Annotated in this window: 117 protein-coding genes and 2 pseudogenes (1 of these 119 cut by a window edge); 69 read left to right on the forward strand and 50 right to left on the reverse strand. The window is 60.8% G+C overall.

From position 1 onward, the window contains the following. The 4 genes from EQV97_RS12425 to tssI form a co-directional block, all read right to left on the reverse strand. Nucleotides 1-355, reverse strand: a 355-nt coding sequence (locus EQV97_RS12425) for a hypothetical protein (protein ID WP_240889006.1), incomplete at its 3' end; no start/stop codon positions are given. Nucleotides 356-360: 5 nt separating this feature from the next. Beyond that, nucleotides 361-828 carry a DUF1795 domain-containing protein gene (locus EQV97_RS12430; protein WP_205893312.1) on the reverse strand — a complete coding sequence of 156 codons (468 nt, stop codon included), beginning with the start codon at nt 826-828 and terminating at the stop codon, nt 361-363. Between the two features lie 35 nt (nt 829-863). Continuing rightward, on the reverse strand, nt 864-1,445 hold the full coding sequence (locus EQV97_RS12435; RefSeq protein ID WP_240889007.1) for a hypothetical protein: 582 nt from the start codon (nt 1,443-1,445) through the stop codon (nt 864-866). 12 nt (nt 1,446-1,457) lie between these two features. After that, nucleotides 1,458-3,311, reverse strand: a complete 1,854-nt coding sequence (tssI, locus tag EQV97_RS12440) for a type VI secretion system tip protein TssI/VgrG (protein ID WP_122839505.1) — start codon at nt 3,309-3,311, stop codon at nt 1,458-1,460. Between the two features lie 694 nt (nt 3,312-4,005). Between tssI and EQV97_RS12445 the strand changes: the two genes are divergently transcribed. The 29 genes from EQV97_RS12445 to EQV97_RS12585 all read left to right on the forward strand — a co-directional run bounded on the left by EQV97_RS12445 (nt 4,006) and on the right by EQV97_RS12585 (nt 36,795). Next, complete coding sequence (locus tag EQV97_RS12445) at nt 4,006-5,364, forward strand: DUF6861 domain-containing protein (RefSeq protein ID WP_122839504.1); 1,359 nt, start codon at nt 4,006-4,008, stop codon at nt 5,362-5,364. Beyond that, a complete protein-coding gene (locus EQV97_RS12450; RefSeq protein WP_122839503.1) occupies nt 5,361-5,636 on the forward strand; it encodes a hypothetical protein in 276 nt (91 codons plus the stop codon). Before EQV97_RS12445 ends, EQV97_RS12450 begins: the two co-directional genes overlap by 4 nt. A 118-nt stretch (nt 5,637-5,754) precedes the next feature. Next, entirely contained in the window at nt 5,755-6,063 is a 309-nt protein-coding gene (locus tag EQV97_RS12455; protein WP_122839502.1) for a hypothetical protein, read from the forward strand. Nucleotides 6,064-6,170: 107 nt separating this feature from the next. Further along, nucleotides 6,171-6,500, forward strand: a complete 330-nt coding sequence (locus EQV97_RS12460; RefSeq protein WP_122839501.1) for a hypothetical protein — start codon at nt 6,171-6,173, stop codon at nt 6,498-6,500. A gap of 90 nt (nt 6,501-6,590) precedes the next feature. Further along, nucleotides 6,591-6,977: a hypothetical protein gene (locus EQV97_RS12465; protein WP_240889008.1), complete on the forward strand. Its 387-nt coding sequence runs from the start codon at nt 6,591-6,593 to the stop codon at nt 6,975-6,977. A 113-nt stretch (nt 6,978-7,090) separates the two neighbouring features. Continuing rightward, on the forward strand, nt 7,091-7,819 hold the full coding sequence (locus tag EQV97_RS12470) for a hypothetical protein (RefSeq protein WP_240889009.1): 729 nt from the start codon (nt 7,091-7,093) through the stop codon (nt 7,817-7,819). A gap of 827 nt (nt 7,820-8,646) precedes the next feature. After that, complete coding sequence (locus tag EQV97_RS12475) at nt 8,647-9,396, forward strand: hypothetical protein (protein WP_122839498.1); 750 nt, start codon at nt 8,647-8,649, stop codon at nt 9,394-9,396. Nucleotides 9,397-9,465: 69 nt separating this feature from the next. After that, a complete protein-coding gene (tssB, locus tag EQV97_RS12480) occupies nt 9,466-9,999 on the forward strand; it encodes a type VI secretion system contractile sheath small subunit (protein WP_122839497.1) in 534 nt (177 codons plus the stop codon). A 10-nt stretch (nt 10,000-10,009) separates the two neighbouring features. After that, the gene (tssC, locus tag EQV97_RS12485) at nt 10,010-11,512 is read left to right on the forward strand and encodes a type VI secretion system contractile sheath large subunit (RefSeq protein WP_122839496.1); all 1,503 of its coding nucleotides are present in this window, start codon (nt 10,010-10,012) and stop codon (nt 11,510-11,512) included. A 25-nt stretch (nt 11,513-11,537) separates the two neighbouring features. Further along, nucleotides 11,538-12,020 carry a type VI secretion system baseplate subunit TssE gene (gene tssE / locus EQV97_RS12490; protein ID WP_205893318.1) on the forward strand — a complete coding sequence of 161 codons (483 nt, stop codon included), beginning with the start codon at nt 11,538-11,540 and terminating at the stop codon, nt 12,018-12,020. Continuing rightward, on the forward strand, nt 12,020-13,852 hold the full coding sequence (gene tssF / locus EQV97_RS12495) for a type VI secretion system baseplate subunit TssF (protein ID WP_240889010.1): 1,833 nt from the start codon (nt 12,020-12,022) through the stop codon (nt 13,850-13,852). Before tssE ends, tssF begins: the two co-directional genes overlap by 1 nt. Further along, nucleotides 13,816-14,886 (forward strand): type VI secretion system baseplate subunit TssG, encoded by a 1,071-nt coding sequence (tssG, locus tag EQV97_RS12500; protein ID WP_122839493.1) that lies wholly within the window; start codon nt 13,816-13,818, stop codon nt 14,884-14,886. Before tssF ends, tssG begins: the two co-directional genes overlap by 37 nt. Further along, nucleotides 14,883-17,486, forward strand: a complete 2,604-nt coding sequence (gene tssH, locus EQV97_RS12505) for a type VI secretion system ATPase TssH (RefSeq protein WP_240889011.1) — start codon at nt 14,883-14,885, stop codon at nt 17,484-17,486. Before tssG ends, tssH begins: the two co-directional genes overlap by 4 nt. A 23-nt stretch (nt 17,487-17,509) precedes the next feature. Then, the gene (gene tssJ, locus EQV97_RS12510; protein WP_205893322.1) at nt 17,510-18,259 is read left to right on the forward strand and encodes a type VI secretion system lipoprotein TssJ; all 750 of its coding nucleotides are present in this window, start codon (nt 17,510-17,512) and stop codon (nt 18,257-18,259) included. Beyond that, nucleotides 18,252-19,595, forward strand: coding sequence for a type VI secretion system baseplate subunit TssK (gene tssK / locus EQV97_RS12515; RefSeq protein ID WP_122839491.1), 1,344 nt, complete (start codon nt 18,252-18,254; stop codon nt 19,593-19,595). The genes tssJ and tssK overlap by 8 nt, the downstream gene beginning before the upstream one ends. After that, complete coding sequence (icmH, locus tag EQV97_RS12520; protein ID WP_205893323.1) at nt 19,592-20,311, forward strand: type IVB secretion system protein IcmH/DotU; 720 nt, start codon at nt 19,592-19,594, stop codon at nt 20,309-20,311. Before tssK ends, icmH begins: the two co-directional genes overlap by 4 nt. A 30-nt stretch (nt 20,312-20,341) precedes the next feature. Then, nucleotides 20,342-24,220 (forward strand): type VI secretion protein IcmF/TssM N-terminal domain-containing protein, encoded by a 3,879-nt coding sequence (locus EQV97_RS12525; RefSeq protein ID WP_240889012.1) that lies wholly within the window; start codon nt 20,342-20,344, stop codon nt 24,218-24,220. Nucleotides 24,221-24,251: 31 nt separating this feature from the next. Continuing rightward, on the forward strand, nt 24,252-25,178 hold the full coding sequence (tagF, locus tag EQV97_RS12530) for a type VI secretion system-associated protein TagF (protein ID WP_122839899.1): 927 nt from the start codon (nt 24,252-24,254) through the stop codon (nt 25,176-25,178). Next, complete coding sequence (gene tssM, locus EQV97_RS12535) at nt 25,175-27,670, forward strand: type VI secretion system membrane subunit TssM (RefSeq protein WP_122839488.1); 2,496 nt, start codon at nt 25,175-25,177, stop codon at nt 27,668-27,670. Before tagF ends, tssM begins: the two co-directional genes overlap by 4 nt. A 162-nt stretch (nt 27,671-27,832) precedes the next feature. Next, on the forward strand, nt 27,833-28,351 hold the full coding sequence (locus EQV97_RS12540) for a type VI secretion system tube protein Hcp (protein ID WP_122839487.1): 519 nt from the start codon (nt 27,833-27,835) through the stop codon (nt 28,349-28,351). 94 nt (nt 28,352-28,445) lie between these two features. After that, complete coding sequence (gene tssA, locus EQV97_RS12545) at nt 28,446-29,534, forward strand: type VI secretion system protein TssA (RefSeq protein WP_240889013.1); 1,089 nt, start codon at nt 28,446-28,448, stop codon at nt 29,532-29,534. 331 nt (nt 29,535-29,865) lie between these two features. Further along, the gene (locus tag EQV97_RS12550; RefSeq protein WP_122839485.1) at nt 29,866-30,456 is read left to right on the forward strand and encodes an amino acid synthesis family protein; all 591 of its coding nucleotides are present in this window, start codon (nt 29,866-29,868) and stop codon (nt 30,454-30,456) included. Between the two features lie 43 nt (nt 30,457-30,499). Beyond that, the gene (locus EQV97_RS12555; protein ID WP_122839484.1) at nt 30,500-31,333 is read left to right on the forward strand and encodes an alpha/beta fold hydrolase; all 834 of its coding nucleotides are present in this window, start codon (nt 30,500-30,502) and stop codon (nt 31,331-31,333) included. Then, nucleotides 31,330-32,811, forward strand: a complete 1,482-nt coding sequence (locus EQV97_RS12560; protein ID WP_122839483.1) for an aldehyde dehydrogenase — start codon at nt 31,330-31,332, stop codon at nt 32,809-32,811. Before EQV97_RS12555 ends, EQV97_RS12560 begins: the two co-directional genes overlap by 4 nt. 12 nt (nt 32,812-32,823) lie before the next feature. After that, nucleotides 32,824-33,309, forward strand: coding sequence for a flavin reductase family protein (locus tag EQV97_RS12565; RefSeq protein WP_045062789.1), 486 nt, complete (start codon nt 32,824-32,826; stop codon nt 33,307-33,309). Between the two features lie 109 nt (nt 33,310-33,418). After that, the gene (locus EQV97_RS12570; protein ID WP_122839482.1) at nt 33,419-34,870 is read left to right on the forward strand and encodes an NAD-dependent succinate-semialdehyde dehydrogenase; all 1,452 of its coding nucleotides are present in this window, start codon (nt 33,419-33,421) and stop codon (nt 34,868-34,870) included. Between the two features lie 126 nt (nt 34,871-34,996). Next, nucleotides 34,997-35,386 carry a carboxymuconolactone decarboxylase family protein gene (locus tag EQV97_RS12575; protein ID WP_122839481.1) on the forward strand — a complete coding sequence of 130 codons (390 nt, stop codon included), beginning with the start codon at nt 34,997-34,999 and terminating at the stop codon, nt 35,384-35,386. A gap of 90 nt (nt 35,387-35,476) precedes the next feature. Next, entirely contained in the window at nt 35,477-36,229 is a 753-nt protein-coding gene (locus EQV97_RS12580) for a GntR family transcriptional regulator (RefSeq protein WP_122839480.1), read from the forward strand. A gap of 2 nt (nt 36,230-36,231) precedes the next feature. Continuing rightward, entirely contained in the window at nt 36,232-36,795 is a 564-nt protein-coding gene (locus tag EQV97_RS12585) for an NUDIX hydrolase (RefSeq protein ID WP_122839479.1), read from the forward strand. Nucleotides 36,796-36,838: 43 nt separating this feature from the next. Here EQV97_RS12585 and EQV97_RS12590 read toward each other — a convergent pair whose 3' ends face one another. Then, nucleotides 36,839-37,135, reverse strand: a complete 297-nt coding sequence (locus EQV97_RS12590; protein WP_240889014.1) for a DUF1330 domain-containing protein — start codon at nt 37,133-37,135, stop codon at nt 36,839-36,841. Between the two features lie 62 nt (nt 37,136-37,197). Here EQV97_RS12590 and ribBA point away from each other — a divergent pair, with 62 nt between their 5' ends. From ribBA to EQV97_RS12615, 5 genes are all read left to right on the forward strand, one after another. Beyond that, nucleotides 37,198-38,307: a bifunctional 3,4-dihydroxy-2-butanone-4-phosphate synthase/GTP cyclohydrolase II gene (ribBA, locus tag EQV97_RS12595; RefSeq protein ID WP_122839477.1), complete on the forward strand. Its 1,110-nt coding sequence runs from the start codon at nt 37,198-37,200 to the stop codon at nt 38,305-38,307. A 191-nt stretch (nt 38,308-38,498) separates the two neighbouring features. Next, on the forward strand, nt 38,499-39,524 hold the full coding sequence (locus tag EQV97_RS12600) for an ABC transporter substrate-binding protein (protein ID WP_122839476.1): 1,026 nt from the start codon (nt 38,499-38,501) through the stop codon (nt 39,522-39,524). Further along, complete coding sequence (locus EQV97_RS12605; protein ID WP_163019429.1) at nt 39,521-40,453, forward strand: ABC transporter permease; 933 nt, start codon at nt 39,521-39,523, stop codon at nt 40,451-40,453. Before EQV97_RS12600 ends, EQV97_RS12605 begins: the two co-directional genes overlap by 4 nt. Before the next feature lie 6 nt (nt 40,454-40,459). Then, entirely contained in the window at nt 40,460-41,269 is an 810-nt protein-coding gene (locus tag EQV97_RS12610; protein ID WP_045062806.1) for an ABC transporter permease, read from the forward strand. Nucleotides 41,270-41,285: 16 nt separating this feature from the next. Further along, the gene (locus EQV97_RS12615) at nt 41,286-42,440 is read left to right on the forward strand and encodes an ABC transporter ATP-binding protein (RefSeq protein WP_122839474.1); all 1,155 of its coding nucleotides are present in this window, start codon (nt 41,286-41,288) and stop codon (nt 42,438-42,440) included. A gap of 215 nt (nt 42,441-42,655) precedes the next feature. On the opposite strand, the pseudogene EQV97_RS12620 reads toward EQV97_RS12615, so the two are convergent. After that, a pseudogene (locus EQV97_RS12620) lies at nt 42,656-44,061 on the reverse strand (cytosine permease). A gap of 322 nt (nt 44,062-44,383) precedes the next feature. Here EQV97_RS12620 and EQV97_RS12625 point away from each other — a divergent pair. The 6 genes from EQV97_RS12625 (at nt 44,384) to EQV97_RS12650 (ending at nt 48,788) form a co-directional block, all read left to right on the forward strand. Continuing rightward, nucleotides 44,384-44,869 (forward strand): flavin reductase family protein, encoded by a 486-nt coding sequence (locus EQV97_RS12625; RefSeq protein WP_122839472.1) that lies wholly within the window; start codon nt 44,384-44,386, stop codon nt 44,867-44,869. Nucleotides 44,870-45,081: 212 nt separating this feature from the next. Continuing rightward, complete coding sequence (locus tag EQV97_RS12630) at nt 45,082-46,125, forward strand: LLM class flavin-dependent oxidoreductase (protein ID WP_122839471.1); 1,044 nt, start codon at nt 45,082-45,084, stop codon at nt 46,123-46,125. A 45-nt stretch (nt 46,126-46,170) separates the two neighbouring features. After that, the gene (locus EQV97_RS12635) at nt 46,171-46,341 is read left to right on the forward strand and encodes a hypothetical protein (protein WP_163019426.1); all 171 of its coding nucleotides are present in this window, start codon (nt 46,171-46,173) and stop codon (nt 46,339-46,341) included. Between the two features lie 90 nt (nt 46,342-46,431). Continuing rightward, nucleotides 46,432-47,109, forward strand: coding sequence for an isochorismatase family cysteine hydrolase (locus EQV97_RS12640; protein WP_240889015.1), 678 nt, complete (start codon nt 46,432-46,434; stop codon nt 47,107-47,109). 5 nt (nt 47,110-47,114) lie between these two features. Continuing rightward, a complete protein-coding gene (locus tag EQV97_RS12645; RefSeq protein WP_240889016.1) occupies nt 47,115-48,482 on the forward strand; it encodes a cytosine permease in 1,368 nt (455 codons plus the stop codon). A gap of 78 nt (nt 48,483-48,560) precedes the next feature. After that, the gene (locus EQV97_RS12650) at nt 48,561-48,788 is read left to right on the forward strand and encodes a DUF6555 family protein (RefSeq protein WP_045062821.1); all 228 of its coding nucleotides are present in this window, start codon (nt 48,561-48,563) and stop codon (nt 48,786-48,788) included. A gap of 205 nt (nt 48,789-48,993) precedes the next feature. Here EQV97_RS12650 and EQV97_RS12655 read toward each other — a convergent pair whose 3' ends face one another. The 4 genes from EQV97_RS12655 to EQV97_RS12670 form a co-directional block, all read right to left on the reverse strand. After that, entirely contained in the window at nt 48,994-50,340 is a 1,347-nt protein-coding gene (locus tag EQV97_RS12655) for a glutamine synthetase family protein (protein ID WP_240889017.1), read from the reverse strand. A 20-nt stretch (nt 50,341-50,360) separates the two neighbouring features. Beyond that, nucleotides 50,361-50,915: an XRE family transcriptional regulator gene (locus tag EQV97_RS12660; protein WP_122839467.1), complete on the reverse strand. Its 555-nt coding sequence runs from the start codon at nt 50,913-50,915 to the stop codon at nt 50,361-50,363. A 25-nt stretch (nt 50,916-50,940) separates the two neighbouring features. Then, nucleotides 50,941-52,230 carry an FAD-binding oxidoreductase gene (locus EQV97_RS12665; protein ID WP_240889018.1) on the reverse strand — a complete coding sequence of 430 codons (1,290 nt, stop codon included), beginning with the start codon at nt 52,228-52,230 and terminating at the stop codon, nt 50,941-50,943. 295 nt (nt 52,231-52,525) lie between these two features. Continuing rightward, nucleotides 52,526-53,728 carry an NAD(P)/FAD-dependent oxidoreductase gene (locus EQV97_RS12670; protein WP_240889019.1) on the reverse strand — a complete coding sequence of 401 codons (1,203 nt, stop codon included), beginning with the start codon at nt 53,726-53,728 and terminating at the stop codon, nt 52,526-52,528. A 271-nt stretch (nt 53,729-53,999) separates the two neighbouring features. On the opposite strand from EQV97_RS12670, the gene EQV97_RS12675 reads away from it, so the two are divergent. After that, nucleotides 54,000-54,551, forward strand: a complete 552-nt coding sequence (locus tag EQV97_RS12675) for an Rrf2 family transcriptional regulator (protein ID WP_122839464.1) — start codon at nt 54,000-54,002, stop codon at nt 54,549-54,551. A 19-nt stretch (nt 54,552-54,570) separates the two neighbouring features. Here the strand turns inward: EQV97_RS12675 and EQV97_RS12680 are convergent, their stop codons facing one another. Together EQV97_RS12680 and EQV97_RS12685 are read right to left on the reverse strand one after the other, a co-directional pair. Beyond that, nucleotides 54,571-54,906 carry a hypothetical protein gene (locus EQV97_RS12680; RefSeq protein ID WP_122839463.1) on the reverse strand — a complete coding sequence of 112 codons (336 nt, stop codon included), beginning with the start codon at nt 54,904-54,906 and terminating at the stop codon, nt 54,571-54,573. A gap of 74 nt (nt 54,907-54,980) precedes the next feature. Beyond that, nucleotides 54,981-55,193: a hypothetical protein gene (locus EQV97_RS12685; RefSeq protein ID WP_122839462.1), complete on the reverse strand. Its 213-nt coding sequence runs from the start codon at nt 55,191-55,193 to the stop codon at nt 54,981-54,983. A 172-nt stretch (nt 55,194-55,365) separates the two neighbouring features. On the opposite strand from EQV97_RS12685, the gene EQV97_RS12690 reads away from it, so the two are divergent. Next, on the forward strand, nt 55,366-55,605 hold the full coding sequence (locus EQV97_RS12690) for a hypothetical protein (RefSeq protein ID WP_122839461.1): 240 nt from the start codon (nt 55,366-55,368) through the stop codon (nt 55,603-55,605). Between the two features lie 56 nt (nt 55,606-55,661). On the opposite strand, the gene EQV97_RS12695 is transcribed toward EQV97_RS12690, so the two are convergent. Further along, nucleotides 55,662-55,853: an SPOR domain-containing protein gene (locus EQV97_RS12695; protein ID WP_045062838.1), complete on the reverse strand. Its 192-nt coding sequence runs from the start codon at nt 55,851-55,853 to the stop codon at nt 55,662-55,664. A 203-nt stretch (nt 55,854-56,056) separates the two neighbouring features. Between EQV97_RS12695 and EQV97_RS12700 the strand changes: the two genes are divergently transcribed. Beyond that, on the forward strand, nt 56,057-56,419 hold the full coding sequence (locus EQV97_RS12700; RefSeq protein ID WP_240889020.1) for an NUDIX hydrolase: 363 nt from the start codon (nt 56,057-56,059) through the stop codon (nt 56,417-56,419). 21 nt (nt 56,420-56,440) lie between these two features. On the opposite strand, the gene EQV97_RS12705 is transcribed toward EQV97_RS12700, so the two are convergent. The 8 genes from EQV97_RS12705 to EQV97_RS12740 form a co-directional block, all read right to left on the reverse strand. Next, nucleotides 56,441-57,208, reverse strand: a complete 768-nt coding sequence (locus tag EQV97_RS12705; RefSeq protein WP_122839460.1) for a 1,6-dihydroxycyclohexa-2,4-diene-1-carboxylate dehydrogenase — start codon at nt 57,206-57,208, stop codon at nt 56,441-56,443. Nucleotides 57,209-57,249: 41 nt separating this feature from the next. Beyond that, entirely contained in the window at nt 57,250-58,263 is a 1,014-nt protein-coding gene (gene benC, locus EQV97_RS12710; RefSeq protein ID WP_240889021.1) for a benzoate 1,2-dioxygenase electron transfer component BenC, read from the reverse strand. Between the two features lie 10 nt (nt 58,264-58,273). Further along, nucleotides 58,274-58,762, reverse strand: coding sequence for a benzoate 1,2-dioxygenase small subunit (gene benB, locus EQV97_RS12715; protein WP_122839458.1), 489 nt, complete (start codon nt 58,760-58,762; stop codon nt 58,274-58,276). After that, the gene (gene benA / locus EQV97_RS12720) at nt 58,762-60,123 is read right to left on the reverse strand and encodes a benzoate 1,2-dioxygenase large subunit (protein WP_122839457.1); all 1,362 of its coding nucleotides are present in this window, start codon (nt 60,121-60,123) and stop codon (nt 58,762-58,764) included. Before benA ends, benB begins: the two co-directional genes overlap by 1 nt. 249 nt (nt 60,124-60,372) lie before the next feature. Beyond that, nucleotides 60,373-61,332 carry an AraC family transcriptional regulator gene (locus EQV97_RS12725; protein ID WP_045062850.1) on the reverse strand — a complete coding sequence of 320 codons (960 nt, stop codon included), beginning with the start codon at nt 61,330-61,332 and terminating at the stop codon, nt 60,373-60,375. A 218-nt stretch (nt 61,333-61,550) separates the two neighbouring features. Further along, a complete protein-coding gene (gene catA, locus EQV97_RS12730) occupies nt 61,551-62,480 on the reverse strand; it encodes a catechol 1,2-dioxygenase (RefSeq protein WP_122839456.1) in 930 nt (309 codons plus the stop codon). A 51-nt stretch (nt 62,481-62,531) separates the two neighbouring features. Beyond that, nucleotides 62,532-62,822, reverse strand: a complete 291-nt coding sequence (gene catC, locus EQV97_RS12735) for a muconolactone Delta-isomerase (protein WP_122839455.1) — start codon at nt 62,820-62,822, stop codon at nt 62,532-62,534. Nucleotides 62,823-62,832: 10 nt separating this feature from the next. Then, nucleotides 62,833-63,981 (reverse strand): muconate cycloisomerase family protein, encoded by a 1,149-nt coding sequence (locus tag EQV97_RS12740; protein WP_163019428.1) that lies wholly within the window; start codon nt 63,979-63,981, stop codon nt 62,833-62,835. Between the two features lie 127 nt (nt 63,982-64,108). Here EQV97_RS12740 and EQV97_RS12745 point away from each other — a divergent pair, with 127 nt between their 5' ends. Then, nucleotides 64,109-65,014: a LysR family transcriptional regulator gene (locus EQV97_RS12745; RefSeq protein ID WP_240889022.1), complete on the forward strand. Its 906-nt coding sequence runs from the start codon at nt 64,109-64,111 to the stop codon at nt 65,012-65,014. Between the two features lie 26 nt (nt 65,015-65,040). Here EQV97_RS12745 and EQV97_RS12750 read toward each other — a convergent pair whose 3' ends face one another. Then, entirely contained in the window at nt 65,041-65,280 is a 240-nt protein-coding gene (locus EQV97_RS12750; RefSeq protein WP_045062862.1) for a DUF1652 domain-containing protein, read from the reverse strand. A gap of 108 nt (nt 65,281-65,388) precedes the next feature. Then, complete coding sequence (locus tag EQV97_RS12755) at nt 65,389-66,288, reverse strand: polysaccharide deacetylase family protein (protein ID WP_225568531.1); 900 nt, start codon at nt 66,286-66,288, stop codon at nt 65,389-65,391. A 260-nt stretch (nt 66,289-66,548) separates the two neighbouring features. Between EQV97_RS12755 and EQV97_RS12760 the strand changes: the two genes are divergently transcribed. After that, nucleotides 66,549-67,229: an SOS response-associated peptidase family protein gene (locus EQV97_RS12760; protein WP_240889023.1), complete on the forward strand. Its 681-nt coding sequence runs from the start codon at nt 66,549-66,551 to the stop codon at nt 67,227-67,229. A 206-nt stretch (nt 67,230-67,435) separates the two neighbouring features. After that, on the forward strand, nt 67,436-67,708 hold the full coding sequence (locus tag EQV97_RS12765; RefSeq protein WP_122839452.1) for a hypothetical protein: 273 nt from the start codon (nt 67,436-67,438) through the stop codon (nt 67,706-67,708). 69 nt (nt 67,709-67,777) lie between these two features. Here the strand turns inward: EQV97_RS12765 and EQV97_RS12770 are convergent, their stop codons facing one another. Genes EQV97_RS12770 through EQV97_RS12780 form a run of 3 tightly spaced genes read right to left on the reverse strand, consistent with a single transcriptional unit; the run spans nt 67,778 to nt 68,989 of the window. Beyond that, on the reverse strand, nt 67,778-67,924 hold the full coding sequence (locus EQV97_RS12770) for a hypothetical protein (protein ID WP_163019427.1): 147 nt from the start codon (nt 67,922-67,924) through the stop codon (nt 67,778-67,780). Between the two features lie 52 nt (nt 67,925-67,976). Continuing rightward, nucleotides 67,977-68,288 (reverse strand): AzlD domain-containing protein, encoded by a 312-nt coding sequence (locus tag EQV97_RS12775; protein ID WP_201148586.1) that lies wholly within the window; start codon nt 68,286-68,288, stop codon nt 67,977-67,979. Beyond that, a complete protein-coding gene (locus EQV97_RS12780) occupies nt 68,288-68,989 on the reverse strand; it encodes an AzlC family ABC transporter permease (RefSeq protein WP_122839450.1) in 702 nt (233 codons plus the stop codon). Before EQV97_RS12780 ends, EQV97_RS12775 begins: the two co-directional genes overlap by 1 nt. A gap of 136 nt (nt 68,990-69,125) precedes the next feature. Here EQV97_RS12780 and EQV97_RS12785 point away from each other — a divergent pair, with 136 nt between their 5' ends. Further along, on the forward strand, nt 69,126-69,500 hold the full coding sequence (locus tag EQV97_RS12785; protein ID WP_122839449.1) for a DUF2784 domain-containing protein: 375 nt from the start codon (nt 69,126-69,128) through the stop codon (nt 69,498-69,500). Nucleotides 69,501-69,502: 2 nt separating this feature from the next. On the opposite strand, the gene EQV97_RS12790 is transcribed toward EQV97_RS12785, so the two are convergent. Both EQV97_RS12790 and EQV97_RS12795 read right to left on the reverse strand, forming a co-directional pair. Beyond that, nucleotides 69,503-71,080, reverse strand: coding sequence for a sensor domain-containing diguanylate cyclase (locus EQV97_RS12790; protein ID WP_122839448.1), 1,578 nt, complete (start codon nt 71,078-71,080; stop codon nt 69,503-69,505). 16 nt (nt 71,081-71,096) lie between these two features. Then, complete coding sequence (locus tag EQV97_RS12795) at nt 71,097-71,627, reverse strand: DUF3087 domain-containing protein (RefSeq protein WP_045060420.1); 531 nt, start codon at nt 71,625-71,627, stop codon at nt 71,097-71,099. Nucleotides 71,628-71,856: 229 nt separating this feature from the next. Here EQV97_RS12795 and ppnN point away from each other — a divergent pair, with 229 nt between their 5' ends. After that, a complete protein-coding gene (gene ppnN, locus EQV97_RS12800) occupies nt 71,857-73,230 on the forward strand; it encodes a nucleotide 5'-monophosphate nucleosidase PpnN (RefSeq protein ID WP_122839447.1) in 1,374 nt (457 codons plus the stop codon). Nucleotides 73,231-73,340: 110 nt separating this feature from the next. On the opposite strand, the gene EQV97_RS12805 is transcribed toward ppnN, so the two are convergent. Then, the gene (locus tag EQV97_RS12805) at nt 73,341-74,408 is read right to left on the reverse strand and encodes an alpha/beta hydrolase (protein WP_122839446.1); all 1,068 of its coding nucleotides are present in this window, start codon (nt 74,406-74,408) and stop codon (nt 73,341-73,343) included. A gap of 178 nt (nt 74,409-74,586) precedes the next feature. Here EQV97_RS12805 and EQV97_RS12810 point away from each other — a divergent pair, with 178 nt between their 5' ends. Beyond that, a complete protein-coding gene (locus EQV97_RS12810) occupies nt 74,587-75,327 on the forward strand; it encodes a response regulator (protein WP_122839445.1) in 741 nt (246 codons plus the stop codon). 115 nt (nt 75,328-75,442) lie between these two features. After that, on the forward strand, nt 75,443-75,667 hold the full coding sequence (locus EQV97_RS12815) for a hypothetical protein (RefSeq protein ID WP_122839444.1): 225 nt from the start codon (nt 75,443-75,445) through the stop codon (nt 75,665-75,667). Between the two features lie 39 nt (nt 75,668-75,706). On the opposite strand, the gene EQV97_RS12820 is transcribed toward EQV97_RS12815, so the two are convergent. Next, on the reverse strand, nt 75,707-77,140 hold the full coding sequence (locus EQV97_RS12820) for an FAD/NAD(P)-binding protein (RefSeq protein WP_225568536.1): 1,434 nt from the start codon (nt 77,138-77,140) through the stop codon (nt 75,707-75,709). Between the two features lie 116 nt (nt 77,141-77,256). Next, nucleotides 77,257-77,820 carry an XRE family transcriptional regulator gene (locus EQV97_RS12825; protein ID WP_122839442.1) on the reverse strand — a complete coding sequence of 188 codons (564 nt, stop codon included), beginning with the start codon at nt 77,818-77,820 and terminating at the stop codon, nt 77,257-77,259. Here EQV97_RS12825 and EQV97_RS12830 point away from each other — a divergent pair. The 8 genes from EQV97_RS12830 (at nt 77,815) to EQV97_RS12865 (ending at nt 86,562) form a co-directional block, all read left to right on the forward strand. Beyond that, the gene (locus tag EQV97_RS12830) at nt 77,815-78,843 is read left to right on the forward strand and encodes a DMT family transporter (protein WP_240889024.1); all 1,029 of its coding nucleotides are present in this window, start codon (nt 77,815-77,817) and stop codon (nt 78,841-78,843) included. The genes EQV97_RS12825 and EQV97_RS12830 overlap by 6 nt on opposite strands. A 273-nt stretch (nt 78,844-79,116) precedes the next feature. Beyond that, nucleotides 79,117-82,035: a monovalent cation/H+ antiporter subunit A gene (locus tag EQV97_RS12835; RefSeq protein ID WP_122839440.1), complete on the forward strand. Its 2,919-nt coding sequence runs from the start codon at nt 79,117-79,119 to the stop codon at nt 82,033-82,035. After that, nucleotides 82,035-82,379, forward strand: a complete 345-nt coding sequence (locus tag EQV97_RS12840; RefSeq protein WP_003202835.1) for a Na+/H+ antiporter subunit C — start codon at nt 82,035-82,037, stop codon at nt 82,377-82,379. The genes EQV97_RS12835 and EQV97_RS12840 overlap by 1 nt, the downstream gene beginning before the upstream one ends. After that, on the forward strand, nt 82,376-84,061 hold the full coding sequence (locus EQV97_RS12845) for a monovalent cation/H+ antiporter subunit D (RefSeq protein WP_122839439.1): 1,686 nt from the start codon (nt 82,376-82,378) through the stop codon (nt 84,059-84,061). The genes EQV97_RS12840 and EQV97_RS12845 overlap by 4 nt, the downstream gene beginning before the upstream one ends. Beyond that, a complete protein-coding gene (locus tag EQV97_RS12850; protein ID WP_201148566.1) occupies nt 84,058-84,546 on the forward strand; it encodes a Na+/H+ antiporter subunit E in 489 nt (162 codons plus the stop codon). Before EQV97_RS12845 ends, EQV97_RS12850 begins: the two co-directional genes overlap by 4 nt. Beyond that, nucleotides 84,543-84,821 (forward strand): K+/H+ antiporter subunit F, encoded by a 279-nt coding sequence (locus tag EQV97_RS12855; RefSeq protein ID WP_045060409.1) that lies wholly within the window; start codon nt 84,543-84,545, stop codon nt 84,819-84,821. The genes EQV97_RS12850 and EQV97_RS12855 overlap by 4 nt, the downstream gene beginning before the upstream one ends. After that, a complete protein-coding gene (locus EQV97_RS12860) occupies nt 84,818-85,180 on the forward strand; it encodes a Na+/H+ antiporter subunit G (protein ID WP_122839437.1) in 363 nt (120 codons plus the stop codon). The genes EQV97_RS12855 and EQV97_RS12860 overlap by 4 nt, the downstream gene beginning before the upstream one ends. A 62-nt stretch (nt 85,181-85,242) precedes the next feature. Beyond that, on the forward strand, nt 85,243-86,562 hold the full coding sequence (locus EQV97_RS12865) for an MFS transporter (protein ID WP_240889025.1): 1,320 nt from the start codon (nt 85,243-85,245) through the stop codon (nt 86,560-86,562). 25 nt (nt 86,563-86,587) lie between these two features. Here the strand turns inward: EQV97_RS12865 and EQV97_RS12870 are convergent, their stop codons facing one another. The 3 genes from EQV97_RS12870 to EQV97_RS12880 form a co-directional block, all read right to left on the reverse strand. Further along, nucleotides 86,588-87,025: a DUF3995 domain-containing protein gene (locus EQV97_RS12870; RefSeq protein ID WP_240889026.1), complete on the reverse strand. Its 438-nt coding sequence runs from the start codon at nt 87,023-87,025 to the stop codon at nt 86,588-86,590. 73 nt (nt 87,026-87,098) lie between these two features. Continuing rightward, the gene (locus tag EQV97_RS12875) at nt 87,099-88,115 is read right to left on the reverse strand and encodes an ABC transporter substrate-binding protein (protein ID WP_045060405.1); all 1,017 of its coding nucleotides are present in this window, start codon (nt 88,113-88,115) and stop codon (nt 87,099-87,101) included. 151 nt (nt 88,116-88,266) lie between these two features. Further along, on the reverse strand, nt 88,267-88,737 hold the full coding sequence (locus EQV97_RS12880; protein ID WP_082069195.1) for a hypothetical protein: 471 nt from the start codon (nt 88,735-88,737) through the stop codon (nt 88,267-88,269). A gap of 604 nt (nt 88,738-89,341) precedes the next feature. Between EQV97_RS12880 and EQV97_RS12885 the strand changes: the two genes are divergently transcribed. Both EQV97_RS12885 and EQV97_RS12890 read left to right on the forward strand, forming a co-directional pair. Continuing rightward, complete coding sequence (locus EQV97_RS12885; protein ID WP_045060403.1) at nt 89,342-89,572, forward strand: hypothetical protein; 231 nt, start codon at nt 89,342-89,344, stop codon at nt 89,570-89,572. A gap of 129 nt (nt 89,573-89,701) precedes the next feature. After that, nucleotides 89,702-89,941 (forward strand): DUF2789 domain-containing protein, encoded by a 240-nt coding sequence (locus EQV97_RS12890; protein WP_122839434.1) that lies wholly within the window; start codon nt 89,702-89,704, stop codon nt 89,939-89,941. Between the two features lie 9 nt (nt 89,942-89,950). Here EQV97_RS12890 and EQV97_RS12895 read toward each other — a convergent pair whose 3' ends face one another. The 3 genes from EQV97_RS12895 to EQV97_RS12905 all read right to left on the reverse strand — a co-directional run bounded on the left by EQV97_RS12895 (nt 89,951) and on the right by EQV97_RS12905 (nt 92,503). Then, nucleotides 89,951-90,154, reverse strand: a complete 204-nt coding sequence (locus tag EQV97_RS12895; RefSeq protein ID WP_122839433.1) for a hypothetical protein — start codon at nt 90,152-90,154, stop codon at nt 89,951-89,953. 120 nt (nt 90,155-90,274) lie between these two features. Next, on the reverse strand, nt 90,275-91,876 hold the full coding sequence (locus EQV97_RS12900) for a methyl-accepting chemotaxis protein (protein WP_240889027.1): 1,602 nt from the start codon (nt 91,874-91,876) through the stop codon (nt 90,275-90,277). A gap of 222 nt (nt 91,877-92,098) precedes the next feature. After that, nucleotides 92,099-92,503 carry a TraR/DksA family transcriptional regulator gene (locus tag EQV97_RS12905; RefSeq protein WP_007907888.1) on the reverse strand — a complete coding sequence of 135 codons (405 nt, stop codon included), beginning with the start codon at nt 92,501-92,503 and terminating at the stop codon, nt 92,099-92,101. A gap of 362 nt (nt 92,504-92,865) precedes the next feature. Between EQV97_RS12905 and EQV97_RS12910 the strand changes: the two genes are divergently transcribed. Beyond that, complete coding sequence (locus EQV97_RS12910) at nt 92,866-93,477, forward strand: glutathione S-transferase (RefSeq protein WP_122839432.1); 612 nt, start codon at nt 92,866-92,868, stop codon at nt 93,475-93,477. A 158-nt stretch (nt 93,478-93,635) separates the two neighbouring features. Here the strand turns inward: EQV97_RS12910 and EQV97_RS12915 are convergent, their stop codons facing one another. Beyond that, nucleotides 93,636-94,568: a hypothetical protein gene (locus EQV97_RS12915; RefSeq protein ID WP_240889028.1), complete on the reverse strand. Its 933-nt coding sequence runs from the start codon at nt 94,566-94,568 to the stop codon at nt 93,636-93,638. Nucleotides 94,569-94,835: 267 nt separating this feature from the next. On the opposite strand from EQV97_RS12915, the gene EQV97_RS12920 reads away from it, so the two are divergent. Together EQV97_RS12920 and EQV97_RS12925 are read left to right on the forward strand one after the other, a co-directional pair. Beyond that, complete coding sequence (locus EQV97_RS12920) at nt 94,836-95,519, forward strand: response regulator transcription factor (RefSeq protein WP_122839431.1); 684 nt, start codon at nt 94,836-94,838, stop codon at nt 95,517-95,519. Continuing rightward, entirely contained in the window at nt 95,497-96,891 is a 1,395-nt protein-coding gene (locus EQV97_RS12925) for a HAMP domain-containing sensor histidine kinase (RefSeq protein WP_122839430.1), read from the forward strand. The genes EQV97_RS12920 and EQV97_RS12925 overlap by 23 nt, the downstream gene beginning before the upstream one ends. A 112-nt stretch (nt 96,892-97,003) precedes the next feature. Here the strand turns inward: EQV97_RS12925 and EQV97_RS12930 are convergent, their stop codons facing one another. Genes EQV97_RS12930 through EQV97_RS12940 form a run of 3 tightly spaced genes read right to left on the reverse strand, consistent with a single transcriptional unit; the run spans nt 97,004 to nt 99,264 of the window. Beyond that, a complete protein-coding gene (locus tag EQV97_RS12930) occupies nt 97,004-97,414 on the reverse strand; it encodes an SRPBCC family protein (protein ID WP_225568543.1) in 411 nt (136 codons plus the stop codon). Between the two features lie 33 nt (nt 97,415-97,447). After that, complete coding sequence (locus tag EQV97_RS12935) at nt 97,448-98,245, reverse strand: SDR family oxidoreductase (protein WP_240889029.1); 798 nt, start codon at nt 98,243-98,245, stop codon at nt 97,448-97,450. A 2-nt stretch (nt 98,246-98,247) separates the two neighbouring features. Then, a complete protein-coding gene (locus EQV97_RS12940; protein ID WP_225568544.1) occupies nt 98,248-99,264 on the reverse strand; it encodes an aldo/keto reductase in 1,017 nt (338 codons plus the stop codon). 117 nt (nt 99,265-99,381) lie between these two features. On the opposite strand from EQV97_RS12940, the gene EQV97_RS12945 reads away from it, so the two are divergent. Together EQV97_RS12945 and EQV97_RS12950 are read left to right on the forward strand one after the other, a co-directional pair. Further along, nucleotides 99,382-100,266 carry a LysR substrate-binding domain-containing protein gene (locus EQV97_RS12945; RefSeq protein ID WP_240889030.1) on the forward strand — a complete coding sequence of 295 codons (885 nt, stop codon included), beginning with the start codon at nt 99,382-99,384 and terminating at the stop codon, nt 100,264-100,266. Next, a pseudogene (locus tag EQV97_RS12950) lies at nt 100,267-100,425 on the forward strand (LysR family transcriptional regulator); the annotation flags it as partial. It abuts the gene before it with no gap. On the opposite strand, the gene EQV97_RS12955 reads toward EQV97_RS12950, so the two are convergent. Further along, entirely contained in the window at nt 100,355-100,948 is a 594-nt protein-coding gene (locus tag EQV97_RS12955) for a DinB family protein (protein ID WP_240889031.1), read from the reverse strand. The pseudogene EQV97_RS12950 and the gene EQV97_RS12955 overlap by 71 nt on opposite strands. Before the next feature lie 306 nt (nt 100,949-101,254). Here EQV97_RS12955 and EQV97_RS12960 point away from each other — a divergent pair, with 306 nt between their 5' ends. After that, nucleotides 101,255-101,572 carry a DUF2388 domain-containing protein gene (locus EQV97_RS12960; protein WP_201148555.1) on the forward strand — a complete coding sequence of 106 codons (318 nt, stop codon included), beginning with the start codon at nt 101,255-101,257 and terminating at the stop codon, nt 101,570-101,572. A gap of 197 nt (nt 101,573-101,769) precedes the next feature. Here EQV97_RS12960 and EQV97_RS12965 read toward each other — a convergent pair whose 3' ends face one another. From EQV97_RS12965 to EQV97_RS12985, 5 genes are all read right to left on the reverse strand, one after another. Beyond that, a complete protein-coding gene (locus EQV97_RS12965; RefSeq protein WP_201148554.1) occupies nt 101,770-102,438 on the reverse strand; it encodes an HAD-IA family hydrolase in 669 nt (222 codons plus the stop codon). Between the two features lie 51 nt (nt 102,439-102,489). Then, a complete protein-coding gene (locus EQV97_RS12970) occupies nt 102,490-102,900 on the reverse strand; it encodes a response regulator (protein WP_122839423.1) in 411 nt (136 codons plus the stop codon). A 142-nt stretch (nt 102,901-103,042) separates the two neighbouring features. After that, complete coding sequence (locus EQV97_RS12975; RefSeq protein ID WP_201148552.1) at nt 103,043-103,324, reverse strand: pentapeptide MXKDX repeat protein; 282 nt, start codon at nt 103,322-103,324, stop codon at nt 103,043-103,045. Nucleotides 103,325-103,395: 71 nt separating this feature from the next. After that, nucleotides 103,396-104,181 (reverse strand): molybdopterin-dependent oxidoreductase, encoded by a 786-nt coding sequence (locus EQV97_RS12980; protein WP_122839421.1) that lies wholly within the window; start codon nt 104,179-104,181, stop codon nt 103,396-103,398. Beyond that, entirely contained in the window at nt 104,178-104,789 is a 612-nt protein-coding gene (locus tag EQV97_RS12985; protein ID WP_122839420.1) for a cytochrome b/b6 domain-containing protein, read from the reverse strand. Before EQV97_RS12985 ends, EQV97_RS12980 begins: the two co-directional genes overlap by 4 nt. Before the next feature lie 169 nt (nt 104,790-104,958). Here EQV97_RS12985 and EQV97_RS12990 point away from each other — a divergent pair, with 169 nt between their 5' ends. Then, nucleotides 104,959-105,894 (forward strand): class I SAM-dependent methyltransferase, encoded by a 936-nt coding sequence (locus EQV97_RS12990; RefSeq protein ID WP_122839419.1) that lies wholly within the window; start codon nt 104,959-104,961, stop codon nt 105,892-105,894. Nucleotides 105,895-106,023: 129 nt separating this feature from the next. Here the strand turns inward: EQV97_RS12990 and EQV97_RS12995 are convergent, their stop codons facing one another. Further along, complete coding sequence (locus EQV97_RS12995) at nt 106,024-106,797, reverse strand: helix-turn-helix transcriptional regulator (protein WP_240889032.1); 774 nt, start codon at nt 106,795-106,797, stop codon at nt 106,024-106,026. A gap of 99 nt (nt 106,798-106,896) precedes the next feature. Between EQV97_RS12995 and EQV97_RS13000 the strand changes: the two genes are divergently transcribed. Further along, a complete protein-coding gene (locus EQV97_RS13000) occupies nt 106,897-108,024 on the forward strand; it encodes a P1 family peptidase (RefSeq protein WP_122839417.1) in 1,128 nt (375 codons plus the stop codon). A gap of 22 nt (nt 108,025-108,046) precedes the next feature. Here the strand turns inward: EQV97_RS13000 and EQV97_RS13005 are convergent, their stop codons facing one another. Together EQV97_RS13005 and EQV97_RS13010 are read right to left on the reverse strand one after the other, a co-directional pair. Next, the gene (locus EQV97_RS13005) at nt 108,047-108,796 is read right to left on the reverse strand and encodes a putative DNA-binding domain-containing protein (RefSeq protein WP_240889033.1); all 750 of its coding nucleotides are present in this window, start codon (nt 108,794-108,796) and stop codon (nt 108,047-108,049) included. After that, the gene (locus EQV97_RS13010; protein WP_122839415.1) at nt 108,789-109,628 is read right to left on the reverse strand and encodes a DUF692 domain-containing protein; all 840 of its coding nucleotides are present in this window, start codon (nt 109,626-109,628) and stop codon (nt 108,789-108,791) included. Before EQV97_RS13010 ends, EQV97_RS13005 begins: the two co-directional genes overlap by 8 nt. Before the next feature lie 333 nt (nt 109,629-109,961). On the opposite strand from EQV97_RS13010, the gene EQV97_RS13015 reads away from it, so the two are divergent. Then, nucleotides 109,962-110,530 carry the 5' portion of a class I SAM-dependent methyltransferase gene (locus EQV97_RS13015; protein ID WP_240889034.1) on the forward strand. 478 nt of this gene lie beyond the right edge of the window, so 569 of the gene's 1,047 nt are visible here — the first part of the coding sequence; the start codon lies at nt 109,962-109,964; its stop codon lies beyond the right edge, outside the window.

The raw sequence follows: 110,530 nt of genomic DNA on the forward strand, positions 1-110,530 counted from the left end.
AAACGTTGGTCGAACCCTCTGCGACCTGCACCGGACCTGGATGCTTGTCGCAGGCGCCAATGCTTTTTTCGACATGGGCAGCCTTGCGACTGTTAACAAATACGTTGTCCGACGCAATGACGATGGTCCCGGAGGGCGAGGAAAAACTACTGCCTATTTTCTCTCCCAAAGAGGTCAGCAGGCTACCTCCGACGCCTGCGGCCAGACCCGCCAAAAGCGCCACACCAAACCCACAGGTGAACGTCGCGATAGCGACCGTGGCAATCAATGCAATCCCGAGCGCGGCCCCAATCAGGAACCCGCCCAGGGCACTGGTGTGGCTTATTTCATCGCCAAACCTTGCGGCTTCGAACATGACCGTTACTCCTGCTCGCTGGAGTCGGTCTTGGTAGCGCCGGGCTGGCGAGGCTGGAAGCTGGCCAGCAGGTCGGCCCAGTTCTGATTCTGCTCACTGCTGAAGTCAGCCTGCGCCGTGGTGGAGAAAATGATTGCGCGGCCCGGCTCGATCAGGAATGCCGCCTGCCGCTGATAGAACGGACGACCATCGGTCATGTAATACGCATCGATCTGGATGCCTTCAATCGGCGCAGTGCTGGAAAGCTCCACCGCTTTTTTGCCCAGCAAGGTGTAGCCACGCAGTTTCGATGCGAGCATTTTTACCTGGCGGTCTACGTAGGCCTTGAGCACCTCGGCCGGCAGGAGCATGTCCCTGGAGATGGTGATACTCAGCGGTGCAGGAATGCTCGCCCCCAGCACAAACATGTTTACCGTGCGGTCCTGAAAACCCTGCGGCAACGCGATGCTGCCTTCCTGCAATTCATAATCCATGTGATGTAAATTCCTGAAATCGAAAAAATTAGGTATCAGCGGGCCGTGAGGCCTTCAAGCATGCTGTCGAAATCCACCAGCCATAGACTCAGCGCAGGCTTGGTCGGATCAATCACGCACGAAATATTCAGCCATTGCACTTCGTCACGTCCGGCGACAGGAACGATGGCGCCCACCAGACGTCCGTGGCGTTCGGCGTGACCGGTCTTGAAGTGAAAATCCACGCACTTGGCGGCATTACCTGCCAGGCTGTACTCGCGCTGACGGATGATGCGCAGCCCCGGATAAATCGTGTGGAATGACTGCACGGAGCCGTCAAAAAGATTTTCAAGATTTTGGCCCTGCGCCACATCGCGACGATTGATCGTCAGGATGATTGGCTCGCCTTCGTGCTCGATGGTTGTCTGAATATCGCGGAAGTTGAAACCCGATGGAAATGCCAGATTGAACCCGCCGAAGTTGAAGCTGCTAGGCGCGTCTTGCAGGGCAACCACAGGTACAGGTTCTGCCTCGGCCTCTGCTTCGACGATCGGTGCATTCTGCTGTTCAAGACGAGCCGCTTCCTCGAGCGCAATGCGCTTGGCGGAAATTCGGTCATAGAGGCTGGTTCTGGTCATTGGCACGATTCCCTAGTCATTGATCCGAACCTCGGAGCCGGTGATTTGGGTGGTGTCCGTGCTGGTAGTGGTGATCGTCTTGCCTCTGATCTCAATGCCGGCCGGAGTCAGCGTGATGCTGCTTTCTCCGACCTGCAAAATAATGTGCTCCTTGGCACTCACCTGAATGAACTGGTTATCGACCTGAATCGTCAGCGAGCCTTCCTGGACATTCATCACCGTGTCTTTCTTGATCGTTTCGGTGTGCGTGCCACCCACCGTAATCGTGCGATTGCTGCCGACGCTGTGGGTCTCGTCGACCTCGATCTCGGTGTCCATGTTGCGCTCGGCGTGCATGATGACCTGCTCGGCGCCGGCCTTGTCTTCAAAGCGAAAGAAGTTCGCCGTGCCGCCGTCGCCTTTCATCGACCGCGTCAAAAACCCGCTCTGCGTCTTGTTCGCCGGCAACGACCAGGGCGGCGTGTTCTTGCTGTTGTACAAACTGCCCATGATCAACGGCCGATCAGGATTGCCGTCGAGGAACACCACCACCACTTCATCGCCAACACGGGGAATGAGGATGCTGCCGAAGCCACCGCTGGCGCCGGATTGGGCGACGCGTACCCAGCACGAACTCTTGTCGTTGTGCTCGCCCTTGCGGTCCCAGTGGAACTGCACCTTCACGCGACCGAGTTCATCGGTGAAGATTTCTTCACCCGGCGGGCCGACGACGATGGCTGTTTGCGGGCCGGAGATGGTTGGGCGCGGGGTGGTGAGTTGCGGGCGGAAGACGATCTTTTTGCGCACGCAGGAGAAGGTGTTGTAGTAACTCGCCTGATGGCCGTTGAGGTAGTTGTTGTGGCCTTCGCTTTCGACGCTCATCAACAGGAACTGGCGATCGTCGGGCGAGCCCTGATCATGGTCGTAATGCTGCAGCAGTTCGAAGGTGTAGCCGGGTTTCATGGCGCGGCAATTACTGGCGCCATGAAAACTCTTGCCCTTGAGTTCGAGCGCTTCAACGCGAAGCCGCAGCAGCGCTTCACCTTCGTCATAGGTGCCGTGGGTGTACTGGCCGGGGAAGTCATAGATCTCGAAATCGTCGACGTCGCCCTGCTTGTTCAGGCTCTTCATGGCGACCGGCAGACGGTTGGTCGGCTGGCGATAATCGAAGGTCTGGACGGCGATTTTCCCGGACTGCAATTGGCGATTGCCACTCCATTGGGTAATGGCGTCAGCTGTCTCGGTCACCGAGGCGGTGTGAAAGCGGATTTGGGGTTGTTCGGGCAACGGCAGCAGCGTACTGGAGTCGTCGCAGATGATCATGGTGTGGCCTTCGGCAGTGTGCTCGAAGTAGTAGAACATCCCCTCTTCTTCCAACAGGCGCTGGACGAAGTTGAAATCGGTTTCGCGGTATTGGGTGATGTAGGTGTACTTTTTGAGCGGCTTGCTCAGGCGGAATTCGTGCAGGGAAAACGCGGGGCATAACGCGAACACCTGGGTCACGACTTCTTCGACGGTGCAGCCCTGGAAGATGCGGGTGTCGAAACGGTTTTTCAGCATCGAGAACCAGGGGTTCAGCGTCGCGGTGTAGCGAGCCATGCCGCCGTCGCTGCCGAGGCTGGCGAAGCGTGTCAGGTAACCTGCCAGGTATCGCGGCCCGGCTTCAGCCAGTTCGATCTCCAGCAACACGTGCTGGCCCATCATCGACTTGAGCTCGACCTCGGAATCCTCGCACACCAACATCAACTCGAAGTTGTAGGCACGCGACAGACCTTCAGTCCCCTTGAAGGACTCAAGCAGTAACTGCTGGTCGGGATTGGCAAAATTCTTGAATTTGAACAGGCGCCGATTTTGCGGGGAAAGCATTGAGGCAAGGTCCATCAACATATGTATCTCCTTGAAAGCAGTGAAGAACGCTACCGCCCTCGCCTGCCACTGCGCATAACGAATCTGACAGAGGGACGAAACCCGATCGCACTTCTCGGATGGGTTAACAACCCGCTGTCCATGAACTTGCGGACCTGAATACGTGAAACTTTGTATGAAACTGCCTACAAACCTTTCCCGCCATAAATCTGAAACACTTGAGCTATTTACCCACCGGCTGCAAGTCTGGTACTGCGACCGCAATGCAGTGCGAAAGTGCCACTACCCCTGCAAAAATTGAGAAGACGATCACAATCCAAGCAGTAATAGGGTGTTTCGAAAGCGGCAAAGGAAACACCTTCACCCCACATTGTGTCAACCCGGAAACGGAAATTGCCGGTGTTCTTCAGGCACCTGCGCATCCAGCGGGAAAGTTTGAAAATTATTTACCCGGCCATCTGACACGCAAGAAATGCCTGTATATCAAGGCGCAAAGAACATTTGCGCGACACACAATCTGCAGTGGTGCCTCATTGACATCATTGCCGAGCGTAACGTGAATAATAAAAATGGGATCCACATTGAATTTAATGACACGTATTGCAGTCTAGAGTGCGGCTAATGGCCAGCACTTTGACCCTGACATAAAGTCGATATCCGGCACTTCAACGTGGCGACAGGGAAGCTTCTCCCACCCAAGGACAGTGATGTGTAAATGGATCTTTTAGCGAATGTGCCCAGCTGGGCCGACGTCGAACGCAACCTCGATCAGAAATTCAGCGAACTGAACCAGGGCGTCAACGAGGGCTTGCAGAGCGCTCACGACAACTGGAACGGTTTCACCCGACGCGTCGGCAACGGCGCGAGCCAGGCCTATGGCTACATGGGCGGCCACCGCATCGATGCGGTGAACCGGGCATTTGCCCTCTCCTACCCGATCATCCAGATGGACCTCAAGCGCAAATGGGCCTCGATCGCAATCGAGCAGATCCTTCCTGTGCTGCTGCAACTGGTCAAAGAAGTGTCGATGATTCTGGGTGGCAGCGTTGCGGTCGGCACTATCGCCGGCGGTGCGGCGGGTGCCTTTGCGTTCGGGATTGGCGCCGGCCCTGGAGCCATAGCGGGTGGCGGAATTGGATTACAAGTCGGCAACCTGATTCTTATGGGCCTAGGCTTGTCGGCCATTGCTGAATACTTCTACGACGGACTGCCCGCCTGCCTCTCCACGTTGCAGGAAGGCATTGCCACTGCATGGCACGCCGAAGAAGGCGTGAAGCCCGCGGGCCTGGACCCCAGCGGCGGCTCTGCGTCGTTGGTCCAGGAACGCACCGAACGCGCAGCGCGACAACTGGCCCGGGGCCAGGAGCAACTGGTGTTGCTGCTACTGACCGCCATCGTCACCTACCTGACACGCGGCCAGGTGAAAGCGGGCGTCGTGGGCAGCATGGAAAGCATCGCAACACGCAGCGCGAAGCTGCAGGCCGAGATATCGAACAAGCAATTGGCTGGTTGGTTGGCTCGCAACGAACAGAAATTGCTCGCTCAGCCTGAGTTGCACTTGAAGGAACCGGCGCCTTTGCAAAAGGCCAATGAACCAGTATCTGAAGCTGCCCCAAACAAGCCCTCGAATGCACCGAAAACTGAAACACTACCACGTCACAAACTCGGCGAAATCACGGGCACATACTCTGCCGTCGCACCGGGCCCTCTGGATCCAAGGCTTGCAGAGACATTTACTGGAGGCAGATACAACGCGGTAATCCTCGAAAACGATACAGTACTAAAAAGAGCTGGCGTAGAAGGTCAGCCGTTGGGACAATTTTTTGGTCAGGAGGCTCCATCCGGAGTATTACAAACGCGAATTGACAAAGCCGTCCTTCCAGAGTGGCCTGGAGGTGGCAAGTCACCGATCGATACAGCGTTTGAAGTTAAAATACCAGCCGGAACAGAGGTTTACATTGGAGAGGTTAGCTCTCAGGGTGGTTTTTACGTTGGCGGAACGGAACAAATCGTAGTAATTAAGCCTTGGACAATTGAAGGCGTTGAAATAATGGGATCGAGTCCTCTAAAATGAAGAACATAAGCGAAATTAGTGCAACAATGACACGCATTGCCGAACTACTGCGTAAAGGCGAAAAACTAGAATGGGCCAAGCGAATAGAACAATACAACTCTGAATTACAGAGAGATGCGGCGCACACTTTATCTAAAATAATCACACTGTTTGGTGGCATGGGATCCATTAACGATTTAGTTCTTTATTTCAACGGCCAACCCATGATAAAGGAAAATAATGAACTCGATATGTTGCTTTCAAAATTACATAATTTATGCGTTACCGCTTAGACCTGCTCGAGCGAACTATTGACTCATACTTACGATGAAGCCTTAGACTCCGTTCGAATGACTCGACACGCAATACTATAATTTTACCCAGCACAATTGACAACCATGGGACATAAACATGGATATTGGCGAGTTAAAAACTGCTGCACGTATACTGCGTGAAAAGCTGGAGTCTCTCAAAGATAAAGATGCCGCAGCGGCCCTGCTATATCGACAGATAAACCCACTACTAACAGCAGCAGAGCAAGGCAATATATCAGAGAATGTGGAACCCCGAGAAATACTTGACCAAAAACTGTTCGATGAGAGCAATCTTAGTGAGTATAGCGATCTTAAAAAGGCTTACACAAACTTCCATTTTGAGTTAATAGGCGGCCGAGAGTGGGATGCGTACAAGCTTTTAGAAGAAAAGATGAGCAAACCTTAAACCGGAGCCGCAGACTTTTGGAGCCGACACATAACCAGCGCTGGCAAGCCTCAAAACGAGTGGAAATTGTATACGTTAATTGGGATGACACCCAACTAGAACTCTGTATGAAAATCGAAAACCTGAAAGAAAAAGCACTGAAGCTACGGGCAGCCATTGACGCGCTGAAAGCAAAAGACCCTGCCGCCGCAAAACTGGCCGTGGAGCTGGAACCGTTGCTGATCCTGGCGGAACGTGGCCAGATTCAGGCTCCAATGGAGTGGAGGGACATCCCCGGACGTTACCTGTTCACGGAAGAAGGCTTGCAGCAATACGCCGATCTCGAGCATGCCTTCGCCGAGTTCAAAATCGAACTGACTGGCGGAGAATCACCGACGCTGCGTCGACTCAAGGCGCAGATGGAAGAGAAGAAGAACAGCGGCTTGGAGCCTGACTGACAACAGCGCGAACGCGTCACCAAGGAAGATCAATCAGCATGTGCGGCTGTCAATTTTGCAGCCGCAACCACACATCAGGGAGAGATCAGTTTGAAGCAATCCTGTTTCCGCCATGGCCCTTTGGCCTTCATCGCTGCAATGATTTTCACGACGCCACTGTACGCAGAGGATGCGGAAAAAATACTCGCCGAGGTTGTTAATCAGCAGCAGCAACAGTTACCGATCATGCTCGACTTAGCCACACGCATCGACAACATCACGTACGCAGATCGAACCGTCCATTATAAATTGACGCTGTCGGGGTACGAAGGTCGCCCCGGTGAACAAGCTTATTATCAAAGCTATCTGGCCCAACAAATAAACAAATCCCTGTGCAGCCAAACGGCGTATTTGTTGATTCTGGCTTTAGGCAACAAAATCACTTACCCCAAAAACGGGACAGTAATCGCCGGTAACTGGAATGGCGTCAGCTACTGATCAATGGTGGTAGTCGCCGTTGGATTCGTTGCAGGTTTGGCAGTGCAGCGGGCCATGGTTAAATTCGGGGTAGATAATGTGATTGGCAACGCGTTAAAGATCGAGAAACCATAATGATTGACTCAGATAAGCTCAAAAAATTTACGTGGTTTTTATTCGGTTTTTTTGTTTTATTGTTCGCCTTTGGTCCTTCTGGGTTTAAGTATTTTTGGCCTGTTTATTTCGTGGTGTCTTTATCTGCATTTATGTGGACCTTGTATCTTGTCTATGCGTGCGAAAAATTTACTCTGTATATGACTTCGATACTAATTACGGTCGTAAGCGTCTTCTGTTTGTTCGCCTCCACCTCGGCCTATTTGGTTGCTGCCAGGTTCTGGGGTAAGACAAGTATTGCTGCCCTTATGATGTGGCCTGTTCCAATAGGAATCGTGACATTGACGTATTTGGTCCTGGCAAATGGCAAATCGTCATTTCATCCATTCGAATATGATGGAATCAAGGTCCAGCCACGCCCGCAAAACAAGCAAAAAACATCGGCCGCATATAGCCCTCTTTTGGTGGCCGGCGCAACCACCTTGGCGGCAAGTATTTTTACTAAAACAGCCGGCTTCCTCACTACCGGTATGGTTGTCCTGTTTGGGATGCTAGCTGTTTCCGTCACAATATTATTCTACGCACGCCACATAATCAGAGGCCTGCGCAACCTCCGCATCCAAGAAAAAACAATGCCCATCCCCTACACCTTCATGCAAATCGACGAAATTCGCGAAGCGCGCAGTCGTTGGTGGTTGAGCAGATTGTTCAAGTGGGTCGCTTCCTGTCGCAAGCAGTCGGGTCCCTGATTTTCGATGATCACTACGTGCAGGCCGCTCAAGCCTGATGACGTGTTACCGGGACGCCATCAAGGGCTTTTCGGAAGACCACTGGCCTGGGGTAGAGATAAACTTTTTCGACTTTAGCGTCGGTTCGCATCATGAGCTGCTGGCTCCGGAGGGCATCGGTAGCACAGCACCCGGGATCATCTGGCCGCGATGAATGTGGGGATCATTGAGCGGTTACGATCAATCTGCTCAACGGCACCGTCAGGGTTGCTGCCTTTGACAAATAAAGCGCGGCTGACCGAGCTTTACTTCATTTACGTAGGTGGTCATCGCCAGTAACAGATTGTGAAATAATGTTTTTTAGTGCAATTACTCGATATAGCCATCACTTTCAACGGCCATTCTTCAAACTAAAAATCCCACCGAACGACTGGGATTATCCAAATTAGGTGAACCGCTTCACCTTTTTCGAAATTAATTACAATTAAAAATTGGATCCACCCCACCCCGCAAACCATTGAGCCTGCTGGGTTTCAGACCTTACTGTAAGAAGAAACCCCGGACTAATGGCCACCAGACATCATTGCGGTGTGTATCAAAAACGAGAAAAAATCCGCTCCCTCGTGAACTTTTGTATGTGAAGCGTTGCCATACACCACGTTGCTGGCCACTAGACATTGAAAGGCCAGTATTCAAAGACACTTTATTCCTGGCAGGGCGAATCCATGATGGCTGACATCACGGACCGCACTTTGCGAACAGGTGTTCATTCGAGAAATTAGTAGCTCTTCGCACCAGCCTGTCGATGTACGGCGGGCCACAGCGAAGTGTTCAAGGACGATGTACCAATGACTCAGACGTTTGACGTTGAAGCACTGATCAAATTGCGCAGCCAGACCCGGGCCATTTCCGATGCGCTCAAGGTTCAGGCTTCGGATTACCTGTCGACTCTGGCCTTGCTGATCCGTCCGCAGTCGTTTTTCGGTGAGTACCTGCAAGGCGCGCAGCGCAGCAGCGGGCGTGAGACCCAGCACCATTTCAAAGAGCTCAAGGAACTGTACGACCGCATCGGTTCGGCCGCGCCGTTCCAGCTGGTCAACGAACTCGAAGTGCCCCTGAACCTGATCAGCACCACGCCGGAACTGTTCCCGCTGGAATACGACAAGGTGCTGTCCCAGAGCGGTCAGGTCATTCGCATTACCAGCCCGGTGCGCTGGGTGATCGGCTTCAGTTCGTTCGAACTGGCGCGTTTTCGCACCGTGATCAAAGACCCCAATCGCAGCAGCGCCGAGCTGTATCGCTTCGTCGTGCACTACCTGGTGCTGTTCTACTGCCTGAGCAAATCCCCAGGCTTGAGCCGACTGCTCGATGGCCTGCGCTTTCCCGTGAGTTTCGAACGCCTTAAAGACTTCGGTGACCTGCCCTTCTGCGTCATCAGCTCGCCGGTGCGCGCGCAGTTGCCCGACGAAGCGGTGATCCGCAGCAGCACCCAGATTGCCGGCAACAGCAGCTTCGAGGAGCTGGTGGGCCACGACAATATTTTGCAGATGAACGATGAAATCCGTCAGCGCCTGCTGCTGACGATCGAAGGAATGTAACGCGCCCGGCCGACAGTTCAGCCGAACGCAAACGACTTGCAGCGAATTGGTTCGCACCAGGAGATGACGATGGCGAAGAAGGAAAGTACCCAGCACAAACTCGACCGCGTTCGCGCGCCTCGGGTCCATATCACCTACGACGTGGATATCGGTGACGCTCAGGAAAAGAAAGAGCTGCCCTTTGTCGTCGGTGTGCTGGGCGATTTCTCCGGCAACCCGCTGGAGCCGCTGCCGAAGCTCAAGGACCGCAAGTTCATCTTCATCGACCGTGACAATTTCAACGGCGTGCTCAAGGGCATCAAGCCGCGCCTGACTTATCGGGTCGACAACACCCTGGCCAAGAACGGCACGCAGCTGGGCGTCGAGCTCAACTTCAATGCCCTGGAAGACTTCGAGCCACAGAACGTGGTCAAGCAGGTCGAGCCGCTGCGCAAGCTGCTGGAAGTGCGCAACAAGCTGGCGGACCTGCGCAACAAGATGGGCGGCAACGACAAGCTCGAAGAGCTGCTGATGGACGTGTTGCAGAACACCGAAAAGTTGAAAACGCTGGGCAAGGAATTCGGCCGTGAAGCTGCCGTCCCTGCCACCGATGGCAAAGAGTAGGAGCCTGAAGATGAACGACAAGCAAACCGTGACTCAACAGGACAGCGAACTCGTCGAAGTGGAAAACTTCGCCCCGCAATCCTCCCTGCTCGACAGCATCATTTCGGAAAGCCGTGTGGCCCGCTCCGAGACCGAGCGTACCCGCACCCGTGACCTGATCGGTGAACTGGTCGGCCAGGTGCTGGAAGGCGAGATGACGCCGAGCAAGGACCTGATCGCCGTGCTCGATGCGCGCATCGCCGAAATCGACGCGATGCTCTCCGAGCAGATGAACGAGATCATGCATGCCCGCGAATTCCAGCAGCTGGAAGCGTCGTGGCGAGGCCTGAAGTATCAGGTGGACCAGACTGAAACCAGCACCACGCTGAAGATCCACCTGCTCAACGCCTCGAAGAAAGACCTGGTGCGCGACCTCAAGGCCGCCTCGGAATTCGACCAGAGTGCGCTGTTCAAGAAGATCTACGAAGAAGAATACGGCACCTTCGGTGGTGCGCCGTTCGGCATGTTGCTGGGTGACTACGAGTTCAACCGCAGCCCCGAAGACATGTACCTGCTCGAAGAAATCTCCCACGTCGCCGCTGCGGCCCACGCCCCGTTCATCTCGGCGGCCTCGCCTGAGCTGTTCGGCTGGGACTCGTTCACCGACATGTCCGGCCCACGGGACCTGGCGAAGATCTTCGACACCGTCGAATACGCCAAGTGGAAGTCGTTCCGCGCCTCGGAAGACTCGCGTTATGTCGGCCTGACCCTGCCCCACGTGCTCGGTCGCCTGCCGTACGGCCCGGATACCACGCCGGTGGAAGAATTCAACTTCGTCGAAAGCGTCGATGGCCGTGACCACAACAAGTACCTGTGGATGAACGCCGCCTACGCCCTGGGAACCCGGGTCACCGACGCGTTCTCGCGCTACGGCTGGTGTGTGGCGATTCGTGGCGTGGAAGGCGGTGGCCTGGTCGAAGGCCTGCCAACTCACACGTTCAAGACCGACGACGGCGAAATCGCCCTCAAGTGCCCCACCGAAATCGCCATCACCGACCGTCGTGAAAAAGAGCTGTCGGACCTGGGTTTCATTCCGCTGGTGCACTGCAAGGGCACCGACTACGCCGCGTTTTTCGGCACCCAGTCGGCGCAGAAGCAGAAGCAGTACAACACCGATATCGCCAACGCCAACGCCCGTCTCTCGGCGCAGTTGCAGTACATCTTCGCCACCTCGCGTATCGCGCACTACATGAAGGCGATCATGCGCGACAAAATCGGCAGCTTTGCCTCGCGCAAGGACGTCGAGCTGTTCCTCAACAAGTGGCTGTCGAGCTACGTGTTGCTGGACGACACCGCGAGCCAGGAAGCCAAGGCCAAGTTCCCGCTGCGTGAAGCCCGTGCCGAAGTGTTCGAGGTTCCGGGCAAGCCAGGCGTGTACAAGGCCGTGACCTACCTGCGTCCGCACTACCAGCTGGACGAACTGACCGCATCGCTGCGTCTGGTTGCCGAATTGCCTCAATCGACTCGCGGCTGATCTGCATCGTTGCCAGGGAGGCAATATGAGTAGTCAACACAGGCTGTTGCCATCGCTGCTGGATCGATTGCTCGACGATCATCCGCACCAGTCCATGGAAGCTTCATCGCAACGCTTGTGTTCGCTGGCCGATTACAAGGCCAGCATCGTCCGCGACCTGGAGGTACTGGTGAACACGCGCCAGTCCCTGGTCGCCAACGAGCTGGAAGGTTTCGTCAATCTGGGCGGGACCATCCTTGACTACGGCATGCCCGACTTCACCAGCCGCAGTGTGCTGGATCCGCAGGATCGCCTGCTGATCCAGCGCCAGCTGGAGAAGGCGATCACTGTCGGCGATCGACGGTTTCGCAGCGTCAAGGTGCAACTGCTCGCGCAACAAACCGGCCAACGCATGCTGACCTTCCGCGTGGACGCAGTACTGCGCCTGCAGGACATCACCCGTCAGGTTTCCTTTGACGCGGTGCTGCAGGTCAATACCCAGGAATACAAAGTGCAGAACCTCAACTGATGCTCGACGATCTGCTGCCCTATTACGAAAAGGAACTGTCGCACCTGCGCTTTCTCGGCCAGGAGTTTGCGAGCCAGTACCCCAAGATTGCTTCGCGGTTGCTCATCGAGGGCGATAACTGCGAAGACCCCCACACCGAGCGCCTGATTGAAGCGTTCTCGTTCCTGTCCGCTCGCGTGCACAAAAAACTCGATGACGAGCTGCCGGAAATCGTCGAGTCGTTCCTTGAAGTGCTGTACCCGCATTACCTGCGCCCTACCCCGTCGATGTCGATCGTCGAGTTCAACCTGGGCAAGCAGGAGAAAGTCACCGAAGCCTTCCGCGTGCCCCGGCACACCGAGCTCAGTGCCAACCCGATTGACAGCGTGGTGTGCAAATTCCGCACCTGCTACCCGGTCGAACTGTGGCCGGTGGCGGTGCATCAGGCATCGTTCATCGAGATGGAACGTTCGGCGTTCAACGGCCACAGCGCCGACCTGGTCGCGCGCCTGCGCATCGGCTTGCGGGCCACCTCGGATGTGCTGTTCGGCAAGATGGAGATCGACCGCCTGCGGTTTTTCCTCGACGGCGAAAGCACCCTGATGCTGCAGCTCTATGAGTTGCTGTTCAACAACCTGGCCAAGGCCACCCTGAGTTTCGAAGACCAGGGCCGCACTCGCGAAATCACCTTGCCGGCCGACGCCCTGAAAGCGGTTGGCTACGGTCTGGACGAAGGCCTGGTGGACTACTCCGAGCGCTCATTCCTCGGTTATCGCCTGCTGCACGAGTACTTCACCTTCCCGGACAAGTTCATGTTCTTCGACCTGTCGGGGTTCGCGCGGCTGCTGGCGGGGAAGCATCTTGAACAGATCGAGATCAACTTTTACTTTTCCGATTACGACCTCAGTGATCGGCTGTCGCGCCTGACCCAGAACATCGGGCGCAACAACTTCAAGCTCAACTGCACGCCGATCATCAACCTGTTCCGCCAGCAGGCCGAGCCGATCCATTTGACCCATGCCCAGCACGAGTATTCGGTGACGCCGGATGTGCGCCTGCAAGGCCAGGCCGAAGTGGTGTCGATCGATCGGGTGCAGCGGGTGCGCAAGGTTGGCGGCATCGACCAGGTCGCCACCTGCCATCCGTTCTTCGAACCCCGTGGCGACCAGGGCCCTGGCCAGAGCTTCTGGATTGCCCGCCGGCGCCCAGTGCAGAACCGCCAGCAGGACGGTTCGAACATGGTCATCCGGGTGGTGGATCGCGAGCTCGAACTGCTCAACTCCAGCAACGACACCTTGAGCATCCGCCTGACCTGCAGCAACCGCGACCTGCCGCTGATGTTGCCGTTCGGTGGCGAACGCGGCGATTTCAACATTCCCGGCAACTCGGTGATCAACGACATTCGCTGCCTGCGCAAACCCACCGCCACGGCGCGCGTGCCCTTGGGCAACGGGGTGATCTGGCGGCTGATTTCGCACCTGTCGCTCAACCACATGTCCTTGGTTTCCCGGGGCCGCGAGGTGCTGCTGGAGCTGCTGTCGCTCTACAACTACCGCAACGTGTCGGCGATCCGCAAACAGATCAACGGAATTGTCTCGGTCAGCAGCGAACCGGTGGTGGCGCGCATTGGTCACCCACGGCCCAACTTCGTGCGCGGCGTCGGTATCACCCTCAATTTCGATGAGAGCCAGTACACCGGCAGCGGCGTGTTTTTGTTCGGCATGGTGCTGGACCACTTCTTCGGCCAGTACTGCAGCATGAACAGCTTTACCCAATTAACCCTTCGCACCTTGCAGCGCGAAAAGAGAGTCGTCCAATGGCCACCGCGAACCGGCGATCAACCCCTGGTCTGATCGACCAGGCACGGGCTGAGCCGCACCGATTCGAGTTTTTCCAATTGGTGCGCTTGCTCCGCCTGCATTACAGCAGAACCGGGCGCATGGACCTGGACACTCGACCGCACGAAGACCCTCTGCGTTTTCGCTCGCAGCTGTCGCTGAACTTCCCTGCCAGTGAAGTCAGCGACCTGCAGTTCGAGCGCGAAGGCAAGGTGTCGGCGGCCGGCCTGCCGCTGTCGGAAGTGCAAGTGACGTTCATGGGCCTGGTTGGCCCCTCGGGCGTGCTGCCACGGCCGTACACCGAGTTGCTGATCGACCGGCACATCCAGTACCGCGACGACGCCGCGCACGCGTTCCTGGATATTTTCTCGCACCGCATGACCACGCTGTTCTACGAGGCCTGGCAGAAATACAAGTTCTACATCGAGTACGAACGCAACGGCACCTCGGACTTTGACCGCTACCTGCTCAACCTGGTGGGCTTTGGCCCCGAGGCGCAGAAACAGAAGTTCGACAAACAGGGCTCACCGCTGCGTCGGGAATTGTTCAGCTATTTCTCCGGGTTGTTCGCGCAGAAACCGCGCAATGCGATGAACCTCGAAGCGATGCTCAGCTTCTATTTTTCCCTGCCGTTCAAGGTCAAGCCGTTTGCCGGTCGCTGGCTGCACCTCGACGCCAGCCAGTGCACGCAGCTGGGGCGCAAGAACGCCGTACTCGGGCAAAGCGCAGTGGCCGGCAACCGGGTCTGGGACTACCAGTCGTGCGTGCGCATCGAGCTGGGCCCCCTGGACCTGGCCGACTACCAACGCTTCCAGCCCGGCACCGCGGACTACCAGAAACTGGTGGAGCTGGTGCGGTTCTATGTGGGCGCCGAACTGGACTTCCAGCTCGCGCCCAAGCTCAAACCCGAAGCGGTACCCGTTGCCCGCCTGGGTCGCCAGGGCAACGTGTCCCTGGGCTGGCTCGGCTGGCTCAAACGCCCTGGTGTCGACGTGGCACCGTCCCGTTGCGCCCTCTTCCACATTCCTTTTGATGGGGTCTCCCTGTGAACCTGAAGTCCCTGTTTGCCAAACTCAACGACACCAGCCGCACCGCCACTGAAAGCGCTGCCGCCCTGTGCCTGTCGGAGCAACATTACGACGTCGAGATCGAGCACCTGTTATTGCAGTTGCTCGACAGCAACGACAATGACCTGCCGGCCATCCTGCGCCATTACGACGTAGTGCCCGACCGCCTGCAGGCGCAGTTGATGACGGCACTGGGGACGTTCAAGAAGGGCAATACCCGCACCCCGGCACTGTCGCCGCACATCACGCGCATGATCGAGCAAGCCTGGGTGCTGGCCTCCATCGAGTTCGGCCAGGCGCAGATTCGCACCGGCTACCTGCTGCAGGCTTTGCTGGATGACAACGAGCTGCGCCGGGTGGTGATCGCCTCCGCCCCGGAGCTGGAAAAGATCAACGCGGACGACCTGCGGGTCAACCTCGGCGCACTGGTGGAAGGCAGCGCCGAATCGCAACAGGCCAAGCCCCTGTCCGGTGCGGACGTCACGCCCCGCAGTGCAGTCAAAGGCAACGGCAAGACTCCGGCCCTCGATCAGTACACCATCAACCTGACGCAAAGCGCTCGCGAAGGCCGGATTGATCCGGTGCTGGGGCGCGAGTTCGAAGTGCGGCAGATGGTCGACATCCTGACCCGCCGCCGTCAGAACAACCCGATCCTGACCGGTGAAGCCGGCGTGGGCAAAACCGCCGTGGTAGAAGGCCTGGCGCTGCGCATCGTCCAGGGCGACGTGCCGTCGGTGCTCAAGGACGTCGCCATCCACACCCTCGACCTGGGCTTGCTGCAAGCCGGCGCCGGGGTCAAAGGCGAATTCGAAAACCGCCTCAAGTCGGTCATTGAAGAAACCAAGCGCAGCCTGCACCCGATCATCCTGTTCATCGACGAGGCGCACACCCTGATCGGTTCCGGTGGCCAGGCCGGGCAGAACGATGCCGCCAACCTGCTGAAACCGGCGTTGGCCCGCGGTGAACTGCGCACCATCGCCGCGACCACCTGGGCGGAATACAAAAAGTACTTCGAGAAAGACGCCGCCCTCGCCCGCCGCTTCCAGGTGGTCAAGGTCGAAGAGCCGGACGAAGACAAGGCGATCCACATGCTGCGCGGCCTGCTGGGCAAGATGCAGGATCACCACAAGGTCACGGTGATGGACGAGGCGCTGGTGCAAGCCGTGCGTTTGTCCAGCCGCTACATCACCGGCCGCCAGCTGCCGGACAAGGCCGTCAGTGTGCTGGACACCGCCTGCGCCCGGGTCGCTCTAGGGCAATCCGCGCAGCCGGGGCCACTGGAAGACTGCAAGCGCCAGATCGACAACCTGCAGGCCGAAATCAATGTGCTGGAGCAGGAAGCTGGCAAAGGCAGCGACCACTCGCGCCGCCTGGCCACCCTGCACAGCGAGCTGGGCACCGAACAGCAAACCCGCGAGGCCCTGGAACAACAGTGGCAGCGCGAACTGCAACTGGTGGAGCAACTGGGCGCGCTCAGCCATCCGGACAACCAGGCCCCGGATGCCCGACAGATTGCCGCCGTACGCGCCGAACTGACCAGCGTCCAGGGCGAACAACCGCTGGTGCATGCCCTGGTGGACGGCGGGACCATCGGCGAAGTCATTTCCGGCTGGACCGGCATTCCCCTGGGCAAAATGCTGCGCGACGAAATCGACACCGTGCAGCGCCTGCCTGAACTCTTGGGCGAGCGCGTGCTCGGCCAGGACCACGCGCTGCATGAGATCGGCAAGCGCATCAAGGTGTCCCGGGCCCGCATGGAAGACCCGAACAAACCGATCGGCGTGTTCCTGCTGCTGGGCCCGAGCGGCGTCGGCAAGACCGAAACCGCCCTGGCCCTGGCCGACACCCTGTACGGCGGCGAGCGCAACCTGATCACCATCAACATGTCCGAATACCAGGAAGCCCACACGGTCTCGAGCCTCAAGGGTTCGCCACCGGGCTATGTCGGTTACGGCGAAGGCGGCGTGCTCACCGAAGCGGTGCGGCGCAAGCCTTACAGCGTAGTGCTGCTGGACGAAGTGGAAAAAGCCCACCCGGACGTGCTCGAACTGTTTTTCCAGGTGTTCGACAAAGGTGTGCTGGATGACGGCGAAGGTCGCGAGATCAACTTCCGCAACACCGTGATCATCCTCACCTCCAACACCGGTACCGACCGCATCATGCAGTGGTGCCTGAACGCCGAGCAGCAACCCACGCCGCAAGACATCGTCGAGGGCCTGCGCGAGGAGCTCAACCAGGTGTTCAAGCCGGCTTTCCTCGGGCGCCTGAGCATCGTGCCGTACTACCCGGTGCAGGACGCGATCCTGGAGCGCATCGTCGGGCTGAAACTGGAACGCATTCGCCAGCGCTTCGAGCGCAACCATCAGGCGGTGCTGAGCTACGACGCAGCGCTGGTCAAGGCGATAGCCTCGCGCTGCACCGAAGTCGACAGCGGCGCGCGCAACATCGACAACATTCTCTCGCGAACGCTGATGCCGGAACTGGCCCAGCGCGTGCTGGAGCGGATGGCGCAGGACAAGCCGATCCAGAGCTTGAAGATCGAATTGGGCAGCGACGGCGATTTCGCCTACAGCCTGTGCTGAATGAGCATTTGAAGGTGAGCATCATGGATAACACACACTCAGGGAAGCGACTGGCGCAGCCGGCATTGGCCAAGTGCCTGACGGCCGCCGCAATGATGATGGTGCTGACCGCCTGCGGCGTCACCGACCGCGTGGGCAAGCGCGTCGACGACACCTGGGCCGGCGACATGCTGTTCGGCGATAACGAAAAGGTCATCCTGACGTCTGACGGCGGCAATCAGCTCAACCCCGACGAGTCGGGCAAACCGCTGTCGGTGGTGCTGCGCGTGTACCAGTTGAGCTCGCTGGAGCGCTTTGCCTCCACCGACGCCGACTCGCTGTGGGACAACCCGCAACAAGCCCTTGGCAACACCCTGATCGAAAACCGCGAGATCACCCTGCTGCCCGGCATGGGGCAGGTCGATCGCTGGCCGTTGAACAAGGCGGCGCGCTACGTCGGGGTCGCGGCATTTTTCCGCCTGGACGAGAACAGTCGCTGGAAGGTCGCATTTGACGCCAACTCCCTGCGCAAGGATGGCATCTGGTTTTCGTCCGATGGCTTGCGCGTGCTGGTGGACAACAACACCGTCAGTGCCGTTGGCGGCGTCGACGTGTTGAACAAGCCCAAGACCGCCGAACAACTGGCACAAGCTGCCGCGCAACCGGCAGAAGACAGCATGACCCAGCGCCTGCAGGACGCGGCCCTGGAGCAGGCGCAGGACACCGCTACCAGCTCGGCGAAAAAAGCCACCGAATCAAAATTAAACTCTCTATTGGAAGGCGTTCATGAGTAAGCAAAGCCGGGTGATGTGGTCGGAGGGCATGTTCCTTTTGCCACAGCATTTCCAATATCAGGACGAGTTCCACCAGCACCAGCTGGCGGAATCGACGCTGCGCAGCACGCCCTTCCATTGGGGCGTGCAGATGCTCCAGGTCGATGAAGAAGCCCTCGCAACCGGCTCGTTGCAGCTCAAGCGGCTCAAGCTGGTGTTTCCTGACGGCAGCCTGTTCGACGCGCCGCAGCACGACCCGCTGCCCGCCGCCCGGGACCTCAAGGACTTGCTCAAGAGCAACGACTTCAAGGTCTACGCCGCACTGAAACTGCCTGAGCCCTTCGGCATGAACTACGTCGAGGACGGCCAGGAACAGAAAAGCGCGCGGCGTTTTCGCAAGCAGTTCGACACCCTGCCGGACCTCAACGAAGGTGATCTGGAAAACGAGATCACCAGCCTGCGCCTGAACGTGGTGATGCTGATCGATGGCGACAACCTCGACGGTTACAGCTACTGCCCGATCGCCCGGCTGTCGCGCAATAACATCGGCGGCTTCAACCTCGATGGGCATTTTGTCCACCCGACGCTGCATGTGGGCACTCACGAAACCTTGATCGGCCTGGGCAAACGTTTGCTCGGTGCCCTGCACTCCAAGAGCGCCGCGCTGTCCGGTCGGCGCCGCGAGCGTGCGGACCAGATCGCCGAGTTCGGCTCCAGCGACGTCACCCTGTTCTGGCTGCTCAACACGGTGAACCGCGCCCACCCAGGCCTCGCGCATCTGCTTGCCCACCCGCGCCTGCACCCCGAGCGCCTGTACTTGTTCCTGGCGGAACTGGCCGGTGGCTTGCTGACGTTTTCCCTGGACACCCAGCTCAATGACATCCCCGAGTACGACCATCACGACCCGGCAGCGTCCCTGGTCAAGCTCGACGAGATGATCCGGGTGCTGCTCGACAATGTCGTGCCGAACCAGTGCGTGGTGATCAACCTGACACAGACCAAGCCGTCGTACTGGCAGGGGCAGTTGCTCGACCCGCGCCTGGCCGATGCCGATTTCTATATTTCGGTGCACGCCGACATGCCCGGTTCCAGCCTGCTGGAACTGGTGCCGCGGGCGTTCAAGGTGGGCTCGCCGGAAGACATCGAAGTGGTGGTCAACAGCGCCATGCCCGGCGTCACGCTCAACCACTCGACGCGCCTGCCGAATGCGATTCCGGTGCGCCTGGACAACCACTATTTCTCCATCGAGCCCCATGGCCGCGTGTACGAACGGATGATGAGCGCCCAGGCCATCTCGTTCTACGCACCCAGCGCCTTTACCAACCTCAAGCTTGAACTGATGGCGGTACTCAAATGACTGAAGCCGTAATGCAAGGCGCCGTGGCAGCCGCCACCGACAAACCGGTGCTCAAGGACCTGGTGCAGGACTTCATCAGCATGGCGCTGATCGTGCGCAAGGGCCGTCAGGTGACGTCGGTCACCGCCTTCGAGGCCAGCGTCGACACCTTCTTCGCCACCCTGGAGCGCGAAGCCCGCAGCGCCGACTACAGCGTTGAACAAGTCAAGGACACCCAGTACGCCCTGTGCGCATTCCTCGACGAAAGCGTGCTGCGCGCCGAAGACAAAGACAACCCGCTGCGTCGCCACTTCGAGCTGCAGCCGTTGCAGTTCCGCTATTTCGGCGTGCACCTGGCCGGCCAGGGTTTCTTCGAGAAGATCGATTCGCTGCGCAGCGACGTCAAGCAGAACCTCGACGTGCTCGAGGTGTATCACCTGTGCCTGGCACTGGGTTTCGAGGGCAAATTCGCCGCCGGCGAGAAAGACCAGCTGCGCTACCTGGCCAACACCCTGGGCCAGGACATCGCGCGCTACCGCAAGAGCCCCAAAGCCCTGTCGCCGGATTGGGCCCTGCCTGACCAGGTGTCGCAGATGCTGCGCTACGAAGTGCCTGTCTGGGTCTACCTGGCCCTGATCGCGCTGGTCTGCGTCGGGGTTTACCTGACGCTGGACTGGCTGTTGGCCAAGGACGTCGCCGCTTTGTCCGAACAAATCAGCCAGCTGTTCAGTGCCTGAATCCAGGTCAGGTAATCGAGTCAGGAAGACATGAAGACATTATTGCGTTTGTTGAAAAGTTTTTGGTTTGTGATTCCAGTCTTGTGGCTGGCGAGCCTTGCTGTTTGCTGGTTCGTGGCGCCGCACGTGAGCTGGCTGCGCGGTTATGCCCTGGAGGCGATGGCGATCATCAGCGCCTTCTATCTGTTGCTGATCGTGCTGCGCCAATACCAGCGCATCCGCGCCGAGCACAACCTTGAGCACCTGGTGCAGCTTGAAGTCGATCGCTCGCTCAAGTCCACGGGCGAATTCCGCGACCAGCAAGTGCTGCGCGAACGCCTCAAGCACGCCATCGCGATGCTGCGCACCGACCGCTCGGCCGGGGGTGGCGGCTCATCGGCGCTGTCCGACCTGCCGTGGTACCTGGTCATCGGCATGTCCGGCGCCGGCAAGACCTCGCTGCTGACCCGCTCCGGCCTGTCCGCAAGCATTGCCAACAGTGCCAACGACACCCAGAGCGGCACCCAGCATTGCGACTGGTACTTCAGCCCCGAAGCGGTGTTGATCGACACGGCCGGGCGTTACCTGCGCGACGACCAGTCCGCCAGCGAATTCGCCGCCTTCCTGCGCATGCTGAAAAAGCAGCGCAGCAAGGCCGCCGTCAACGGCCTGGTACTGGTGGTGAGCCTGCCGGAATTACTGGCATCCAGCGCTGCCGAGCGTCACACGCTGGCGGCGCAATTGGTCTCGCGCATCGAGGAATACACCGATTGCCTGGACGCCAACCCGCCGATCTATCTGATGCTGAGCAAGACCGACCAACTGCCAGGTTTCAGCCAGGCCTTCGAAGGGCTGGACCTCAACGAGCGCCAGCAACCCCTGGGCATGACCTTCGGCCTGTCGGAGATCCGCAACCAGGGCCTGCGTCCGGTGCTGGATGCCAAGCTGGCCAACCTGCACAGCCACATCCGCCGTCACGTCGACGCGCAGATGATTGCCCTGGGTGCCGATGCCAACAGCGCGCTGCTGAATTTCCCGAACTATTTCTCCGAGCTGTCAGCGGTGCTGGAGCAGTTCCTCCAGCACTTCGCCGACCACCGTCACGCCGGCGCGCCCCTGCTGCTGCGCGGCCTGTATTTCACCAGCGCACTGCAGACCGACCAGCAACTGAGCCAGGTGTATGAAGACGACCTCGCCGAGTCGTTCGCCCTGCAACCGCATGCCGGGCAGGACGCGGACAGCGAAGGCAGGAAAATCAGCGACCGCAGCTACTTCATCACCGATACCTTCCGCCGGGTCATTTTCCCCGACCGCGACCTGACGTTGTACCAGTCGCGCCAGGGCCACAATAAATCCCTGAGCCCTGTGCTGCTTGGCGTGGCGCTGTTGGCCGGGCTGGGGTTCATTGGCTGGCAGGCACTGTCGTACCAGAACAACCGCCAGTGGCTGGCTTCCTTGCGCGATCAGTTGAATCAGCTGCAGCAGTCCCCGGACCGTGCGCAATTGCTCGCCTCGGGCCAGGGCCTGGAATTGCTGCGCAATCAGCTCAGCGCCATCGAGAAACACCGCGCCCAGGGCGTGCCGCTGCAACTGAGTGCCGGCCTGTACCGTGGCGATGACATCTACCAGGTCGCGCAAAATGCCTATCTGCAGCAACTGCGCACCCAGGCACTGGAACCGGTGACCTTGCAGTTGCAATTGCAGATGCGCGCATTCAACGAATTCGCCAGGACCATGGACCCGCAAAACGCCCTCGCAGCCGCACCGGCCAAGGCCGGCAACACCAAAGCCAAGGCGCAGTCCCAGGGCTTGAAACTGCCCACCCGCCTGAGCAGCGTGCCGCGCAGTGCGGGTGAAGTCAGCAGTCGCCTGAGCGGCAGCGCCAGAGCGGCTGCAACCAAGGTGCGGGGCGATGCGATAAACAGCCTGCGCAACCCGGCCACCGCCAGCGATGCCGCCGATCTGTCGGCGACGACCGGTGGGCTGTCGTTGTCCGAGGAAATGCTCGGGCGCCTGGACGAGCGTCAGGTCGAGTCGATCATCGAATCCTACAACGCGCTGAAGCTGTACCTGATGCTGACCCAACCGGACTCGCACCCTGAGCCGGAGTTCGTCGGGGCTGCTTTCCCGGCTGCCTGGGCCAATACCGCGACGGCGCAGAACCCGGTGAGCACCGAGGTGATCCAGGACAACGCGCCGGTTTACGTCCAGCTGCTGAAAAACCGCCAGGCGCCTACCCTGCCGCGCAACGAACAGTTGATCAGCGAAACCCGCAACAGCTTGAAGTCATTCATGATCTCCAGCTCCCTGGTGGACCGCGAATACCTGCGCCTGCAACTGGAATCCAGCCGTCAGTTCCCGGCCGTGGGCCTGAGCGACCTGGTGCCCTTGCCCGGTCGACAATTGCTCTACGGCAGCGAGGCCGTGCCGGCAATTTTCACCCGCCAGGGCTGGGAGCAGTTCGTCAAGCCGGAGCTGATCAAGCTGGTGTCGGGCAACCTGCGCAACGAATCGGACTGGGTCCTCGACGGTGAAGGCGGCGACAGCCTGGTGCAGAAAGCCAACTTCATCCGCGAGTTCATGACGCGCTACAAGCGTGACTACACCCAGGCCTGGTACGGCTTCGTCGACAGCGTCGGCGTGCGCCATTTCACCGACATGGCCAACGCCACCCAGCAACTGTCGCTGCTCAGCGACGTGCAGAATTCGCCGGTGAAAAACCTGCTGGCGGCGGTCAACGACAACACCCAATGGGACGTGCCGGCACCGCGCACCACCGAGCAACCGGGGATCAAGCGCGATGACGGTTTCTGGGGCAAGGTCTCGGGCATTTTCGATGGCCAGGACACTTCACCCAACGCGCTGATTTCACCGCTGCCAGCTGTGGATGATGGCAGCCTGGCCAAGCGCTTCGAGCCGGTATCGCGAGTGTTCGCGGTGCAGAACGCCGAAGGCGCCGACAGCACCATCATGGATCGCTACCTGGCGGCGCTGCGCAAGCTCAAGGTGCGGATGAACAACATCCAGCGCTCCCAGGACGTGGGTAAAAGCAGCAAGCAGCTGATCAGCGAGACCCTGGAAGGCCAGCCGAGCGAAGTCACCAGCGTGCGCAACTACGTCGAGACCACGGTGGATACCAGCCAGGGTGGCTTGTCGAGTTCGCTGCAAGGGCTGTTCAGCCTGCCGATCCAGTTCGCCTGGGAGACCCTGCGCGACCCGGCCGGCGAGCAGATCGCCAAGGCCTGGGCGCAACAGATTGCCAAGCCCTGGGAACAGGTCATGGCGCACCGCTTCCCGATTGCCGCTGGCAGTCGCAACGAAGCGTCGGTGAAGGATCTGCAGCGTTTCGTCGACCCCGAGTCCGGCCTGCTGCCGAACTTCAAGCGCAACGAAATCGGCAACCTGTCCGGCGGTGAAGGCCTGGGCATGAGCAGCACGAGCAAATCGGCGCCGCTGGTCAACCCGAACATGGTCAACAGCATCGACAAGGCCAGCTCCCTGGGCCAGGTGATCGCCAGCCTGTCGGACCGCGAGAACGGCTTTGAAATCATGCTGGAACCTTCGGCTTACTTCACCGACATCATCTTCACCCTCGATGGCCAGGTGCAGCATTACCGCAATGGCAAGACCAGCTGGAGCCGCTTCTCCTGGCCAGGCACCACCACCGCTCCGGGGGCACGCATGGACGTGGTGACCCTGACCGGCGAACGCATCACCGTGTTCGACTACCCTGGGCGCTGGGGCCTGCTGCGCATGAACGACAGTGCGCGGGTCAGTGACCTGGACGGCATCCAGCAACGCTTCAGCTGGAACACCGCCAGTGGCCAGGTCAGCCTCGCCGTGCGCAACTACGGCGGCGTCAAGCTGACTGACCTGGCCAACGTCAAGGCCTTGAGTTCGCTCAATGCGGCCGGCGGGCGGGTCCAGTGACCAGGCTGGCACTGAACCAAGGGCGCGGCCAATGATTGGCTGCTTCGGCAAGGTGCCCGCGAGCCCGGACTTCGTCAGCCTGCACGGCGCGGCAGACGACGTCTGCGAGTTCGATGGCTGGCTGCAAGGCGCCCTCGCGGCCCTGCAGCATCGCGAAGACTGGCGCAGCCTGTTCGACGCCTTGCCGCTGTGCTTTTTCAGCTACCGCGCACGCAGCGGCAACTGGCTGCTGGGCGGGCTGATCAGCTCGATGGACGCCAGCCAGCGGCGCTACCCGTTCTTCATTTTCCAGACAGTCAAAGCCGCTGAAGCCGAGCCCTTCGTCAACCCGTTCACGTTGGGCGAGCTGTTCAGCGCGCAGATCAAGCCGTTGCTGCACATGGCGGCACAGGGCGAAAGCACCGCGGTGCTGTTCGAACGCATCAAGGCCCTGCGCCCGCTGCAGGCCCAGGACTTCGACCTGTTCCGCCGGGTGCACGGCAAATTCCTGGTGAACTTCAACCTGCGCGACATTGCTACTGCACTGGAAGGCTCGTACCCGGAGTTCGTCACCAATGCCGTGCTGACCCGTCTGCAAGCCTTGCACAGCCCCCTGCGACACGGCACGCCGATCGGCATCACTCTGCCCTTGCCGGCGGAGCGCGGTTTGAAGAACCCGACCGCCGATCTTTGGCTCACCTGGCTCACGCGCATGACGCCGGGCAAGGCCGTGCCGCAGGTGAGCCTGCTGGCGGACGACTTCATGCGCCCACGCCTGATCTGCTTTGCCTCACGCACCACCAGCAACGCCTACCGCGTACTCACCGGCAGCGGCGACCGCGCGCAGAGCTATGACGTGCTGGCGTCCTTCGATGCCTTTGACGAGCACCACCTTGCACCCGCTTTTCCCGCAATCGACCGTCCCCTTGATGACGCCATCGACCGTTTTGTCGATGCCCTGGATTCGAAGTCTGTATGAACAAGATCAAGTATTACTTCCTGCGGTATCAACCCTACATTCTGGGGATCGCCTTCTTTCTCTCGATCTTCGTGGTCTGGGGCATCGGCCGGGCGTTGGGCTTCAGTTCGCTGAACAGCTTGCTGACCGGCATTGGCGTGTTCCTGCTGCTGGCGTGCGGCTACGTGCTGCTGCTCTATCGCGGGGTGTCGCGGCATCACAACCTTGAAGGGCTGCTGCGCGATGACGCCGACCAGGCCGTGTTGAACGCCAGCCCGGGGGATCGCGAGGAAGTCAGCCTGCTGCGCGAACGCCTGCTGCAAAGCATCGAGCGCCTGCACAACAACAAGCCCCGGGGCAGCAACCCCAAAGACGCGTTGTACGCCCTGCCCTGGTACCTGGTGATCGGCCAGCCAGCGGCCGGCAAGAGCACCATGCTCTATCAGTCGGGCTTGAACTTCCCCTACGCCGAACGCGAAGGCGCCCGTGTCGCCGGGTTGGGTGGCACGCGCAATTGCGACTGGTTTTTCAGCTCCGAAGCCGTGCTGCTGGACACCGCCGGACGCTACATGAACAACCAGGAAGAAGCCGGCAAGTGGCGCGCTTTCCTGCAACTGCTGCGTCAGCATCGCCAGCGCCGGCCGCTCAACGGTTTGATCGTCACCGTGAGCATCCACGACATCCTGCAAGCGTCCCTCGACGACCAGGAACGCATCGCCAAGCGCCTGCGCGAACGCATCCAGGAAACCCACGCGCTGCTGGAAGTGCGCCTGCCGGTGTACCTGGTGTTCACCAAGTGCGACCTGGTGCCGGGTTTTGCGCCCTTCTACCGCCAGCTGGATGAAGCGGCCCGCGGTGAGGTGATGGGCAAGACGTTTGCCCACAAGGGGTATGAACAGGCGGACTGGGGTCGGCAATTTGGCGTGGCGATGGACGAGCTGGTTGCCTACTGGCAGCAGGTGGCGAGCCGGCAACTGGTGACCCAGGACATTCAGATCACCCGCCAGGATTCGGCGGTGTACCGCTTCCCGCTGGAACTGGCGGCGCTGAAACCGCGCCTGCAATTGTTCGTCGACGCCCTGCTGCGCGCTAACCCGTACCAGAAGGCCGAACTGCTGCGCGGCTTCTATTTCACCAGTGCCCTGGACGCCGACCAGCCAGAGCTGGGGGGCCACGCCCGCCAGGTCACCGAGCGCTTCTCCCTGGAGAACGACCAGGCGAGCGTCGGCGGTGACGCGCAACCACGCCCGCTGTTTATCAATAGCCTGTTCCGAAAAGTGATCATCCCCGACCAGCATCTGGTGGCGCTGTACACCACCAACCATCGCGAACGCCGGCGCAAAGCGGCGTGGATAGGTGGCGCCGGTGTGCTGGCGATGCTGCTGTGCGGCCTGCTGGGCTGGTCTTATGTGAACAACCGCGACACCGTGCAGGGCATCTCGACGGAACTGGCCCAGGCGGCGTCTGCTGACGCGGCGGCGACAGGCCAATACACCGAGTGGCAAACCCTGGACCGCATGCGCTTCTGGACCGCCCACTACTACGCCCGGCATCACCAGGACGGTGTGCCGCTGCGCATGCGCCTGGGGTTGTACCAGGGCTACAAAGTCGAGCCGCTGCTGCGCAGCGAGTATTTCAGCCGCCTGGAAAGCGTGATGCTCAAGCCAACGGCGGACAACCTGACCCGATCGCTGTACCTGCTGACCACCCTCAAGGTGTATCAACGCAACACTCAGCAACTGTTACCCGTGACCGGCGTCGACAGCGTAGAACCCAAGGCCCTGCCCAACGACAACCGCGCGCAGTCCATCGCCGCCTTCGGCAAGACCACCCTGGACACCTACGTGATGCTCTCCCGGGCCCAGCGCGAGAAGGCTGACCCGGCGTTCCTCAAGGCGAAAATCCCGGACTACTGGTACCCGGCGATTGCCCGCCAGACCGGCCAGACTATCGGTGCCGCCAACGGTGATCCGGGGGCCCATCAGGACTACGAGTACGCCAGCCGGCAGATCAATTTCTACAGCGACCAGATCCACGAGCAGGACGTGCCGCGCATCCTTGACAACGCGTTCCTCACCTCCAGTTCGCGCAACTACATCAACAGCCTGCTGAGCCAGTCGCTGCGCTCGATCGAGACCATCACCCTGGAGTCGGACACCCTGTTCGCCTTTGGCCGCGCGGACTTCCAGAGCCTGAAAACCGCAGGGCAAAGCCAGCTCAGCGCCATCGCCGGCAAGCTGCTCAACACTCCGGACATCGGCAAGATCATCATCGCCGGGCACGCCGACCAACTGGGCGACCTGCAGGGCAACTTGCAGGTATCCAGGCAGCGCGCGCAGACCATCAAGACCTATCTGGTGGGCAAAGGCGTCCCCGGTGAGCTGGTCGAAGCCGTCGGCGAAGGCAGCACCAAGCCCCTGGTCAAGTGCGACATGACGCAACCCCGGGCGCAGCTGATTCAGTGCCTGGAGCCTAACCGCCGGGTGGAAATCGAAGTGCGGGCGATCAACTGATCGCGCGCCGCCAGAGCAAGAAAAATCGCTGCCCGGGTCGACTCGATACACGAGCCGGGCAACGGTAAGACACCTCTCTTGAGCGTATTCAAAGAGGTTAAAACGAAGGGCTGCCGACTGCTCGCAGCGGCACCCTTAAATGAAGGTAAGGAGAAATTAGAAATGGCATTTGACGCATACATCCAGATCGAAGGCATTCCAGGCGAAGTACTGGACGAAAAGCACAAGGATTGGATCGAAGTGCTGGGCTATGAGTTTGGCGCGACCCAGGCCACCTCCGCGACGGCAAGTTCTTCGGGCGGTGCTTCTTCGGAACGCGTGGTGTTGAGCAACTTCACTATCCGCAAAGCTGCCGATAAAGCCACTGCCAAGCTGTTTGAAGCGTGCTGCAAAGGCACCCACATCGCCAAGATCCAGCTGAACGTGAACCGCGCCGGTGGCGACAAGGTGACCTATCTCACCTACAACCTCGAAGAAGTAGTAGTGGCTTCCGTCAATACCGTTGCTGGCGGTAGCAAGGGCGGCAAGGACGAAGCGGAAAGTGATCTGCCTGTCGAAGAAATCAGCTTCAACTTCGCGCGCATCAAGACCACCTACACCCAGCAGAGCCGTGCCGATGGCCAGGGCGGCGGCAACGTCACCGGCGGTTGGGACCGCACCGCGAACAAGGTGTTCGCTTAAGTCTGCAGCACTAGCGGGCCGTGCGAGCGGCCCGCCTTAAGCACTGCGCCTGTGGTCCGGGCGCGGTGTTCTTTTATCCTGATCAGAGTTGCCTATGTCTGAATTTCTCAACGACCTTTCCCTGGCCGAACTGACAGCGCCCATCAATGAGGGGAGCGGTGAAGACCTGAGCTTTTCCACCTTGTTTGACCAGGTGAAAGAAGCGCGTCGAGCAGACCCCGATTATCTCACCCAGGGTGATTGGCAAACCGACCTCAAATCTTCGGATTGGGACCTGACCATCACCTTGGCCGCACAGGGCCTGGCTCGCCAGAGCAAGGACCTGATGCTGGTCGCCTGGCTCAGTGAAGGCCTGGCGCACAAGTACCATTTTGTCGGTATCACCTTTGGCCTGACGCTGGCCGAGCGCATCCTGGATACGTTCTGGGCAGGCCTGTTCCCTTCGCTGGAAGACGGCCTCGACGAACGCGCCGCACGTCTGGCGTGGTTAAAAGCCTCGCTGGCGGACGTCGTCGGCGGTTTGCCGATCACCCAGGGCCAGCAGTTCGGCCTGCTGCGTTACGACGAATCCCGGCACATCGAAAACCTCGCGCTGCAAAATCCCCAGGCCATGCGTGCCGCAATTGATGAAGGCAAGATCAACGCCGAGGTGTTCCAGCGTTCGGTGGTGCTGACCGACTCCGACCACCTGCGCCTCAAGGCCGGCGAAATCGCCGCCAGCCTGCGCGCTTGCCAGCAGTTGCAGAGCACCGCAGACCGGCTGTTTGGCGCTGATGCCCCGAGTTTCGCCGCGCTGACGGACGTACTGACCCGTGCCGGGCAACTGGCCGAGAAACTGCTCAAGGACCGCGGCATCGAGCTGCATCCCGCCCCCGTTGCGCCCGTCCAGCCAAGCGTTGTCGACCAACCCGCAGGTGCCGCCATGACCCAGCCCCAGCCAGATCCCTCATCCATCCCCCTGCGCACCACCCCCCTGACCCGCGACGAGGCCTTCACCCAACTGGCGGGCATCGCCCAGTTCTTCAAACAGACCGAACCCCAAAGCCCGGTGCCGTACCTGATCGAACGCGCGATCAAATGGGGCAACATGCCGCTTGAGGGCTGGCTGAATGATGTGATCAAGGACAGCAACGTCGTGGACAGCATCCGTGATGTGCTGGGGACGAAGGAATCGAAAAGCTGATAGCCCCGATCAACTGTAGGAGCTGTCGAGTGAAACGAGGCTGCGATCTTTTGACTGTTTTTTAAACGACAAGATCAAAAGATCGCAGCCTCGTTTCACTCGACAGCTCCTACACAGCTCCTACACAGCTCCTACACCGCTTCTGCGCTGCTAACAAAGCTTGCTCGCGATAGCGCAGGTCCAGCCACGATATCCCGCCCCCCTTCCTGCCCCCCCGTTAATCCTCTCTTTCAAACCACCTGACCAGAAACTCGCTCCAGGGACTTGTGCTTCCAGTATTATGGTATACCATCAGACGCACAGACACTCTCACCCTATTACGGAGCAGCTCATGAGTTTCGAAATCCGCAAGATCGTCAGCTACGTCGAAGAAACCCTCATCGAAGGCGGCAAGGCCACCGACAAACCCGTGACCATGGTCGGCCTGGCCGTCGTTATGAAGAACCCCTGGGTGGGCAATGGCTTCGTCGAGGACCTGAAACCGCAGATCCGCGAGAACTGCTCCGACCTCGGCGCGCTGATGGTCGAGCGCCTGGTGGGCATCATCGGCGGTGCCGACAAGATCCAAGCATATGGCAAGGCCGCTGTAGTCGGCGCCGATGGCGAGATCGAGCACGCCTCCGCCGTCATCCACACCCTGCGCTTCGGCAATCACTACCGCGAAGCCGTGAAAGCCAAGAGCTACCTGAGCTTCACCAACAAGCGCGGTGGCCCGGGCACTTCGATCCAGATTCCGATGATGCACAAGGATGACGAAGGCCTGCGTTCGCACTACATCACCCTGGAAATGCAGATCGAAGATGCACCGCGCGCCGATGAAATAGTCGTGGTCCTGGGCTGCGCCGACGGCGGCCGCCTGCACCCGCGCATTGGTAACCGATACATCGATCTTGAAGAACTGGCCGCTGAAAACGCCCAGTAATCGCACAGGCCAACTACAACAAAAAGGCATGCAGGAGCGCTCCATGATTCGGCTCACCGCTGAACGCACCCCGGCTGGCACCAGTTACCTGGCGACCGGCCAAGGCCAGCCCGTGGTTTTGATCCACGGCGTGGGCCTGAATAAAGAAATGTGGGGCGGCCAGGTTGTTGGCCTCGCCACCCAATACCGCGTGATTGCCTACGACATGCTCGGCCACGGCGCCAGCCCGCGCCCGGCAAGCGGCACGCCGCTGCTCGGATATGCCGACCAGTTGCTGGAGTTGCTCGACCACCTGCAATTGCCCAAGGTGACGGTGATCGGCTTCTCCATGGGCGGACTGGTAGCGCGGGCGTTTGCCCTGCACTACCCGGAGCGCCTGGAGGGCCTGGTGGTGCTCAACAGCGTGTTCAACCGCAGCCCCGAGCAGCGCGCCGGCGTCATTGCCCGCACCGCGCAAGCGGCCGAGCACGGCCCGGATGCCAATGCCGAAGCTGCCCTGTCGCGCTGGTTCAGCCGCGAGTACCAGGCGGCCAACCCGGCGCAGATCGCCGCCTTGCGCCAGACCCTGGCGAACAATGATCCCCAGGGCTACCTGACCACCTATGAACTGTTCGCCACCCAGGACATGTACCGCGCCGACGACCTGGGCAGCATCCAGGTGCCGACGCTGATCGCCACCGGTGAGCTGGACCCCGGCTCCACCCCGGAAATGGCCGAGCAACTGGCGCGGCGAATTCCCGGTGCGACCGTTGCCGTGCTCGCCGAACAACGGCATATGATGCCCGTAGAATCGCCGCGCCTGGTCAACCAGCTGTTGCTGGAGTTTCTCGACACGGCGCACTCCCGACAAAATCAAATAAAGGGGATCGTTGCATGACTCTCGCACGCTTCCAGATGTGCATCGGCGGTGAATGGGTCGATGCCCTGTCCGGCAAGACCTTCGAAAGCTTCAACCCGGCGCTGGCCCAGGCCTGGGCCGAATTGCCCGATGCCGACGAAGCTGATGTCGAACGCGCCGTCCAGGCTGCACAGACCGCCTTCGACAGCCCGGCCTGGCGTGGCCTGACCGCCACCGCCCGGGGCAAGTTGCTGCGCCGCCTGGGTGACCTGATCGCCGAGAACAAGGAACAACTGGCGCAGCTGGAGAGCCGCGACAACGGCAAGCTGATCCGCGAAACCCGCGGCCAGGTCAGCTACCTGCCGGAGTTCTTCCACTACACCGCAGGCCTGGCCGACAAGCTCGAAGGCGGCACCCTGCCGCTGGACAAGCCCGACCTGTTTGCCTACACCGTGCACGAAGCCATGGGGGTGGTGGCGGCGATCATTCCGTGGAACAGCCCGCTGTACCTGACCGCCATCAAGCTGGCCCCGGCCCTGGCCGCCGGCAATACCATCGTGATCAAACCGTCGGAACACGCCTCGGCGACCATCCTCGAACTGGCGCGCCTGGCGCTCGAAGCCGGCATTCCACCGGGCGTGGTCAATGTCGTCACCGGCTATGGCCCAAGCACCGGTGCGGCGCTGACCCGCCATCCGCTGGTGCGCAAGATCGCCTTCACCGGCGGCGCTGCCACGGCACGTCACGTGGTGCGCAGCAGTGCCGAGAACTTCGCCAAGCTGTCCCTGGAACTGGGTGGCAAGTCGCCGAACATCATTTTCGCCGACGCCGACCTCGACAGCGCGATCAACGGCGCGATTGCCGGGATCTATGCCGCCTCCGGGCAGAGCTGCGTGTCGGGCTCGCGCCTGCTGGTGCAGGACGACATCTACGACGAGTTCGTCGAGCGCCTGATCGAGCGCGCCAAGCGCATTCGCATCGGCAACCCCCAGGAAGACAGCAGCGAGATGGGCCCGATGGCCACCGCGCAGCAACTGGCGGTGGTCGAAGGCCTGGTGGCTGACGCCATTGCAGAAGGTGCGCGCCTGCGCCTGGGCGGCAAGCGCCCGCAGAACCTGGGCGACGGCTGGTTCTACGAGCCGACCCTGTTCGAATGCGACGCCAACTCGATGAAGATCATGCAGGAAGAAGTCTTCGGCCCGGTGGCTTCGGTCATTCGCTTCAAGGACGAAGCCGAGGCATTGGCGATTGCCAACGATTCACAGTTCGGCCTCGCCGCCGGCATCTGGACCCGCGACCTGGGCCGTGCCCATCGCCTCGCCCGGGACGTGCGTTCGGGAATCATCTGGGTCAACACCTACCGCGCAGTGTCGGCCATGGCGCCGATCGGCGGCTTCAAGAACAGCGGCTATGGACGCGAGAGCGGCATCGATTCGGTGCTGGCCTACACCGAGCTGAAAACGGTGTGGATCAACCTCTCCCAGGCTCCGATGCCTGATCCTTTCGTGATGCGCTAAGAGACCACTGACATGATCGAACCCGGCATTTACAAAGACGTCATGAGCTCATTCCCGTCCGGCGTCACGGTGGTCACCACCCTGGACCCGGATGGCGGCATCGTCGGCATCACCGCCAGCGCCTTCAGTGCGCTGTCGATCGACCCGGCCCTGGTGCTGTTCTGCCCCAATTATGCCTCGGACACCTACCCGATCCTGCGTGACAGCAAGCAGTTCGCGATTCACTTGCTGTCCGCCGACCAGACAGCCGAAGCCTATGCCTTTGCCAGCAAGGGCAAGGAAAAGGCCAAGGGTATCGAGTGGCACTTGAGCGAGCTGGGCAATCCCTTGCTGGGCAAGGCGACGGCCATCATCGAGTGCGAGTTGTGGCGCGAGTACGACGGCGGTGATCACGCGATCATCGTCGGCGCGGTGAAGAACCTGATCCTGCCCGAGCAGCCGGTCACGCCGATGATCTACCACAAAGGCAAGCTGGGCCCGCTGCCCACCCTGGCCTGACATTTGTCCCGCACTCAGATCCACCTGTGGGAACGAGCCTGCTCGCTCCCACAGGGTGAAGACTGTTCTCGCTCCTACAGTTGATTTACTCATTTTTTCAGGAGTCGGCATGAGCCCAGCATCCTCCCCCCTGTTCCGCCAACAGGCCTACATCGACGGCCAGTGGCTCGATGCGCCAGATGGCGCCGTTCAGGAGATCTTCAATCCGGCGAACGGCGAGTTGATCGGCCAGGTGCCCAACCTCGGCGCCGCCCAGGCTCGCCAGGCGATTGAAGCCGCCCACAAGGCCTGGCCGGCCTGGCGTGCACTGACCGCCAAAGAGCGCAGCAATATCCTCAAGCGCTGGCACGGGCTGATGATTGAAAACGCCGAAGCCCTGGCCCACATCCTCACCCTCGAACAGGGCAAACCCCTGGCCGAAGCCAAGGGTGAAATCCTCTACGCCGCCAGTTTCATCGAATGGTTTGCCGAGGAAGCCAAGCGCATCTACGGCGACACTATTCCAAGCCATAAAAGCGACGCACGCATCGTCGTCACCAAGGAACCGATCGGCGTTGTTGCAGCCATCACTCCGTGGAACTTCCCAGCCGCGATGATCACCCGAAAAGCCGGCCCGGCGCTGGCGGCGGGCTGCCCGTGCATCGTCAAGCCGGCCCCGGAAACCCCGTTCTCGGCCCTGGCCATGGCCGCGCTGGCTGAACAGGCGGGCATTCCACCGGGCATCTTCAATGTGATCACTGGCGACGCTGTCGCCATCGGCGCCGAACTCACCGCCAGCCCGCTGGTGCGCAAATTGTCGTTCACCGGCTCCACCGGGATTGGCAAACTGCTGATGGCGCAATGCGCGCCGACCCTGAAAAAAGTCTCGCTGGAACTGGGCGGCAATGCACCGTTCATCGTCTTCGATGATGCCGACCTGGAGCGTGCGGTGGAAGGCGCATTGATCGCCAAGTTCCGCAACGCCGGGCAGACGTGCGTGTGCGTCAACCGCTTTCTGGTGCAGGCCGGCATCCACGAGGCCTTCGTCGCCCGGCTGGCCGAGCGCGTGGCGCAGTTGAAGGTTGGCAGCGGTTTCGACAGCGGCATCACCCAGGGCCCGCTGATCAACGAACGCGCCGTGGCCAAGGTCGAAAACCATGTGCAGGACGCCCTCGCCCACGGTGCACAGTTGCTCTGCGGCGGCGAACGGCATGCCCTCGGCCATGGCTTCTTCCAGCCCACCGTGCTGGCCGGCATCACGGGTTCGATGAAAGTCGCCCGGGAAGAAACGTTCGGCCCGCTGGCGGCGGTATTCCGTTTCCACACCGAAGCCGAGGCGATCCACCTGGCCAACGACACCGAGTTCGGCCTGGCGGCCTACTGCTACACCCGCGACCTGGGCCGCGCCTGGCGCATGAGCGAGGCGCTGGAGTACGGCATGGTCGGGATCAATGAAGGGCTGATCTCCACCGAGGTTGCACCGTTTGGCGGTATCAAGTCGTCGGGGCTGGGCCGCGAAGGCTCCAAATACGGCATCGAAGATTACCTGGAACTCAAATACACCCTGATGGGCGGCCTCTGAATCAGTACCCGTAGGAGCTGTCGAGTGAAACGAGGCTGCGATCTTTTGATCTTGCTGTTCAACAGCAAGATCAAAAGATCGCAGCCTCCGGCCGCTCCTACAGAGGTAACGCTGGAGACAAGTGAAATGAACAACGTTAAGTACGAAAAAGGTCTGAAAATCCGCACCCAGGTGTTGGGCGAGGCCTATGTTCAGCGTTCTATGGAGAACGCCGACGACTTCACCCGTCCGCTGCAGGAGATGGTCACCGAGTACTGCTGGGGCCACGTCTGGGGGCGTGAGGGCTTGTCGCTTAAAGAACGCAGCATGATAAACTTGGCGATGATTTCGGCCCTCAACCGGCCGCACGAACTCAAGCTGCATGTGCGCGGTGCCTTGCGTAACGGGCTGAGTCGTGAACAAATACGCGAAATTCTGCTTCAGGTCGGTATTTATTGCGGCGTTCCCGCTGCCGTAGACAGTTTCCGGCTCGCCCGTGAAGCCTTCGCCGAAGCCGATGCCGAGGCCTCCAGTTAACCCTTGGCTGTTTGATCTGACCGGAGCACCGATGGTCGTCATGATCGTAGTGCTCTTTTTGCATGGACAGCCACACTCAGAGCGGACCCCATGAAACGCCTGCCACTCGACGACAGCTTCAAGGTCAATCGCAACCCCGTTACCCTGCGCGAAATCGTGCTGGATAAACTGCGAAGCGCCATCATGAACTTCCAGCTCCTGCCGGGAGACCGTCTGGTTGAGCGCGACCTGTGCGATCGCCTGGGCGTGAGCCGCACCTCCGTGCGCGAAGCCTTGCGTCACCTCGAATCCGAAGGCCTGGTGGAATTCGCCGATGCCAAGGGCCCGCGGGTTGCCATCATCACCCTGTCCGATGCGGGAGACATCTACGAGCTGCGTTGCGTGCTCGAAGGCCTGATCGTCCAGCTGTTCACCCTGCGCGCCAAGGCCAAGGACATCAAGGCCCTGGAAAAAGCCCTGGAGGAAAACCGCAAGGCCCTCAAGGATGGCGAACTGCAGCAGGTCATCGATTCAGTGCAGGGGTTCTACGACGTCTTGCTCGAAGGTTCGGGCAACCATGTCGCGGCCACCCAACTGCGCCAGTTACAGGCACGGATCAGCTACTTGCGGGCGACCTCGGTGTCCCAGCAGAACCGCCGCGGCGCGAGCAACCAGGAAATGGAACGCATGGTCGAGGCGATCAAGAGCGGCGATCCGCTGGCCGCGCACCAGGCCTGCGTCGACCACGTTCGCGCAGCCGCCGCCGTGGCCCTCGATTACCTCAAGCGCAAGCAGGAAGAAACCGGTGAAGTCCCGGTCATTACCCTGCCGATCGCCCTCAAAGAACCTCGCATAGGTCGCTAATCATGTTCAGCCCGAGCTATTGCCCAAAGTGTGGTGCCAGTGATCTCAAATCGCAGGTACCGCCGGGTGATACGCACGAGCGCCTGATGTGCTGTGGTTGCGGCTACATCCATTACGTCAATCCGAAGATCATCGCCGGCTGCATTATCGAGCAGGACGGCAAGTACCTGTTGTGTCAGCGCGCCATTCCGCCCCGTCCAGGCACCTGGACGCTTCCGGCGGGTTTCATGGAAGGCGGCGAGACCACCGAGCAGGCGGCGTTGCGCGAGGTCTGGGAAGAAAGTGGGGTGCGTGCCGAGATTCTCTCGCCCTACTCGATTTTCAGCGTGCCGAAGATCAGTGAGGTGTACATCATCTTCCGCGCCATTGCCCTGGACATTACCGGGCAGTACGGGCCCGAGACCCTCGACTACAAGTTCTTTGCGCCTGAGGATATTCCCTGGGAGAGCATCTACTATCCGGCGATCCGGCAGATTCTCGAGCGGTATATCGAGGAGCGTCAGGCTGGGGTATACGGAATCTACATCGGTAACGACGATACCGGGAAGATTCACTTCATCCGCTGACAGCGGATTAACGACCAGCCACAAGCCCCCGTCATAACCCGGGTCATGCCGGGGGAATTCCTTCGACGATGATCACATCTACCACTGCTACGCCCTCACGATGTACCCGCGCCTGCTGATATTCCTCTGACCGATAGCACGCCACTGCCTGCTCATACGAATCGAATTCGATGACGACGCTGCGTTGGGGGGTCGATCGACCTTCCATCGCTTCGCCGCGCCCTCCCCGCGCCAATATTCGCCCCCCATACAACGCAAAGGCCGTCGGCGCCCGCTGGGTGTATTGGCCGTATTGAACGGGATCGGTAACGTCTACGTGAGCAATCCAGTAAGCCTTCATGGTGACCTCTCAATAGTTATGTATTATGGTATACCACACACCATTAACCATTGAGAATCCCCATGGCCTTCAACAGCATCGAAGAAATCATCGAAGACTACCGCCTCGGCAAGATGGTGCTGCTGGTCGACGACGAGGACCGGGAAAACGAAGGAGACCTGTTGCTCGCCGCCGATTGCTGCACCCCCGAAGCTATCAGCTTCATGGCCCGGGAAGCTCGCGGGCTGATCTGCCTGACGCTGACTGACGAGCATTGCCAGCGCCTGGGTCTTGAACAGATGGTGCCCAGTAATGGAAGCGTATTCAGCACCGCGTTCACTGTTTCGATCGAAGCCGCCGTCGGCGTGACCACCGGTATTTCCGCGGCAGACCGGGCCCGTACCGTCGCCGCTGCGGTGGCGAAAAATGCCGTGGCGGCGGATGTAGTGCAACCCGGCCACATCTTTCCGCTGCGAGCCAAGGAAGGCGGCGTGCTGACCCGCGCCGGCCATACCGAAGCCGGCTGCGACCTGGCGCGCCTGGCCGGTTTCACGCCCGCATCGGTGATCGTCGAAGTGATGAACGACGACGGCACCATGGCCCGCCGGCCGGACCTTGAAGTGTTCGCCCGCAAGCACGGGATCAAGATCGGCACTATCGCCGACCTGATCCACTACCGCCTGAGCACCGAACACACCGTAGTGCGCATTGGCGAGCGGGAATTGCCCACGGTGCATGGCACCTTCCGCCTGATCACCTTCGAGGACCGTATCGAAGGCGGCGTGCACATGGCCATGGTGATGGGTAAGTTGCAGCGCGATGAGCCCACGCTGGTCCGTGTGCATGTAATCGATCCCCTGCGTGACCTGGTGGGTGCCGAGTACAGCGGCCCTTCCAACTGGACGCTGTGGGCGGCGCTGCAGCGAGTGGCCGAAGAAGGTTGCGGCGTGGTGGTGGTGCTGGCCAATCATGAATCTTCCCAGGCCTTGCTCGAGCGCATTCCGCAACTGACCCAGGCACCACGCCAGTTCAACCGATCGCAATCGCGGATCTATTCTGAAGTAGGCACCGGTGCGCAGATCCTGCAGGACCTGGGTGTGGGCAAATTGCGCCACCTGGGGCCGCCGCTCAAGTATGCAGGGTTGACCGGCTATGACCTGGAGGTGGTGGACAGCATTCCTTATATCGAGTGAAGCGCGCTCTGCCTGAAGGGCGCTGCGCTCCCAGCAGATAGCCGGTAAGGCAAAATGCTTGCACAAAGTTTGGAATACCATAATATGATATTCCATAGACCGGACGACCTCACAGGCTCGACGGACCTACTGCTCCCGATAGGCGGGCACTGCAAAGCCCCGCTCATAAACACAACAATGAGGGCGTAAAAATGGTGTTGAACAAACGTGCAACCGCAATTCTTTTTGCGGGACTGCTGAGCGTCACCAGCCAGGCGTTGCTGGCGGCTGAAAGTGTCAACTTCGTCAGCTGGGGCGGTAGCACCCAGGATGCGCAGAAGCAGGCCTGGGCCGATCCGTTCAGCAAGGCCAGCGGCATCACCGTGGTCCAGGACGGCCCGACCGACTATGGCAAGCTCAAAGCCATGGTCGAAAGCGGCAACGTGCAATGGGACGTGGTCGATGTCGAAGCCGACTTCGCCCTGCGCGCCGCCGCCGAAGGCCTGCTCGAACCCCTCGACTTCAAGGTCATCCAGCGCGACAAGATCGACCCGCGGTTCGTCTCCGACCACGGCGTCGGCTCGTTCTTCTTTTCCTTCGTGCTCGGCTACAACGAAGGCAAGCTGGGAGCCAACAAGCCTCAGGACTGGTCCGCGCTGTTCGACACCAAGACTTACCCCGGCAAGCGCGCCCTCTACAAATGGCCAAGCCCCGGCGTGCTGGAACTGGCATTGCTCGCCGATGGCGTCGCTGCCGACAAGCTCTACCCCCTGGACCTGGACCGCGCCTTCAAAAAACTCGACACCATCAAGAAAGACATCGTCTGGTGGGGCGGCGGAGCCCAGTCGCAGCAGTTGCTGGCCTCCGGTGAAGCGAGCATGGGCCAGTTCTGGAACGGCCGCATTCATGCCTTGCAGGAAGATGGTGCACCGGTGGGCGTGAGCTGGAAACAGAACCTGGTCATGGCCGACATCCTGGTCATTCCCAAAGGCTCGAAGAACAAAGACGCGGCCATGAAGTTCCTGGCCAACGCCAGCAGTGCCAAAGGCCAGGCCGACTTCTCCAACCTGACGGCCTATGCGCCGGTTAACGTCGACAGCGTGGCGCGCCTGGATTCGGCGCTGGCACCTAACCTGCCGACTGCCTATGCCAAGGATCAGATCACTCTCGACTTCGCGTACTGGGCCAAGAATGGCCCGGCCATCGCGACACGGTGGAACGAATGGCTGGTCAAATGAAAATGACGGCAAGCGCATCCCGCCCGTCTGCGCCAGTCGGCAGCGCCATGAGCGCTGCCGCCAAGGCCGCCGCAATGACGCAAACCCCGACGCTGGCGCAGCGTTGGCGTGGGGCCAGTAACCTGGTACCCGCCCTGCTGTTCCTCGGCCTGTTCTTCCTGGCTCCGCTGATTGGCCTGTTACTGCGCGGCGTGCTGGAACCAACCCCGGGCCTGGGCAACTACGAACAACTGTTCGCCAACTCGGCCTATGCCCGAGTGCTGCTCAACACCTTCTCGGTGGCGGGCCTGGTGACCCTGTTCAGCCTGTTGCTGGGCTTCCCGCTGGCCTGGGCGATCACGCTGGTGCCCCGTGGCTGGGGTCGCTGGATCCTCAACATCGTGCTGCTGTCGATGTGGACCAGCCTCCTCGCCCGCACCTACTCCTGGCTGGTGCTGCTGCAAGCTTCCGGGGTGATCAACAAGGCGTTGATGGCGATGGGCATCATCGACCAGCCGCTGGAAATGGTGCACAACCTGACCGGCGTGGTGATCGGCATGAGCTACATCATGATCCCGTTCATCGTGCTGCCGCTGCAGGCGACCATGCAGGCCATTGATCCGATGATCCTGCAGGCCGGGTCGATCTGCGGTGCCAGTCCGTGGACCAACTTCTTCCGGGTGTTCCTGCCGCTGTGCCGGCCAGGGCTGTTCTCGGGCGGGCTGATGGTGTTCGTGATGTCCCTCGGTTACTACGTCACCCCGGCATTGCTGGGCGGTGCGCAGAACATGATGCTGCCCGAGTTCATCATCCAGCAGGTGCAATCCTTCCTCAACTGGGGCCTGGCGAGCGCCGGCGCCGCGTTGCTGATCGTCATTACGCTGGTGCTGTTCTATTTCTACCTGAAGCTCCAGCCGGAATCCCCGGTTGGCGCCAGCAACGCGAGGTAAGCCGTCATGCTGCTGACTCCCAATGCGATGAGCCGACGCATGCGTTTCGGCCTGTATTTCACCACGGGTGTGATCGCGCTGTTCCTGCTGCTGCCGATTGTGTTCATCGTGCTGCTGTCGTTCGGATCCTCCCAGTGGCTGGTGTTCCCGCCACCGGGCTGGACGTTGAAATGGTACGGCCAGTTCTTCTCCAACCCCGATTGGATGAACGCGGCGCTGGCCAGCCTCAAGGTCGCGGTGCTGACCACCTTCTTCGCCGTGGCGCTGGGCCTGCCGACTGCTTTTGCCCTGGTGCGCGGACGCTTCCCGGGCCGGGAAATGCTCTACGGCCTGTTCACCCTGCCGATGATCGTGCCGCTGGTGATCATCGCGGTGGCGGTGTACGCGCTGTTTCTCAAGCTGGGCTATACCGGGACGATGTTCGCCTTCGTGGTCAGCCATGTGATCGTGGCGCTGCCGTTCACCATCATCTCGATCATCAACTCGCTGAAGCTGTTCGACCAGTCGATCGAAGACGCGGCGGTGATCTGTGGTGCCTCACGCCTGCAGGCGGTGTTCAAAGTGACGTTCCCGGCGATCCGTCCGGGCATGGTCGCCGGCGCCCTGTTTGCGTTCCTGGTGTCCTGGGATGAAGTGGTGCTGAGCGTGATGATGGCCAGCCCGACCCTGCAAACCCTTCCCGTGAAAATGTGGACCACCCTGCGCCAGGACCTGACGCCCGTGATCGCCGTCGCCTCGACGCTGCTGATCGGCCTCTCGGTGCTGGTCATGGTGATCGCCGCCGCCGTTCGCCGGCGCAATGAAATCAGCGCCTGAGCGCGAGGAGTACGACATGAGTGCCGTGATCAAAGACAGCGCCCAGCACACCGACAAGCCCTTGGTGAGCCTGCGTAACCTGAACAAGTACTACGGTGATTTTGCCGCCGTGGATGACATTTCGCTGGACATCAAGGATGGCGAATTCCTCACCTTCCTGGGCTCCAGCGGCTCTGGCAAAAGCACCACGCTGTCGATGCTCGCCGGCTTCGAGACGCCGAGCAGCGGGGAAATCCTGGTAGAAGGCCAATCGCTGGTCAATGTGCCGCCGCACAAGCGTGACATCGGCATGGTGTTCCAGCGTTACTCGCTGTTCCCGCATCTGTCGGTGCGCGACAACATTGCCTTCCCCCTGGCCATTCGCAAGCTGGCCAGCGCCGAACGCGAGCGTCGGGTCGATGCCATGCTCAAGCTTGTGCAACTGGAACAATTCGCCCATCGCCGCCCTTCGCAACTGTCTGGCGGTCAGCAGCAGCGCGTCGCCATCGCCCGGGCACTGGTCTACGAGCCACGGATTCTGTTGATGGACGAGCCGTTGGGGGCCTTGGACAAGAAGCTGCGTGAAGACTTGCAGGATGAATTGCGTCAACTGCATCGACGCTTGGGTATCACGATCGTTTACGTGACGCACGATCAGGAAGAGGCGATGCGGCTGTCCCAGCGCATTGCGATTTTCAGTCATGGCAAGATCGTCGGGCTGGGCAGTGGATACGATCTTTATCAGAATCCGCCGAATGCGTTTGTGGCGTCGTTTCTGGGTAACTCGAATTTCCTCAAGCTCAAGGCGCAGGGTAACGCGGTCGCCACGTTTGAGGGCCAGGCGCTGTCGATTCGGCTGACGGCCGGGTTGCAGACGGATCAGGAGGTGTTGTTGATGGTCCGTCCAGAGAAGGCGCTGGCGTTGAGTGTCGATCAGGCTATCCGCGAGCCGTTGGCGGCGGGTTGGAATGAGGTGTCGGCGAAGGTGGTTGAGGTGTTGTTCCTGGGTGAGAGCCAGACTTGCAGTGTGGTGACTTCTGGCGGGACTTCGATGACTGTCAAAGCGCTGTCGGCTGCGGGGATGCCCCTCAAGGCCGGTGATCCGGTGCAGGTGCGCTGGGCTACTGCGGATGCTTGTGTTTATACCGAGTGGGCTGAGAGTGATTTGAACAAGGCGGCTGGGGCGCATTGATGGTTTTTTGATGGTGGTTGGTGTGTGTATTTGGTAATCAAGGTCACCCTCGGGGTCGCCGCAACGTCGGGTTGCGGCGGCCCTTTTTTTGGGTTCTGAGTTCTGGATCTGGACTGTGAAATGTGAAATGTGAATGTAGCTAGAGGTGCATGTACGCCGGCCAAAAAAATGCCCGGCAACAACCAGGCATTTCCAGACAATCTTCTAACCAGAAATCAATCGGTAAACCCCAAACGCCCCGCCTTCAACGCCTGAGCCTGCCCCCGAGTCGCCAGGCAGTAATACAGCGGGCAAGTCACCACCAATCCCACCAGCCAAGACAAATCCGCACCTTCCACCAGATTGGCATAAGGCCCGACATACAACGACGTATTGGCAAACGGCAACTGCACGATAATCCCGATGAAATAAGCCACGATCGCATGCACATTAAACTTCCCATACACCCCGCCATCGGCCCGGAATATCGAAGCAATGTCGTAGCACCCCCGCTTGATCAGATAAAAATCAATCAGGTTGATCGAAGCCCAAGGCACCAACACCAGCAACAGCGCCAGAATCAGCCCGATAAACTGCGAAATGAAATCCGCTGAAGCCCCCAGCGCTACCATGCAGCAACCCGCCAGCACCACGCTCGACAACACCACCCGCACCTTGATACTCGGCGTCCACTGACTGGCAAAGGTCTGGATCGAAGTAATGATCGAAAGCACTGCGCCATACAGGTTCAACGCATTGTGGCTGATGATATTGAGCAGGAACAGCACCATCAGGATTGGTCCCAACCACCCGGTTGACTGCTTCACCGCGGTCATCGCTTCAGTGCCTTCCGGGGTGGCCAGTACTGCCACGGCGCCGAAGGTGAAGGACAGGATAGTGCCGAGCGTCGCCCCCAGGTATGTCGCCAGGAAAGGCCGGACGATGCCGATGTCTGCTGGCAGATAGCGGGAGTAGTCCGATACATAGGGCGAGAAGCTGATCTGCCAGATGATCCCCAACGATACCGTCGCCAACCAGCCGGACAGGTTGAAACTGCCGCGAGTGAAGAAATCCGCCGGCAGGTCATGGGCGAAGATGTAGAGGAAACCGGCGAGCAAGGCGCCGCCCATGACCCACGTACCGATGCGGTTGAGGGTGTGAATAAATCGGTAGCCAATGACCCCGATAGCCGTGGCACCCAACGCGCCGATCAGGATGCTGACCGGTGCCGGAACCGCGGGTGCAATGCCGACGATCGACTTCCCTGCCAGCACGATATTGGAGATGAAAAAGCCGATATAGATGATCGCCGCAAAGAACACGATCAGCAGCGCGCCGTAGCGGCCGAACTGGCCGCGGCTCTGGACCATCTGCGGGATACCCATGCGCGGCCCTTGGGCCGAGGCCAGGGCAATCACCAGGCCGCCGATCATGTGCCCCAGGGCAATGGCCAGCAGTCCCCAGAACAGGTCGAGATGGAACACCTGGACCACCATGGCGCCGGTGACGATGGGCAGTGGCGCAATGTTGGTGCTGAACCACAGGGTAAACAGGTCGCGGGCCTTTCCGTGGCGTTCCGCGAGTGGGACATAGTCGACCGTGTGATTCTCGATCAGGGGTCTTGCCGGGACATCTGGGACATATGCATGAACTCGAGTTTGTCTGATCTTATATTTGTATGAAGCCAAACCGGGGGCTTGGTGGCAGCCCCTCAGATGCGGGCCATATTATGGTATTCCAACATTTACACAAGGCTGATCCGCTGTTAAAAACCCCCTCTGATACGGTCTAATGCGCCCGTCGCACTGGTTTAAAACGCCTGAAAACACCGTATTTACTGGGTTTAACGGTACAGATGCACGTTTATCGGGTGATGCAAAAAGCCCTTGCAAAGGATGTATTACGGTATACCATCAGACCTATAAACCCATAAAAATCCAGCTCCACCGCCAGAGGACCGTCCCATGATCGATGCCGCCATCTACAAACAAGTGATGGGTTCGTTTCCGTCCGGGGTCACTGTGATCACCACCCTGGATGACGACGGGCAAATCGTCGGCCTGACCGCAAGCGCCTTCAGCTCGCTGTCCATCGACCCGGCCCTGGTGCTGTTCTGCCCCAACTACAGTTCCGACTCCTACCCGGTACTGATCAAGAACAAACGCTTTGCCATTCACGTCCTGTCCGGCGGTCAGCAAAGCGAAGCCTATGCGTTCGCCCGCAAGGGCAAGGACAAGGCGCAGGGCATCGAGTGGACGTTGAGCGAGTTGGGTAATCCGATCCTGGCGAACGCCACGGCGGTCATCGAATGCGAGTTGTGGCGCGAATATGAAGGAGGCGACCACGCCATCATGGTTGGCGCCGTGAAGAACCTGATCGTGCCTCAGCAAAACGCCGGTCCGCTGGTGTATTGCCACGGCAAGATGGGTGCACTGCCGGTCCTGGCTTGATCCATTTCGGTGAGTGCGAGCCTGAGCGCGATGGACCTGAAAGCGACGGGTTTAATCAGCAACCGCGCGTTAGCGTTGACGACCATCGCGAGCAGGCTCGCTCCCACAGCTTGCCAGCAGCAAACAATTTGCAGTTACTTGGTATTATGGTATACCAATAACCAACAGTCCCGCAGTCGACGGGTCGACCACAAGAGATTCGAGGTAGCGTCATGAAATTTTCCCTTTTCGTGCACATGGAACGTTGGGACGAAAGCGTCAGCCACCGCCAGTTGTTCGAGGACCTGACCGAACTGACCCTGATGGCCGAGGCCGGGGGCTTCAGCACCGTGTGGATCGGCGAACACCACGCCATGGAATACACCATCTCGCCCAGCCCAATGCCGCTGCTGGCCTACCTGGCCGCCAAAACCACCACCATCCATCTCGGCGCCGGCACTATCATCGCGCCGTTCTGGCACCCGTTGCGGGTGGCTGGCGAATGCGCCTTGCTCGACGTGATCAGTAACGGGCGCATGGAAGTCGGCCTGGCGCGCGGCGCTTACCAGGTCGAGTTCGACCGCATGGCCGGCGGCATGCCGGCCTCCTCCGGTGGCCAGGCCCTGCGGGAAATGGTGCCGGTGGTGCGGGCCCTGTGGCAAGGTGACTACGCCCACGATGGCGACATCTGGAAATTCCCCACGTCCACCAGCGTACCGAAGCCGATCCAGAAGCCGAACCCTCCGATGTGGATCGCCGCCCGCGACCCGGATTCGCACAACTTTGCCGTGGCCAACGGCTGCAACGTCATGGTCACCCCGCTGATGAAAGGCGACGAGGAAGTCCTGGACCTGAAAAACAAGTTCCAGGCGGCCCTCGACAACCACCCGGACGTGCCGCGCCCGCAACTGATGGTGCTGCGTCATACCCACGTCCACGCCGCCGACGACCCGGATGGCTGGAAAGTCGGTGCCAAGGCGATCTCGCGTTTCTACCGCACGTTCGACGCCTGGTTCGGCAACAAGACCGTGCCGGTCAACGGCTTCCTCGAGCCGAGCCCTGAGGAAAAATTCACCGGCCGCCCGGAGTTCGAACTGGAAAGCCTGCACAAGACCGCGATGATCGGCACCGCCGAAGAGATCATTCCGCGCATCAAGTACTATCAGGAACTGGGCGTCGACGAGTTCAGTTTCTGGTGCGATAACAGCCTGCCCCACGCGGAAAAGAAAAAGTCCCTGGAGTTGTTCATCAAACAGGTCGTGCCGGCGTTTCGCTGAGTTCGCCACCCAGCCCCTCGGACGCGAAGCCCAGGGGCATTCCTGATGCGCAGGTCGATTCTGATGATCACTGATCGCCTCCCGTTTGCTTCACCCACCTCCGGCGCCGAGCAGGCTTACCTGCGCGGCGAATGGACGGCTTCGCACATCCGCATCAAACGTCTGCGCGCCAGCGTCTCGGCCAAGCAGAATGGCTTCTGGCAAATAGTTCACTGAGCTCACCCGAACAGCCCTTCACCACCCACTGCCTTGCTTAAGCCTGGCGCGTGCGGTGCATTGTGATTTGCCCATGATCAGGTTTGCCCAATGAACAATAACAACGCGCTGTTGATCATCGACATGCAGCAAGAGGACGGTTTTGTCCTGGAACACTTCGACTCGACGGTCAACAACATCGCCGCCCTGCTCGACACCGCCCGCCAGCAGCGGGTGCCGGTCATCTACACCCGCCACATTAACCAGGCCGACGGCAGTGACATGCCCCGCGGCGAACCCCGGGCGGCCGATGGCGGACCGAGCAGTTATCGCGCCGGCACCCGTCAGGTGGAAATCCTTGAACGCCTGGCGCCCCGCGCCGACGAACTGATCGTAGACAAAGGACGCTACAGCGCTTTCCACCGCACCGACCTGGATGCCAGGCTCAAGGCGCTGAGGGTCGAGACCCTGATCGTCAGTGGCGTGCTGACCGATGTCTGCGTGCTCAGCAGCGTGCTGGACGCTTTCGCCCTCGGCTATCACGTCCGGCTGGTCAGCGACGCCTGCACCACGACCACCCTGGCGGGGCATTATTCGTCGCTGCTGATCATGGCCAACTGGGTATATGCGCTGGAAATCCTCACCTGTGCCCAATGCCTGCACGCCCTGTGCGACCGCGCTTACGTGAGCCTGGCGCCACAGCAGCCGGACCAGTTCGCGCACCAGCCCCATGAGCTGGAAAACACCATCGCCCGCCTCCACAGCCACCTCGTCCGCACCCAGGAGTGATCGCCATGCAAGTCGAAAAAAGAAGCATCGATTTCATTCCGCCGTCCGAGCGCCACGGTCAACCGGGCTCGCTGTTTTTCATCTGGTTCGGCGCCAACATGAACATCACCACCATAGCCTCCGGCGTGTTGCCGGTGGTGCTGGGTTTGAACCTGTTCTGGAGTGCCGTGGCGATCATCGTCGGCTCGCTCCTGGGGGCGATATTCATGGCTTCGCATTCCGCCCAGGGCCCGAAGCTGGGCATCCCTCAGATGATTCAGAGCCGGGCGCAATTCGGCGTACTGGGCGCAGTGCTGCCGCTGCTGTTCGTAATGCTGATCTACCTGGGGTTCTTCGTCAGCAATACCCTGCTCGCGGCCCAGGCCGTGGAGTCGGTCAGCCCGCTGCCGGCGACCGGTAATATCTACCTGATCGGCGCGCTGTGCTTCGTCGTCGCGCTGTATGGCTACCGGCTGATCCATCGCCTGCAGAAGCTGTTGTCGTTGCTATCGCTGCTGATATTCGCCGCTGCCACCCTGTTCGCGCTGCAACTGCCGATCCCCGGCGAGCAATGGCTGCCGACGGGCTTCGTCCTGTCGAAGTTCCTGGTGGCGGTGAGCATTGCGGTGACCTGGCAACTGTCCTACGCGCCTTACGTCGCCGACTACTCACGCTACCTGCCGCAGGAAACCAGCAGCGCGAAAGTATTCTGGTACAGCTACGCGGGCACGGTCACCGGCGGCGCGTGGATGATGATTCTCGGCGCGATCCTGTGCGTCGGCATCAACGACTTTTCCAGCAACGTCGGCGGGCATGTGGCCGGATTGTTCGGCAGCGGTGCGGTGTTGCTGTTCGTCTTCATCCTTTACGGCCAGGTAGCGATCAACGTCTTCAACCTGTACGGAGCGTTCATGTCGACCATCACCGTGATCGAACCCTTCGCCCGGTTCAAGGTGACGCCGCGGGTACGGGGGCTGTTCTTGCTGGTTATCAGCCTGGTGGCCACGGCGTTGTGCACCATCAGCCAGGACGACTTCATCACCTTCTTCCTGAATTTCATCTTCTTCATGAGCTACTTCCTGATCCCGTGGACCGCGATCAATCTGGTGGATTACTACTGCCTGCGCAAAGGTCAGTACCGGATCGATGACATCTTCGACATGAACGGCATTTACGGGCGCATCAACTGGATCGCCTGTGGCAGTTTCCTGCTGGCCATCGCCGTGGAAATTCCGTTCATGAACACCACGTTCTATGTCGGCCCGATCGCCTCGGCGCTGGATGGCGTGGACCTGGCCTGGATCGTCGGGTTGCTGGTTCCGGCGCTGAGTTACTTCAGCCTGATGAAGCTGGGCAACAGGCATCAACCGGCGCTGGAGCAGATTTCGCGCTAGGCCCTGGGGGCGCATCGGAAAAGAAAGGGAACTGGCGATAAGCCATTAGAGTCGTAATGGCTTCGCCTGGAGAATCGGATGCGCCCCCTGCACTTTCAAATCACTTACCGCTTGAACGACGCTCGACAGGTCTTTGTCCAGCCCGATTCACACATGACCGATGCCGATGCCTGGTATTACGCCTGCCTGCACGCGGGTGTCGGCTTGGCCTATGGCGAGGATCCGGCGCAACAGGGTCTGGCTGAACTGCGGGCGCAGGCGCAGAAATGCGGGCTGACCGACGTCAGGTGGGAGGCGCTGCCGTGAGGGTGACTGCGGCGCGGTCAAATCCCGGGCAAAAAAAATCCCAGGCAGCTGATGGACGCCTGGGACTTAAAAATGCATAAACCGTGGTGGTGAACGCGGGGTGAATATTACTTAATATTTCCCACTGTAACAAGATGTTTTAATTAACCATAAAGTTACTAAGGGTTATAAGCCCTTATATATCCACATGTTTTTTAAGGATGCGTTACATGAACCAGCGATATTCCCGCGCGCTGATTTCGTTCATGAATGCCAAGTGATCCTGCCGTTTGTTCTCGCAATACACGTCCACAAACTCCGCACCCAGGCTTTCGCGAAGAGGCGCATAGCCTTGCATGGCCTGCACCGCCTCGAGCATCTGCGTCGGGAATGCGATGCCGCTGCTGCGATCTTCGTTTAACGGAGCGATCGGTTCCTGGCCCGCATCCAGCCCTTGCTCCAGACCCACCAGAATCGCCGCAAGCACCAGGTAAGGGTTGGCATCGGCACCCGACAAACGGTGTTCAATGCGCAGGTTTTTCAAGTCTGAATCAGGCACCCGCAAGCAGGCATCGCGATCTTCAAAGCCCCAACTCGCTCGAGTGGCGGTGTTCACCGTGCCACTCAAGCGCCGCATGGCATTGTGGTTCGGGGCGAAGATGGGCATGCAGTGGGGCAACACTTCAAGGCAGCCCGCCACGGCGTGCCGCAGGGGTCGCTGTTCATTGGCTGCCAGCAGATTGTTCCCGTCATTATCGTAAAGACTCACATGCACGTGCATGCCGCTGCCGGGGTGCTGCACATAGGGTTTGGCCATGAAACTGGCGCGGTAATTATGCTTGAGGGCCACGCCTCGGCTGCTTCGACAGAACAATGCGGCCCAGTCTGCGGCGCGCAGGCCATCGTCGAGGTGACCGAAGTTGATCTCGAATTGCCCGGGCCCCAGCTCCGCCGTGATCACCGTGGTCTCGATGCCTTGCTCCCGCGCAGTCTCGACCATGTCATCCAGCACCGTTGAAAAGCGCGACAGCCGCTCGATGTGCATGTTCGGCTGATCATCGGGATCGTCGGTCAGCGGATCGCGGGGGAACTGCGGCAGGCCGTCGCGCAGTTGGCGATCGAACAGGTAGAACTCCAGCTCGAACGCGACCACCGGAAAGATGCCTTTGCGGTTCAAGCGTTGCAGCACCTGCGCCAGGACTTCACGGGGCTCGAACTCAATGGGGTTGGCCGTGCCGTCGGAGGTAATCAGCATCTGGCCCAGCGGTTGCTTTTCCCAACTCACCCGCTTCAGTGTTCCAGGCACCAAACGGCGCGCAGCGTCCGGGTCACCGTCGTTGAAGCAGTAATCGCCAATTTTGAACAGCCCGCCTTGGGTACCCAGCAGCACACAGTTCTGCGGCAGCTTGAGCACACTGCCAGCGGCTACTTTTTCGAGCATCTCGATCGGGTAGCGCTTTCCGTAAAAATGCCCGGGGATGTCCAGGGAGATCAGGTCAACGTAACGCACATCCGGGAAACGCTGGCGAAACGCATGCACTTCAGCAACCAGATCAGAGCAGACAGCATCCATCGTAATGTTCCTTGTTTTTATCAGGTGTAAACCCAGAGCACGCGGGTGAGTTGGTCGGTGAGATTGCCGTAACGACAATGGGTATGACTGGCCAACTGGAAGCTGTCGCCGGTTCGCAACGTGACCGGTTGATCGTCATCCAGCCACAGCGTCAGCTCGCCTTCGAGCACGTAGCCACCCTGCTCCGAGCTGTCGTTCATGTGCCGGTCGCCGCTGCTTGCCCCTGGTTCCAGCCGGCTTTCGAGCATCGAGAACGAGGCACGCATTTTTGGCGAGACCAGGATGTCGGTGATGCCATCGGCGTAATACAGGGTGCGGCGCTCGTCCGGGCGGGTGACCCAGGGCAGCGCCATGGGTTTGGGCAGGCTGTAGAAGTAGGTGGTGGGCACGCCGAGGGTTTCGCTGATGGCCGTCAGGTCTGCCACCGTCGGCCGGGACAACCCGCGCTCGACCTGGGAGAGAAAACCCACCGAGCGGCCGATTTTGTCCGCCAGCTCCTTGAGCGTGTATTTTTTGTGTTTGCGCAGGTCCTGGATCAGGATCGCCAGCGCCGATATTTCTTCTTGCATGTCCATCAGAAGGCTCCGGAAATTGTGCGGTTCACAGACTGTCGCGCAGTCGATACCAGGCCTTGCCCACGGCTTCGAGCGGCGCGGCGAGGTATTTGCCCCCGGGGAAACGCTCGTTGACCAGACCCTGGTACAGCGCAAGGTCATCCGGCTGGCCGAGTATCGCGTCGGCTACCGCACGGGCCCCGGCCAGTGTCGGCAGGACGCCGTGGCCGGAGTAGCCCTGCAGCCAGTAAAGGTCACCCCGACGACCAATGTCGGGCGTGCGCTTGAGGGTCAGATCGATGTGCCCGCCCCAGGCGAACTCCAGGTCCACGCCCTTGAGTTGGGGAAACACCCGCTCCAGAAACGGCCGGGTCGCGGCGCCGATGTCCTTGGGCATGCCCCCCAGGTAAGTGCAGCCGCCGCCGAACAGCAGGCGGTGATCCGGCGTGCGCCGAAAATAATCGAGCACGAATTGATTGTCGGTCACGCACACATTGCGCGGCAGCAGTGCAATCGCCTGCTGCTCCGCCAGCGGTGCGGTAGCCACCTGATAGGTGCCGACCGGCAGCACACAACTCGACAGTTGCGGGTCCAGTTGATCCAGGTACGCATTGCACGCCAGCACCAGTACATCCGCGCGAATGCGCCCACGCTCGGTGGTGACCACATACCCGCCGCGTTCCTGGCGATAATCCAGCGCCTTGCTCTGTTCATGGATACGGCCGCCGGCTCGCTCGATGGCGGCGGCCAGGCCGAGTGCCAGTTTCAGCGGGTTGAGGTGCCCGCCTTCGGGGTCGAACAGCCCGGCCTGGTAACGGTCACTCGCCACCCAGTTCGGCAACTCCGCCCGGGGAATGAACTGCAAGGCGTCGTGTCCCCACTTGTGGCTGGCCTCGTGTTGCCACTGCGTGAGCAGGCTGACCCGTCGCGGCATCACTGAGGTCCAGAGATGGCCGGGGCGGTAATCGCAGTCGAAATAATGCCGCCCGGGCAGGTCCCGCAGTTCCCTCGCCGCCCAGCGCATGCTGTCCCACAGGCGCCGCGCCCGCTCGTACCCCAAAGCGGCCTCCAGCGGCGGCATGTCGCAAGACCAGCCAAGAATGGCCTGCCCGCCATTGCGCCCGGACGCCGCCCACGCCACCCGACTGGCTTCCAGCAAAGTCACGCGTTTGCCGGCGAGCGCCAGGCGCAAGGCCGTGTGCAACCCGCTGAACCCCGCCCCGATGATCAGCACCTCGGTGTCCTGCTCGCCCACCAGCGGGTCGCGCTCTACCAGCCGATCGGCACAGGTGTGGGCGTAATAGCTGGGGACATGCTGGGGGGATTGGTGGAACATGCGGGCCTCATGAAATTTTATTATTTAAATTTCATGAAAATTTACAGAGATTATTTCACATTGGCAAGTGTTCATCCCTGGGGTCGACTTGCGCCGACGTCGCTGCCGTGAGCCGTCATGCCGTCATATGCCGTGGTGCGCCGTGGTGCGCCGTCGTGCGCCGTCATGTAGGAGCTGCCGAGTGCAACGAGGCTGCGATCTTTTGATCTTGCTCTTGGGGCACGGCCAAAAGATCGCAGCCTCGTTGCACTCGACAGCTCCTACAACAGCTCCTACAACAGCTCCTACGGCAGCATCAGGCAATCGGGATCAGCGGATCGGCAGCGGCCCACGCGGTTTCACGATTGGCTGCAGGGGGATAGATCCACTGGGTGTTGATCTGGGTTTTCAGCGCCTTGCCTTCCTGACGGACCAGCTTGACCTGGCGATCCCACCCTTCGGTGTACACCGCGCCCCAGGCCCCGAGGTCCAGGCAGGTCACGTACTTGGGCTGGCTGTAGGGCGTCGGGGCGACCCCGAGCAATTGGGCTGCGACGTTGTTGCCGGCGTGGCGACCAAGGACGATGGCATGCTGGCAGGTCATCAGAGCATGGTTGCCGATGTCATCGGAGGCCGCGTAGGCCACATCGCCGGTGGCAAAAATGTCGTCCTGGCCAATCACTTTCAGGTGGCTGTCCACATGCAGGCGGCCCAAGGCATCGCGCTCACCGGGGATCTGTTCGGTGAGCGAGCTGGCACGTACGCCGGTGGTCCAGATTACGGTGCTGGCTTCAATGCGCTGCCCATCGGCCAAGGTCACTCCGTCGGCATCGACGCCGGCCACCGACGATTTCAAGCGCCACTCCACGCCCACTTCGGCGCTGGCTTCAGCGATGGAAACGCTGATGTCGGCGCCCATCGACGCGCCGATTTTTTCGCCGCGATCAACGATGATCACCTTGATATCCGCCGCTTCGCCAAGAATGGCGCGCAGCCGGGCCGGCATTTCAGTCGCTGTTTCAATCCCGGTGAAGCCACCGCCCGCCACCACCACGGTGTTACGCGCGGCGCTGTCCGGCTGGCCGGCGAGGGATTTGAGGTGTTGCTCCAGGCGCACGGCCTGTTCGATCTGGTCAACGTCAAAAGCGTGTTCGTTCACCCCCGCGGTGGCCGGCCGTGCCAGGCGGCTGCCGGTGGCCAGAACGAGTTTGTCGTAGCTGCACAGCTGTTGGGCGCCCGCCGCATCCAGGTAACCCACCTGCTTGCTGTGGACGTCGATGGTTTCAGCCGAGCCCTTGATGAACCGTACGCCGACCGCATCGAACAGCTCGCCGATGGGCGCCGCCAGTTGGTGGGCATTGGGCTCGTAGAACCGCGGTCGCACTCGCAGCTCGGCCTGCGGGGCCAGGACGGTGACTTCGACCGCATCGTGACCATGAAGATCGAACAAGCGTGTGGCGCTCAATGCTGTCCACATGCCACCAAAACCCGCGCCGATTACCAGAATGTGCTGTTTCATCTTTGACTCCAGGGAAGACCCGATATTGGAATGGTTTGAGGTCACGCTGAATGATCACCGTGCCGCTCCGAATAACGGCGACTGTATTAGTCCTAGTTAACCAAAGCAATCGATTTTTTTTGATGGTTGCCATCGACGTCATTGATGGCCTAACGGGAAAGGTTTTAGCAGGTAGGCAGGCTAAAGCGCAGAGATGCGGGGATTGGGGCCCGACGTTGCCATGCCCGCAGCCGGCTGTTAATATTGGCGACTACTTTAGTCGGAGATGAACATGTCTCTTTACAGCGCGGGCGTCGAGTACGGCATTCATTGCCTGCTCTTTCTGGTGGGCAATCGTGGCGAGACCCGGGAGGCCAGCGTGCGCGACCTTGCCGAGTTGCAAGGCGTACCGCTGGATTACTTGGCCAAGATCTTTACCCGGCTGGCCAAGGCCAAGCTGGTGAGTGCCACCGAGGGTGTGCGCGGCGGGTTCAAGCTGGCCCGCCCTGCTGACGAAATCAGCCTGCTCGACATCGTCAATGCGATCGATGGCCAGAAGCTGATTTTCGACTGTAAGGAAATACGCGGGCGGTGTGCGCTATTCGAGGGAAATACGCCCGAGTGGGCGCTGGACGGCCACTGTTCAGTGCACGGCGCCATGATGGTTGCGCAGAAACGCATGGAAGAAGCACTGGCCCAGCAGACCATTCTTGATCTGGCGAGGAAGGTCGGTCGCAAGGCCCCGGCAGAATTCTCCGAGCAGGTGGATACCTGGATCACTGATCGGCGCGACAGGAAAAGCGCCAGCCCCCAAGGCATCCCGCTGACCGACATCAGCAACTGAACACAAGCGTGGCTCAAGCCTACAGGCAGTCGCGCACGGCCTGACGCAGCGCGCCGGATTTGGCCCAGGGCGGCCCCTGGTACAGGGACACGCGGCTGCCACTCTTGTTCTTCACGATATCTAGGATCTCGTCTGCGGTGATCATGCCGGGGGCATTGATCCGGTAGCCGTTAGAGATCGAGGTCTGGCGCGTGGCCGAGACTTGCTTCTGCCATAACGGCAAGACGCACGCGGCGTACTCCTTGGGCGGCTTCTCGCTGTACTTGCTGACGTTCGGTTCACCGGGCACGACGGAAGCGGGCAATGAACAACCAGCCAATGTCGCCAGCATGATTCCTGCGATGAGCATCCGCATGAAGGTTTCCTTCGCTTAAAAAGGAAAATGTAGCGCGTGCCGGCGCAGACATCCATCTGATACACAAAAGCTCATCATTGCCCGGTGTCATCGGGCGCCTCGTAAGTTCGCGCATTCAGGTAATTCATCCAGCGCTCATAGGCCTCGTGTTGCCATTGAGTGACCCGCTCCCACTCCGGGCCGCTGAGTTGATGGGCGGATATCAACTTCATCATTTCCGTGGTGGCCGCATCCAGGTCAACGATCAGCTCATGGGCGTGAAACCTGAAATCATCGGTGGTCGTCATTTGAAAGTGGCCTCTGACACAGCGCGAAATCGCTACTCCACTACGACAACGCCGCTGCAGGCTCGCTTAACCTTCCCGACCAAAGGCAAACGCCTGCGCGCAGCGACACAACTTCCGTCACGGTAAAAAGGGTCTAGTATTTCGAAACGGAGAATCATTACAGGAGGTCAGCATGTGGCTTAACGAATCGGAACAGCAACTTCGGCGGGACTTGCAGGGGGTTGCCTCGGACCTGCGCTGGTCGGCGGTAGAGCTTTTGCGCATTGCCGAGCAATTGCAGCAGTCGGGCAACGAGGTGGACGCCAAAGCCGCCAAGCGCCTGTGTGAAGTGCTTCAAGGGGATGAAGAGCGCCTGGCGCAGTATGCCGGGGAAGTGAAGGCCAGGGCGATTACGCGCAACCAGGCGCACTGAGCGAACGGGTGGCGAGGGAGCATGCTCCCCCGCCACCGCACATTGCACGCAAGCCGTTACTGTTTAGTGGCAGGTCTGGGTGATCTGTCGCGGTAGCCGGGCAAGGACGCCGCAAAGGCCAACGCCTCTTCACGGCTGGCAAACGCGCCCAGACGGTCGCCCTTGGTGCAGACACGCCAAGGGCCATTGTTCACGCTGAGTACGTCGTAACCGTTCATATGCATCTTGTTCAGCATCGGTACACTCATGACAACCTCCGTTGCGAATCATCTCCAGGATTGACCTTTCTACCTTACACCTGCTTTTGGCGAACGTGCTGACCAGATGTCGTGACGTCAGCGATTGCACTTTCACCCTCCTCCCGGGCTCCAATCATCTGAAACACTACGCTGCACGGTCTGAATATTGCAGTTTCATGACATTATTGTGACAGCCAGTATTTGGATAGAGCATGAAAGTACGCGCCACCGTCATCTGCGAGCAGGATCGCCACATACTTCTGGTACGCAAGCATCGATGCCGCTGGACCCTGCCCGGAGGCAAGGTCGAGCGCGGCGAAACCGTTGCGGACGCGGCCAGGCGCGAGCTTCAGGAGGAAACCAGCCTGGGGGTCGACGAGCTTCTGTACCTGATGGCACTGGAATCCGGCGACACCTGTCACCACGTGTACGAAGCGTCGGTGGTGGATTACGAGATCGCGCGGCCGACCAATGAAATCGTCGACTGCATCTGGCACCCGCTCGATTCAGTGCACAATCTGAGCACCAACGATGCCACGCTGCGCATCGTCAGGGCCTTCCAGCGTCGCCTCTAGGGTGTCTCACGCCCGGGCCTGTCAGCCCTGATCGCCACCGCCCACGGGCATGACCATGCCGGTGATGTAGGAGGCGTCGTCGCTGGCCAGGAACAGAATCGCACCTGCCTGCTCATCAAGCGTGCCATAGCGCTTCATCAGGCTGCTATCGAGCGTCTGGTCGACGATCTGCTGATACCACACCTTCTCCTCGGCACTCTGTTCGGCGCTATTGCGCGGGATGACCCGTGGCGGCGCATCGGTACCTCCGGGCGCCGTGGCATTGACGCGAACGCCCCGCCCGGCCGTTTCGAACGCCAGGCACGCGGTCAGTGCGTTGACCCCGCCCTTCGCCGCCCCGTAGGGCACGCGGTTGATGCTGCGGGTGGCAATGGAGGAGACGTTGACGATCGCCCCGCTGCCCTGCTCCAGCATGAACGGCAGTGCGGCATGGCAGCACCACAGCGTCGGGAACAGCGAGCGACGCACTTCGGCTTCGATCTGCGACGCTTCGTAATGCTCGAAAGGCTTGGCCCAGATGGTCCCGCCGACGTTGTTGATCAGGATGTCCAGGCGACCAAAACGTTCAACGGCGGCCTGCATCACGCGCTCGCATTCGCTGTATTGCTCAAGATCGGCGGTCAGCGCGAAGCTGTCCTGGCCCAGTTGCTGTTGCAGTTCGAACACCAGTTCGGAGCGGTCGACCAGGATCAGCCGCGCACCTTCGGCCGCCATGCGTTCGGCGACCCGCCGGCCGATGCCTTGGGCGGCGCCGGTGATGAGGGCGACTTTTTCGTGGAATCTGTTCATGTGTACCTCGATGGTTCAGGTGCCGCAGTTCTTGTACGGGCTCACGCCGCGCTGGCGGCGAATTTCTCGTAGTAGAAATTGGCCGGTGCGATGCCCTGTTCGCGAATGTACTGGCTGACCGCCTCGACCATTGGCGGCGGGCCGCACAGGTAGACGTCAACGTCGCCATCGTTCAGATGCCGTGGCTCGATGTGCTGGGTCACGTAGCCCTTGAGCGGGTGCTGGCTGTCAGGGCTGGCCACGCAGGCGCTGAAGCTGAAGTTGGGGATGCGGGCGGCGAAGGCTTCGAGGCGATCGAGCTCCACCAGGTCGAAATCATGGGTCACCCCGTAAATCAGGTGCAACGGATGTTCACTGCCCTGCTCGGCGATTTTCTCCAGCATCGCCGTAAAGGGCGCCAGCCCGGTGCCACCGGCCAGCAGCAACAACGGACGACGGATGTCGCGCAGGTAGAAGCTGCCCAATGGCCCGGCCAGGCTCATGCTGTCGCCGGCCTTGGCGATGCCGGTGAGAAAACTGCTCATCAGTCCCCCAGGCACGTTGCGAATCAGGAAGCTCACTTCACCGTCATGCTGCAATGAGCTGAAGGAGTAGGCGCGGGTCTGGGTGCTGCCCGGGACCCCGAGGTTCACATATTGCCCCGGCAGAAACGCCAGTTTGCTCAGGGACTCGCCCTTGATCGACAGTGCAATGGTGCTGTCGGACAGCTGGCGCACGGCGCTGATGGTTGCTTCAAAGCTGGCCTGCCGGGTGCGGCAGACATCCGAGGAAGCCGGCACCCGCACCACGCAGTCGCTTTGCGCGCGCATCTGGCAGGTGAGCACAAAGCCCTGCTCGGCTTCGTCGGCAGTCAGGGCGTCATCAATGTATTCCTCGCCCAGGTCATAACGACCGGCTTCGGCAAAACACTTGCAGGTACCGCAGGCGCCGTCGCGGCAGTCCAGCGGGATGTTGATGCCCTGGCGATACGCGGCATCGGCCACGGTTTCACCTGGATTGGCGTCGATGAACCGGGTGACGCCGTCTTCGAAATTGAACGCGATGGAATGGGTCATGGCGACGGCCTCACAAATGGTAAACATCGATGACCTGACGAACATAGTCGTTCTTCAGGATCACTTTCTTGGCCTTGATCAGCGGGTTTTCACCGCGCATGTCCAGGGTGTAGAAACTGCTGCCGAAGTAGCTGTCGACGGTCTTGTAGCGAAAGCTCAGGGTGTGCCAGTTGAAGCGCACCTTGCAGATGCCGTCGGCCTGTTCCAGCAGTTCGATGTTGCTCAGGTTATGCGAGGTGCGGGTGTCCGGCACGCTGGCGCTGGAACGCTCGGTCTTGATGCGGAACACACGGTCTTCGAGGCCGGTGCGATTGCCGTACCAGATCAGCGAGATTTCCCGCTGCGGGTCCTCGGTCAGCTCATCGTTGTCGTCCCAGGACGGCATCCAGAAGGTCGCGTCCGGCGCGTACAGTTCCAGCCACTCATCCCACTGGCGATCATCGAGGTAGCGCGCTTCGCGGTAGAGGAAATCGCGCACGGCTTCGTAGGTAATGGTCATCACACGGTCTCCACGTCGATCAGCTTCGCCTGCTCGGCGGCCAGCGCCTTGAGCATGGTCTGCTGCCAATACTTGTGCTGCAGCACGAACAGACCTTCGTCTTCGGTGCGCACGCCGCTGAGCAACGGCTGCAGGTCGATTTCCCTGGCCGCCTCATCAGCGCCTTCGATCCAGTGCTCGGCACCGCGGGACATGTCGTTCCAGGCGGTGACGCTGCCCTGGTAACCGGTCTGGCAGGAACGAAACTCTTCGAGATCGTCCGGCGTCGCCATGCCGCTGACATTGAAGAAATCCTCGTACTGGCGGATGCGGCTGGAGCGCGCGTGGTCGCTTTCGCCTTTGGGCGCGATGCAGTAGATGGTGATTTCCGTGCGGTTGACCGAGATCGGCCGGGCAATGCGGATCTGCGAGCTGAACTGGTCCATCAGGTACACGTTGGGGTACAGGCACAGGTTGCGCGAGTTCTCGATCATCCAGTCGGCGCGAGCCTTGCCGAAGTCCTGGGCGAGCTCGTCGCGGCGCTCGTACAGTGGGCGGTCTTCAGGATTGGCCCAGCGGGTCCAGAGCAGCATGTGCCCCTTGTCGAAGGAATAGAAACCACCGCCCTGCTTGGCCCAGCTGCCGGCGCTCATGGTCGGGTTGGTATCGCCGGCCTCGCGCTGCTTGCGCTGGTTCTGGGTGGCGGCATAGTTCCAGTGCACGGAGCTGACGTGGTAGCCGTCGGCACCGTTTTCCGCAGTGAGTTTCCAGTTGCCTTCGTAGATGTAGCTGGAGGAACCGCGCAGCACTTCCAGGCCATCGGCGGATTGATCGACAATCATGTCGATGATCTTGGCCGATTCGCCAAGGTGTTCCACCAGCGGGACTACGTCGGCCTTGAGGCTGCCGAACAGGAAGCCGCGATAGGATTCGAAACGGGCGACCCGGGTCAGGTCGTGGGAGCCTTCGCAGTTGAAGCTCGCCGGGTAACCGGCCGCCGCCGGGTCCTTGACCTTGAGCAGCTTGCCGGAATTGTTAAAGGTCCAGCCGTGGAACGGGCAGGTATAGGAGCTCTTGTTGCCGGATTTGTGCCGGCACAGCATCGCGCCGCGGTGACTGCAGGCGTTGATGAAGGCATTGAGTTCACCGTCCTTGTTGCGCGCGATAAAGATCGACTGGCGCCCCATGGTGGTGGTGTAGAAATCGTTTTTGTTGGGGATCTGGCTTTCGTGGGCGAGGTACAGCCAGTTGCCTTCGAAGATGTGTTCCATCTCGAGGTCGAACAGGCGCGGGTCGGTGAACATCTCGCGTTTGCAGCGATAGATGCCCTGCTCTGGATCGTCTTCAAGCAGGGATTGCAGGTATTCGGGTCGCAGGGTCATGGCCGCCGCCTCCATTGTTTTTATTTCAGGCAGGGCCATGCTAGGACGGGGGGACGGGACGGACTATCCGCTGGGTGCAGACCTGTATCCGTTTAGTGCAGCTGTATGTGGCCAATGCGTGGGAGCTGCGGAGGAGCTGTCGAGTGCAACGAGGCTGCGATCTTTTGACTTTCGCTTTTTCAAGAGCAAAAGATCGCAGCCTCGTTGCACTCGACAGCTCCTACAGAGGCATTGGTGGGGTTTGCGGGCTCAATGCCGGCGCTTGAGGGTGTCCGAGGGCAGTTCGCCGAATTGTTTGCGGTAGCTGTCGGAGAACCGCCCCAGGTGCAGGAAGCCGTAATCCATCGCCACTTCGGTGACGTTGCGCACGATGCAGGTCGGGTCGCTCAGGCAAGCATTGACCCGTTCCAGGCGCTTCTGGCGGATGTAGTTCTTCGGCGTGGTGCAGGCGTTGCGTTCAAACAGGCCGTACAACGAACGCAGGCTCATGCTGGCCTGGCGCGCGAGTTCTTCGCTGTCGATGTCGTGCTTGAGATTGCGGGCGATGTAATCGGCAATCGCTTCGAACGTCGCAGCCTGGGAACCGAGTTCCAGGCGGCTGACGTTGGTCTTCATCAGGCTGAGCATCTTGCTGACGATGATCTGCGTGTAGTGCTCCTGCACCCGGGGAATCTGCTCGGTGGCCTCGGCCTCCTGGCAAATCATCGCCAGCAGGTTGACGAAACCTTCCAGTTCATTGAGCTGGTAGCGGTTTTCCAGAAACCGTACGCCCTGCCCCGGATAACGCCAGCGCTGCTCGTCGCAGACCGACTCCAGCAACGAGGCAGGGACTTTGAGGATGAATTTTTCGCAATCGTCGGAATAGGTCAGATCCACCGGATCGTCGGGGTTGATCAGCAGCAATTCGCCGGGGGCGAAATAATGCTCCTGGGCGTGACCACGCCACAGGCAATTGCCGCGCAATAACACTTGCAGGTGATAGATGGTTTCCAGCGCGCCCGAGGTAACGCGAACGCTGCCGCCGTAGCTGATACGGCACAGGTCGAGGCTGGCGAATTTGCGATGATTGAGACTGGCCAGGGGTTGCCCGGCACGGGGCATCAGGATGCAATGGTTGCCGACATGCTGATTGACGTAGCCCGACACGGCGTAGGGGTCGGCATGGTCGAATACCGTGCTGCGCTGACTCAACAGTTGCGCGTGCATCATCGGGTCACTCTCGTTGTTGTTATAGATGTTCTGGTCATTCTAGAGCAGTACCGGCACCGATGTACGCGTTGACCGACACATGGGAGCGGGCTCCTGCGGATTGGTGGCGAGCCAAACTCCCGCGTACACCCGGGCCCCTGTGGGAGCTGGCTTGCCAGCGATGGCGGTATCTCTATCGCCATCGCCGGCAGGCCGGGCTCCTGCAGGTTGTACAGGGATCAGTCTTCGAGTGCGCGAACCCGCTCCATGCGTTGCTGCTCTTGCGGCTGGGCCGAGGACTGCAGGGTGAAGTCGAAGACGATCTCAGCAAAGCGGCCGCTGACACCGTAGGCCGCCGCGCGGGCCTGGTCTTCGCTGAAGGTGATTTTGGCAATCAGCTCGTCACGGGTGGCGTAGGCGAAGTCGTCATGCAGGTACTCATCACCGTCCAGGTTGATCTGGGTGGTGAGGTGGCGATGGTCTGCGGCCGAGATGAAGAAGTGGATATGCGCCGGGCGCTGGCCATGACGGCCCAGTTGATCGAGCAGTTGCTGGGTCGGGCCATCCGGTGGGCAGCCGTAGCCGGACGGCACGATGCTGCGGAAGCGATAACGACCCTCGGCGTCGGTCACGATGCGCCGGCGCAGGTTGAATTCCGATTGGCTGCTATCGAAGTAGGAGTAAGTCCCACCGGTATTGGCCTGCCAGACGTCCACCACCGCACCTGCCAGAGGTTCGCCAGCGGTATTGAGCACCTGGCCCTGCATGAACAGCGGCACACCCGGATCATTGCCGTCGTCCAGTCGAGCCTCGAAGTCGGACAAGGGCGCACCGGCCACGTACAGCGGGCCTTCGATGGTGCGCGGCGTGCCGCCAGCCTTGCCGGCCTGCTCGTCTTCGGCGTCCATCAACAGATCGAGATAGTGCTCCAGCCCCAGGCCCGCGACCACCAGCCCGGCTTCCTGGCGCGAACCCAGCACGTTGAGGTAGTTGACGGCTTTCCAGAACTCTTCCGGCGTTACCGCCAGGTCTTCGATGATGTTCACCGAGTCACGCAGGATGCGGTAGATCAGCGCCTTGACGCGCGGGCTGCCAGCATCGTTGTGCAGGCCGCTGGCTTCTTCGAGAAATTGCTGGGCAGCAGCAGTATGGGAAATCTTGACGTTCATGGTGGTTCCTCATCTTGTAATTATTAGCGTAGCGAACTGAACAGGCTGGGTTCAGCGGTCATCCTCGCGAATCGACGAAGGATGCCGGCACATCGCGGTGACTTCGATCGCCATGTACGGGTAGAGCGGCAATTGCATCAGCAGGTCGTGCAGTTCCTGGACACTGTCGACGTCGAACACGCTGTAGTTGGCATACAGCCCGGCAATGCGCCAAAGGTGGCGCCACTTGCCCTGGTCTTGCAGGCGCTGGGAGAAGGCCTTTTCGTCAGCCTTGAGCCTGGTGGCCAACTCGGTATTCATGTCGACCGGCAGGTTCACGGTCATCTTTACGTGGAACAGCATGATGCACTCCTCAGACTTGATGAAGAACAGTGGCAGACTTGTCGCGGCGGAAAAACGCCAGGCGCTCTTCGTCCAGTTTCAGGCCCAGGCCCGGGGTGGTCGGTACGTGCAGCTCGAAATCGCGATACTCCAGCGGTTCGCTGAGGATGTCTTCAGTCAGCAGCAGCGGGCCGAACAACTCGGTGTCCCAGGCCAGTTTGTTCAGGGTGATGAACGCCTGGGCCGAGGCCATGGTGCCGATGCCGCCTTCGAGCATGGTGCCGCCGTACAGCGCAATACCCGCTGCTTCGGCGATGGCCGCAGTCTTGAGCACTGCGCGCGGGCCGCCGTTCTTGGCGATCTTCAGGGCGAAGATCGATGCGGCGCCCTCACGGGCCAGGTTGAAGGCGTCTTCCACACATTCGATGGATTCATCGGCCATGATCGGCGCCGGGCTCATGGCGTTCAGGCGTGCCATGCCGGCGCGGTTGTTGCGCGAGATCGGCTGTTCGATCAGGTCGATGCCGTTGGTGCCGAGAATTCGGCAGGCACGGATGGCCACCGCTTCGTCCCAGGCCTGGTTGACGTCCACCCTGACGCTGGCGCGGTCACCCAGGGCTTTCTTGATGGCGATCACATGCGCCAGGTCGCGATTGACTTCACCGGCGCCGATTTTCAACTTGAAGATACGATGGCGGCGCAGGTCGAGCATCTGCTCCGCTTCGGCGATGTCCTTGGCGGTATCGCCACTGGCCAGGGTCCAGGCCACCGGCAGCGCATTGCGCACCCGGCCACCGAGCAATTCGCTGACCGCCAGGCCCAGGCGCTTGCCCTGGGCATCGAGCAAGGCGGTTTCGATACCTGACTTGGCGAAAGTGTTGCCACGGATGCTGCGCTCCAGGCGCAACATCGCAGCATTCACATTGGCGCTGTCCTGGCCCAGCAGCAGCGGTGCGAAGTGGCGGTCGATGTTGGTCTTGATGCTGTCCGGGCTCTCGTTGCCATACGCAAGGCCACCGATGGTGGTGGCTTCGCCGATGCCTTCGATGCCGTCGGCGCAACGCACGCGAATGATCACCAGCGTCTGGTTCTGCATGGTGTGCATGGCCAGCTTGTGCGGGCGAATGGTCGGCAGATCGACGATGATCGTCTCGATCGATTCAATGGCTGTTGCAAGCATTTCGATACCCGTCAGGTTCTTGGAGTTCTGGACCCGATTCTGGTACGGCTTTTTTCTGGAAGCCAATATAGAATTGGTCTGACTTGATACCTTAAAGGTATGCAGCCGATCAGCTTTTGGAGGTTCCATGGAACTGCGTCATCTGCGCTATTTTCAGGTGCTGGCGAAAACCCTCAACTTCACCCGAGCCGCAGAACTGCTGCACATCGCGCAACCGCCCCTCAGCCGGCAGATTCAACAGCTGGAGGATGAGCTGGGCGTGATGTTGCTGGAGCGCGGCCGGCCGTTGAAGTTGACCGATGCCGGCCGGTTCTTCCATGAACATTCCAGCGCACTTCTGGAACAGCTGGGCAAGGTGTGTGACAACACCCGGCGCATAGGCCAGGGGGAAAAGACCTGGCTGGGCATCGGTTTTGCGCCATCGACGCTTTATGGGGTACTGCCGGAATTGATCCGGCGCTTGCGCAGCGGCGAGCCACTGGAGCTGGAACTTGGGCTGTCGGAATTGACCACGCTCCAGCAGGTCCATGCGCTCAAGGCTGGCAGGATCGATATCGGCTTTGGACGAATCCGCATCGACGACCCGGCCATCATCCAGACCGTGCTCACCGAAGACCGGCTGGTCGCCGCCCTCCCCGCCGGCCACCCACTGCTGGGCGCGCCGATCAGCCTGCGGGAGCTGGCCAGGGAACCGTTCGTACTGTACCCGGGCAATCCGCGGCCAAGTTACGCCGACCATGTGATCGCCCTGTTCGAGTCCTACGGTGTGAGCATCCAGGTGGCGCAATGGACCAACGAGTTGCAGACCGCGATCGGCCTGGTCGGGGCTGGCATCGGCGTCACCCTGGTGCCGGCGTCCGTGCAGTTGTTGCACCGTGACGACATAGGGTTTACGGCACTGCTGGAGGACAACGCGACTTCACCGATCATCCTCAGCCGGCGGGCGGGCGATGTGTCGCCGGGGTTGAAACACTGCCTGCAGATGATCGATGAGTTGTTGCCGCGCGCGCTGGAATCCACTCAGGACATCTGACCTGCAGCCTGGGGCAGCAAGCGCGCTCAACCGGCGAACGCGCGGCGCCCGGCGTTCATTTCCGTGCGCAGTTCGGCAATGAGGTTGTTGATGTCGCGGATGGTGGCCAGGTCCGCTGTGGAGACATTGCGGACCAGCAGCACAACCTCGTGGGTATCGGGATCGAATACGGTGATTTCCAGCAATCCCAGGCTCTCCGTGCATTCACAGGACAGTGGCTCGAAACCGGATTCGACAATACTGGAAAGGACTGCGATAGGAACCATGGCTGACGACTCTGGCGGCAGTTAATGGAAAAGATCCCATTGACGATAGATGCACTTCGTCAGTTGCGCGCACGCCAAATGTTATCCAGCTCTCACTTTGAGTGTTTTTCAGCGTGAATCCCCGGACCAGATCCAGTTCCACAGCCCCGGCAGTTGCACCGGCTGCGAACTGTCGAGCACGGTGCGCGCCAGGGCCGCCCGTTGCAGAGCAGCGCTGTCATCATAAAAAGGTTTTTGCGCAACCGGCACCCCTGTCTCCCGGGCGCTGTCGAGGAGAATCTGCAGATACTCGCGCGCATGCCGTGCGGTGTAGCGGTTGAGATCATGAAAGGTCACCACCACCGGGATCACTCCGTCCACCACCGGCAATTGACCTTGCGCGATGCGCTCGCGAACTTCGGACATCGACCGCAGCATATGCGAGCGCCGCCGCGGGCTGGCGTTAAACCCCCAGATCTTGCCGTCGTTGGCACTGAGGTCCGTCAGCAGCATGTGCAGGCCGTGCCGCTGATAGGCGGCGAATGTGCGCTTGTCGTAACTCCAGAACGGCGGCCGCAGCAGGACAGGCGCCGCGCCGGTGATCGCGGCGATATCGGCGCTGCCATTGGCGAGCGATTGCTCCAGCGCCTGATCGTCCAGGGATCGATGGTTGCTGTGTCCGGGGGTGGCGGTATGAAAGCCGATGACATGACCCTCTGCCTGTTCCCGACGCATGACCTCGCGCCCAATCTCACTGCCCCCGGCCCTGGCAGCCCGGGTCTGCACGAAAAACACCGCCTTGATGTGCGGTTGCAGCGGATTTTGCGCGAGGCTGTCGAGGACAGTCAGCGTGGGGTTCCAGAAACTTGAAGCGCTGGGGCCATCGTCGAAGGTCAGTAAAAACCGGATGGGAGGTTGCGCGGTTAAACGTTGTTCGGTTTGCGGGGTCATTGCTATAGGTGCAGCAATGCAGCCGGCCAGCCCGGTGGCTAGAACCAGTGGAGCGAGGAGTTTGTACAGCTGTTTCATGGTTTGCCTTGGCCAGGCGATGCGGTGAGTCAGTCTACATTGATGGTGAATGATAAACCGCCATCGCGAGCAAGCTTTGCTCCCACAGGTATTACCACCCAGGTGTTCATGTGCACACAAACAAGCGCAGCGCGCCGGCTTGACGCCTTGGTCGGCCCGAAGGCCGCCACGGCGAGCTGTAGATTGCAGACGCCCCGTAAGGGCGGGACCAGCTATTACTGCAGCAGCGGATATGTACCCCGCCACCGGAGGACCAACCCATGTGCGGACGCCTGACCCAATACCGCGGCATCCACGATTTCGTCGCAGCACTGAGCATCCCCGACGCACTGATCAACCACATCGGCGATGAACCCCTGGCCCGCTACAACGCCGCCCCGACCACCCGTCTTGCTCTGCTGCACCTGGACAACGACGGCCTGCACGCCGACCTGGTGCGCTGGGGTTGGCGACCGCACTGGGCCAAAGACCGCGCACCCCCCATCAACGCCCGGGTGGAAAAGGTCGCCCACGGCCCCTACTTCCGCCCCATCTGGCCGCACCGGGCGATTGTTCCGGTGGACAACTGGTTCGAATGGGTCGACAGCGGCGACGGTAGCAAACAACCCTGGTTGATCCGCCGCAAGGACCGGGCGCCGGTCTACTGCGCCGCCATTGGGCAGTTTCCCGCAGCGGCCGCCGAACCCACCCCCGAGGACGGCTTTGTCATCCTGACCGCCGACAGCGCCGGCGGCATGCTCGACATCCACGACCGCCGCCCCATCGTGTTATCCCCGGAACTGGCCGAAGAATGGCTCGACCCCGCCACGCCCAGGGAACGCGCCGAACAGATGGCATTATTTGAAGGTGAAGCCAGCGAAGTGTTCGAGTGGTTCCGGGTCAGCAAGGCAGTCGGCAATGTGCGCAACCAGGGCCCCGAACTGATCGAACCGCTTGCCTGACAGGAATCGTTAAATCTGCAGGCCCTCGCAACGTTACACATAGTGTTTCAACCATGTAACAGTCCATTGAAATATGGCGTTTTGCCGCGCCAACCGCCTGTCTGACAATTTAATTGTCATACATACATTCAGGAGCAGTGCCGCTAGCATGCGCGCCGCATTTCCACGGACGGAAACCCAGAACTCCAGCCTTGCAGAGAACCCAGTTGCGCGACGATTTTTATATCCAGCAAGTCAGCAGTGTCGAGTGTGTCCACCTCTCGACTACGGAACGTTATCAACTCGATTGTTTCATCGGGCAATACATCAAGACCCGAAACCTGGCCTCAGTGCCCAACATCGATACCACGCTGCGCACAACCTTGCAGCGCTATCCTGGCAAGCCGCCGGTGATGGTCAATGAACTGAATGCCTGGATCGACAGGACGTTGGGCTATCGGGCAACACACCCCGACTTCAGCGAGCTGGAAGACGTCTGAGCTTCCCTCTGAATCGCGGCAGCGCCTGCACACAAACTAGCAGGCGCCGCTGCGAGCGAAAAATACGCTTCAAGGTTTCAGCGGACGCTCCTGATCACGGTCCGAGAGTTCTCGACTGTCGTCATGTTTCCAGTCTTGGGTCGAACGCTTTTTCTGCTCTTCTATTTCCTCTTGCGTAGGCTCATCCGGGTCCGGCTGGTTGGGTTCATTCGCCATGTTCGCCTCTCTTCCTGAAGGGATCGTTAATCGGTTTAAGCGTAGAACAGATTCACAGCCACCAACGCAGCACGAAGAACACCGCCATGCTCAACAGCATGCTGAGCAAGGTGCTGCGGGTGTACAGCACAAGCCCCACCGCTACCATTGAACTGAGCAAGTACGGATTATCCCATTGCAGGTTCAGTTGTTTGTCCGGCATGAACACGATTGGCCCGCAGATGGCGGTGAGCATGCCCGGCACGGCAAAGCCGAGGAATTGCCGGGCGTTGCTGCTCAGGCGCACCGGCAGGCGCGGCTCCAGAAACACGTAGCGGTTGAGGAACACCAGCGCACCCATCCCGAATATCACCGCCCAGACCATCATGCTGTTTGCCCCGGATAAAGTTTGTTGCACATAAATCCCGCCGTCATGCCTGCCAGCCCCGCCAGCACCAGCGCCGAGCCCCACTGCCAGTAACTGAACAGCACGGAACAAAACAGCGCCACCGCGACGCACACCACCGTGGGCACGTTACGCACCACCGGGGTGATCAGGGCAATGAAGGTTGCGGCAATCGAGAAGTCCAGGCCCAGGTGTTCCAGCCCCGGGATGCTGCTGCCGAGCACGATGCCGGCCAGGGTGAAAAGGTTCCAGGCCACGTAGAACGTCAACCCGACCCCAAGCGCGTACCAGCGATTGAACTGCTGCTTGTCATGCTGGCTGGTCAGGGCGAACAGTTCGTCGGTCAGCAAAAAGCCCAGACCCACGCGCCAGCGTCCCGGCAGCGGTGAGATCACCGAGCGCAGGCTCATGCCGTAGAGCAAATGCTGGGAGGTCAGCAGCAGCGTGGTCAGCAGTATCGAGAAAATCCCGGCACCGCCCTTGAGCATGCCGATGGCCACCAGCTGTGCGGCGCCGGCAAACACGATGCTCGACAGGCCCTGGCCTTGCAGGGGCGTGAGGTTGGCTTCGATGGCCATGGAACCGGCCAGCAGGCCCCAAGGCGCAGTCGCCAGGGACAAGGGAAGGATCGCCACGGCGCCGCGCAGGAATGCGCTGCGGGGCATATGAGCGTTGGACATGACGTTCTGCGACCGGAAAAAAGACCTGCAACTTTGCCAGTACTTACCCGCGAAGGCATGCACAATTTCGAGTTATTTGCCGGCCATCGACCGGGTACCATGGTGCGGTCCATCCGGCACACCCAGGGAAGCCCACATGCTGTACCGAATCGCCGCCGACGGGCTGGTGCTGTTTCATCTGCTGTTCATTCTGTTCGTGCTGTTCGGCGGGCTGCTGGTGCTCAAATGGCGCCACTTGGCGGTGCTGCACCTGCCTGCGGTCGCGTGGGGTATCTCGGTGGAAGTCTTTCACCTGATGTGCCCGCTGACCGACTGGGAGAACCGCATGCGCGATGCCGCCGGCCAGAGCGGCTACGGCGGTGGTTTCGTCGAGCATTACATCTGGCCGGCGATCTATCCCGCCGGCCTGACCCCGGGCATCCAGGTGGGCCTGGGCGCCGTGGTGCTGGCGCTGAACCTGTGGGTCTACCTGCGGCTGGTCAGGCGTTTGCGACGAGACGGGCGCCGCTGAAGCTACTTGTCGATCACGCTCATGTTGCGGCCACTGGCCTTGGCCACGTACAGCGCCCTGTCGGCGGCACGCACCAGGTCGTCGGGCTGCTCATGCGAGGCCGGGTCCCAGGCGCAGACCCCGACGCTGACGGTGACCACCCCTTCGACGCCCTCGCTGTGTTCGATCGCCGCCAGCTGCACCGCCCGACGAATTTTTTCCGCCACCAGGAAGGCGCCCACATAGTCGGTGCCCGGCAGCACCACCGTGAACTCTTCGCCACCGTATCGGGCCGCCAGATCACCTGGGCGCTTGATGTGCGAGTTGATGATCGAGCTGATCTTGCGCAAGGATGCGTCGCCCGCCACATGGCCGTACAAATCGTTGAAACGCTTGAAATGATCGACATCAATCAACAGCAGCGCGAGGTGAGTCTGGGTGCGCCGGGCGCGGCGCATCTCGGTCAGGATGAACAGATCGAACTGGCGTCGGTTGGACAGGCCGGTCAGGGCATCTTCCAGAGCGAGCAGCTCCAGGCCGCGATTGACCTCGAGCAGTTTTTCCTGGGCGTCGAGCAGCACACTCTGAATGCGATTCTGCTGCTGCATCAGCCGGATCAGCCGGTAACCGAGGGCACCCAGAAGCCCCAGGAACAGGGCCACGATGCCGGCACTCAGCAGCGATGCCTCGCGCCAGCTGGCCAAGACTTCGTCCTGATTCAGCGCGGCGAACACAATCAGCGGGTACCCTTCGACCCGGCGAAAGCCCACCACCCGTTCCACGCCATCGACCACCGACCGGACCCTGGCCGTCCCGGCGTTACCCAACGGCAGCAACTGGGTAAACAGCGGGCCATTGGCCACACTGCTGCCGACTTCCGATTCCTTGAACGGACGGCGCACGACAATCGTGGCGTCATCGGCGATCAGGTTGATCACGCCGTTCTGGCCCATGTCGATGCTGTCATAGAGCGAGAGGAAATGGCTCAGGTTGATGGTCGCCAGCGCCACGCCGGCAAAACTGCCGTCCGGATGATTGACCCGACGCGACACCGTCATGATCCATTCGCCACTGGAGCGGCTCTTGATCGACGGGCCGATGTGCGGTCCACGATCAGGATGATCGCGGTGGAAGATGAAGTATTCCCGGTCCGAGTTATTGGCGTTGGGCAGGCCGGCGCCGTTGGAGTTGGCGATCCACTGCCCGCTCTGGTCGTAGACAAACAGGCCGTGCAACTGGCTCAGCTCCCGGCGCTGCACCCCAAGCAGGCGTTGCATCCTGGGCAGGCGCGCCGATTCGATGCCTTCGTTTTCCAGGCGCTCGACCAGCGTGAGCAGCAGCGTGTCAGCCTGCTTGATTGACGCCTGCGCCTGCCAGGCCAGGGCCTGCGCAAGGTTGGACATCGCCACTTCCTTGTCGCGCAGGTGGTATTGGCGCGAGTTCCAGACTTCCCAGCCGGCGACGGAGGCCATCGACACGCACACGGCGATCAGGAAAAACACCAGTGAGCGGATTTTCAGCCTGGACACCGCCTCGCTGCCGTTCAACAACATGGCCGGTTGGGTGTGATCGAGTTGATCGTTAATGGACAGTTGTCCCATGTCATTCCCTGACCTCTTAGGGTGTCGGCGTCTGCTTGAGGGCGTCGATCCAGGCAGGATCCAGTCGTGTCTGCCCGGTTTCGATACCTAGCGCTTCCATTCGCGCCTTGTGCTGGTCAATCTCGCGGTTCAATTGCCCGTGGTCGCTGGAGTTGCCGTCCAGCTCATGCATCTGGGTCAGCCCCAGATGATAGAAGCGTAGCAACTTCATCGCGTGGGGATCATCGCGATCCACCGCCGCCGTCACCTGATGCATGACATTGGTAATGCTCATCAGGCTGCGCTTGAGCTGCCAGCCATACACGGCGGCCGCCATCCACGGCTGGCTCCAGAATAGCCCACGCATCAACGCGACCATCAGCAACACCGCCACGAACACCCCACCGACGTTAAAGCGCATGTTGTCGCCGCCAGGCTCGCCGAATACGGCCACCGCCACGCTCGACAACAGCATCGCCAGCACCAGGAACACCAAAGCGATAATCACCGTGCTGCGCCGCGTCTGTTGTCGATAGGTCTGGGCATTCATTGGCTGGATTTCAAACATTACGACAGGGTTCCTTGCATCAGGTCATAGGTTGAGGGGCAAAAGACTGCGGGGCATTATCGCCTCATCGACAGATTTAGCTATGCTGCAGCTCCTTTTCATCTTTTCATCGTCAAAGGGCAACGTGGCGATACCGCGCAGTTCGTGCCATCTTCTTTCATGGATACACACTATTCGGATGCCATTTACCGGCCCTTCGTGTGAATGACATCGTTTTAAGGATCATTGAATGACCCAACGACATGTAATCAACGCCTCTGTCAGCCCTAAAGGCAGCCTGGAAACCCTTTCCCAGCGTGAAGTCCAGCAACTGAGCGAAGCCGGTTCCGGCAGCACCTACACCCTCTTCCGCCAATGCGCCCTGGCCATCCTCAACACCGGCGCTCACGTTGATAACGCCAAGACCATTCTCGAAGCCTACAAGGATTTCGAGATCCGCATTCACCAGCAGGACCGTGGCGTGCGCCTCGAATTGCTGAACGCCCCTGCCAACGCGTTCGTCGACGGCGAAATGATCGCCAGCACCCGGGAAATGCTGTTCAGCGCCTTGCGCGACATCGTCTATACCGAAAACGAGCTGGACAGCCAGCGCATCGACCTGAGCAATTCCCAGGGCATCAGCGACTACGTCTTCCACCTGCTGCGCAACGCCCGCACCCTGCGCCCCGGCATCGAGCCGAAGATCGTGGTGTGCTGGGGCGGCCATTCGATCAACACCGAGGAATACAAGTACACCAAGGAAGTCGGCCACGAACTGGGGCTGCGCAGCCTGGACATCTGCACCGGCTGCGGCCCCGGCGTGATGAAAGGCCCGATGAAGGGCGCGACCATCGCCCACGCCAAGCAACGCATCCATGGTGGCCGGTACCTGGGCCTGACCGAACCGGGAATCATCGCCGCCGAGGCGCCGAACCCGATCGTCAACGAGCTGGTGATCCTGCCGGACATCGAAAAACGCCTGGAAGCTTTCGTGCGAGTGGGCCACGGGATCATCATTTTCCCCGGCGGCGCCGGCACGGCCGAAGAGTTCCTGTACCTGCTCGGTATCCTGATGCACCCGGACAACAAGGGCCTGCCCTTCCCGGTGATCCTCACCGGGCCCAAGCATGCAGCGCCTTACCTGGAGCAGCTGGACGCGTTCGTTGCTGCCACGCTGGGCGAAGCGGCGAAACAGCACTACGAGATCATCATTGACGACCCGGCCGAAGTCGCCCGGCAGATGACCCAGGGCCTCAAGGCGGTCAAGCAATTCCGCCGCGAGCGTAACGATGCGTTCCACTTCAACTGGCTGTTGAAGATCGACGAAAGCCTGCAACGCCCGTTCGATCCGACCCACGAAAACATGGCCAACCTGAACCTGAGCCGCGACCTGCCCGCCCATGAACTGGCCGCCAACCTGCGCCGGGCGTTTTCCGGCATCGTTGCCGGAAACGTCAAGGACAAGGGCATCCGCCTGATCGAGGAACACGGGCCGTATCAGATCCGTGGCGACGCCGCGATCATGCAGCCGCTGGATCAACTGCTCAAGGCCTTCGTCGCCCAGCACCGGATGAAACTGCCGGGTGGCGCGGCGTATGTGCCGTGTTATCGAGTGGTGGCCTAGCAGCATTTGTGTGAGGCGCAGATCACTGTGGGAGCGGGCCTGCTCGCGATGGCGGTGTACCTGATGCATCGATGCTGGCCGCTGCCACAGGTTAGCGCTCGTTCAGCCGGTCACAATTTATCGGCATCAATCACTGCTTTGGCAAAGGCCTTCGGGTCTTCCTGCGGCAGGTTGTGGCCGATGCCGCCCTTGATCAAGCGGAACTCATACTTGCCGGTGAAGCGTTTCGCATAGTCCTCGGGAGCTGGATGCGGCGCGCCGTTGGCGTCGCCTTCCAGGGTGATGGTCGGCACGCTGATGGCGGGCGCCTTGGCCAGCTGCTGTTCCAGGGCCTCGTAACGGCTTTCCCCTTGTACCAATCCCAGGCGCCAGCGGTAGTTGAAGACGGTGATTGCTACATGGTCGGGGTTGTCCAGGGCTGCAGCGCTGCGCTCGAACGTGGCATCGTCGAAGGCCCACTTCGGTGAGGCGAGTTCCCAGATCAACCTGGCGAAGTCATGCCGGTTTTTCTCATACCCGGCCTGGCCGCGATCGGTCGCGAAATAGAACTGGTACCACCACTGCAACTCGGCCTTGGGCGGTAACGGGTTCTTGCCTGCCGCCTGGTTGCCGATCAGATAACCGCTGACCGCCACCAAGGCTTCGACCCGCTCCGGCCAGAGTGCCGCAACAATGTCTGCCGAACGTGCGCCCCAATCATAGCCACCCAACACGGCCCGCTTGATCTGCAGCGCGTCCATGAAGTCGATGACATCACTGGCCAGTGCGGCAGGCTGGCCGTTGCGCAGCGTCTTGTCGGAGAGAAAGTGCGTATCACCATACCCCCGGGCATAAGGCATCAGCACGCGATAACCCTGCGCAGCCAACAAAGGTGCCACCTCGGAGTAACTGTGAATATCATAAGGCCAGCCGTGCAGCAGAATGACCACGGGGCCCTCGGCCGGCCCCACCTCGGCGTAAGCTACATTCAGCAGACCGGCCTGGATGTGCTTCAACGGGCCGAACACGGCAGATGGATCGACTTTGGTGCTGACCGTAGCCGCCGCGGTTACGGTGGTGCTGGCCTGCACGTTGGCCGTACACAGAAGGCCCAACTGCAGCAACACCGCAGCAAGGATCGAAGGCCCCACCAGGCGCCGGTGCTTAGCGGTTGTAATGGTCGACAAGGCGTTGTTCACGTCGGGTGACTCCTGCAGGTGGCGGATGAGCAGTCTGCTCTCGGTGAAGCCTATTTGGCCGGCCCGAGGTATCCACGTTGTGTCGTAAAACCTGTGCGATCGCGACATAACGTGTCCCACGGTGCGACGGATACAGTCCGATACAAAACCCAGAGTTCAATAACAAGAGAATCGAGCGATGGAACACGTGAACCACATCCTGATTGTCGACGACGATCGGGAGATCCGCGAGCTGGTCGGTAATTACCTGAAGAAGAACGGCTTGCGCACCACAGTCGTGGCCGATGGACGGCAGATGCGCAGCTTTCTGGAGGCCAACCAGGTGGACCTGATCGTGCTGGACATCATGATGCCCGGCGATGACGGCCTGCAGCTGTGTCGCGAACTGCGCTCGGGCAAGCACAAGGCAACGCCGATCCTGATGCTCACGGCGCGCAACGATGAAACCGACCGAATCCTCGGGCTGGAAATGGGCGCCGATGACTACCTGACCAAACCCTTCTCCGCCCGTGAACTGCTTGCCCGCATCAACGCCGTGCTACGGCGCACGCGGATGCTGCCGCCTAACCTGCTGGTCAGCGAAAGCGGCCGCTTGCTGGGCTTCGGTCGCTGGCGCCTGGACACCACCGCCCGTCATCTGCTGGACGAAGATGACACCAGGGTCGCCCTGAGTGGCGCCGAATATCGGCTGTTGCGGGTGTTCCTCGACCATCCCCAGCGCGTGCTCAGCCGTGATCAATTGCTGAACCTGACCCAGGGTCGCGACGCCGACCTGTTCGACCGCTCCATCGACCTGCTGGTCAGCCGGTTGCGCCAACGCTTGATGGATGACTCGCGCGAGCCGACCTACATCAAGACCGTGCGCAGTGAAGGGTATGTATTTTCCTACCCGGTGCAGATGCTCGGCGCACAGGACTGAATCAGCACAGGCCGATCAACATCCTTGATAAAGACTATGCCCATGGGTGTTTTTTCATCGACGGGCTCCAGCTCTACAGTGGCCACATCTTCTTCCCACGCTCTGGAGCTACCTCATGAAAATCATCATCGGTCTTGGATTTGCCCTGTCGGTCCTGGGTGCCACTTCGGCCATCGCTGCCCCGCACGCAACCGCACAAGTGGTGGCCGCTGCGCCGGTCAGCCAACCGGCTACCTTGAACGTCAATACGGTGGGCGTCGATCACAAGGACGTTCAGGCGAGCAAGCTGTATGTCGCGGAGAACCGGCCGGAGTTTGGTTCGAAATATCAGCGTTATTGATTCGATCCTTCTCTGCAGGCGGGTCCGACAGGCCATGCCCTACAGGGGTTGGGTCAATCTGCGGGCAAGCGCTTTGGCCTGCAGTGCCACATCCGTCACTGCCGTACTCTCCCACCACATTCCACGCAACGGCGGCCCCATGGCGAACAGCCGACCGGCGACTTGCCCATCGGCACCGATCACCGCGCCGTCCACGGAGGCGGCGATGCCCAGTGCCAGCGGTCCGGGCTGAATCAGGCCCCGCGCCAGCAACTGCCGGGGCAGAGGTCGGGCAACCCGTCTCCAGTCATATTCGATGCCACTGGAGTTGATCAACGCCGCGCCACGGACCACGCACTCCTGCGGCTCGCCACGCCGACGGATGCGGATACCCAGCCCATTCCCCGACGAAGGTTCAAGCCCCTTGAAGGACGCCGCCTGAATCCGCAGCCGCCCTTCCCCGTGCAACCGCGCGACCAGCTCGGCACTCAAGGGTGGCGAGCGGTGGTGATGGCTCTCCCACCACGGCCGTACGTGCCGTACGAACTGCCGACGCTGCGCGTCCGTCGCCTGGCTCCACAGCCGTGGAATGTGCACGCGCACAGTGTCCAGGGGCGCTTGCCAGTCGATCCCCCGGGCAATCGCATCGCGGCAATGGCGGCGCAGCTCGCGTACCAGTTGCCGTGGCGTACGAATGCTCGGGTCATCGCCGAGAAAGTCGGCCCAGGCCGGCGGCTGGCGGCGCACGTGGGGCAGCAGGCCGTGGCGGGAAAACACTTCGATCGGCCCGCGGTGCCCAGCCTGCTCCAGCGAGACCACGGCATCGACCATGGTCAGGCCGGAACCGATGATCAAAACCGTCGACTGCGGATCAAGCTGGCGCATCGAGGCGACATCCCAAGGGTCCAGTGCCGCTGCGTTCAAGCCACTGGATTGGGCCTGGGGCGTGCGTGCGGCGGGGAACATCCCAGTGGCCAGCACCGCGTAAGCGCCCTGCAGGCGTTGCCCGTCGCTCAAGGTCAACCGCACGCCTTCGGCCAGGTTCTCGAGGTCGACAACCTCAGCGCGCACGTGTTCCACGCTAGAACCGTTCGCGGCGCCAGCCACCTGGGCTTGCGCCAGGCGCTGTTGCACATACTCGCCAAACAGCCCGCGCGGGGGGAACAGCTCACTGACCGGCACAGACTGCTGATCGGACTCGGGCCAGCCGCCCGCCGCTATATGTGCCGTCAGCCACTGCGTCAGGTCATCGGCATTGTCCGGGTCGACGCTCATCCGCGCCGCGTTGCCGTTGAGCGTGTGTCCCAGTTCCACCGCACTGTAGGCCTCGCCCCGACCAAGCTCGTTACGCGGCTCAATCACCAGCACCGAACGCTGGCCCGGCAGGCGCAGCAGCTGCACGGCCAGCATCGCGCCACTCAGGCCGCCGCCGATGATCAGGATGTCCGCCTGGCGGATGGCGTCATTCGCCTGCTCGCGGTGGATTTCACTCATGGGGTTCTCACAGGTCAGGGTTGTCCTGGACGATCATAAGCGCCAAACCCGGGTCAGCGTCAGAGAGCAGTACCAAAGTAGCGATAGCAGCCTTGGCGACCGTCGCTGCTGGCGGTTCAGATCACCACGTTGCGCACGAAACGCGCGGCGACTTCGCCTTCATTGCGATAGGAGTGCGGCTGGTTACTGGCAAACATGTAGAACTCCCCGGCCGCAATCCGGTGGGGGACGTCACCGAGCATCAGCGTCAGGCAACCTTCGAAGACGTAGAGCTGTTCGCTCCAGCCGTCGGCATCGGGTTCGGAGGGATAGTGCTCGCCTGGCTCCAGGCGCCATTCCCAGAGCTCCACCTCCCGGGTGGCGCTGGCTTTGGACAGCAACACCGCCTTGCTGCCGGGAATGGTGCCGGCCCAGGCCAGTTCGTTGATGCGACTGGGATCGCGGGCATCGGGGGCCTGGATCAGGTCGCTGAAGGCAACGTCGAGTGCTTCGGCAACGCGGTCGAGGGTGGTCAGGCTGACATTCTTTTCACCGGCTTCGATTGCCACCAGCATCCGCCGGCTGACCCCGGATTTTTCCGCTAGGGCCGTCTGGCTCATATCGGCGGCGTGGCGCAGTCGCCGGACATTAAGGCTGACGTGTTGCAGGACCGAAGCCCGTTGCGTGGAATCTTTGTGCACTATATTGCTCACTCGGTAGGGTTGGGCAGTATACTGCGCAACATACGGCGCATTGTGCGTCCCCCTCCGGTAGCGCGCAAGGACATGACGTCGGTGAACTCCTCCCCCAATACTTCTCCCCGCTTCTCGCGGTTCAGCAAAGCCGAATGCGTGCTGGTGCTGATCACCATGGTCTGGGGCGGGACTTTCCTGCTGGTGCAGCATGCGATGACCGTCAGCGGCCCGATGTTTTTCGTCGGCCTGCGCTTCGCCGCAGCGGCGCTCATCGTCGCGTTGTTTTCCTGGCGGCACCTGCGCGAGCTGACACTGTTCGAGCTCCGGGCCGGGTCGTTTATCGGTGTGGCGATCATGCTGGGCTACGGCTTGCAGACGGTCGGGTTGCAGAGCATTCCAAGCAGCCAGTCGGCGTTCATCACGGCGCTTTACGTGCCCTTCGTGCCGTTGCTGCAATGGCTGGTGCTGGGGCGGCGTCCAGGGCTGATGCCGAGTATCGGCATCATGCTGGCGTTTACCGGCTTGATGCTGCTGTCAGGCCATGCGGGCGCATCGTTGAATTTCAGCCCGGGTGAAATCGCCACCCTGATCAGCGCCGTGGCGATTGCTGCGGAAATTATTCTGATCAGTCACTTTGCCGGTCAGGTCGATGTGCGCCGGGTGACGGTGGTGCAACTGGCAGTCACCTCGGTGCTGTCGTTCCTGCTGGTGGTGCCGACCCAGGAGCGCATTCCGGACTTTTCCTGGCTGCTGCTGTGCAGCGCCCTGGGCCTGGGGGCGGCGAGCGCGGCGATCCAGGTGGCGATGAACTGGGCGCAAAAAAGCGTCTCGCCGACCCGCGCTACCCTGATCTATGCCGGCGAGCCGGTCTGGGCCGGGATTGTCGGGCGCATGGCCGGGGAGCGGTTGCCGGCGATTGCGTTGGTCGGCGCGGGGTTGATTGTGGCAGCGGTGATTGTCAGTGAGTTGAAGACCAAGGGTAAGGCGGTTGTGGCGCAGGAAGACCTGGAGCGCGAAACCCAACGCTGACCGGCAGTACGTGCGGCGTTTGATCGAGAGTGTTCGCGAACAAGCCCGCTCCCACTGTGGATCTGTGCCAGACGCATGCCCTGCATTCACCGATGATCTAATGTGAGAGCAGGCTTGCTCGCGATGAGGCCAGACCTGCATGTCACAGCATGCCAAACCACCAGACAGCCTGACTTTTGCCCACTCCATGTAGGATTCTGCCACAGGTTCGCGTTTGGTAATCCGGGGACTGGCACGTATGATGCTTCACAAACCTCCGCAGATTAGAAGCCTATGTCCCTGATAGTTCTACTGCTTCTGCCCTTTGTTGGCAGCTGTGTGGCCGCCGTGCTGCCGCACAACGCGCGTAATGCCGAATCGCTACTGGCTGGCCTGGTCGCCCTCATAGGCACCGTCCAGGTCGCTTTGCTGTACCCGCAAATTGTCGACGGCGGGGTCATTCGCCAGGAATTCTTCTGGCTGCCCAGCCTGGGCCTGAACTTCGTCCTGCGCATGGACGGTTTTGCCTGGCTGTTCTCCATGCTGGTGCTGGGCATCGGCACACTGGTCTCGTTATACGCGCGTTACTACATGTCGCCGGACGACCCGGTGCCGCGCTTTTTCGCGTTTTTCCTGGCGTTCATGGGCGCCATGCTCGGGCTCGTCATCTCCGGCAACCTGATCCAGATCGTATTCTTCTGGGAGCTGACCAGCCTCTTTTCCTTCCTGCTGATCGGCTATTGGCATCACCGCGCCGACGCCCGACGCGGCGCCTACATGGCGCTGATGGTCACGGGTGCCGGCGGATTATGCCTGCTGGCGGGGGTCATACTGCTTGGCCATGTGGTCGGCAGCTATGACCTCGACAAGGTCCTGGCCGCCGGCGAGCTGATTCGCGCACATGCCCTCTACCCTGTCCTGCTGCCTCTTATCCTGATCGGCGCCCTGAGCAAAAGCGCGCAATTCCCCTTTCATTTCTGGCTGCCCCACGCCATGGCGGCGCCGACGCCCGTCTCGGCCTATCTGCACTCGGCGACCATGGTCAAGGCCGGGGTGTTCCTGCTGGCGCGGCTCTGGCCGTCGTTGTCCGGCAGTGAAGAATGGTTCTACATCGTCAGCGGCGCCGGTGCCTGCACCCTGTTGCTGGGCGCCTACTGCGCAATGTTCCAGAACGACCTCAAAGGGTTGCTGGCCTACTCGACCATCAGCCATCTGGGCCTGATCACCCTGCTGCTGGGCCTGAACAGCCCGCTGGCAGCAGTCGCGGCGGTGTTTCATATTCTCAACCACGCCACCTTCAAGGCTTCGCTGTTCATGGCCGCCGGGATCATCGACCACGAAAGTGGCACCCGGGACATCCGCAAGCTCAGTGGCCTGATTCGGCTGATCCCCTACACCGCCACCCTGGCCATGGTCGCCAGCGCCTCCATGGCCGGCGTACCGCTGCTCAACGGTTTCCTGTCAAAAGAGATGTTCTTCGCCGAAACCGTGTTCATCAATGCCACGGCCTGGGTCGAAATGGCCCTGCCGATTGTCGCGACCATCGCCGGCACCTTCAGCGTCGCCTACTCGTTACGGTTTACCGCTGACGTGTTCTTCGGCCCGACCGCTACCGACCTGCCCCACACCCCCCACGAGCCGCCACGGTGGATGCGTGCGCCGGTCGAACTGCTGGTGTTTGCCTGCCTGGTCGTGGGGATTTTCCCGGCACAGGTGGTCGGCCCGCTGCTGGCCGCCGCTGCGCTTCCCGTGGTCGGTGGCCCATTGCCGGAGTACAGCCTGGCCATCTGGCACGGCTGGAATGCGCCGATGATCATGAGCCTGATAGCCATGAGCGGCGGCATCGTGCTCTACCTGTTGCTGCGCAATCAGCTCAAGCGTGGACGCTTCAAGTACCCGCCGCTGATTGGCCGCTTCAATGGCAAGCGCCAGTTCGAACGCAGCCTGGTGGTGATGATGCGCCTGGCTCGGCGCCTGGAGCGGCGGATCAGCACCAAGCGCCTGCAAACCCAGCTGTTCCTGGTGGTCCTGGCCGCTGTACTGGTGGGGCTGATCCCGATGCTGCACGGCAGCCTGACCTGGGGCGACCGGCCGAAAATCCCGGGTTCGGCCGTGTTCGTCACCCTGTGGCTGCTGGCGATCGCCTGTGCCCTGGGCGCTGCCTGGCAGGCCAAGTACCACCGGCTGGCAGCCCTGACCATGGTCAGCGTCTGTGGCCTGATGACCTGCATCACCTTCGTCTGGTTCTCCGCGCCGGACCTGGCGTTGACGCAACTGGTGGTTGAAGTGGTCACCACGGTACTGATCCTGCTTGGCCTGCGCTGGTTGCCGCGGCGGATCGAAGAGGTGGCGCCATTGCCGAGCACCTTGCGCAAGGCGCGCATCCGGCGCTTGCGCGACTTGCTGTTGTCCACGGCTGTCGGTGGCGGCATGGCGCTGTTGTCCTACGCCATGTTGACGCGCCAGACCCCCAACGACATTTCCTCGTTCTACCTCAGCCGCGCCTTGCCCGAAGGCGGTGGCAGTAACGTGGTCAACGTGATGCTGGTGGATTTCCGCGGCTTTGACACCCTGGGTGAAATCACCGTGCTGGCCGCCGTGGCGCTGACCGTATTCGCCCTGCTGCGACGCTTCCGCCCACCCAAGGAGAGCCTGCAATTGCCGGCCCAGCAACGCCTGCTGGCGCCCGACGTGGTGACCGACCTGGTCAACCCGCGCCAGGCCAGCGATACCGCCCTGGGCTTCATGATGGTGCCGGCGGTACTGGTGCGCCTGCTGCTGCCGATCGCCTTCGTGGTGTCGATCTACCTGTTCATGCGCGGTCACAACCAGCCCGGTGGCGGGTTCGTTGCCGGGCTGGTGATGTCGGTCGCGTTCATCCTGCAGTACATGGTGGCCGGGACCCAGTGGGTCGAGGCGCAAATGAGCCTGCGGCCGCTGCGCTGGATGGGCACGGGGTTGTTGTTCGCCACGGTCACCGGGCTTGGGGCCATGGCAGTCGGTTATCCGTTCCTGACCACCCACACCTGGCATTTCGACCTGCCGGTGTTTGGCGCCATCCATATCGCCAGCGCCCTGTTCTTCGACATTGGCGTGTATTCAGTGGTCGTAGGTTCCACCTTGCTGATCCTCACCGCCCTCGCCCACCAGTCGGTTCGTGGCCACAAGACCGCGGCCCTGCCCAAATCCGTCGCCAGCAAAGGAGCCGTCTGATGGAAGAAGTCATCGCAATCGCCATCGGCGTCCTGGCGGCGTCCGGGGTGTGGCTGGTCCTGCGGCCGCGGACGTTCCAGGTCGTCATGGGCCTGTGCCTGCTGTCCTACGGCGTTAACCTGTTCATCTTCAGCATGGGCAGTCTCTTTATCGGCAAGGAGCCGATCATCAAGGACGGCGTGCCCCAGGACCTGCTGCACTACACCGATCCATTGCCGCAGGCGCTGGTGCTCACCGCCATCGTCATCAGCTTCGCCATGACAGCACTGTTCCTCGTCGTGCTGCTGGCTTCCCGGGGCCTGACCGGTACCGACCATGTGGACGGCCGGGAGCCTAAGGAATGAACCTGATGCCGCACCTGATTGCCGCACCGATTCTGCTGCCGCTGCTGACTGCCGCCTTGATGCTGATGCTCGGGGAAAAACACCGTCCGCTAAAGGCCAGGATCAACCTGTTCTCCAGCCTGGTCGGGCTGGGCATTGCCGTGCTGTTGCTGCAATGGACCCAGGAAACCGGCATTCCCGGCTCCATCGGCGTGTACCTGCCGGGCAACTGGCAGGCACCGTTTGGCATTGTGCTGGTGGTCGACCGCCTCTCGGCGATGATGCTGGTACTGACCGGGATCATCGGCGTCAGCGCCCTGCTGTTTGCGATGGCCCGCTGGGACGGTGCGGGCTCGAGCTTCCACGCGCTGTTCCAGATCCAGATGATGGGCCTGTACGGCGCCTTCCTGACCGCCGACCTGTTCAACCTGTTTGTGTTTTTCGAAGTGCTGCTGGCCGCCTCCTACGGGCTGATGCTGCACGGCTCGGGACGCTCCCGGGTCTCGGCCGGCCTGCATTACATTTCGATCAACCTGTTGGCTTCGTCGCTGTTCCTGATTGGCGCGGCGCTGATCTACGGCGTCACCGGCACCCTGAACATGGCCGACCTGGCGCTGAAGATTCCCCTGGTGCCGGAGGCCGATCGGGGCCTGCTGCATGCGGGCGCCGCGATCCTGGCGGTGGCGTTCCTGGCCAAGGCCGGCATGTGGCCGCTGAATTTCTGGCTGGTACCGGCCTACTCCGCGGCCAGCGCCCCGGTGGCGGCGATGTTCGCGATCATGACCAAGGTCGGCGTCTACACCTTGCTGCGCCTGTGGACCCTGCTGTTTTCCGGACAAGCCGGGGCGTCGGCGTATTTTGGCGGCGACTGGCTGATCTATGGCGGCATGGCGACCATTATCTGCGCAGCGGTGGCGATCATTGCCGCGCAACGCCTCGAACGCCTGGCCAGCCTGAGTATCCTGGTGTCGGCGGGCATCCTGCTGGCGTCCATCGGCTTCGCCCAGCCCAAGCTGATCGGCGCGGCGCTGTTCTACCTGGTCAGCTCGACCCTGGCGTTGAGCGCGCTGTTCCTGCTGGCCGAGCTGATCGAACGTTCGCGCTCGGCCAATGAAATACCCTTGTTCGATGACGGCGACCTGCTGCCCCGGCCCATGGAATCCCTGCAGCCAGCCAAAGGCATCAACCTCGATGACGAACAGAAAGCCGTAGTCGGTCAGGTGATCCCCTGGACCATGGCCTTCCTCGGCCTGAGCTTCATCGCCTGCTCGCTGCTGATCATTGGCATGCCGCCGCTTTCGGGCTTTATCGGCAAGCTGGGTTTGCTGCACGCCCTGCTCAACCCAATGGGCCTGGGCACCGGCAGCGATGAACCAGTGTCGAACGCCGCGTGGGGCCTGTTGGCGCTGCTGATCATCTCGGGCCTGGCCTCGCTGATCGCCTTCTCGCGCCTGGGCATCCAGCGCTTCTGGACGCCGGAGGAGCGACCGTCGCCGCTATTGCGCCGTTTTGAATGTGTGCCGATCTTCGCGTTGCTGGGCCTGAGCATCGCGCTGACCTTCAAGGCCGAGCCACTGCTGCGCTACACCCAGGCCGCTGCAGACGCCTTGAACAATCCCCAGCAGTACGTCATGGCAGTGCTCGGCACTCGCGCCGTGCCAAGCCCCGAAGCGCAAGCCGCGATCGTGGAGGTGCGCCCATGAATCGTCTGTTTCCCGCCCCCTGGTTATCACTGGCGCTGTGGGTATTGTGGCTGGCGCTGAACCTGTCGATCAGCCCGGGTAATGTGCTGCTGGGGGCCGTCTTAGGCATCTGCGCGCCACTGATGATGCGCAAACTGCGCCCCCTGCCGATCCGCATTCGTCGCCCTGGCGTGATCCTGCGCCTGTTCCTGCTGGTGGGACGTGACGTGGTGGTGTCCAACCTCGCCGTCGCCTGGAGCGTGCTCAATGCCGGACGCCGACCGCCGCGCTCGCGCTTCATCAAGGTGCCGCTGGAGCTGCGCGACGCCAACGGCCTGGCGGCCCTGTCGATGATCACCACGGTGGTTCCCGGCACGGTCTGGTCGGAGCTGGCACTGGACCGCAGCATTCTGTTGCTGCACGTGTTCGACCTGGATGACGAAGCGCTGTTCATCGAGCACTTCAAGGCGACCTACGAACGCCCCCTGATGGAGATCTTCGAATGAGCCCGCTGCTGTCGAATGCGATCCTGCTGAGCCTGTTCATCTTCTCGCTGGCCATGGTCCTGACCCTGATTCGCCTGTTCAAGGGGCCTTCGGCACAAGACCGGGTACTGGCGCTGGACTACCTGTACATCGTCGCGATGCTGATGATGCTCACCCTGGGCATCCGTTATGCCAGTGACACCTACTTTGAAGCAGCGCTGCTGATCGCGCTGTTCGGCTTCGTCGGCTCGTTTGCCCTGGCGAAATTCCTCCTGCGCGGCGAGGTGATCGAATGAACGCGGAACTGTCTTTGTGGGTTGAAGTGCCGGTGGCGATCCTGCTGGTGCTCAGCAGCCTGTTTGCGCTGATCGGCGCCACCGGGCTGCTGCGCATGAAGGATTTTTTCGAGCGCATGCACCCGCCGGCCCTGGCGTCGACCCTGGGCGCCTGGAGCGTGGCACTGGCGTCGATCATCTACTTCTCGGCGCTCAAATCCGCGCCGGTGCTGCACGCCTGGCTGATTCCAATCCTGCTGGCCATCACGGTACCGGTGACCACCCTGCTGCTGGCCCGGGCGGCGCTGTTTCGCAAGCGCATGGCCGGGGATGATGTGCCGGCCGAGGTAAGTAGTCGGAGCATGGAAAGCGGGAACTGAGCCACGGGCACCCTGGGATCCTGTGGGAACGAGGCTTGCTCCCACAGCTCATCGGTAAATCAATGAGTGCAGATTTCTCAAACAGCCTGTGGGAGTTTCCTGTTATCGACCGCCGACTACTGAAGGTTCAGTTCAGTTTTTTTCTAATGGTTCTGGGCGGACGCTGCAATCAACTTGCCGTCGCGTGGTGGGTGCTCCAGGAAACCGGCTCGGCGCTCTACTTCGCCAACATGATTGCCTGTTCCATCGCGGCAGAGGTGCTGGCCAGGCCCCTGTTGGGGTGGATGGGCGACAAGTACAACAAAATCCGGATCATCAAGCTCGCCTCATGGCTCAGCCTGACCAGCGCGCTGCTTATGTTGATGCTGTCGGCCACTGGCGAGTTCAACCCCTGGACGGTGGGTGCGCTGATGATGCTCAGCAGCGCGATCGTTGGCGTGCGTGACCCGCTGCAGGCGTCGATCATTCCTTTGTTTGCCAGCGACGACAAAGTCTCGCTGGCCTTCAGGAGCAAAAGCGTGATGTCGTCGTTGTCGATGCTGCTGGGACCGGCGCTGGCCAGCGGGTTGATTTACGGATTTGGCATCACTTTCGCTTTAGCTGCGGATTTTTTTGCGATCCTCGTCGCCGGGTTATTGATTGCGACCATCCCAAGCCCCATCGGCGCTCCCGACGACAGCGCAAACCCTGCGACTGCCAATGGCTTCAGCATGATCTACTCCGGCTTCAAGGTGGTCTACGGCGTGAAAGTGGAGTTTTACCTGGCGCTTATTGCGATGTTGATCAACTTTGCCCTCTACCCGTTTTTCACCCTTCTGATTCCGCTCTATGTGAAAGACGTCATCCAATACCCGGTGACTTACATCGGTTTGCTGGATGCCAGCTTCGGGCTGGGCATTCTGCTGGGCAGTTACAAGATCATCGGATGGTTGTCCGGCCGAATCCCTCGGGACATGTGTGTGTCCGCCGGGTTCGCACTATTGGGTTGCAATCTGTTGGTGTTCGGGACCGTTACCTCTTCGGTTATCGTCACCGTCGCGTTTTTCTGCGGTGGCGTCGGACTGATGCTGATCAACATCCCTACCTCGTCCGTACGGCTGCTGGCGACACCAAAATCGCACCGCAACCGCGTGTTCGCCACGGTTGCGTTCCTGTCCGCAGCGGCCAGTCCCTTGGGGAGCTTTGCGATGAGCACCTTCATTGGCCAACTGGGAGTCGCGATAACCATCACGCTGCTGGGTGCCATGGTGCTGCTGTTATCCCTGCTGGTTCTGCTGATACCTGATTTCAAGCGATTCATGCGCTCCCAGGATACCCAGCTCAACGATGCTTACCTGGACAAGTACCCTGCAGCGTTCAGCGGGGCTTCCAGCAAGGCTTGATAGCACCGTTGCCGTGCCCCGCTCTTCAGCTCCAAGCCACCGCCAGCAACCCTGCCCCCAACACTACACACAACGGCGAATACGCCCAGGTATCGAGGCGGGCAAATTTGGAATCCTTGACCTGTTTGAAAAACCCTACAAGATTCGAATCGCCAATCGCTCGGGCGAACATCAGCATCGCAATGGCGCTGATCACCCACTGCAGTGACCAGTGATGCACCGTCGGCAGGTACAGGCCAACCCGCAGGCACACTAGCATCGCGATCAGCAGCAGGCCGACCGCCACCAGCAGCGTGGCGAATCCAGAAGGCTTGAAGGCCGGCCTGGAGCCTTGGTCGTCCTCCCTGGGCACTCGCGGCACGGCGGCCTCGCTGCCCAGCTTGCCACCGGCCGCCCAGTACAGGTGGACCAGGCTGATCAGGAGGAAGACGGCAGCCATCCATTGCGCAATTACCAGGCTCATAGTCAAACTTCCAGCGTGAAATGTGCGCGCAGGATGAACCTCCCCGAACGATTATGTAAGGGCAGGCCCAAACTCACTTCAACTCGGCAGCGACTTTGGCGGCGACATCCTTGGGCACCCAGGCCTGCCAAACGTCCGGATGCGCCTTCATGAACGCTTCGGCCGCCTGGCGTGGCGCGGTGTGTTTTTCGCTCATCTGGGCCAACGCCTTGTTCAACGGCTCGATCGGGAAATCGACCTTGCTGAAAAACTCGGCAATCTGCGGGTACTGCTTCTGGAACGGGGTGGAGACGCCGATCGACAGCTTCGACGCCAGCGAGCGGGTCGGTTGCGGATTGGGATTGTCGGCGTCGGTGAGGGTCTTCCAGGCTTCGGCATTGAACGGCGGTTCTTCCAGCTGGATCAGCTTGAAGCGGCCGAGCAGCGGCGTCGGCGACCAGTAATAGAACAGGATCGGTTTGCCTCGACGAATCGAGGAACTGATCTCGGCATCCAGCGCCGCCCCGGACCCGCTGCGGAAGTTCACGTAACTGTCGTCCAGCCCGTAGGCCTTGAGCTTCTGCTTGTTGACCACCTCGGACGTCCAGCCGATCGGGCTGTTGAGAAAGCGGCCCTTGCCAGGCGATTCCGGATCGCTGAACACGTCCTTGTACCTGGGCAGATCGGTGACGCTGCGCAGGTCCGGGGCCACGGCCTTGATGCCCTTGGCCGGGTCACCCTTGATCACATACTCGGGCACCCACCAGCCTTCGGTGGCACCCTTGACCGTGTCGCCCAGGCTCACCACCTTGCCTTCAGCCTCGGCCTTGACCCAGACCGGACTGCGCCCGGCCCATTCTTCGCCGATCACCTGGATATCGTTGTTGGCCAGCGCGGTTTCCAGGGTAATGGTCGTGCCCGGCAGGGTATCGGTGGGCAGTCCGTAACCCTTCTCGACGATGATCCGCAGGATATCGGTGATCAGGCTGCCGCTTTCCCAATTCAGGTCGGCAAAATGGATGGGCGCCTGGGCGGCGGCCACCGGGCCGGATGAAGCGAACAAAGCACCAGTGGCCAGGGCAGCGGCCAGGAACCGTCGTAATCCTTTCATGCTTTTGCACCTCGTGCTGTTCACAGCAATAGCAGGATGGCCGGGCAGAAGACCGCGAGCCTCAAAATACTCAGTCCACTGACTGTAGTAGAGGTTCCTGCTTTCGAAGGGCGTGAATCTGTTTTCGCAAATGTACTGCAGTGCCGACCGCTTATTCGCTGGCCTTGAAGGTCACCAGTTCACCCTTGCGCCATTTCGCGGCTTTGGCCGTGACGGCCTTGAGTGTCTTGGTCAAACCTTCCTGCAACTGCTGGTGCGCGGCGAACACCATCACCACGCTATGGCCTTCCTTGAACACGATGCCGTGGCCATCAGCGGTAGTCACGAACGCATAATCGCCAAGGCCGTAAACGGTCAGTTTAATTTCGCGAAACTTGATATCCAGCTTGCCGCCTTCGCGACTGGGCAGTACGGATGCGCTGAAGTGATCGCCAACCTTGAGCTTGAGCCCGGGTTTATCATCAACGACCAACGACTCTTCGGTATCGATTTCGGCAATGTAAATGCCTTCGGCGTTTTGTTCGGTGATGTAAACGAAACGTGACTGAAACTGTTTAACCAGCTTTGCCCGCAGATCACCCAGCACGAACAAAGCATGCATATCGAGATTACTTACTGCCAAGGAAACATCCCCACATCTGAAATGGTGCCGCGCGCGAAACGGGCGCACGGCAGAAAATAGCGGCAATGCCGAAATGAACACATAAACCGGGGTGAATCCCAGATCAACAGAATAATGGAATACCACCCACGTCGTCCTGTCTGGCGCTTTTCAAGACTTGGAGTACAGCGCCTTTTTTACGCCAGAGAAAACGGACTATCAACTCCGGGAAAAAATCGCTTTGAAAAAAGCATTTTTCCAACAGATCGCCAGGCAAAAATCGCTTTGGATAGGCACGTATGCCCGGCACTGCGGGTGATTCTAGAGCAGCGACGCTCTTCCAGACTACCCATAACGACGAACAGACGTCGGCAGACCCGTGAAAAGGGCTTCACAGGTGCACTTAAACACACTTCAGCCAACCGCCTGGCTCCCCGTGCAATCATTTGCAGGCCACGCCCTGGAGTGCCGCCACTGACTGCGGCTTCGAAAGGCGTTTCGTCATGCCGGCGACTTATCTCAGCCGCCGGCAGGCAACTACTGCCATACTGCCCGACCAATGAAATCCGTCCCAACGGCGGGCGACGTTCAAAACAACAGAATATTCTCATGGGAAGGCTGCGACGTGACGGAATTTGATATCGGCGAATTTTTCATCCGGGGCGAAGTCAGGGAAGTCGAGGGTGAGTTCCAGGCAGTCATCATCATGCGCGCCAAACCGCCGCTGACCACCGTCACCTGCCACCAGGTCGAAAAGGACCGCTGGTTCAAGACCGCCGACGTGGCCGCCATTGCCGCCCAGGATGCCGCCAAGGCACTCAAGCTGGCTGTCGATGAGGGCGCGTTAAAAGCCTGACCTTCAGTTTGCCGTCTATGCTTGCCCTGCTTTAGAACATCGCTATCGAACTCCTGGAGCGCGGCCGCCTCAGATGCAATGAGCCGTACTTCAGCACTTGCACTCGACGCGGCACTCAAGGAGATCAACATGGATGCACCTACACATGATTTGAAAGGCCTGTTTGACCAACTGGGCCTGGATTCCAGCGAGAAGGCGATCGACGACTTCATCGCCAGTCACTCTCCCCTCCCCGACGACAAGAAGCTGATCGACGCCGAATTCTGGACGCCGCAGCAGGCGGGCTTCCTGAAAGAACAATTGCGCGAAGATGCTGACTGGGCGCGGGTGGTCGACGACCTCAACCTGCGCATGCACCAGGTGCACTAAGCAGCGGACTCAGTGCAGGCTGCCTTGTTGTGTTGCGCTCAATTGCGCAAGCCAGGCAGCTTTGCACTCCTGCGCTTCATTGCGACTGGCGAACGCCGTACCGCGACGCTCCCCGTTCAGCAGCACCACCCAGCAGACACTCTGCCCCATCGCCCGCAGGTTCGAGGGCACAGCGCTGCCAATCATCACCGCAACATCCACTTTGCTTTGCATATTGCCTCGCCTAATTCATTAGTCACCTAACTATGTCGGTAGGTTAATGAGTTTCCCGGCGAGGAAACAGCAACGCCGCTGCACAGCTTAGTTGCCGAACCCGTAACAATGGCCGCCAGGTCAGCGCGGATTCTCTGGTTTATAGCCCAGGCGCAAACCACCCCAGTGACGCCCTTTGAGCAGAATTGGCACCGAAAGATCGTGCATCAATTCACCGGTGTCGCGGGTGTAGGTTTGCAGCAGCACGGGTTGCTGATGGCTGCCACAACGAATGCCCGTGCGATCGGCAAACTTGCGCTTGGTACGATTGTGCAGCGCGTCCAGTTGCGCATCGCCAGTCAACGGTTGGCTGAACACCTTGTTATGGGTGGGCACGTAGCCCTGCTGCGTGCAGGCGATGGCGAACACCAGGCCCTCGTGACGGGCCAGCAGCGGTTCCTGGATGGCCGGCAACACCTGGTCGGTGTAACGATCGAAGCGGGTCTGGAACTTGCCGGGATGAGTGTTGGGAATCGCCTGGTAATTGCGATCGAACAGGTCATCGAGGCTGACACGTCCCTGGTCGATATCAGCTTCAAATCGCGCCGTGATCTGGCTTGCGCCTTCGCGGGCGAGGTCGTAGATGCGTTGGTGGTAATCATCCAGGCCGACTTCGGCAAGCCGCTCGCTGATGGTTTCGGCCTGCCCTTCCATTTGCACGGCGGCCAGCGCCAGTCGTTGGGTCTGCTGGTCGCTGACGCCCAGGTCGCTGCGCATCTGCTCGATGGCGTGGAACAGGCTGTCCAGTTGCTCGCGGTTGGTCGCGGCGCCCTGGGCGATTTCGCCGACCTGGTGTTCGACCCCGGCTGCCAGCCGCGCGATGTTCTCCAGGTGCTGTCCGGTTTGCTCGACCTGTTCGACGCCCTGGTCCAGGTCGCTGGACAGTTGACGAATCTGCTCCACCACTTGCGCCGTGCGTTGCTGGATATCGGCGACCATCTCGCCGACCTCGCCCGTTGCGGTCGCCGTGCGCGCAGCCAGGCCGCGCACTTCATCGGCAACGACCGCAAAGCCCCGGCCATGTTCACCTGCCCGCGCCGCTTCGATGGCCGCATTCAGGGCCAGCAGGTTGGTCTGGCTGGCAATGGACTGGATCACCAGCGTCACTCGCTGGATGTCGTCGCTGCGCAGGCTCAAGGCTTCGATCATTTCCCGGCTGTTGCTCGCGCGCTGACTGAGTTGATGCATGCGCGCGATCGACTCGACCAGTTGCGAACGTCCGGCCGCGCTGCTGTGATGAGCTTCGCTGGCGGCCCCCAGCGCTTGCTGGCTGAGCAGTGATGTGGCTTGTTCGGTGGCAATCAGTACTTCGGCATTGCTGACGATTTGCGCAGCCGCCCCCAGTTGCGACTGCAGGCGGTCGGCCAGTTGCTTGACCGAATAGGCGACGCCGGCGGCTGAAAGCGCATTGTGGCTGGTGGCGTACGACAGATCGCGGGTCAACCCGGCGATGCCGTCGGATGTGTCGGCAGGCGCCTCAGGGGCTCTGCGCTGCCGCAGGCGCGGCAGCCAGATAATCAGCATCGCCAGCGGCAGGCCGACAGCCAGCGACCAGCCTCCCAGCGTGATGCCCCCTAGCAGGAGCAGCAGCGCGACACTTTGCAACGTCGGCGTGAGCCATTGGTTGCGGGTTGCCGGTACTGGTGCCGGCACTGGCCCAACCAGAGATCCGTCTCTCGTCATCATCGTCACCCCACGTGTCTTCTAATTGTTGTACCCGCATTTAACGCCACTACCTGGCCATTATCCATGGTCCGTTAGTCGCGGTTATTGCAGCAGATCAATAGAAGCGTGTCGGGTTTTGTGCAGACGATAAAAAGCATCGCGGGCAAGCCCGCTCCCACAGGTTCAACGCAAACCTTGCGGGAGCGGGCTTGCCCGCGATGTAAGCGCTACGAAACGAAATCAGGCCTGACGCTGGTGCTTGTCGATCTGTTCGTGACGCTCTTGTGCTTCGATGCAGTACTTGGTGGTCGGGCTGATCAGCAGGCGCTTGAGGCCAATTGCCTCGCCGCTGTCATCGCACCAGCCGAAGCTGTCTTCCTTGATGCGCTCAAGGGCTTGTTCCAACTGAGGCAGCATGCGCTGGTCGCGATCGATCGCGTTTACCAGCCAGGTGCGCTCTTCTTCGACGGAAGCAGCGTCGGCCGGATCGGCTGGGGTGTCCAGGCTCTCGATGGCGATGCGGTTCTGTTCGATGCGCTCATGGGTTTCGACTTTCATGTTTTGCAACAGCTCGGAGAAAAAAGCATGTTGCTCGGCATTCATGTAGTCATCCGCCGGCATGGCCAGCAACTTGTCCTTTGTCATTGATATCTCTATAAAAAAACGTGCATTAAGGCGAATTAGGGAGCGTTCCGCTGGGCCTGGGAAGGCCAACGCAAAGGCGCCATTTATTCCAAGCGCCACCCGGCACTCAATTTACGAGGGGCGGCAGTCTAAGGCCGACTTGAGGCCTCAGCAACTGAAAAGACAGTGAATTCGTCCGACAAGACCCCGAAAATGCTCTACGGCAGTCGTTGCAGTGGTTATCGGAGTGCGTTTATAGCAAGAAATTCAATCGGGTGGCTGTATATAGAGGACAAACGGCGGCTCCCTGTACATCTATTGCACCGCGCCCAACCTGAGCTAAGGTTGAGCATCCCATAAGCCCGACCCCAAGGAGAGTATCCATGAAGCTGATCGGCATGCTCGATTCGCCCTATGTGCGGCGCGTGGCCATTAGTGCCAAGTGCCTGGGCATCCCTCTGGAACATCAATCAGTCTCGGTGTTTCGTCACTTCGAGCAGTTCCAGCAGATCAATCCAGTGGTCAAGGCGCCAACCCTGGTGCTGGACAACGGCGATGTGCTGATCGACTCGACGCTGATCATCGACTACCTGGAGGCGTTGGCCGGGTCGAACAAGACCCTGATGCCCGGCGAACTCGATCAACGCTTGCGCGCATTGCGCCTGACTGGCCTGGCGTTGGCCGCCTGTGAAAAATCCGTACAGCTGTATTACGAACGCAACCTGCGGCCCGCCGAGATTCAATATGAACCCTGGGTGGAACGGGTGGAGGGACAACTGGCAGCGGCATATTCGGCGCTTGAGCGCGAGCTGGAGTTTGCGCCTTTGAAGGCCGATGGTTCGATCGACCAGGCCGGGATCAGCGTGGCTGTAGCCTGGAGCTTCTCTCGGCTGGTGGTGCCGGAGCAGGTGGACAGTGAGCAGTTTCCACAGATCAGCGCGTTTACAGCATATGCGGAGCAGCTGGAAGCCTTCCTGGACACGCCGATCGAATGAATCCCCCTTAAACAAAAACGCCGCTTCTACCAGAGGCAGAAGCGGCAGGAGCACAAGCTCCAGGACTATCAGTGCATAAACAGGGCGATCAGGATAATGATCGGGATCGGCACACCGAGAAAGAACAACAGTAATGAGCGCATGAGGTTTCTCCTGGTTTAACGAATCGAGTTGGTAGTAGTGACGTAGGCGTCGGACTCGACATACACCACGGCATCACGGCGACGACCGCCGAAGGTGGCAGCGAGGCTGGCGAAGAAGGCACCGATCAGCAGCGCAACAAACATCCACAAGGTGGTAGTGGCAGCCACTTTGGCAGCGGTGTCAGCCGCTTCCTTGGCAGCCTGTTTGGCGTCGGCCACGGCTTGCTGGGTACGGGCATACACTTCGTCAACACGACGCTCGGCATCGGCCTGGGTCAGGTTGGTACGCTGGGCAACCAGTTGTGCAAGGTAGGTACGGTCTTCGGCGGCGAGTTGGCCGTCGTTCAGGCTGCGTACGAAGATGCGGGTGACGGTGCCACGGGCGGCGTCATCGCTGACGGCGGCTGGACGATCATCACGGAACAGGCTGTCGATGAAGTAACCATACTGGTCACTGTCGGTGTTGCCCGCTGCCGAACCTGCTGCCTGGGTAGCCATGCTGGCTGCACCCCCGACCACACTGGCACCGGCTTGCACGCCACCACTGATGATGCTGCTTACCGAACCGACCACCAGGGTCGCGGCCACCAACGTTGCAACGCACCACGAAAGGAAGCCGTGGGCGGTATCACGGAAGTAAACTTCATCGCCGTGCATGTTGGCCCATTTGACCCGCAGGCGGCCCGCAATGTAGCCACCGAGGCCCGATGCGACGATTTGTGTGAAGGCCAGCCAGACGATCGTGGAAATGCCCAGCCCCTTGGCGCTTACGCCTTCGTTGGCCCATGGCGAAACCGCCGAGAAGCCAAGGCCAAAGCCCAGCAATACGAGGATCAGCGACAACGCCGCCGCCGCAGCGGCACCGGCAAAAATCGCACCCCAGGAAACGCCCGACCGCGCGTTTGATTCTTCTGCGGCAGGATAGAAACCATCCGAGGATCTATTCATTATTGTGTCGCTCCAGGCAGGAAAGATATTGTTACAAGTAGCTGCCTGAACAATTGCAGTCCGCGTGCCAAGCGCTATTTTTTAATAAAACTATATTTTTCAACGACTTATAAAAATTGAACTTGCCAACATCATGCAAATTGCAACAAAACGTCGATATCAGCGGGTTTTATGCATTGCATTTGCGGATGAATTTTTATTTAGAAAGAACGAGCTGTTTTCTTGGCAAAATGGATCCACCGTTGTGAACCCCAATCAGGCCCGCCAATGACCCGAATCTTGACCATCGAAGACGACGCCGTGACCGCCCGGGAAATCGTTGCCGAACTCAGCAGCCATGGCCTTGACGTGGACTGGGTGGATAACGGCCGAGAAGGCCTCGAGCGGGCAGTCAGTGGCGACTATGACCTGATCACCCTCGACCGCATGCTGCCCGAGCTGGATGGCCTGGCGATCGTCACCACCTTGCGCACCATGGGTGTGGCCACGCCCATCCTGATGATCAGCGCCCTCTCCGACGTCGATGAGCGGGTTCGCGGGCTGCGCGCAGGCGGTGACGATTACCTGACCAAGCCCTTCGCCACCGATGAAATGGCAGCCCGGGTGGAAGTCCTGTTGCGCCGGCAGAACACCGTCACCGCCCAGATCACTACGTTGCGGGTCGCCGACCTTGAGCTGAACCTGATCACCCACGAAGCCAGTCGCGACGGCCAACTGCTGACACTGCTGCCCACCGAATACAAACTGCTCGAATTCCTGATGCGCAATACCGGGCAGATTCTCTCGCGCATGATGATTTTCGAGGAGGTATGGGGTTATCACTTCGATCCCGGCACCAATCTCATCGACGTGCATATCGGTCGCCTGCGCAAAAAGATCGACCCGCCTGGCAATGTCCCACTGATTCGGACTGTGCGAGGCTCAGGTTATGTCATTGCCGAACCCCTCTAACGGCTGGCGCTCCTCCAGCAGCCGGTTGCTGGCGCTCTACAGTTCGCTGTTCGTGATCTGGAGCGGGATTCTGATGGGCGTGATGTACTACGAGGTGTCCGCCTACCTCGACAACCTGGCCAAGCACTCGCTGTTGCAACGCCAGCACCTGTTCTCGCATTTCCAGGGCCAGCAACTGCTTGACGCCCTGGCCGTCAGCATGACGTTCGACATTCGCGGCATCGACGCTTATGGCCTGTTTGACGATCAGCACCGCTACCTCAGCGGCGCGCTGGACCACATCCCCAAAGGTCTGCTGCTGGACGGCAAAATCCACATGCTGAGCGACTGCGCCGATTCCGATGACCCGAGCCTGCCTGCCGACAGCTGTGACGCGGTCGCCACCCAGACGCAGGACGGTCGCTGGCTGATCCTGGTGCGCGACAACGGCTCGCTGTTCGCGGTGACGCGGATCATTTTGCACGCGCTGTTCTGGGGAGTGACCCTGACCATACTTCCGGGCATCGCTGGCTGGCACCTGTTGCGCCGCCGCCCCCTGCGGCGGATTCGCGCAATCCAGGCCAGCGCGGAGGCGATCGTCGCCGGCGACCTGACCCGCCGCCTGCCGCTGTCCAATCGCCGTGACGAACTGGACATGCTGGCCGCCATCGTCAACGCCATGCTTGAACGCATCGAGCGCCTGATGAATGAGGTCAAGGGCGTCTGCGACAACATCGCCCACGACCTGCGCACCCCACTGACGCGCCTGCGGGCGCAGCTGTACCGGATTCAGCAGCAGGCGGACGACGGCTCGCCCCTGGCCGCGCAGCTTGATTCAGTGTTGGGTGAGGCGGATACCCTGATGGCACGCTTTCGTGGCCTGTTGCGGATCTCCGAACTGGAAGACCGGCAGCGGCGCTCCGGTTTCGTGCAGCTTGACCCGTTGCCCATGCTGCAGGAGCTGCATGATTTCTACTTGCCACTGGCGGAGGAAGGCGAACTGACGTTCAGGCTGCAGCTGCCCGCTACGTTGCCGCCGCTCAATGGCGATCGGGCTTTGTTGTTCGAGGCCTTGGCTAACCTGCTGAGCAACTCGATCAAGTTCACGCCACCGGGTGGCGAGGTGATTTTGCGCGGGATCGATGCGGGTGGGCATACGCGAATCGAAGTGCTCGACTCCGGGCCTGGCATTGCGCTGGCAGAAAGAGAAGCCGTGTTCCAGCGGTTCTACCGCGCCGAGGGCGGGAATCAGCAAAGCGGATTTGGCTTGGGCCTGTCGATAGTCGCAGCGATCGTCAGCCTGCATGGGTTCACCCTGGACCTCGGTGAAAGCGAACTGGGCGGCGCTCGGCTGGTGCTTGAGTGCCGGCAACCGCCCATTGCCCAGACCTGAGGTTCATGGGGCGATGGATCGCGATGAGGCTGGCACATTCAAAATGTGCGTTGCCTGACCCACCGCCATCGCGGGCAAGCCCGCTCCCACACTGGCCCCATGTCGATCGGGGTTACCCCGGATAATTGGCCCGCAAAGCTTGCACGCCACCCTGGTAAATCCCGCTGAACAACGCCACCACTTCCTCCTCGGTCACGCCCACCGGTACAAACTGCCCCGACCACGTCACGCGCGCACCCTCGCCCTGAGCCTCAACGCGGATCGTCGCCAGATAATCAGTGGCCGGAAACGGCGCCTGCAAAATCGAGTAACTGTAAGTCTTCCCGGCGTTATCAAAGGACTCAAGCCGCTCAACCACTACCGCGCCGTCCGAGGTCTGCAGGCTGCGCACGCGTCCGCCTTCGCTCAGCTCGCTTTTTGGAATGAACGGCAGCCAGTCCGGCAGCGAATTGAAGCCACCAATCAATTGCCAGACATCGTCGGCCGAAGCCGGAATATCAATGAACGCTGATGCAGTTGCCATGTAGGTTCTCTCTCAATCCATCAATCAAAAAAATCAGATTGCCATGCTGTCGACAACACCGCCATCGACACGCAAAGCAGCGCCGGTGGTGGCCGAAGACAATGGCGAAGCGATGTAGGCCACAAGATTGGCAACCTCCTCGACATCTGCCACGCGCTGGATAATCGAAGTCGGGCGCGCCTTGCCCACAAAGGCGTCAGCTTCCTCCCGGGCGCTGCGGCCGGATTCGGCGGTGGCATCCTTGAGCATCTGCTCCAGGCCGTCGGTGAACGTCGGGCCGGGCAAGATCGCGTTGACCGTCACACCGGTGCCCGCCAGCCGCTTGGCCAGGCCATGGGACACCGCGAGGTTAGCACTCTTGGTCACGCCGTAATTGATCATGTCGGCCGGCGTCGCCACCCCGGATTCCGAGGACAGGAAAATCACCCGGCCCCAGCCTTGCTTGACCATGTCCGGCACATAATGCCGGGACAGGCGCACGCCGGAAATCACGTTGACTTCATAAAAGCGCGTCCATTCACTGTCCGGCGCGTCGAAGAAGTCCACCTCGTTGAAGATCCCCAGGTTATTCACCAGGATGTCCGCCCGCGGCTCGGCAGCGAACAGCTGCGCTGCGCCTTCTGCGGTCCCAAGGTCCGCCGTCAGGCCCCGCACCTGCGCGCCCGGCACGCGCTGGCGAATGCTCTCAAGGGCCTGCTCGACCTTGGCCGTATCCCGGCCGATCACCACCACCGTTGCACCGGATTCGGCCAGCGCCTTGCTGATGCCCAGGCCAATACCGGCCGTACTGCCACTGACAATGGCCAGTTTTTCGCTCAGATCAATTTTCATCTTCAAGCTCCCATCGTTGGCAACGGCGCCCGCTCGGACACCAGTTTCGCTTCACGCATTGCCTGCCAGAACGCCGCAGGAATAACCGCCGACAGCGCCGCGACATCCTCGGCAATCCGCCCCGGCCGACTGGAACCTGGAATGACCGCCGCCACTGCCGGGTTAGCCAGGCTGAACTGCAACGCAGCAGCCTTGACGTCGACACCATGGGCCGCGGCAATGCGCTTGATCTGTTCGACCTTGCTGACGATCTGCGGGCTGGCCTTCTGGTACTCAAAATGTGCACCGCCCGCCAGGATCCCGGAACTGTAAGGGCCACCGACCACGATCTCGACATTCTGCGCCAGCGCTGACGCCATCAAGCGCTGCAGGGCCCGGTCGTGATCAAGCAAGGTATAGCGCCCGGCCAGCAGAAAACCATCCGGCTGCGCTTCGGTCAGGTCCAGAGTCAGCTCACAGGGCTCGACCTTGTTCACCCCCAGCCCCCAGCCTTTGATGACCCCTTCTTCACGCAGGCGTGTCAGCACCTTGAAGGCACCGGTGCGGGCCTGATTGAAGTACTCGAGCCATTGGTCCCCGTAGAAATCCTGGGCAATATCATGCACCCACACGATATCCAGGCGATCGGTTTGCAGGCGTTCGAGGCTGTCTTCAATTGAGCGCAGCGTCGCGTCGGCGCTGTAGTCATTGACGATTTTGTTAGGCCGGCCGTGTTCGAACACTCCGCTCTTCTCGCCCAGGTCCCGGGCCGCGGCATCCTCGACCTCATCGAGAATTACCCGCCCGACTTTGCTACTCAACACATAGTCGTCGCGCTTGTACCCAGCCAGCGCCGCACCCAAGCGCATTTCCGCCAGGCCCGAGCCATAAAATGGCGCGGTGTCGAAATATCGCACGCCGGCATCCCAGGCTCCGTGCACGGTGGCCAGCGCCTCTTCCTCGGGAATGGCACGGAACATGTTGCCCAGCGGCGCGGTGCCAAAACCCAGGGCGCCGGGCAGTTTGTCTTTCAAGCTCATGATGCAAACCTCGTCGTATTCAGAGATCGGTCAATCGACCGTTGAGCAGATTCTGGATTGTGATGATCGGACCGTCCAAGACATAATATGCAGCACTTGAGTCCCTGAGGGTCTGGCATGATCGACATCCGCCAACTGCGTTACTTCGTCGCTGTCGCCGAAGAAGAGCATGTCGGCCGCGCCGCCGAGCGCCTGCACATTTCCCAGTCGCCCTTGAGCCGGCAGATCGCCCAGCTCGAAGAACGCCTGGGGCTGACCCTGTTCGAGCGCAGCCAGCAACGCATCCGCCTGACCCGCGACGGCCAGACCTTCCTTGCCGAAACCCGCGCCCTGCTGACCCATGCCAACCGCCTGGAATCCCTTGGCAAACGCCTGGGTCGCGGTGAGGAAGGCGGCCTGTGCATCGGCTACATCGAAAACGCCATGCACGCCGGGGTGCTGCCCAATGCCTTGCGCGTGCTGCGGGCAGACCGGCCAGGCGTGCACGTCGCGCTGTACAACCTGAGCTGCGCCGAACAACTCGAAGGCCTGCGTCAGCGTAGTCTGGATATCGCCCTTGTCAGCGAACCACCGACCGACGACGACCCCGACCTCCTCGGCTTTCAGGTCCTCGACGACCCGATGCTCCTGGCCCTGCCCGAGCACCATCCGCTGGCACGGCAAAGCATGCTGACCCCGGCGGACCTGGCCACCCAGGAGTGGATCGGCGTGCAACACCGGCAGAACTGCGCCAGTCGCGAAGGCTTCGTCAGTGCCTGTATCCGCGCCGGCTTCACCCCGGACATCCGCATGGAAGCCACCGAACCCTTCACCGCCCTGGGGCTGGTCGCCTCAGGGCTGGGGATTGCGATGATTCAGAAAGGCTTGAGTCGAAATGCACCACCAGGGGTGGTGTTACGGGAGGTCCCGTGGATAGCGTTTACCACGCCGTTGTGGGCGGCCTGGCACCGGATCAACTTGCGGCCGTTGGTGGAGACGTTCAGGAAGGTGCTGACCGAGTAAAGTTTGATCGAAAGCAGCAGCCAGTTGCGTGCCGACGCTCCACCCTTCGACATTGTGCTGTCCCCGCTGTCGAGGGGGTGAAGCGGCGTCAACGATAACGATCCGGCAGAACGTTGGTGGCGCTCGCGAATAGCCCGACACATGTCGGCGCCGCCGCCGGTGCTTTCTGCGTCTTCAACTGCGGAGCATGTTCGCGCAGGAACACCGGCAGATCCGTTACCGGTGGCATGGCCGGGATCTCGAAGTACATCTGCACCACCCAGCCACGGTGATAGCTGGCATGGTTGATCACGTGCATCAGCATCGCGCCGGCGCTCATGGTGCCGTTTTCGCCGGAAACGAATGCGAACTCGACCGGTTTGAGCAGCGAGGCATCGGTTTGCCTGGCGCTCCAGTCGCAGTACCAGTGATCAATGTCCTTCTGGGCCTGGCGCAGGTCCGGCAGGTCAGCGTGGAGCAGATCGTGTGACGTCTTGAAACCGTGTCCGCGGCCCTCCAGGTGGGCTTGCCAGATACAGTCCACCACGTAGATGTGGTTCAAGGTGCCAATCATATTGTTGAACACCGAGACCCGTTGCCTATCGACTTCACCGGGTGGCAGCGCGGCGAGGCTGTCGAACAGGCGCAGGTCCGCCCAGCGCTTGTAATCGGCCAGCATGCAGGCAGTAGCTGTATTGATCATTGCAGTTCTCCCATTGCGATGGGCGCACTGCCAAGTTTAGACCCGCCGAGCCCCGCCAGCCTGGGCGCTGATCACCGGTACAGGTAACGCTTTGGGGAAACAGACAGCTGCGCGCAATCTATCTGCGTTGCGGTATCCCACGGCATGCCTGCCAGGGCCTGCATACGTGCGCGGGGGCCTTGAAATGCCGGGTAGGTTTTGTTGTCTGAAATGATTATCTGCCGCTCAAGGAACTAGTGAGCCCCGACATGCATCTTAAGGTATGTGGTAATTCCCTTATGCTTCAAGCTGTCGGAGGACACCGTCATGCGCCGTCTTGTTCTGATCTCTTCACTGGTACTTTGCTTGCCGTTCGGTTCTGCCATGGCCAAAGTCGATGCCGGCGATGTCGCCACTTCGGCCGGGGTTTCAGCGTCGCTGTATTCCACGTTCAAGGATCACAAATTGATGATTCCAGCCAAGGATGATGCCTCAAGCTTCGTTGCCAGCGGCGGCGCCATTCGCGGGGTGTATCTGGAGTCGGTGATGCATCAGATTCGCCAGGACAATCCCGGCCTGAACGCCACCGATGAAGACCTGGCCCGGGCCATCCTGATCAACGATGGTGCTGCGTCGGGGCAGTAAGCCAGCCCGACACGTCCTGCGGCTCCCCGTAGGAGCTGCCAAAGGCTGCGATCTTTTGATTTTTCGTAATTGCTGAAGATCAAAAGATCGCAGCCTGCCGCAGCTCCTACGGACGCAGTTGTTAACGCAGCCTGCCGCAGCTCCTACGGACGCAGTTGTTAACGCAGCCTGCGGCAGCCCATACGGGCGGAGTTGTCTTAGCGCTTTTGCAAGGTCAATTGCCCGCCTACATCCACCGCAACACCCACCCGCTCATAGCTTTCCAGTGTTGCGTGGGGCGTATCCATCGGGTGCGGATGCGTCGAGGTGATCACCAGCAAATCAGCGCCGGACGCCTCAGCCGCCTGGATGCCCACACTGGCATCTTCAAAAATCAGGCACTCGCCAATCTCTACGCCCAACCGCTCAGCCGCCAGTTTGTAACCGGCAGGATCAGGCTTGCCCGCGCTGACATCCTCGGCGGTGATGATCACGTCCGGCGCAGGCACACCGGCCGCTGCCATCCGCCGCAAAGCCAATGCCTTGGGCGCCGATGTCACGATCGCCCACTGCCTGGGCGGTAGCGACCGCAAGAATCGCGCGGCCCCCGACACCTCGACAATGCCCTCTACATCCTCGATCTCGGCCTGGGTGACCCAGGCTGCTTCTGCCTGTGCATCAATGCCCGGCAAACCTTGACGGTTAACCGTGTCGATGGCGCGGGCGCCATGGATGGTGGGCAGGAATGATGCGACATCGATGCCGTGGCGCAGGGCCCAGGTGGTCCAGATTCGCTCGGCGGCAGCAATGGAGTTGAGAACGGTGCCATCCATGTCGAAGAGAAAGGCGCGGTAAGCGCGATTGAAAACAGCGTCGTCAGCAGGCAAAAGCAGACTTCCTATCCAGGTAACGGGCGGGGTTTCACCCAATGTACAGGATCAACGTTGCACCGGGGCTTTCTTCAGTGCCCCTTCAACGCAATCGAGCAATTGCCCGAGCGCCCAGGGTTTCTTGATGAAAGAAACGTCGTGCCGGACCCCGGAAGTCTCCGGCGTTTCGAACCCTGACATGATCATGATCGGCTTGTCCGGCCAGCGATCGCCGAACTGATTCGCCAGGTCGGCACCGTTGAGTTTGCCGGGCATGGTGATATCGGTCAGCAACAAACTGACCTTGTCGCAGTGCTGCTCCAGATAGACCGCTGCAGCGTCCGCACTGATCTGGGGTTCAACGGTAAAACCTTCGTCCTGAAGAATTTCGCAGAGAAACTCCAGGATCAACGGATCATCCTCGACCACAAGAATCAACCCGTCGGGAAGGTGATCGTTTGCCGTTGTGACTGGACTCATGACGGTGCCACTCCCTGATTGCTCAAAAATTTCGCGGGCTCAAATCCGCTGCTTACAGGTATGAGCAGCGGACTCGGCGGAAATTCATTTTTGATACAGGCAGTCGACGAAATCAGGCGTCCAGCCGTTCGCGAAGCGAAGATCACTTGGCCATGTCGTCCTTTTTCATGGCGTCTTTGGACATTGCGTCCTTTTTCATCCCGTCTTTGGACATGCTGTCCTTTTTCATCCCGTCCTTGGACATGCTGTCCTGCTTCACGGCGTCCTTGCTCATGCTGTCTTTGTTCATCGAGTCTTTTTTCATCGCGTCCCTGGACATCGAGTCCTTGCTCATGCCTTCCTGACTCATGGTATCGGCGGCGAACACGCTGGCGGCCCCTGCTGCGAGGCACAGGGACAGGGCAATGCTGGTCAGTTTTTTCATGATGAATCTCCTGGAGCTGAGGTGCGAATGTGCGCAACACGGGCTGCGCGGATGAACCTGGCGGATGTCGGTCAGCTGCCACCGAACCAGTTGTAACCCTGGTCTTCCCAGTAGCCGCCGGTGTAGGTGTTACTGACGAAAATCGCCTGGATATGCTTGGGATTTTTGTAGCCCAGCTTGGTGGGCATGCGCAGCTTCATTGGGAAGCCGTACTCCCGCGGCAGCACCGCGCCGTCGTAGGTCAGCGCCAGCAGGGTTTGCGGGTGCAGCGCGGTGGCCATGTCGATGCTGGTGTAGTAATCGTCCGCGCATTTGAAGCCCACGTATCTGGCGTGCGTATCGGCGCCGATGCGCCTGAGGAAATCGCTGAAAGGCACACCGCCCCAGCGACCGATCGCGCTCCAGCCTTCGACGCAAATGTGCCGGGTGATCTGGTCGGCCTGGGCCATGGCGCGCAGTTCCTCCAGGCGCCAGCTGCGTTTGTCGGCGACCAGGCCGGTGACTTCCAGTCGGAAACTGTCGGCATCAACGGTCGGTGCTTCGTCGATGCCGTAGAAGGCATTAAACGGAAATGGCCGGGTGATCATCGACGCCGGATAGGTAGGCGCCAGTGCATTGGGGTTGAACAACCAGCCCTGCACCCGATCGTTGAAGCGCGACATCGAAGACAACGCGGTCTCGACGCTGTCGTTGTCGGTCAGGTTGCAACCGGACAACATCGCCACCCCGCCGAGGGTCAGGCCACGCAACAGAAACGAGCGACGCGAGGGGTCTTCGATTTGCGGGGCGATGATTTTGCGAGCGTCGGCGAGAATGGACGCCTCATCCAGCCCGGGTCCTTGAATGCGCTTTTTCATAAGGGTTCCTTGTGACCAAATAGCATGGCAACCAGGGTTTTGGGGACGAGCGCGACCATCACCAGGTGCACCGCGACAAACCCCAGCAACAGCGCCATGGCAATAAAGTGCACGTGCCGCGCCGCTTCGTAGCCGCCCAGCAGCTCGCGCAACAACGGAAACTGCACGGACTTCCACAGCACCAGCCCGGAAACCACCAGCAGCGCGATGTCGAGCATCACAAACAGGTAGGCAAGGCGCTGCACCTGGTTGTACTGACGCAGGTCCGCATGCCCCAACTTGCCTCGCAGCGCGGCCAGCACGTCGTGCCGGATGCCCTTGGGCGACAGGGGGAAAAACCGTCGCGACAGGCGCCCGCTGATGAGGTTGACCAGTAGATAAATGACGCCATTGATGACCAGCAACCACATCGCCGCGAAATGCCATTGCAGCGCCCCGCCGAGCCAGCCGCCCAGGGTGATCGACGGAGGAAAACTGAAATCGTAGAGCGGCGAGGCGTTGTAGATGCGCCAGCCGCTGGCGACCATCACCAGCACCGCCAAGGCATTGAGCCAGTGAGTCAGCCGTAGCCAGCGCGGATGTGTGCTGACCGTGGGTTGCTGCAACATGATGGCTCTCCCGGCGGCTGGTGTTCGATGGAGCCGAGTATGTGGGCCGTCAGATCGCCAAATCCTCACGAAAACTTAAATTAAACGTGATAACTCCCGACGCCCGGAAAGCAGGCGCTGGCCCAAGTTGTGGTTAAATGCCGCCCCCTCAAATGACCGAACCAGGCCGATGAATCCAGAAGCGCTCGCCCTCCTCCACGCCCATCTGCTGACCGCCCTGGCAGACGCCCCCGCCGAAACCCGCCGGCTGTTCCATGGCCGTGGGCGTTGCTGGCCGGGCCTGGAGCAAGTGACCGTCGACTGGTTGCAAGGGGTGGTGCTGGTGTCGCTGTTCAAGGAACCGCAGGCGGCGCAATTGGAGGCGCTGAAGGCAGACCTGTTGCGGCTCGCCGCTTCGCCTGCGTGGGTGGCCTGCGGCGCACATACGCTCGCGTTGCAGCACCGCTACCTGCCGCAAAGCACCACCGAATGGCTGGTGGGGGACGCCATCGATGACATGACCATCACCGAGGGTGGCCTGCGCTATCGGGTGGACCTGGGCCGCAAGCAGAACAACGGCCTGTTCCTCGATATGCGCTACGGGCGCGACTGGGTGCGGGCCAATGCGCAGGGCAAGCGCGTACTCAATCTGTTTGCCTACACTTGCGGCTTTTCCGTGACAGCAATCGAAGGCGGCGCCGAGCATGTGGTCAACCTGGACATGTCCAGCGCGGCCCTGAGCCGCGGTCGCGACAATCACCGGCTCAACGGGCACGACCTGGGCAAGGTGACGTTCCTGGGGCACGACCTGTTCAAGTCCTGGGGCAAGGTGATCGGCAAGGGGCCCTATGACCTGGTGATCATCGACCCGCCGTCCTTCCAGAAAGGCAGCTTCCTGCTGACCAAGGATTACCAGCGAGTCCTGCGTCGGCTCCCGGAGCTGCTGGGCGCCGAGGGCACGGTACTGGCCTGCATGAACGACCCGGCATTCGGTGCAGATTTCCTCATCGAAGGCGTCACCCGGGAAGCGCCGAGCCTGCGGTTCGAGCGGCGGCTGGAAAACCCGCCGGAGTTTCCAGACGCTGATATCGAGTGTGGGCTGAAGGCCCTGGTGTTCCGGCTATAGGACCGCAGCACCCGCATCGCGAGCAGGCTCACTCCCACCATGGACCCCGCGTCGTGCACGTATTCCCCGCCCGGCGAAGATCCCCTGTGGGAGCGAGCCTGCTCGCGATCAGAACGACCCGGTTTCAGCTCAACGCGGCTGCAGCACCAGCGCGAACAACTCGCCATGCCCGTTGACGTTGAGCTTTTGATAAAGATTGCGCCGGTGAACCTTCACGGTCTCCGGGGAGATGCCCATCTGCTGGGCGATCGCCTTGCTGGAAAACCCTTGCAGGATCAGGCGCGCCGTTTCAATTTCGCGCACCGTCAGGCGCGCGTCGAAGCGGTCCAGCAGAGAAGCCAGGTCACCGGCTGCGGCTTCGCCGGTGGGTGCTAGCGTGGGTAGCAATTGCACGTGACGGCGGATCGCCGCCAGCACCCAATCACGCACGCACAATAGCCGGCCCTGCTCTTCGAGCGTGAAGCGCGTCGAACGACCGAGGGACAGGCCCAGTACCGCGCCGTCCATGTTGAGCATGAACTGCAACTCGTCCCCGCCAACTACCGGCTGGAAGTAGCTGAGGTAATACTCACTCTGCTGAAACTGGTCAGCCGCCACTGATTCGAGGCTGTGCAAACCGTCGGCGATACCGGCGCAGGCCACCTGGTAAAAGGGGTCCAGCAGGTACATGCCGGCGCTGTAGTCGGCCAGTTCGTCGTGCTCGGTGGCGCTGCCTTTGGAGTCGAAGTCGATCAGCAGCCTGGGCACCCTGCCCGCCCGCATCACCGCCACCAGTGCGTTGTCCAGCGGCACCAGCAAACGCAGGGTATCGACCAGCGCACGCCAGAAACCGTCATGCCCCACCTCGGCAAATACCCGCGCCAGGCCCTGGTGCACCGGTAACTCTCTCAACAACGCGTCCACGCACTACCCCTTTCGAGTAACCCATGATGGGAATGGGTGAGCAATCTGCCTGCCAGTACTCTGCACGCACTTGGCAACAACCTGACGATGAGACTACAGATGAAACCACGTGCCCGCGACTTGAACATCCAGTTTGGCCAACTGCAACCCGGCCCCCTCAATGCCATCACCGATGTGCCCGGCGTACGGGTCGGTCACAGCAATGTGCGAGGACGCACTGCCAGCGGTCGCGACATCCTCACCGGCGTTACCCTGATCGAACCGCGGCAGGGTTCCACCAACCAGCAGCCATGCTTTGCCGGGGTCCATGTACTCAATGGCAACGGCGATGCCACGGGCCTGGAGTGGATTCGCGAAGCCGGCCTGTTGACCAGCCCGATTGCGTTCACCAACACCCACAGCCTGGGCGTGGTGCGCGATGCGCTGATTGCGCTGGATCGCCAGCAGCAACCGGACGACGGCCGACTCTACTGGAACATGCCGGTGGTGCTGGAAACCTTCGACGGCCTGCTCAGCGACATCAACGGCTTCCATGTAAAGCCCGAGCACGTCGCCCAGGCCCTGGAAGCCGCGACCGGCGGCCCGGTGACCGAAGGTGCGGTGGGTGGCGGCAGCGGCATGATCTGTCATGAATTCAAAGGCGGCATCGGCACCTCCTCGCGCCGACTCAGCGCCGCGCAGGGCGGCTGGACCGTCGGCGCCATCGTCCAGGCCAACCACGGCATTCGCAATGAACTGCGGGTCGACGGTTATCCGGTGGGACGCTACATGGAACAGGCCGACTCCCCCTTCCTCAAGGCATCGCTGCCGTATCCGGGCATGGGCTCGATCGTGGTGTGCCTGGCCACCGATGCGCCGCTGCTGCCGCACCAGTGCACGCGCCTGGCCCAACGCGCCAGCCTCGGCCTGGCCCGTACCGGTGGCGGCAACGAGGACCACAGTGGCGACATCTTCATCGCCTTCGCTACCGGCAACCAGATGCCGCCAGCCGCTTATGAGGGCAAGGGCGCACCGACGTGCGACCAGTTGCGCATGGTCAACAACGATCACATCAGCGAGTTGTTTCTGGCTGCCACCGAAGCCGTCGAGGAAGCGATCATCAACGCCTTGTTGGCCTCCGACTCCGCCGAAGGCAACGGCCATGCGGTGCCGGGACTGGACGCACACACGCTGCTCCAAGCCTTGGGTCAGGCCGGCTGGCCGGGCGATGCGACCCGCTCCCGGTAAGTGCTCGGCCCGGGACTCACACTCACCGGGCCACCCCTCCCACCACGCCCTCCCCGTGCAACTGCTGCAACAAGGCCAGGCCGCTTGCCACGAAAGCGGGCACGTCTTCAGCACCGGCCTCCTGTGCAAGGGCTTGCAACTGGGCCTGGCCATTAAGTGCGGGAAGCTCGTTTATGCGCTGCAACAGGCGCCAGGCCAATGGGCTCAGTTGGGAAAACTTCACGCTCCAGTCTTCGCCGCGACGCACCAGCAGCAACGTAGGCTGGGCCGGCGGCATCGACGGCTGGAAATCCGGCCCGACCTGCTGGACCGGCCAGGCATACGCCAATGGCCAGGCGAGGGGCGAAACGCGTAGCGGGCAATCCAGTAAGCTTGCGCCAGTGCTGACAGGCAGGGGGGCGGCGTCGGACTGTTGCAACGCCATCTCGACCCATTCGTAATGTGCCAGCTCGCCCATGAACCCGGGCCAGTCGCCTTGGGGGACAGTCGCCACAAAGCCCACGAACTCCTCGGCGATCTCGCCGAATTTCGGCGTGCGCGCGCGATGGTCACGCAGAAAACTGCGCACCAGCAGGCGCCAGCGCGCCTCACCGAGGATCCTGATCAACACAGGGAAAGTGGCGTTGAGCAATTGCGACAGATTGGCAAAGATCAGGTCGCGGTAAACCTGGGCCCTTGCCGCGTCCATGTGGCCTGGCGGCGCGCAATGGTCGGGGTCGCGCAGGTAGCGGCCAAAGGTGATCTGCTCCTGAAACAGGCCGGGCTTATCCACGATTCACTCCTGCGGCCTGCAGGCGGCGGATGATGTGCAGTTCGGCGACCAGCTCGGCGAACACCGGGAAATTGAAGTCCCGTTCCAGCAGCGTCGGTTGCGCACCGAACCGCGCGTAGGCCTGCGCCAGCAACGACCAGACCGCAGGCTTCACCGAAGCCCCGTGGGTGTCGATCTTCAAGGTGTCCGACTCGTCGAAATGTCCGGCCACGTGCATGCCCACCACCCGCCCCGGGTCGATGCCGAGCAGGAACGCCTGCGGATCAAAACCATGATTGATCGAGTTGACGTACACATTGTTGACGTCCAGCAGCAGGTCGCAGTCAGCTTCACGCAGCACCGCATTGGTGAACGTGACTTCGTCCATGTCCTGGCGCGGCGCCGCGTAATAGGACACGTTTTCCACCGCCAGGCGCCGCCCCAGGATGTCCTGGGCCTGGCGAATCCGCGCGGCCACGTGGTGCACCGCCTCTTCGGTGAACGGCAAGGGCAGCAGGTCGTAGAGGTGGCCGTCATCACTGCAGTAGCTGAGGTGTTCGCTGTACAGGGGCACATTGTAGAGCTCGAGAAAAACCCGGACTTCGCGCACAAATGCGACGTCCAGCGGTGCCGGCCCACCCAGGGACAACGATAAGCCATGGCACGACAGCGCAAACTTTTCCGCCAGGGCGCGCAACGCCGCACCCTGCGCGCCCCCCACGCCGATCCAGTTTTCCGGGGCGAGCTCGAGAAAGTCGAAATCCCCTGCGGGGGCGGCCTGCAAGTCCTTCATCAGGCCTCGACGCAGGCCGAGGCCGACGCGGTTTTTTGCTGGGGGCTTGGGACTGTGCATGCGGTTGATTCCGGGGTGCTGGAAACGGATGTCCAGTTAAGCGTCGGTATGTATCGGGCCTGTGTTCGGTGGGGGCCGGGAGTGTGGGCAACTGTATCGCCAGGCGGGCTGGATACACTCCCATACACGCAACACCCGAGTCCGCCTGTGGGAGGCGGCTTGCTCCAGTTAGCACTTTCGTCGCTTGGAAACGTGCCTCAGGCCCTGCGAACTAAACTTAATGCACACAGGACACCCCCTGGCGTCCTGTTCATTCCCACGACCACCGCCCAGTGGCGACCGCGTCGAAACCCTGCGCCCCTGGACCGTGATCCTGCCAAAGGAGCACACGTGATGGACGAGGCCAGACTCAACGATTTCATGGGCAAGCTGATCAATGACATGGGGGGCGCGGCGATGCTCGCCAATGTCATCCTCGGCGAAGAACTGGGGCTGTACCGCGCGATGGCTGACAGTCAGCCCCTTACCCCCGAAGCCCTCGCCGACAAGACCGGCTGCAACCCGCGCCTGCTGCGCGAATGGCTCAGCGCACACGCTGCGTCGGGTTACATGGAACACCACGACGGCCAGTTCCGCCTGCCACAAGAGCAGGCCCAGGCGCTGGCGGTCGAAGATTCTGCGGTGTACGTGGCCGGCGGAATCGGCGTGGTCGCGTCGTTTTTCCACGACAAGGACAAACTGGTCAAGGCCATGCGCGGCGATGGCGCCCTGGCCTGGGGCGATCACCATCCGTGCATGTTCAGCGGCACTGAACGGTTCTTCCGCCCAGGCTACAAGGCGCATCTGATCAGCGAATGGCTGCCGGCGCTGGAGGGCGTGGTCGCCAAGCTGGAGGCCGGGGCCAAGGTCGCGGACATCGGCTGCGGCCATGGTGCGTCCACGGTGATCATGGCCCAGGCGTT

This window comes from Pseudomonas sp. TMW22090 (genome assembly GCF_022496665.1).
GTDB classification, from domain to species: Bacteria; Pseudomonadota; Gammaproteobacteria; order Pseudomonadales; family Pseudomonadaceae; genus Aquipseudomonas; species Aquipseudomonas gregormendelii.

Bases quoted from the DNA above. Each gene is read 5' to 3' on its own strand.
- EQV97_RS12430 (WP_205893312.1), bottom strand. From the start codon at position 828: ATGGATTATGAATTGCAGGAAGGCAGCATCGCGTTGCCGCAGGGTTTT.
- EQV97_RS12435 (WP_240889007.1), bottom strand. From the start codon at position 1,445: ATGACCAGAACCAGCCTCTATGACCGAATTTCCGCCAAGCGCATTGCG.
- tssI (WP_122839505.1), bottom strand. From the start codon at position 3,311: ATGTTGATGGACCTTGCCTCAATGCTTTCCCCGCAAAATCGGCGCCTG.
- EQV97_RS12445 (WP_122839504.1), top strand. From the start codon at position 4,006: ATGGATCTTTTAGCGAATGTGCCCAGCTGGGCCGACGTCGAACGCAAC.
- EQV97_RS12450 (WP_122839503.1), top strand. From the start codon at position 5,361: ATGAAGAACATAAGCGAAATTAGTGCAACAATGACACGCATTGCCGAA.
- EQV97_RS12455 (WP_122839502.1), top strand. From the start codon at position 5,755: ATGGATATTGGCGAGTTAAAAACTGCTGCACGTATACTGCGTGAAAAG.
- EQV97_RS12460 (WP_122839501.1), top strand. From the start codon at position 6,171: ATGAAAATCGAAAACCTGAAAGAAAAAGCACTGAAGCTACGGGCAGCC.
- EQV97_RS12470 (WP_240889009.1), top strand. From the start codon at position 7,091: ATGATTGACTCAGATAAGCTCAAAAAATTTACGTGGTTTTTATTCGGT.
- EQV97_RS12475 (WP_122839498.1), top strand. From the start codon at position 8,647: ATGACTCAGACGTTTGACGTTGAAGCACTGATCAAATTGCGCAGCCAG.
- tssB (WP_122839497.1), top strand. From the start codon at position 9,466: ATGGCGAAGAAGGAAAGTACCCAGCACAAACTCGACCGCGTTCGCGCG.
- tssC (WP_122839496.1), top strand. From the start codon at position 10,010: ATGAACGACAAGCAAACCGTGACTCAACAGGACAGCGAACTCGTCGAA.
- tssE (WP_205893318.1), top strand. From the start codon at position 11,538: ATGAGTAGTCAACACAGGCTGTTGCCATCGCTGCTGGATCGATTGCTC.
- tssF (WP_240889010.1), top strand. From the start codon at position 12,020: ATGCTCGACGATCTGCTGCCCTATTACGAAAAGGAACTGTCGCACCTG.
- tssG (WP_122839493.1), top strand. From the start codon at position 13,816: ATGGCCACCGCGAACCGGCGATCAACCCCTGGTCTGATCGACCAGGCA.
- tssJ (WP_205893322.1), top strand. From the start codon at position 17,510: ATGGATAACACACACTCAGGGAAGCGACTGGCGCAGCCGGCATTGGCC.
- tssK (WP_122839491.1), top strand. From the start codon at position 18,252: ATGAGTAAGCAAAGCCGGGTGATGTGGTCGGAGGGCATGTTCCTTTTG.
- icmH (WP_205893323.1), top strand. From the start codon at position 19,592: ATGACTGAAGCCGTAATGCAAGGCGCCGTGGCAGCCGCCACCGACAAA.
- EQV97_RS12525 (WP_240889012.1), top strand. From the start codon at position 20,342: ATGAAGACATTATTGCGTTTGTTGAAAAGTTTTTGGTTTGTGATTCCA.
- tagF (WP_122839899.1), top strand. From the start codon at position 24,252: ATGATTGGCTGCTTCGGCAAGGTGCCCGCGAGCCCGGACTTCGTCAGC.
- tssM (WP_122839488.1), top strand. From the start codon at position 25,175: ATGAACAAGATCAAGTATTACTTCCTGCGGTATCAACCCTACATTCTG.
- EQV97_RS12540 (WP_122839487.1), top strand. From the start codon at position 27,833: ATGGCATTTGACGCATACATCCAGATCGAAGGCATTCCAGGCGAAGTA.
- tssA (WP_240889013.1), top strand. From the start codon at position 28,446: ATGTCTGAATTTCTCAACGACCTTTCCCTGGCCGAACTGACAGCGCCC.
- EQV97_RS12550 (WP_122839485.1), top strand. From the start codon at position 29,866: ATGAGTTTCGAAATCCGCAAGATCGTCAGCTACGTCGAAGAAACCCTC.
- EQV97_RS12555 (WP_122839484.1), top strand. From the start codon at position 30,500: ATGATTCGGCTCACCGCTGAACGCACCCCGGCTGGCACCAGTTACCTG.
- EQV97_RS12560 (WP_122839483.1), top strand. From the start codon at position 31,330: ATGACTCTCGCACGCTTCCAGATGTGCATCGGCGGTGAATGGGTCGAT.
- EQV97_RS12565 (WP_045062789.1), top strand. From the start codon at position 32,824: ATGATCGAACCCGGCATTTACAAAGACGTCATGAGCTCATTCCCGTCC.
- EQV97_RS12570 (WP_122839482.1), top strand. From the start codon at position 33,419: ATGAGCCCAGCATCCTCCCCCCTGTTCCGCCAACAGGCCTACATCGAC.
- EQV97_RS12575 (WP_122839481.1), top strand. From the start codon at position 34,997: ATGAACAACGTTAAGTACGAAAAAGGTCTGAAAATCCGCACCCAGGTG.
- EQV97_RS12580 (WP_122839480.1), top strand. From the start codon at position 35,477: ATGAAACGCCTGCCACTCGACGACAGCTTCAAGGTCAATCGCAACCCC.
- EQV97_RS12585 (WP_122839479.1), top strand. From the start codon at position 36,232: ATGTTCAGCCCGAGCTATTGCCCAAAGTGTGGTGCCAGTGATCTCAAA.
- EQV97_RS12590 (WP_240889014.1), bottom strand. From the start codon at position 37,135: ATGAAGGCTTACTGGATTGCTCACGTAGACGTTACCGATCCCGTTCAA.
- ribBA (WP_122839477.1), top strand. From the start codon at position 37,198: ATGGCCTTCAACAGCATCGAAGAAATCATCGAAGACTACCGCCTCGGC.
- EQV97_RS12600 (WP_122839476.1), top strand. From the start codon at position 38,499: ATGGTGTTGAACAAACGTGCAACCGCAATTCTTTTTGCGGGACTGCTG.
- EQV97_RS12605 (WP_163019429.1), top strand. From the start codon at position 39,521: ATGAAAATGACGGCAAGCGCATCCCGCCCGTCTGCGCCAGTCGGCAGC.
- EQV97_RS12610 (WP_045062806.1), top strand. From the start codon at position 40,460: ATGCTGCTGACTCCCAATGCGATGAGCCGACGCATGCGTTTCGGCCTG.
- EQV97_RS12615 (WP_122839474.1), top strand. From the start codon at position 41,286: ATGAGTGCCGTGATCAAAGACAGCGCCCAGCACACCGACAAGCCCTTG.
- EQV97_RS12625 (WP_122839472.1), top strand. From the start codon at position 44,384: ATGATCGATGCCGCCATCTACAAACAAGTGATGGGTTCGTTTCCGTCC.
- EQV97_RS12630 (WP_122839471.1), top strand. From the start codon at position 45,082: ATGAAATTTTCCCTTTTCGTGCACATGGAACGTTGGGACGAAAGCGTC.
- EQV97_RS12635 (WP_163019426.1), top strand. From the start codon at position 46,171: ATGCGCAGGTCGATTCTGATGATCACTGATCGCCTCCCGTTTGCTTCA.
- EQV97_RS12640 (WP_240889015.1), top strand. From the start codon at position 46,432: ATGAACAATAACAACGCGCTGTTGATCATCGACATGCAGCAAGAGGAC.
- EQV97_RS12645 (WP_240889016.1), top strand. From the start codon at position 47,115: ATGCAAGTCGAAAAAAGAAGCATCGATTTCATTCCGCCGTCCGAGCGC.
- EQV97_RS12650 (WP_045062821.1), top strand. From the start codon at position 48,561: ATGCGCCCCCTGCACTTTCAAATCACTTACCGCTTGAACGACGCTCGA.
- EQV97_RS12655 (WP_240889017.1), bottom strand. From the start codon at position 50,340: ATGGATGCTGTCTGCTCTGATCTGGTTGCTGAAGTGCATGCGTTTCGC.
- EQV97_RS12660 (WP_122839467.1), bottom strand. From the start codon at position 50,915: ATGGACATGCAAGAAGAAATATCGGCGCTGGCGATCCTGATCCAGGAC.
- EQV97_RS12665 (WP_240889018.1), bottom strand. From the start codon at position 52,230: ATGTTCCACCAATCCCCCCAGCATGTCCCCAGCTATTACGCCCACACC.
- EQV97_RS12670 (WP_240889019.1), bottom strand. From the start codon at position 53,728: ATGAAACAGCACATTCTGGTAATCGGCGCGGGTTTTGGTGGCATGTGG.
- EQV97_RS12675 (WP_122839464.1), top strand. From the start codon at position 54,000: ATGTCTCTTTACAGCGCGGGCGTCGAGTACGGCATTCATTGCCTGCTC.
- EQV97_RS12680 (WP_122839463.1), bottom strand. From the start codon at position 54,906: ATGCGGATGCTCATCGCAGGAATCATGCTGGCGACATTGGCTGGTTGT.
- EQV97_RS12685 (WP_122839462.1), bottom strand. From the start codon at position 55,193: ATGACGACCACCGATGATTTCAGGTTTCACGCCCATGAGCTGATCGTT.
- EQV97_RS12690 (WP_122839461.1), top strand. From the start codon at position 55,366: ATGTGGCTTAACGAATCGGAACAGCAACTTCGGCGGGACTTGCAGGGG.
- EQV97_RS12695 (WP_045062838.1), bottom strand. From the start codon at position 55,853: ATGAGTGTACCGATGCTGAACAAGATGCATATGAACGGTTACGACGTA.
- EQV97_RS12700 (WP_240889020.1), top strand. From the start codon at position 56,057: ATGAAAGTACGCGCCACCGTCATCTGCGAGCAGGATCGCCACATACTT.
- EQV97_RS12705 (WP_122839460.1), bottom strand. From the start codon at position 57,208: ATGAACAGATTCCACGAAAAAGTCGCCCTCATCACCGGCGCCGCCCAA.
- benC (WP_240889021.1), bottom strand. From the start codon at position 58,263: ATGACCCATTCCATCGCGTTCAATTTCGAAGACGGCGTCACCCGGTTC.
- benB (WP_122839458.1), bottom strand. From the start codon at position 58,762: ATGACCATTACCTACGAAGCCGTGCGCGATTTCCTCTACCGCGAAGCG.
- benA (WP_122839457.1), bottom strand. From the start codon at position 60,123: ATGACCCTGCGACCCGAATACCTGCAATCCCTGCTTGAAGACGATCCA.
- EQV97_RS12725 (WP_045062850.1), bottom strand. From the start codon at position 61,332: ATGATGCACGCGCAACTGTTGAGTCAGCGCAGCACGGTATTCGACCAT.
- catA (WP_122839456.1), bottom strand. From the start codon at position 62,480: ATGAACGTCAAGATTTCCCATACTGCTGCTGCCCAGCAATTTCTCGAA.
- catC (WP_122839455.1), bottom strand. From the start codon at position 62,822: ATGCTGTTCCACGTAAAGATGACCGTGAACCTGCCGGTCGACATGAAT.
- EQV97_RS12740 (WP_163019428.1), bottom strand. From the start codon at position 63,981: ATGCTTGCAACAGCCATTGAATCGATCGAGACGATCATCGTCGATCTG.
- EQV97_RS12745 (WP_240889022.1), top strand. From the start codon at position 64,109: ATGGAACTGCGTCATCTGCGCTATTTTCAGGTGCTGGCGAAAACCCTC.
- EQV97_RS12750 (WP_045062862.1), bottom strand. From the start codon at position 65,280: ATGGTTCCTATCGCAGTCCTTTCCAGTATTGTCGAATCCGGTTTCGAG.
- EQV97_RS12755 (WP_225568531.1), bottom strand. From the start codon at position 66,288: ATGAAACAGCTGTACAAACTCCTCGCTCCACTGGTTCTAGCCACCGGG.
- EQV97_RS12760 (WP_240889023.1), top strand. From the start codon at position 66,549: ATGTGCGGACGCCTGACCCAATACCGCGGCATCCACGATTTCGTCGCA.
- EQV97_RS12770 (WP_163019427.1), bottom strand. From the start codon at position 67,924: ATGGCGAATGAACCCAACCAGCCGGACCCGGATGAGCCTACGCAAGAG.
- EQV97_RS12775 (WP_201148586.1), bottom strand. From the start codon at position 68,288: ATGGTCTGGGCGGTGATATTCGGGATGGGTGCGCTGGTGTTCCTCAAC.
- EQV97_RS12780 (WP_122839450.1), bottom strand. From the start codon at position 68,989: ATGTCCAACGCTCATATGCCCCGCAGCGCATTCCTGCGCGGCGCCGTG.
- EQV97_RS12785 (WP_122839449.1), top strand. From the start codon at position 69,126: ATGCTGTACCGAATCGCCGCCGACGGGCTGGTGCTGTTTCATCTGCTG.
- EQV97_RS12790 (WP_122839448.1), bottom strand. From the start codon at position 71,080: ATGGGACAACTGTCCATTAACGATCAACTCGATCACACCCAACCGGCC.
- EQV97_RS12795 (WP_045060420.1), bottom strand. From the start codon at position 71,627: ATGTTTGAAATCCAGCCAATGAATGCCCAGACCTATCGACAACAGACG.
- ppnN (WP_122839447.1), top strand. From the start codon at position 71,857: ATGACCCAACGACATGTAATCAACGCCTCTGTCAGCCCTAAAGGCAGC.
- EQV97_RS12810 (WP_122839445.1), top strand. From the start codon at position 74,587: ATGGAACACGTGAACCACATCCTGATTGTCGACGACGATCGGGAGATC.
- EQV97_RS12815 (WP_122839444.1), top strand. From the start codon at position 75,443: ATGAAAATCATCATCGGTCTTGGATTTGCCCTGTCGGTCCTGGGTGCC.
- EQV97_RS12820 (WP_225568536.1), bottom strand. From the start codon at position 77,140: ATGAGTGAAATCCACCGCGAGCAGGCGAATGACGCCATCCGCCAGGCG.
- EQV97_RS12835 (WP_122839440.1), top strand. From the start codon at position 79,117: ATGTCCCTGATAGTTCTACTGCTTCTGCCCTTTGTTGGCAGCTGTGTG.
- EQV97_RS12840 (WP_003202835.1), top strand. From the start codon at position 82,035: ATGGAAGAAGTCATCGCAATCGCCATCGGCGTCCTGGCGGCGTCCGGG.
- EQV97_RS12845 (WP_122839439.1), top strand. From the start codon at position 82,376: ATGAACCTGATGCCGCACCTGATTGCCGCACCGATTCTGCTGCCGCTG.
- EQV97_RS12850 (WP_201148566.1), top strand. From the start codon at position 84,058: ATGAATCGTCTGTTTCCCGCCCCCTGGTTATCACTGGCGCTGTGGGTA.
- EQV97_RS12855 (WP_045060409.1), top strand. From the start codon at position 84,543: ATGAGCCCGCTGCTGTCGAATGCGATCCTGCTGAGCCTGTTCATCTTC.
- EQV97_RS12860 (WP_122839437.1), top strand. From the start codon at position 84,818: ATGAACGCGGAACTGTCTTTGTGGGTTGAAGTGCCGGTGGCGATCCTG.
- EQV97_RS12865 (WP_240889025.1), top strand. From the start codon at position 85,243: ATGAGTGCAGATTTCTCAAACAGCCTGTGGGAGTTTCCTGTTATCGAC.
- EQV97_RS12870 (WP_240889026.1), bottom strand. From the start codon at position 87,025: ATGAGCCTGGTAATTGCGCAATGGATGGCTGCCGTCTTCCTCCTGATC.
- EQV97_RS12875 (WP_045060405.1), bottom strand. From the start codon at position 88,115: ATGAAAGGATTACGACGGTTCCTGGCCGCTGCCCTGGCCACTGGTGCT.
- EQV97_RS12890 (WP_122839434.1), top strand. From the start codon at position 89,702: ATGGATGCACCTACACATGATTTGAAAGGCCTGTTTGACCAACTGGGC.
- EQV97_RS12895 (WP_122839433.1), bottom strand. From the start codon at position 90,154: ATGCAAAGCAAAGTGGATGTTGCGGTGATGATTGGCAGCGCTGTGCCC.
- EQV97_RS12900 (WP_240889027.1), bottom strand. From the start codon at position 91,876: ATGACGAGAGACGGATCTCTGGTTGGGCCAGTGCCGGCACCAGTACCG.
- EQV97_RS12905 (WP_007907888.1), bottom strand. From the start codon at position 92,503: ATGACAAAGGACAAGTTGCTGGCCATGCCGGCGGATGACTACATGAAT.
- EQV97_RS12910 (WP_122839432.1), top strand. From the start codon at position 92,866: ATGAAGCTGATCGGCATGCTCGATTCGCCCTATGTGCGGCGCGTGGCC.
- EQV97_RS12915 (WP_240889028.1), bottom strand. From the start codon at position 94,568: ATGAATAGATCCTCGGATGGTTTCTATCCTGCCGCAGAAGAATCAAAC.
- EQV97_RS12920 (WP_122839431.1), top strand. From the start codon at position 94,836: ATGACCCGAATCTTGACCATCGAAGACGACGCCGTGACCGCCCGGGAA.
- EQV97_RS12925 (WP_122839430.1), top strand. From the start codon at position 95,497: ATGTCATTGCCGAACCCCTCTAACGGCTGGCGCTCCTCCAGCAGCCGG.
- EQV97_RS12930 (WP_225568543.1), bottom strand. From the start codon at position 97,414: ATGGCAACTGCATCAGCGTTCATTGATATTCCGGCTTCGGCCGACGAT.
- EQV97_RS12935 (WP_240889029.1), bottom strand. From the start codon at position 98,245: ATGAAAATTGATCTGAGCGAAAAACTGGCCATTGTCAGTGGCAGTACG.
- EQV97_RS12940 (WP_225568544.1), bottom strand. From the start codon at position 99,264: ATGAGCTTGAAAGACAAACTGCCCGGCGCCCTGGGTTTTGGCACCGCG.
- EQV97_RS12945 (WP_240889030.1), top strand. From the start codon at position 99,382: ATGATCGACATCCGCCAACTGCGTTACTTCGTCGCTGTCGCCGAAGAA.
- EQV97_RS12955 (WP_240889031.1), bottom strand. From the start codon at position 100,948: ATGATCAATACAGCTACTGCCTGCATGCTGGCCGATTACAAGCGCTGG.
- EQV97_RS12960 (WP_201148555.1), top strand. From the start codon at position 101,255: ATGCGCCGTCTTGTTCTGATCTCTTCACTGGTACTTTGCTTGCCGTTC.
- EQV97_RS12970 (WP_122839423.1), bottom strand. From the start codon at position 102,900: ATGAGTCCAGTCACAACGGCAAACGATCACCTTCCCGACGGGTTGATT.
- EQV97_RS12975 (WP_201148552.1), bottom strand. From the start codon at position 103,324: ATGAAAAAACTGACCAGCATTGCCCTGTCCCTGTGCCTCGCAGCAGGG.
- EQV97_RS12980 (WP_122839421.1), bottom strand. From the start codon at position 104,181: ATGAAAAAGCGCATTCAAGGACCCGGGCTGGATGAGGCGTCCATTCTC.
- EQV97_RS12985 (WP_122839420.1), bottom strand. From the start codon at position 104,789: ATGTTGCAGCAACCCACGGTCAGCACACATCCGCGCTGGCTACGGCTG.
- EQV97_RS12990 (WP_122839419.1), top strand. From the start codon at position 104,959: ATGAATCCAGAAGCGCTCGCCCTCCTCCACGCCCATCTGCTGACCGCC.
- EQV97_RS13000 (WP_122839417.1), top strand. From the start codon at position 106,897: ATGAAACCACGTGCCCGCGACTTGAACATCCAGTTTGGCCAACTGCAA.
- EQV97_RS13010 (WP_122839415.1), bottom strand. From the start codon at position 109,628: ATGCACAGTCCCAAGCCCCCAGCAAAAAACCGCGTCGGCCTCGGCCTG.